The organism is Collimonas sp. GW821-FHT07E08, assembly GCF_059418905.1.
In genome coordinates, this window is sequence record NZ_JBWKQR010000001.1 from 217685 (window position 1) to 329568 (window position 111884).

The 111884-nt window shown below is 60.5% G+C and carries 111 protein-coding genes and 2 tRNA genes (2 of these 113 running past the window's edge); 72 read left to right on the forward strand and 41 right to left on the reverse strand.

Features of this window, described 5'->3' with window-relative positions; all coding sequences use genetic code 11:
- Together AC07RZ_RS00995 and aceA are read left to right on the forward strand one after the other, a co-directional pair.
- A protein-coding gene (locus AC07RZ_RS00995) for a TonB-dependent receptor (RefSeq protein WP_494666564.1) crosses the window boundary here: on the forward strand, nt 1–2178 show its 3' portion. The gene continues 201 nt to the left of window position 1, outside the view; only the last 2178 of its 2379 coding nucleotides appear in the window; the start codon falls outside the window, past its left edge; it ends in the stop codon at nt 2176–2178.
- A 291-nt stretch (nt 2179–2469) separates the two neighbouring features.
- Complete coding sequence (gene aceA / locus AC07RZ_RS01000; protein ID WP_092399690.1) at nt 2470–3765, forward strand: isocitrate lyase; 1296 nt, start codon at nt 2470–2472, stop codon at nt 3763–3765.
- Nucleotides 3766–3889: 124 nt separating this feature from the next.
- On the opposite strand, the gene AC07RZ_RS01005 is transcribed toward aceA, so the two are convergent.
- Entirely contained in the window at nt 3890–4408 is a 519-nt protein-coding gene (locus tag AC07RZ_RS01005; RefSeq protein WP_494666565.1) for an Lrp/AsnC family transcriptional regulator, read from the reverse strand.
- Nucleotides 4409–4427: 19 nt separating this feature from the next.
- On the reverse strand, nt 4428–4583 hold the full coding sequence (locus AC07RZ_RS01010; protein WP_494666566.1) for a hypothetical protein: 156 nt from the start codon (nt 4581–4583) through the stop codon (nt 4428–4430).
- Here AC07RZ_RS01010 and AC07RZ_RS01015 point away from each other — a divergent pair.
- The 6 genes from AC07RZ_RS01015 to AC07RZ_RS01040 all read left to right on the forward strand — a co-directional run bounded on the left by AC07RZ_RS01015 (nt 4582) and on the right by AC07RZ_RS01040 (nt 11126).
- Nucleotides 4582–5559, forward strand: coding sequence for an ABC transporter substrate-binding protein (locus tag AC07RZ_RS01015; protein ID WP_494666567.1), 978 nt, complete (start codon nt 4582–4584; stop codon nt 5557–5559). The two genes, AC07RZ_RS01010 and AC07RZ_RS01015, sit on opposite strands and share 2 nt — an antisense overlap.
- 115 nt (nt 5560–5674) lie before the next feature.
- Nucleotides 5675–6622, forward strand: a complete 948-nt coding sequence (locus tag AC07RZ_RS01020; RefSeq protein WP_494666568.1) for an ABC transporter permease — start codon at nt 5675–5677, stop codon at nt 6620–6622.
- Nucleotides 6622–7416: an ABC transporter ATP-binding protein gene (locus tag AC07RZ_RS01025; RefSeq protein WP_144735993.1), complete on the forward strand. Its 795-nt coding sequence runs from the start codon at nt 6622–6624 to the stop codon at nt 7414–7416. Before AC07RZ_RS01020 ends, AC07RZ_RS01025 begins: the two co-directional genes overlap by 1 nt.
- Nucleotides 7417–7452: 36 nt before the next feature.
- A complete protein-coding gene (locus tag AC07RZ_RS01030; RefSeq protein WP_494666569.1) occupies nt 7453–8715 on the forward strand; it encodes a Glu/Leu/Phe/Val dehydrogenase dimerization domain-containing protein in 1263 nt (420 codons plus the stop codon).
- 45 nt (nt 8716–8760) lie between these two features.
- Nucleotides 8761–9837 carry a 4-hydroxyphenylpyruvate dioxygenase gene (gene hppD, locus AC07RZ_RS01035; protein WP_494666570.1) on the forward strand — a complete coding sequence of 359 codons (1077 nt, stop codon included), beginning with the start codon at nt 8761–8763 and terminating at the stop codon, nt 9835–9837.
- Nucleotides 9838–10037: 200 nt separating this feature from the next.
- Nucleotides 10038–11126, forward strand: a complete 1089-nt coding sequence (locus AC07RZ_RS01040) for a porin (protein ID WP_144735996.1) — start codon at nt 10038–10040, stop codon at nt 11124–11126.
- A gap of 45 nt (nt 11127–11171) precedes the next feature.
- Here AC07RZ_RS01040 and AC07RZ_RS01045 read toward each other — a convergent pair whose 3' ends face one another.
- From AC07RZ_RS01045 to modA, 3 genes are all read right to left on the reverse strand, one after another.
- A complete protein-coding gene (locus tag AC07RZ_RS01045) occupies nt 11172–11849 on the reverse strand; it encodes an ATP-binding cassette domain-containing protein (RefSeq protein ID WP_494666571.1) in 678 nt (225 codons plus the stop codon).
- A 10-nt stretch (nt 11850–11859) separates the two neighbouring features.
- Nucleotides 11860–12537, reverse strand: coding sequence for a molybdate ABC transporter permease subunit (modB, locus tag AC07RZ_RS01050; RefSeq protein WP_494666572.1), 678 nt, complete (start codon nt 12535–12537; stop codon nt 11860–11862).
- Nucleotides 12538–12620: 83 nt separating this feature from the next.
- The gene (gene modA / locus AC07RZ_RS01055; protein ID WP_494666573.1) at nt 12621–13382 is read right to left on the reverse strand and encodes a molybdate ABC transporter substrate-binding protein; all 762 of its coding nucleotides are present in this window, start codon (nt 13380–13382) and stop codon (nt 12621–12623) included.
- A gap of 170 nt (nt 13383–13552) precedes the next feature.
- Between modA and AC07RZ_RS01060 the strand changes: the two genes are divergently transcribed.
- From AC07RZ_RS01060 to pnuC, 8 genes are all read left to right on the forward strand, one after another.
- A complete protein-coding gene (locus AC07RZ_RS01060; RefSeq protein ID WP_342827785.1) occupies nt 13553–13921 on the forward strand; it encodes a winged helix-turn-helix domain-containing protein in 369 nt (122 codons plus the stop codon).
- Nucleotides 13922–13962: 41 nt separating this feature from the next.
- Nucleotides 13963–15726 (forward strand): ClcB-like voltage-gated chloride channel protein, encoded by a 1764-nt coding sequence (locus tag AC07RZ_RS01065; RefSeq protein ID WP_494666574.1) that lies wholly within the window; start codon nt 13963–13965, stop codon nt 15724–15726.
- Between the two features lie 143 nt (nt 15727–15869).
- Nucleotides 15870–16124 (forward strand): GlsB/YeaQ/YmgE family stress response membrane protein, encoded by a 255-nt coding sequence (locus AC07RZ_RS01070; RefSeq protein ID WP_144736001.1) that lies wholly within the window; start codon nt 15870–15872, stop codon nt 16122–16124.
- The gene (locus AC07RZ_RS01075; RefSeq protein ID WP_144736002.1) at nt 16124–16669 is read left to right on the forward strand and encodes a hypothetical protein; all 546 of its coding nucleotides are present in this window, start codon (nt 16124–16126) and stop codon (nt 16667–16669) included. Before AC07RZ_RS01070 ends, AC07RZ_RS01075 begins: the two co-directional genes overlap by 1 nt.
- Nucleotides 16670–16831: 162 nt before the next feature.
- Nucleotides 16832–17740, forward strand: coding sequence for a 23S rRNA (adenine(2030)-N(6))-methyltransferase RlmJ (locus AC07RZ_RS01080; RefSeq protein ID WP_144736003.1), 909 nt, complete (start codon nt 16832–16834; stop codon nt 17738–17740).
- Between the two features lie 43 nt (nt 17741–17783).
- The gene (locus AC07RZ_RS01085; protein ID WP_494666575.1) at nt 17784–20042 is read left to right on the forward strand and encodes a TonB-dependent siderophore receptor; all 2259 of its coding nucleotides are present in this window, start codon (nt 17784–17786) and stop codon (nt 20040–20042) included.
- Between the two features lie 20 nt (nt 20043–20062).
- Nucleotides 20063–21274, forward strand: coding sequence for a phosphotransferase enzyme family protein (locus tag AC07RZ_RS01090; RefSeq protein WP_494666576.1), 1212 nt, complete (start codon nt 20063–20065; stop codon nt 21272–21274).
- A complete protein-coding gene (gene pnuC, locus AC07RZ_RS01095; protein ID WP_494666577.1) occupies nt 21274–21867 on the forward strand; it encodes a nicotinamide riboside transporter PnuC in 594 nt (197 codons plus the stop codon). The genes AC07RZ_RS01090 and pnuC overlap by 1 nt, the downstream gene beginning before the upstream one ends.
- A 22-nt stretch (nt 21868–21889) precedes the next feature.
- Here pnuC and AC07RZ_RS01100 read toward each other — a convergent pair whose 3' ends face one another.
- The gene (locus tag AC07RZ_RS01100; RefSeq protein ID WP_494666578.1) at nt 21890–23110 is read right to left on the reverse strand and encodes an EAL and HDOD domain-containing protein; all 1221 of its coding nucleotides are present in this window, start codon (nt 23108–23110) and stop codon (nt 21890–21892) included.
- 477 nt (nt 23111–23587) lie between these two features.
- Between AC07RZ_RS01100 and AC07RZ_RS01105 the strand changes: the two genes are divergently transcribed.
- The 4 genes from AC07RZ_RS01105 to AC07RZ_RS01120 all read left to right on the forward strand — a co-directional run bounded on the left by AC07RZ_RS01105 (nt 23588) and on the right by AC07RZ_RS01120 (nt 28915).
- Nucleotides 23588–24127 (forward strand): fimbrial protein, encoded by a 540-nt coding sequence (locus AC07RZ_RS01105; protein ID WP_092399654.1) that lies wholly within the window; start codon nt 23588–23590, stop codon nt 24125–24127.
- 234 nt (nt 24128–24361) lie between these two features.
- Nucleotides 24362–25159, forward strand: coding sequence for a fimbrial biogenesis chaperone (locus tag AC07RZ_RS01110; RefSeq protein ID WP_494666579.1), 798 nt, complete (start codon nt 24362–24364; stop codon nt 25157–25159).
- 87 nt (nt 25160–25246) lie between these two features.
- Nucleotides 25247–27832 carry a fimbria/pilus outer membrane usher protein gene (locus AC07RZ_RS01115; protein WP_494666580.1) on the forward strand — a complete coding sequence of 862 codons (2586 nt, stop codon included), beginning with the start codon at nt 25247–25249 and terminating at the stop codon, nt 27830–27832.
- A gap of 27 nt (nt 27833–27859) precedes the next feature.
- On the forward strand, nt 27860–28915 hold the full coding sequence (locus tag AC07RZ_RS01120; protein WP_494666581.1) for a fimbrial protein: 1056 nt from the start codon (nt 27860–27862) through the stop codon (nt 28913–28915).
- Nucleotides 28916–28942: 27 nt separating this feature from the next.
- On the opposite strand, the gene AC07RZ_RS01125 is transcribed toward AC07RZ_RS01120, so the two are convergent.
- Nucleotides 28943–29881 carry a methylglyoxal synthase gene (locus AC07RZ_RS01125; protein ID WP_494666582.1) on the reverse strand — a complete coding sequence of 313 codons (939 nt, stop codon included), beginning with the start codon at nt 29879–29881 and terminating at the stop codon, nt 28943–28945.
- Between the two features lie 122 nt (nt 29882–30003).
- On the opposite strand from AC07RZ_RS01125, the gene greB reads away from it, so the two are divergent.
- Nucleotides 30004–30564: a transcription elongation factor GreB gene (gene greB / locus AC07RZ_RS01130; RefSeq protein ID WP_092399644.1), complete on the forward strand. Its 561-nt coding sequence runs from the start codon at nt 30004–30006 to the stop codon at nt 30562–30564.
- 26 nt (nt 30565–30590) lie between these two features.
- Here the strand turns inward: greB and AC07RZ_RS01135 are convergent, their stop codons facing one another.
- The 4 genes from AC07RZ_RS01135 to AC07RZ_RS01150 form a co-directional block, all read right to left on the reverse strand.
- Nucleotides 30591–31283: a glutathione binding-like protein gene (locus AC07RZ_RS01135; protein ID WP_494666583.1), complete on the reverse strand. Its 693-nt coding sequence runs from the start codon at nt 31281–31283 to the stop codon at nt 30591–30593.
- 40 nt (nt 31284–31323) lie between these two features.
- Nucleotides 31324–32526, reverse strand: a complete 1203-nt coding sequence (locus AC07RZ_RS01140; RefSeq protein ID WP_494666584.1) for a pyridoxal phosphate-dependent aminotransferase — start codon at nt 32524–32526, stop codon at nt 31324–31326.
- Between the two features lie 62 nt (nt 32527–32588).
- Nucleotides 32589–33068 (reverse strand): putative toxin-antitoxin system toxin component, PIN family, encoded by a 480-nt coding sequence (locus AC07RZ_RS01145; protein WP_494666585.1) that lies wholly within the window; start codon nt 33066–33068, stop codon nt 32589–32591.
- Nucleotides 33069–33098: 30 nt separating this feature from the next.
- Nucleotides 33099–33995, reverse strand: a complete 897-nt coding sequence (locus tag AC07RZ_RS01150) for a type 1 glutamine amidotransferase domain-containing protein (protein WP_494666586.1) — start codon at nt 33993–33995, stop codon at nt 33099–33101.
- Nucleotides 33996–34102: 107 nt separating this feature from the next.
- Here AC07RZ_RS01150 and AC07RZ_RS01155 point away from each other — a divergent pair, with 107 nt between their 5' ends.
- From AC07RZ_RS01155 to AC07RZ_RS01265, 23 genes are all read left to right on the forward strand, one after another.
- Complete coding sequence (locus AC07RZ_RS01155; RefSeq protein WP_186450393.1) at nt 34103–34612, forward strand: GNAT family N-acetyltransferase; 510 nt, start codon at nt 34103–34105, stop codon at nt 34610–34612.
- Between the two features lie 81 nt (nt 34613–34693).
- Entirely contained in the window at nt 34694–34945 is a 252-nt protein-coding gene (locus AC07RZ_RS01160) for a transcriptional regulator (protein ID WP_494666587.1), read from the forward strand.
- Nucleotides 34946–35034: 89 nt separating this feature from the next.
- Nucleotides 35035–35811, forward strand: a complete 777-nt coding sequence (gene yaaA / locus AC07RZ_RS01165; protein WP_144736019.1) for a peroxide stress protein YaaA — start codon at nt 35035–35037, stop codon at nt 35809–35811.
- A 54-nt stretch (nt 35812–35865) separates the two neighbouring features.
- Nucleotides 35866–36861, forward strand: coding sequence for a threo-3-hydroxy-L-aspartate ammonia-lyase (locus AC07RZ_RS01170; protein WP_494666588.1), 996 nt, complete (start codon nt 35866–35868; stop codon nt 36859–36861).
- A gap of 127 nt (nt 36862–36988) precedes the next feature.
- Nucleotides 36989–37738 (forward strand): triose-phosphate isomerase, encoded by a 750-nt coding sequence (tpiA, locus tag AC07RZ_RS01175; protein WP_494666589.1) that lies wholly within the window; start codon nt 36989–36991, stop codon nt 37736–37738.
- 219 nt (nt 37739–37957) lie between these two features.
- Nucleotides 37958–38380 carry a preprotein translocase subunit SecG gene (gene secG, locus AC07RZ_RS01180; RefSeq protein ID WP_144736022.1) on the forward strand — a complete coding sequence of 141 codons (423 nt, stop codon included), beginning with the start codon at nt 37958–37960 and terminating at the stop codon, nt 38378–38380.
- An 85-nt stretch (nt 38381–38465) separates the two neighbouring features.
- Nucleotides 38466–38550 (forward strand) — tRNA-Leu (locus AC07RZ_RS01185).
- A 181-nt stretch (nt 38551–38731) separates the two neighbouring features.
- Nucleotides 38732–39091, forward strand: coding sequence for an NADH-quinone oxidoreductase subunit A (locus tag AC07RZ_RS01190; RefSeq protein WP_092399622.1), 360 nt, complete (start codon nt 38732–38734; stop codon nt 39089–39091).
- 3 nt (nt 39092–39094) lie between these two features.
- The gene (locus AC07RZ_RS01195; RefSeq protein WP_014005578.1) at nt 39095–39571 is read left to right on the forward strand and encodes a NuoB/complex I 20 kDa subunit family protein; all 477 of its coding nucleotides are present in this window, start codon (nt 39095–39097) and stop codon (nt 39569–39571) included.
- A 9-nt stretch (nt 39572–39580) separates the two neighbouring features.
- The gene (locus AC07RZ_RS01200) at nt 39581–40177 is read left to right on the forward strand and encodes an NADH-quinone oxidoreductase subunit C (protein ID WP_092399620.1); all 597 of its coding nucleotides are present in this window, start codon (nt 39581–39583) and stop codon (nt 40175–40177) included.
- Nucleotides 40177–41430, forward strand: a complete 1254-nt coding sequence (locus tag AC07RZ_RS01205) for an NADH-quinone oxidoreductase subunit D (RefSeq protein WP_092399618.1) — start codon at nt 40177–40179, stop codon at nt 41428–41430. Before AC07RZ_RS01200 ends, AC07RZ_RS01205 begins: the two co-directional genes overlap by 1 nt.
- Nucleotides 41431–41577: 147 nt before the next feature.
- Complete coding sequence (gene nuoE / locus AC07RZ_RS01210; protein WP_092399702.1) at nt 41578–42069, forward strand: NADH-quinone oxidoreductase subunit NuoE; 492 nt, start codon at nt 41578–41580, stop codon at nt 42067–42069.
- The gene (nuoF, locus tag AC07RZ_RS01215; RefSeq protein WP_014005582.1) at nt 42066–43361 is read left to right on the forward strand and encodes an NADH-quinone oxidoreductase subunit NuoF; all 1296 of its coding nucleotides are present in this window, start codon (nt 42066–42068) and stop codon (nt 43359–43361) included. Before nuoE ends, nuoF begins: the two co-directional genes overlap by 4 nt.
- A 48-nt stretch (nt 43362–43409) precedes the next feature.
- Nucleotides 43410–45752 carry an NADH-quinone oxidoreductase subunit NuoG gene (gene nuoG, locus AC07RZ_RS01220; RefSeq protein WP_494666590.1) on the forward strand — a complete coding sequence of 781 codons (2343 nt, stop codon included), beginning with the start codon at nt 43410–43412 and terminating at the stop codon, nt 45750–45752.
- The gene (gene nuoH / locus AC07RZ_RS01225) at nt 45752–46819 is read left to right on the forward strand and encodes an NADH-quinone oxidoreductase subunit NuoH (RefSeq protein ID WP_494666776.1); all 1068 of its coding nucleotides are present in this window, start codon (nt 45752–45754) and stop codon (nt 46817–46819) included. Before nuoG ends, nuoH begins: the two co-directional genes overlap by 1 nt.
- Before the next feature lie 16 nt (nt 46820–46835).
- Complete coding sequence (nuoI, locus tag AC07RZ_RS01230; protein WP_014005585.1) at nt 46836–47324, forward strand: NADH-quinone oxidoreductase subunit NuoI; 489 nt, start codon at nt 46836–46838, stop codon at nt 47322–47324.
- 83 nt (nt 47325–47407) lie between these two features.
- Nucleotides 47408–48070 (forward strand): NADH-quinone oxidoreductase subunit J, encoded by a 663-nt coding sequence (locus tag AC07RZ_RS01235; protein ID WP_144736026.1) that lies wholly within the window; start codon nt 47408–47410, stop codon nt 48068–48070.
- A 12-nt stretch (nt 48071–48082) separates the two neighbouring features.
- Nucleotides 48083–48391, forward strand: a complete 309-nt coding sequence (gene nuoK, locus AC07RZ_RS01240) for an NADH-quinone oxidoreductase subunit NuoK (protein WP_014005587.1) — start codon at nt 48083–48085, stop codon at nt 48389–48391.
- Between the two features lie 86 nt (nt 48392–48477).
- The gene (nuoL, locus tag AC07RZ_RS01245; RefSeq protein WP_494666591.1) at nt 48478–50574 is read left to right on the forward strand and encodes an NADH-quinone oxidoreductase subunit L; all 2097 of its coding nucleotides are present in this window, start codon (nt 48478–48480) and stop codon (nt 50572–50574) included.
- 33 nt (nt 50575–50607) lie between these two features.
- Nucleotides 50608–52098 (forward strand): NADH-quinone oxidoreductase subunit M, encoded by a 1491-nt coding sequence (locus AC07RZ_RS01250; protein ID WP_092399610.1) that lies wholly within the window; start codon nt 50608–50610, stop codon nt 52096–52098.
- A gap of 49 nt (nt 52099–52147) precedes the next feature.
- A complete protein-coding gene (gene nuoN / locus AC07RZ_RS01255) occupies nt 52148–53659 on the forward strand; it encodes an NADH-quinone oxidoreductase subunit NuoN (protein ID WP_494666592.1) in 1512 nt (503 codons plus the stop codon).
- A gap of 4 nt (nt 53660–53663) precedes the next feature.
- Nucleotides 53664–53978, forward strand: coding sequence for a DUF2818 family protein (locus AC07RZ_RS01260; protein ID WP_144736030.1), 315 nt, complete (start codon nt 53664–53666; stop codon nt 53976–53978).
- 90 nt (nt 53979–54068) lie between these two features.
- A complete protein-coding gene (locus AC07RZ_RS01265) occupies nt 54069–54626 on the forward strand; it encodes an NUDIX domain-containing protein (protein WP_494666593.1) in 558 nt (185 codons plus the stop codon).
- Nucleotides 54627–54712: 86 nt separating this feature from the next.
- Here AC07RZ_RS01265 and AC07RZ_RS01270 read toward each other — a convergent pair whose 3' ends face one another.
- Nucleotides 54713–56404, reverse strand: a complete 1692-nt coding sequence (locus AC07RZ_RS01270) for an electron transfer flavoprotein-ubiquinone oxidoreductase (RefSeq protein WP_494666594.1) — start codon at nt 56402–56404, stop codon at nt 54713–54715.
- 136 nt (nt 56405–56540) lie between these two features.
- Here AC07RZ_RS01270 and AC07RZ_RS01275 point away from each other — a divergent pair, with 136 nt between their 5' ends.
- On the forward strand, nt 56541–56960 hold the full coding sequence (locus AC07RZ_RS01275) for an acyl-CoA thioesterase (RefSeq protein WP_144736033.1): 420 nt from the start codon (nt 56541–56543) through the stop codon (nt 56958–56960).
- 3 nt (nt 56961–56963) lie between these two features.
- On the opposite strand, the gene AC07RZ_RS01280 is transcribed toward AC07RZ_RS01275, so the two are convergent.
- Complete coding sequence (locus tag AC07RZ_RS01280; protein WP_494666777.1) at nt 56964–57479, reverse strand: PAS domain-containing protein; 516 nt, start codon at nt 57477–57479, stop codon at nt 56964–56966.
- 187 nt (nt 57480–57666) lie between these two features.
- Here AC07RZ_RS01280 and AC07RZ_RS01285 point away from each other — a divergent pair, with 187 nt between their 5' ends.
- The 6 genes from AC07RZ_RS01285 to AC07RZ_RS01310 all read left to right on the forward strand — a co-directional run bounded on the left by AC07RZ_RS01285 (nt 57667) and on the right by AC07RZ_RS01310 (nt 62988).
- The gene (locus tag AC07RZ_RS01285) at nt 57667–58365 is read left to right on the forward strand and encodes a CoA transferase subunit A (protein WP_144736035.1); all 699 of its coding nucleotides are present in this window, start codon (nt 57667–57669) and stop codon (nt 58363–58365) included.
- Between the two features lie 29 nt (nt 58366–58394).
- Nucleotides 58395–59048: a CoA transferase subunit B gene (locus tag AC07RZ_RS01290; RefSeq protein ID WP_144736036.1), complete on the forward strand. Its 654-nt coding sequence runs from the start codon at nt 58395–58397 to the stop codon at nt 59046–59048.
- 248 nt (nt 59049–59296) lie between these two features.
- Complete coding sequence (locus AC07RZ_RS01295; RefSeq protein WP_144736037.1) at nt 59297–60163, forward strand: alpha/beta fold hydrolase; 867 nt, start codon at nt 59297–59299, stop codon at nt 60161–60163.
- Between the two features lie 30 nt (nt 60164–60193).
- On the forward strand, nt 60194–60544 hold the full coding sequence (locus AC07RZ_RS01300) for a RidA family protein (RefSeq protein ID WP_494666595.1): 351 nt from the start codon (nt 60194–60196) through the stop codon (nt 60542–60544).
- Between the two features lie 10 nt (nt 60545–60554).
- Nucleotides 60555–62822 carry a RelA/SpoT family protein gene (locus AC07RZ_RS01305; protein ID WP_494666596.1) on the forward strand — a complete coding sequence of 756 codons (2268 nt, stop codon included), beginning with the start codon at nt 60555–60557 and terminating at the stop codon, nt 62820–62822.
- A 91-nt stretch (nt 62823–62913) separates the two neighbouring features.
- Nucleotides 62914–62988, forward strand: a tRNA-Val gene (locus AC07RZ_RS01310).
- Between the two features lie 480 nt (nt 62989–63468).
- Here AC07RZ_RS01310 and AC07RZ_RS01315 read toward each other — a convergent pair.
- The 3 genes from AC07RZ_RS01315 to AC07RZ_RS01325 form a co-directional block, all read right to left on the reverse strand.
- On the reverse strand, nt 63469–64230 hold the full coding sequence (locus tag AC07RZ_RS01315) for an SDR family NAD(P)-dependent oxidoreductase (protein WP_494666597.1): 762 nt from the start codon (nt 64228–64230) through the stop codon (nt 63469–63471).
- Between the two features lie 38 nt (nt 64231–64268).
- Complete coding sequence (locus AC07RZ_RS01320) at nt 64269–64859, reverse strand: NADPH-dependent F420 reductase (RefSeq protein ID WP_494666598.1); 591 nt, start codon at nt 64857–64859, stop codon at nt 64269–64271.
- 66 nt (nt 64860–64925) lie between these two features.
- Nucleotides 64926–65351 carry an Rrf2 family transcriptional regulator gene (locus AC07RZ_RS01325; RefSeq protein ID WP_342827824.1) on the reverse strand — a complete coding sequence of 142 codons (426 nt, stop codon included), beginning with the start codon at nt 65349–65351 and terminating at the stop codon, nt 64926–64928.
- A 466-nt stretch (nt 65352–65817) separates the two neighbouring features.
- On the opposite strand from AC07RZ_RS01325, the gene AC07RZ_RS01330 reads away from it, so the two are divergent.
- The 4 genes from AC07RZ_RS01330 (at nt 65818) to AC07RZ_RS01345 (ending at nt 68540) form a co-directional block, all read left to right on the forward strand.
- Nucleotides 65818–66390, forward strand: a complete 573-nt coding sequence (locus AC07RZ_RS01330; protein ID WP_494666599.1) for a TetR/AcrR family transcriptional regulator — start codon at nt 65818–65820, stop codon at nt 66388–66390.
- 16 nt (nt 66391–66406) lie between these two features.
- On the forward strand, nt 66407–67015 hold the full coding sequence (locus tag AC07RZ_RS01335) for a hypothetical protein (protein WP_494666600.1): 609 nt from the start codon (nt 66407–66409) through the stop codon (nt 67013–67015).
- 208 nt (nt 67016–67223) lie between these two features.
- Nucleotides 67224–67706: a DinB family protein gene (locus tag AC07RZ_RS01340; RefSeq protein ID WP_494666601.1), complete on the forward strand. Its 483-nt coding sequence runs from the start codon at nt 67224–67226 to the stop codon at nt 67704–67706.
- 177 nt (nt 67707–67883) lie between these two features.
- Nucleotides 67884–68540, forward strand: coding sequence for a DsbA family oxidoreductase (locus AC07RZ_RS01345; RefSeq protein ID WP_494666602.1), 657 nt, complete (start codon nt 67884–67886; stop codon nt 68538–68540).
- Nucleotides 68541–68730: 190 nt separating this feature from the next.
- Here the strand turns inward: AC07RZ_RS01345 and AC07RZ_RS01350 are convergent, their stop codons facing one another.
- Together AC07RZ_RS01350 and AC07RZ_RS01355 are read right to left on the reverse strand one after the other, a co-directional pair.
- Nucleotides 68731–69663, reverse strand: a complete 933-nt coding sequence (locus AC07RZ_RS01350) for an alpha/beta fold hydrolase (RefSeq protein ID WP_494666603.1) — start codon at nt 69661–69663, stop codon at nt 68731–68733.
- Nucleotides 69664–69682: 19 nt separating this feature from the next.
- The gene (locus tag AC07RZ_RS01355) at nt 69683–70450 is read right to left on the reverse strand and encodes an SDR family oxidoreductase (protein ID WP_494666604.1); all 768 of its coding nucleotides are present in this window, start codon (nt 70448–70450) and stop codon (nt 69683–69685) included.
- Nucleotides 70451–70628: 178 nt separating this feature from the next.
- Here AC07RZ_RS01355 and AC07RZ_RS01360 point away from each other — a divergent pair, with 178 nt between their 5' ends.
- Nucleotides 70629–71531 carry a LysR family transcriptional regulator gene (locus tag AC07RZ_RS01360; RefSeq protein ID WP_342827830.1) on the forward strand — a complete coding sequence of 301 codons (903 nt, stop codon included), beginning with the start codon at nt 70629–70631 and terminating at the stop codon, nt 71529–71531.
- A 46-nt stretch (nt 71532–71577) separates the two neighbouring features.
- Here AC07RZ_RS01360 and AC07RZ_RS01365 read toward each other — a convergent pair whose 3' ends face one another.
- Entirely contained in the window at nt 71578–72099 is a 522-nt protein-coding gene (locus tag AC07RZ_RS01365) for a hypothetical protein (protein WP_494666605.1), read from the reverse strand.
- A 54-nt stretch (nt 72100–72153) separates the two neighbouring features.
- Here AC07RZ_RS01365 and AC07RZ_RS01370 point away from each other — a divergent pair, with 54 nt between their 5' ends.
- Nucleotides 72154–74190 carry an eCIS core domain-containing protein gene (locus AC07RZ_RS01370; protein ID WP_494666606.1) on the forward strand — a complete coding sequence of 679 codons (2037 nt, stop codon included), beginning with the start codon at nt 72154–72156 and terminating at the stop codon, nt 74188–74190.
- Nucleotides 74191–74225: 35 nt separating this feature from the next.
- Here AC07RZ_RS01370 and AC07RZ_RS01375 read toward each other — a convergent pair whose 3' ends face one another.
- Complete coding sequence (locus AC07RZ_RS01375; protein ID WP_494666607.1) at nt 74226–75149, reverse strand: LysR family transcriptional regulator; 924 nt, start codon at nt 75147–75149, stop codon at nt 74226–74228.
- Between the two features lie 96 nt (nt 75150–75245).
- Here AC07RZ_RS01375 and AC07RZ_RS01380 point away from each other — a divergent pair, with 96 nt between their 5' ends.
- Genes AC07RZ_RS01380 through AC07RZ_RS01395 form a run of 4 tightly spaced genes read left to right on the forward strand, consistent with a single transcriptional unit; the run spans nt 75246 to nt 77940 of the window.
- Nucleotides 75246–75875 carry an HAD-IA family hydrolase gene (locus AC07RZ_RS01380; RefSeq protein ID WP_494666608.1) on the forward strand — a complete coding sequence of 210 codons (630 nt, stop codon included), beginning with the start codon at nt 75246–75248 and terminating at the stop codon, nt 75873–75875.
- Between the two features lie 14 nt (nt 75876–75889).
- Nucleotides 75890–77050: a DSD1 family PLP-dependent enzyme gene (locus tag AC07RZ_RS01385; protein ID WP_494666609.1), complete on the forward strand. Its 1161-nt coding sequence runs from the start codon at nt 75890–75892 to the stop codon at nt 77048–77050.
- Between the two features lie 45 nt (nt 77051–77095).
- Nucleotides 77096–77488, forward strand: a complete 393-nt coding sequence (locus AC07RZ_RS01390) for a RidA family protein (RefSeq protein ID WP_494666610.1) — start codon at nt 77096–77098, stop codon at nt 77486–77488.
- 47 nt (nt 77489–77535) lie between these two features.
- Nucleotides 77536–77940, forward strand: a complete 405-nt coding sequence (locus AC07RZ_RS01395; protein ID WP_144736056.1) for an SRPBCC family protein — start codon at nt 77536–77538, stop codon at nt 77938–77940.
- On the opposite strand, the gene AC07RZ_RS01400 is transcribed toward AC07RZ_RS01395, so the two are convergent.
- From AC07RZ_RS01400 to gcvA, 3 genes are all read right to left on the reverse strand, one after another.
- The gene (locus AC07RZ_RS01400) at nt 77937–78455 is read right to left on the reverse strand and encodes a DUF1697 domain-containing protein (protein ID WP_494666611.1); all 519 of its coding nucleotides are present in this window, start codon (nt 78453–78455) and stop codon (nt 77937–77939) included. The two genes, AC07RZ_RS01395 and AC07RZ_RS01400, sit on opposite strands and share 4 nt — an antisense overlap.
- Before the next feature lie 7 nt (nt 78456–78462).
- Nucleotides 78463–79068: a pyridoxamine 5'-phosphate oxidase family protein gene (locus AC07RZ_RS01405; RefSeq protein ID WP_494666612.1), complete on the reverse strand. Its 606-nt coding sequence runs from the start codon at nt 79066–79068 to the stop codon at nt 78463–78465.
- 101 nt (nt 79069–79169) lie between these two features.
- The gene (gcvA, locus tag AC07RZ_RS01410; RefSeq protein ID WP_494666613.1) at nt 79170–80096 is read right to left on the reverse strand and encodes a transcriptional regulator GcvA; all 927 of its coding nucleotides are present in this window, start codon (nt 80094–80096) and stop codon (nt 79170–79172) included.
- Between the two features lie 97 nt (nt 80097–80193).
- Between gcvA and AC07RZ_RS01415 the strand changes: the two genes are divergently transcribed.
- On the forward strand, nt 80194–80910 hold the full coding sequence (locus AC07RZ_RS01415) for an FMN-dependent NADH-azoreductase (RefSeq protein ID WP_494666614.1): 717 nt from the start codon (nt 80194–80196) through the stop codon (nt 80908–80910).
- A 74-nt stretch (nt 80911–80984) separates the two neighbouring features.
- Entirely contained in the window at nt 80985–82358 is a 1374-nt protein-coding gene (locus AC07RZ_RS01420; protein ID WP_494666615.1) for an alpha/beta hydrolase family protein, read from the forward strand.
- Nucleotides 82359–82360: 2 nt separating this feature from the next.
- Here AC07RZ_RS01420 and AC07RZ_RS01425 read toward each other — a convergent pair whose 3' ends face one another.
- Entirely contained in the window at nt 82361–82795 is a 435-nt protein-coding gene (locus AC07RZ_RS01425) for a hypothetical protein (RefSeq protein WP_494666616.1), read from the reverse strand.
- Between the two features lie 163 nt (nt 82796–82958).
- On the opposite strand from AC07RZ_RS01425, the gene AC07RZ_RS01430 reads away from it, so the two are divergent.
- Nucleotides 82959–84872, forward strand: coding sequence for a sigma-54-dependent Fis family transcriptional regulator (locus AC07RZ_RS01430; RefSeq protein WP_494666617.1), 1914 nt, complete (start codon nt 82959–82961; stop codon nt 84870–84872).
- Between the two features lie 8 nt (nt 84873–84880).
- On the opposite strand, the gene AC07RZ_RS01435 is transcribed toward AC07RZ_RS01430, so the two are convergent.
- Entirely contained in the window at nt 84881–85399 is a 519-nt protein-coding gene (locus AC07RZ_RS01435) for a spore coat protein U domain-containing protein (protein ID WP_494666618.1), read from the reverse strand.
- A gap of 167 nt (nt 85400–85566) precedes the next feature.
- Nucleotides 85567–87291, reverse strand: a complete 1725-nt coding sequence (locus tag AC07RZ_RS01440) for a CocE/NonD family hydrolase (RefSeq protein WP_494666619.1) — start codon at nt 87289–87291, stop codon at nt 85567–85569.
- 346 nt (nt 87292–87637) lie between these two features.
- Between AC07RZ_RS01440 and AC07RZ_RS01445 the strand changes: the two genes are divergently transcribed.
- Together AC07RZ_RS01445 and AC07RZ_RS01450 are read left to right on the forward strand one after the other, a co-directional pair.
- Nucleotides 87638–88519: an alpha/beta fold hydrolase gene (locus AC07RZ_RS01445; protein WP_494666620.1), complete on the forward strand. Its 882-nt coding sequence runs from the start codon at nt 87638–87640 to the stop codon at nt 88517–88519.
- 22 nt (nt 88520–88541) lie between these two features.
- The gene (locus AC07RZ_RS01450) at nt 88542–89948 is read left to right on the forward strand and encodes an HdeD family acid-resistance protein (RefSeq protein WP_494666621.1); all 1407 of its coding nucleotides are present in this window, start codon (nt 88542–88544) and stop codon (nt 89946–89948) included.
- Nucleotides 89949–89961: 13 nt separating this feature from the next.
- On the opposite strand, the gene AC07RZ_RS01455 is transcribed toward AC07RZ_RS01450, so the two are convergent.
- The 5 genes from AC07RZ_RS01455 to AC07RZ_RS01475 form a co-directional block, all read right to left on the reverse strand.
- Nucleotides 89962–90456, reverse strand: a complete 495-nt coding sequence (locus AC07RZ_RS01455; protein WP_144736065.1) for a DinB family protein — start codon at nt 90454–90456, stop codon at nt 89962–89964.
- Nucleotides 90457–90575: 119 nt separating this feature from the next.
- Nucleotides 90576–91346 (reverse strand): slipin family protein, encoded by a 771-nt coding sequence (locus tag AC07RZ_RS01460; protein ID WP_092391949.1) that lies wholly within the window; start codon nt 91344–91346, stop codon nt 90576–90578.
- Between the two features lie 176 nt (nt 91347–91522).
- On the reverse strand, nt 91523–92152 hold the full coding sequence (locus AC07RZ_RS01465) for a 2OG-Fe(II) oxygenase (RefSeq protein WP_494666622.1): 630 nt from the start codon (nt 92150–92152) through the stop codon (nt 91523–91525).
- 154 nt (nt 92153–92306) lie between these two features.
- On the reverse strand, nt 92307–92993 hold the full coding sequence (locus AC07RZ_RS01470; protein WP_144736066.1) for a Fe2+-dependent dioxygenase: 687 nt from the start codon (nt 92991–92993) through the stop codon (nt 92307–92309).
- A gap of 12 nt (nt 92994–93005) precedes the next feature.
- Nucleotides 93006–95231, reverse strand: a complete 2226-nt coding sequence (locus AC07RZ_RS01475) for a TonB-dependent receptor (protein WP_494666778.1) — start codon at nt 95229–95231, stop codon at nt 93006–93008.
- A 415-nt stretch (nt 95232–95646) separates the two neighbouring features.
- Here AC07RZ_RS01475 and dkgB point away from each other — a divergent pair, with 415 nt between their 5' ends.
- From dkgB to AC07RZ_RS01490, 3 genes are read left to right on the forward strand one after another with little or no spacing between them, the layout of a single operon-like run.
- Nucleotides 95647–96456, forward strand: a complete 810-nt coding sequence (gene dkgB, locus AC07RZ_RS01480; protein ID WP_494666623.1) for a 2,5-didehydrogluconate reductase DkgB — start codon at nt 95647–95649, stop codon at nt 96454–96456.
- 3 nt (nt 96457–96459) lie between these two features.
- Complete coding sequence (locus AC07RZ_RS01485) at nt 96460–97428, forward strand: TIGR03571 family LLM class oxidoreductase (RefSeq protein ID WP_494666624.1); 969 nt, start codon at nt 96460–96462, stop codon at nt 97426–97428.
- Between the two features lie 17 nt (nt 97429–97445).
- Nucleotides 97446–98444: an aldo/keto reductase gene (locus AC07RZ_RS01490; protein WP_494666625.1), complete on the forward strand. Its 999-nt coding sequence runs from the start codon at nt 97446–97448 to the stop codon at nt 98442–98444.
- 34 nt (nt 98445–98478) lie between these two features.
- On the opposite strand, the gene eutC is transcribed toward AC07RZ_RS01490, so the two are convergent.
- The 5 genes from eutC to adh all read right to left on the reverse strand — a co-directional run bounded on the left by eutC (nt 98479) and on the right by adh (nt 104329).
- Complete coding sequence (gene eutC / locus AC07RZ_RS01495) at nt 98479–99285, reverse strand: ethanolamine ammonia-lyase subunit EutC (protein WP_494666626.1); 807 nt, start codon at nt 99283–99285, stop codon at nt 98479–98481.
- Nucleotides 99286–99294: 9 nt separating this feature from the next.
- On the reverse strand, nt 99295–100698 hold the full coding sequence (locus AC07RZ_RS01500) for an ethanolamine ammonia-lyase subunit EutB (protein ID WP_494666627.1): 1404 nt from the start codon (nt 100696–100698) through the stop codon (nt 99295–99297).
- Between the two features lie 47 nt (nt 100699–100745).
- Nucleotides 100746–102137 (reverse strand): ethanolamine permease, encoded by a 1392-nt coding sequence (gene eat / locus AC07RZ_RS01505; RefSeq protein ID WP_494666628.1) that lies wholly within the window; start codon nt 102135–102137, stop codon nt 100746–100748.
- A gap of 196 nt (nt 102138–102333) precedes the next feature.
- Entirely contained in the window at nt 102334–102732 is a 399-nt protein-coding gene (locus AC07RZ_RS01510) for a DUF779 domain-containing protein (RefSeq protein ID WP_494666629.1), read from the reverse strand.
- Between the two features lie 76 nt (nt 102733–102808).
- Nucleotides 102809–104329, reverse strand: coding sequence for an aldehyde dehydrogenase (gene adh, locus AC07RZ_RS01515; RefSeq protein ID WP_144736075.1), 1521 nt, complete (start codon nt 104327–104329; stop codon nt 102809–102811).
- Between the two features lie 430 nt (nt 104330–104759).
- On the opposite strand from adh, the gene AC07RZ_RS01520 reads away from it, so the two are divergent.
- Nucleotides 104760–105785, forward strand: a complete 1026-nt coding sequence (locus tag AC07RZ_RS01520; RefSeq protein ID WP_494666630.1) for a patatin-like phospholipase family protein — start codon at nt 104760–104762, stop codon at nt 105783–105785.
- 5 nt (nt 105786–105790) lie between these two features.
- Nucleotides 105791–106672: an alpha/beta fold hydrolase gene (locus AC07RZ_RS01525; protein WP_494666631.1), complete on the forward strand. Its 882-nt coding sequence runs from the start codon at nt 105791–105793 to the stop codon at nt 106670–106672.
- A 26-nt stretch (nt 106673–106698) separates the two neighbouring features.
- Here the strand turns inward: AC07RZ_RS01525 and AC07RZ_RS01530 are convergent, their stop codons facing one another.
- The 5 genes from AC07RZ_RS01530 to AC07RZ_RS01550 are packed head-to-tail and all read right to left on the reverse strand — an operon-like array spanning nt 106699 to nt 111599.
- Nucleotides 106699–106881, reverse strand: a complete 183-nt coding sequence (locus AC07RZ_RS01530; protein ID WP_092391972.1) for a hypothetical protein — start codon at nt 106879–106881, stop codon at nt 106699–106701.
- Nucleotides 106882–106908: 27 nt separating this feature from the next.
- On the reverse strand, nt 106909–107355 hold the full coding sequence (locus AC07RZ_RS01535) for a MarR family winged helix-turn-helix transcriptional regulator (protein ID WP_494666632.1): 447 nt from the start codon (nt 107353–107355) through the stop codon (nt 106909–106911).
- Nucleotides 107356–107372: 17 nt separating this feature from the next.
- Nucleotides 107373–108911 carry a DHA2 family efflux MFS transporter permease subunit gene (locus tag AC07RZ_RS01540; protein WP_494666633.1) on the reverse strand — a complete coding sequence of 513 codons (1539 nt, stop codon included), beginning with the start codon at nt 108909–108911 and terminating at the stop codon, nt 107373–107375.
- Nucleotides 108912–108929: 18 nt separating this feature from the next.
- Nucleotides 108930–110120 carry an HlyD family secretion protein gene (locus AC07RZ_RS01545; protein WP_494666634.1) on the reverse strand — a complete coding sequence of 397 codons (1191 nt, stop codon included), beginning with the start codon at nt 110118–110120 and terminating at the stop codon, nt 108930–108932.
- A 24-nt stretch (nt 110121–110144) separates the two neighbouring features.
- The gene (locus AC07RZ_RS01550; protein WP_494666635.1) at nt 110145–111599 is read right to left on the reverse strand and encodes an efflux transporter outer membrane subunit; all 1455 of its coding nucleotides are present in this window, start codon (nt 111597–111599) and stop codon (nt 110145–110147) included.
- A 187-nt stretch (nt 111600–111786) separates the two neighbouring features.
- Between AC07RZ_RS01550 and AC07RZ_RS01555 the strand changes: the two genes are divergently transcribed.
- Nucleotides 111787–111884: the start of a TetR/AcrR family transcriptional regulator gene (locus AC07RZ_RS01555; protein ID WP_494666636.1), read on the forward strand. It continues 502 nt past the right edge of the window; 98 of the gene's 600 nt are visible here — the first part of the coding sequence; it begins with the start codon at nt 111787–111789; the stop codon falls past the right edge of the window.

A 111884-nucleotide genomic window follows, 5' to 3' on the forward strand; every position in this document is an offset into this window, starting at 1 on the left:
GATCAGCAGGGGCATTTTGTCTTTAGCGACATCGCACCCGGCAGTTATGCCATCAGCGTCGGCAAGCCTTCCTTCCAGTCGGAGAACGGTACGGTGACGGTGGCCGACGAAAACGGCGCGACTGCCGACATCACCTTGAAAGCCAGCCAGGGCGGCACAGCCGAGGCCGGCAACGCGGTGGTGATCACCGCCGACCGCCTGGACCGCGCCAGGAACGGCATCCAGGTGGAAACCGGCAGCAGCATCTATCGCATCGGCCGCAAGGAAATCGCCGCCATGCCGCAAGGCGAAGATACGGCGTTCAACGAGGTCCTGCTGCGCGCGCCCGGCGTGGCCCAGGATTCCTTCGGCCAGCTGCATGTGCGCGGCGATCACGCCAACCTGCAATACCGCCTGAACGGCATCATCCTGCCGGAAAGCATCTCCGGCTTCGGCCAGACCCTGGACACCCGCTTTGTCGACAGCGTCAGCGTCCTCACCGGCGCCTTGCCGGCGCAATACGGCTACCGGACCGCAGGCGTGGTGGATATCCACACCAAGAACGGCGAACTGCAGAACGGCGGCAATATCGGCGTACAGGTCGGCAGCAACAACGCGCGCCAGGTCAGCGGCGATGTGAGCGGCAGCACCGACACTTTCAGCTATTACATCAACGGTTCCTTTGACGCCAACAACCTCGGCATCGAAAATCCTACCGGCGCTTCCAGCGCCTTGCACGACCGCACGTTGCAAAACAAGGCTTTCGGTTACTTCTCTTATCTGCTGGATGCGGATACCCGGGTCAGCCTGATCCTCGGCAATTCGGACGGCCGTTTCCAGATTCCGAACCGCCCGGACCAGACACCCGGCTTTCAGCTCGACGGCGTGACCGATTTCCCGTCGGCCAACCTGAACGAGCGGCAGCGCGAAACCAACCGCTACGGCATCCTTGCCCTGCAAGGAAAAATCGGCTCCGACATCGACTACCAGGTAGCCGCATTCAGCCGTTATTCGAAAGTGCTGTTCGAGCCAGACCAGGCCGGCGACCTGCTGTATACCGGCGTCGCCTCGCGCGTATTGCGTACCGGCCTGGCGAACGGCCTGCAGGCTGACGGCAGCTATCGTTTGAACGCCAGCCATACGATACGGGCCGGCATCAACTACACCCGCGAGAACTTGAAGAACAGCGACAACTCGCTGACTTTTCCCGCCGACGACAGCGGCGCGCAATTGTCGACACAGCCGATCTCGCTGGCCGACAGCAGCCAGAAGACCACCAACCAGACCGGCATATACCTGCAGGACGAATGGAAACTGAACGATAAAGTGACCGTGAATTACGGCGCCCGGGCCGATTGGGTGAATGCCTATGTCAGCGCCAGCCAGTTCAGTCCGCGCATCGGCGTGGTGTACCAGATGACGCCGCAGACCACCTTCCATGCCGGTTATGCCAGGTACTTCACGCCGCCTGCCAGCGAACTGATCGGTTCGAGCACCATCGCCAGCTTCAACGGCACCACCAACGCCCCGGCCAACAACCAGAACGACTCCGTGCAGGCCGAGAGCTCGGACTATTACGACCTTGGCGTCAACCACCAGCTGACCCAGCACTTGACAGTGGGACTTGACGGCTACTACAAGAAGGTCAAGAACATGCTGGACGAAGGGCAGTTCGGCTCGGCGTTGCTGTACACGCCGTTCAACTACGCGCAGGGCAAGGTGTACGGCCTGGAGCTGACGCTGAACTACCGCAAGGACAACCTGTCGGCCTACCTGAACCTGGCGCGCTCTACCGCGCTGGGCAAGAACATCGTGTCGAGCCAGTACAACTTCGGCCAGGATGAGCTGAACTATATCTCCAGCCACTGGGTGCACCTGGACCACGACCAAAGCATTACCGCCTCGACCGGCGTTTCTTACCTGTGGCGGGGCACCACGCTGACGGCGGACGCGCTGTTCGGCAGCGGCTTGCGCAGCGGCTTCGCTAACACCGAGCATTTGCCGGCCTATACCGAAGTCAACCTCGGCGCCAGCCATACCTTCAACGACAGCCCGATCGGCAAGTTCACCACGCGCCTGAGCGTGATCAACCTGTTCGACAAAGTCTATGAGATCCGCGACGGCTCGGGCATCGGCGTCGGCGCGCCGCAGTTCGGCCAGCGCCGCGCTTTCTACCTGGCCATGACGAAATCGTTCTGAGGTACGCGGCAGTTACGGGAAAGGGGGAGCTTGCTCCCTCTTTTTTTTCGCATATTTCAGGATATGACATGCGTTTCATAATGTGGAATTGTGAAACGCGAAGCACCATTTTCATATTTCACTCTCAGGGATTTTATTTCATATCGCAAAAAATTAAAGTTAAGTCATTGAATTTAAATGAAATAAAAATACTTATATGTCTTATATAAGACATTGTTGCCTCGCACAGATAAGCCTACTATTTAGTCATCGGATTTGATTTTACTTTTTGTTTTTAACAGGAGAACGACGATGACTACACGTGAACAGCAAGTTGCCGCACTGGCCAAGGACTGGGCCGAAAACCCACGCTGGAAGGGCGTTACCCGCAATTATTCTGCAGAAGACGTCGTACGTCTGCGCGGTTCGGTGCAGATCGAACACACGCTGGCAAAGCGCGGCGCCGACAAGCTGTGGAAGTTGCTGCACGAAGAGCCATTCGTCAATTCCCTCGGCGCGTTGACCGGCAACCAGGCGATGCAGCAAGTCAAGGCAGGCTTGAAAGCGATCTACCTGTCGGGCTGGCAAGTCGCGGGCGACGCCAACCTGGCCGGTGAAATGTATCCCGACCAGTCGCTGTATCCGGCCAACTCGGTGCCGCTGGTGGTCAAGCGCATCAACAATACATTCCAGCGCGCCGACCAGATCCAATGGTCGGAAGGTAAAAACGATATCGACTTTTTCGCGCCTATCGTGGCGGATGCGGAAGCCGGTTTCGGCGGCGTGCTGAACGCTTATGAACTGATGAAGTCGATGATCGATGCCGGCGCTGCCGGCGTCCACTTCGAAGACCAGCTGGCCTCGGTCAAGAAATGCGGCCACATGGGCGGCAAGGTGCTGGTGCCAAGCCGTGAAGCGGTCGAGAAGCTGAACGCGGCGCGCCTGGCGGCCGATGTTTCCGGCACGTCGACCCTGGTGATCGCCCGCACCGATGCGGAAGCGGCTGACCTGCTGACTTCGGATGTCGACGAAAACGACAAGCCGTTCCTGACCGGCGAACGCACGGTAGAAGGTTTTTACAAGACCCGTCCAGGGATCGACCAGGCCATCTCGCGCGCACTGGCTTACTCGCCGTACGCCGACCTGGTGTGGTGCGAAACCGGCAAGCCGGACCTGGCTTTCGCCAAGAAATTCGCGGAAGCGGTGCATGCCAAGTTCCCAGGCAAGATGCTGGCGTATAACTGCTCGCCATCGTTCAACTGGAAAAAGAACCTGGACGACGCCACCATCGCCAAGTTCCAGAAAGAGCTGGGCGCGATGGGCTACAAGTTCCAGTTCATCACCCTGGCCGGCTTCCATGCATTGAACTACTCGATGTTCAACCTGGCGCACGGTTATGCACGCAACCAGATGTCCGCGTTCGTCGAACTGCAGGAAGCGGAGTTCGCGGCCGCCGACAAGGGCTTCACCGCGGTCAAGCACCAGCGCGAAGTCGGCACCGGTTATTTCGATGCGGTGACCCAGGCGATCCAGCAAGGCCAGTCGTCGACTACCGCGTTGCACGGCTCGACCGAAGATGAACAATTCTTCGAAGCCAAGGTGGCCTGATTTGCAGGACTAAAAGCTTATTGAACGCCGGCTAGCCGGCAGGCTTCTGGCGTTATCTCGCCAGGAGCCATGAAGGCCGCATCCCACAAGGATGCGGCCTTTTATCATTGGCGTGCGGGTTTGTTCACGCCGGCGGCAAGGGCAGCATGCTGGTCGACTTGATTTCATCCAGGCAGACGCTGGAACGCACGCCGCTGACGCCGCGCATGCGCATCAGCTTTTCCATCAGAAAATCCGACAGCTCTTTGAGGTCGTGGGCGGTGACCTTGAGCACATAGTCAAAGTCGCCGGTTACCGAGTAACATTCCAGGATCTGCGGCCATTCGTTGATGGCGCTCTTGAAGCCGGACAAGTCGTTGATGTGCCCTTTTTCCATCGAGACGTGGACAAAGGCGATCACGAACAAGCCCAGGCTGGCTGGATTCAGGCGGGTTTCATAGCGTACGATAAAACCCGCTTCTTCCAGCCGTCGATGGCGGCGGTGGCACTGCGGCGCCGACAGGTTGACTGCCTGCGCCAGCTCCAGGTTGGATACGCGGCCGTTCTGCTGCAGAAAAGTCAACATTTTGCGGTCGATTTGATCGATGTCTATTTTGTGCAATTTATTCTCGATTTGCGTATTTTCTACGAAATTATATTTCATAACCGGGTAAACATCGGCCTCAAGTCGCAAGCCAATTTTCAGCGTTAAAAGCTATACTTTTTTCAAAATAACACATGGCGCCGCAGGGGGAGCAGTACGAAGCAAGTCCCTGTTGCAATATAATAAAGAAGCCGATTTCCGGCAACCAAACTGACTCATTTGGAGACAAAGTCATGAAATTTCCTTTCTTGCGTTCCGCTATTGCATCCCTGGTCTTGCTGAGCCTGGCGGGCGTATCCGCTTCCGTGGCTTATGCCGTCGATAAAACGGTAGTGGTCACGGCCATCGTTGAACATCCGGCGCTCGACGCTGTGCGCGACGGCGTCAAGGACGAGTTGAAGGCGGCCGGCTATGAAGCGGGCAAGAATCTGAAGTTCGAATATCAAAGCGCGCAAGGCAACAACGCCACGGCGTCGCAGATCGCCCGCAAATACGCCGGCAGCCATCCGGACGTCGCGGTGGCGATCGCCACGCCTTCCGCCCAGGCGCTGGTATCGGCCACCAAGACCGTGCCTATCGTCTACGCGGCCGTGACCGATCCGGTCGCGGCCAAGCTGGTGAAGAGCTGGGATGCATCCGGCACCAACGTCACCGGCGTTTCCGACATGTCGCCGCTGGACAAGCAGATCGAACTGATCCGCAAGGTGGCGCCGAAAGCCAAGCGCATCGGCGTGATCTACAGCCCGGGCGAAGCCAATTCGGTATCCATCGTCGAATCGCTCAAGAAACTGCTGGCCGGCACCGACCTGACCCTGGTCGAAGGCGCCGCCGCCCGCACCATCGATGTGCCTAGCGCTACGCAAAGCCTGGTAGGCAAGGTCGACGTCATCTACGCGCCTACCGACAACAACGTCATGTCGGCCTTCGAAGGCATCGTCAAGGTAGCGGAACAGGCCAAGCTGCCTGTGGTTGCCGCCGATACCGGCGCGGTGAAGCGCGGCGCCGCCGCCGCCATCGGCCTCAACTACTACGACCTCGGCCGCCAGACCGGCAAGATCGTGGTGCGCATCCTGAAGGGCGAAGCCGCAGGCAAGATCGCTTCGCAAACCAGCACGACATTCGAACTCTACGTCAATCCTAAAGCTGCGCTGAAACAGGGCCTGACCTTGCCGGCTGACCTGGTCAAGTCGGCCAAGGTGGTCGAGCAATAAGATGCGCGCGGATGGCGCCGCCATCCGCTTGCTGCATCGCTGGTGATTCTGTTTTGTTGGTGAACCGCCTGCCGCCTTGCCGGCAGGGCGGTCCCGAGCTTATTGAAGGAAGTTTATGTCGCTCATCGCTTCGCTAGGCGCCATTGAGATCGGCCTGATTTTCGGCCTGGTCGCGCTTGGCGTGTTCTTGTCTTTCCGTGTCGTCAATTTTCCCGACCTGACGGTCGACGGCAGTTTTCCCCTCGGCGGCGCAGTTGCCGCAACCCTGATCGTCTCCGGCTGGAATCCTTTCCTGGCCACCTTCATCGCGCTGCTGGCCGGCGGAGTGGCAGGCTGCGTGACAGCCTGCCTGAATGTATACCTGAAGATCATGCAATTGCTGGCCAGCATCCTGGTGATGATTGCACTGTATTCGGTCAACCTGCGCATCATGGGTAAACCCAACGTAGCGCTGATCAGCGAGCCGACGGTGTTCAGCATGACCAGCATCGGCGACCTGCCGGACTACTGGGTGCAGCCATTGCTGATGCTGGTGATCGTGCTGGTCGCCAAGCTCTTGCTGGATGCGTTTTTTGCCTCAGAGACCGGACTGGCCATGCGCGCCACCGGCGGCAATACCCGCATGGCGCGCGCCCAGGGCATCTCCACCAACCGCCAGACCGTATGGGGCTTGGCGATTTCGAACGCGCTCGTGGCCTTGGCCGGCGCGCTGTTCGTGCAGACGCAGGGCGGCGCCGATATTTCGATGGGCATAGGCACCATCGTGATCGGACTGGCTGCCGTGATCATCGGCGAAACCGTGGTGCCGGCGCGCAGCCTGGTGATCACCACCGCGGCCTGCATCTTCGGCGCCGTGCTGTATCGCTTTTTCATCGCGCTGGCGCTGGACATGGATTTCATCGGCCTCAAGGCGCAGGACCTGAATCTGGTGACAGCCTTGCTGGTCGGCTTTGCGCTGCTGATACCTAATTTCAAGCGCAGCTTCGGCCGCAAGCGCGGCAATGGAAAACTCAAACCTTCCGGCGGCAGCGTTGTGCCGGCAACCCAGGAAGGAGAAAACTGATGCTGCAACTGAATAACCTGGAAATCACTTTCAATCCCGGCACGCCTATCGAAAACAAGGTGCTGCGCGGGCTATCGCTGGAGATCCCGTCAGGGCAGTTCGTGACCGTGATCGGCTCCAACGGCGCCGGCAAGTCGACCATGCTCAATGCCGTCAGCGGCGACCTGATGGTCGACAGCGGCAGCATCACCATCGACGGCACCGACGCCACCCGCCGTTCCAGCTGGCAGCGCGCCGACCTGGTGGCGCGGGTGTTCCAGGACCCGATGGCAGGCACCTGCGAGAGCCTGACGATTGAAGAAAACATGGCGCTGGCGTGGAAACGCGGCAGCCCGCGCGGCCTGCGTTTTTCCTTGAACCGCTCGATGCGAGAACTGTTCCGCGAAAAGCTCAGCATCCTAGGCCTGGGCCTGGAAAACCGCCTGTCCGACCGCATGGGACTGCTGTCCGGCGGCCAGCGCCAGGCAGTCAGCCTGCTGATGGCTTCGCTGCAGCCGTCGCGCATCCTGCTGCTGGACGAACATACCGCCGCGCTCGACCCGAAAACCGCAGCGTTTATCCTGAGCCTGACGGCGAAGATCGTCGAATCGGGAAAGCTGACGGCGATGATGGTGACGCACAGCATGCGCCAGGCGCTCGACTACGGCACGCGCACCGTGATGCTGCACGAAGGCAAGGTGATCCTGGACGTGCATGGCGAACAGCGCAAGGGCATGGATGTGCCTGACCTGCTGCGCATGTTCGAAACCACGCGCGGCGAAAAAATCGATGACGACAAGCTGTTGCTGGGCTGACCGGACTGCAGCGTAGAAAACCCAGACAGGAGAAACATGAAGGCTTTATTGAATGCGTTTGAAAGCAGGGCGCCGGAAATCGTCTTTGAATGGCATGACGCGGAGACCCCGGCGCGCGGCTGGATCGTCATCAACTCGCTGCGCGGCGGCGCGGCCGGCGGCGGCACCCGCATGCGCAGCGGCCTGGACCGGCGCGAAGTGGAATCGCTGGCCAAGACCATGGAAGTCAAGTTCACTGTCTCCGGCCCGGCCATCGGCGGCGCCAAGTCGGGCATCGATTTCGATCCGGCCGATCCGCGCAAGGATGGTGTGCTGCGGCGCTGGTACAAGGCGGTCACGCCTTTGCTGAAAACCTATTACGGCACCGGCGGCGACCTCAATGTAGATGAAGTGCATGAAGTGATCCCGATGACCGAAAGCTACGGCCTGTGGCATCCGCAGGAAGGCATAGTCAACGGCCATTTCCAGCCTAGCGACAGCGCCCGCATCCAGAAGGTCGGGCAGTTGCGCATGGGCGTGGCCAAGGTGGTGGAAGACGCGCGCTATACGCCGGCCGCCGGCCGCAAGTACCTGGTGGCGGACCTGATCACCGGCTGGGGCGTGGCGGAATCCGTATTGCACTACTACCGCCTGTATGGCGGCAGCGTGGCAGGCAAGCGCGTGATCGTGCAGGGCTGGGGCAATGTCGGTTCGACCGCGGCATATTATCTGTCCAAGGCAGGCGCACGCGTGGTCGGCATCATCGACCGCAATGGCGGCCTGGTGAAAGCCGATGGCTACAGCCATGACGAAGTGCATGCCTTGTTCCTGGCCAAGCAGGGCAACCAGCTGATCGCCGACGGCATGCTGCCGTTCGAGGCATGCAATGCGGCGATCTGGAGCGTCGGCGCGGACATCTTCCTGCCTTGCGCCGGCTCGCGCCTGGTCAGGCAGGAACAGGTGGACCAGATGGTCGCCCACGGCCTTGAAGTGGTCGCCAGCGGCGCCAACGTGCCGTTTGCCGACAGCGATATTTTCTACGGCCCGATCTATGAAGATGCCGACGCCAAGGTCGCCGTGATCCCGGATTTCGTCGCCAACTGCGGCATGGCGCGCGCTTTTGCGTTCCTGATGCAAAGCGAGGTTGAAATTTCGGACGAAGCGATCTTCGGCGATGTCTCGGCCACCGTGGCTGCGGCGCTGGAGAAATGCCATGCGCGTTCGGCCAGCCGCACCGGCATCGCCAAAGTCGCTTTTGAAATCGCCTTGCAGCAACTGATTACACCAGAAACCCCGGAGCCGGCTGCTACCCGCAACTGATCCGTTTTGACCCAGTCCACCAGACTTTATTTGCAGGAGTACATCATGTCCGATCTGTTTGAAAACCCCATGGGCCTGTGCGGCTTTGAATTTGTCGAGTTCGCCTCGCCCACCCCGAACGTGCTGGAGCCGGCATTCGAAGCCATGGGCTTTTCCAAGGTGGCGCGTCACCGTTCCAAGGACGTGACGCTGTATCGCCAGGGCGATATCAATTTCATCATCAACTACGAGCCGAAGAGCCCCGCATATTATTTCGCGAAAGAGCATGGCCCGTCCGCCTGCGGCATGGCGTTCCGCGTCAACGACGCGCACCTGGCCTACCAGCGCGCGCTGGAACGCGGCGCCGAGCCGATGGAAATCAACACCGGCGTGATGGAGCTGCGCTTGCCGGCCATCAAGGGCATCGGCGGTGCGCCGCTGTATCTGATCGATCGTTTCACTCCCGGCAAATCGATCTATGACATCGATTTCGAATTCATCGAAGGCGTCGACCGCAATCCGGCCGGCGCCGGCCTGAAAACCATCGACCACCTGACCCACAATGTGTACCGCGGCCGCATGGCGCACTGGGCGGCGTTCTACGAGCGACTGTTCAATTTCCGTGAAGTCCGTTATTTCGACATCAAGGGCGAATATACCGGCCTGACCTCGAAGGCGATGAGCGCGCCGGACGGCAAGATCCGCATTCCCCTGAATGAAGAGTCGTCCAAAGGCTCGGGCCAGATCGAAGAATTCCTGATGCAGTTCAACGGCGAAGGCATCCAGCATATTGCTTTGCAAACTGACAACCTGGTGCAGACCTGGGACGCCTTGAAGAAAATGGGTACGCCGTTCATGACCGCGCCGCCGGCTACCTATTACGAAATGCTGGAAGGGCGTTTGCCTGGCCATGGCGAGCCGACCGCAGAGCTGCAGGCGCGCGGCATCCTGCTGGACGGCGTCTCCAACCAGGACGGCCAGCGCCTGCTGCTGCAAATCTTCTCGGCGACCACGCTGGGGCCGGTATTTTTCGAATTTATCCAGCGCAAGGGCGACGAAGGCTTCGGCGAAGGCAATTTCAAGGCGCTGTTCGAGTCCATCGAACGCGACCAGATACGTCGCGGTGTACTGAAATCAGAATAAACTTAGTTGGGTTTTAACAACAACTTGTTTTGGGAGAAAGTTGTGCTGATATGATGTCCGTTCAACTTTATCCCGGCGACGCTGGAATGGCAGCGTGATGCAGCAGCAGTGGCGGTAAAGCGATGGCGGGGCGACGTGGGGGCAGGCGTCGCCAGGCTGTCGAAAAAAATCTAAAAAATGTTTAACTTACGGAGAGACGCATGAAAAAATTATCCTTGATGCTGGTGGCTGCAGGTTTGGCCAGCGGGAGCGCGATGGCCCAGACCAATGTCACGATCTACGGCATTGTCGACACCAGCATCCGTTATCTCAGCAGCGATAACGCAGCCGGGCAAAAGAACTTCGTCATCACGAATGGCGCGATCTCCAACAGCCGCATCGGCTTCAAGGGTACTGAAGACCTGGGCGGTGGCCTGAAAGCCATTTTCCGCCTGGAAAACGGTTTCAACTCCGATACCGGCAGCCTGTCCAGCGCCGGCACCTTGTTCAGCCGCCAATCCTACGTCGGCCTGAGCGGTTCGTTCGGCACGGTCACCCTGGGCCGTCAACAGACTCCGCTGTTTGACCTGATGGCAGATCATTTCGATCCGCTGACCGTCGGCAATTACGACCAGAATGCATGGCTGCCGGCCGGCGCCACGCTGATCCGCAATTCGAACATGCTCAAGTACTACGGCACTTTCGGCGGCCTCGCTGCCGGCGTGAGCTACGCTGCGGGCGAGAAGGCCGGATCGGTCAAGCTGGGCAGCCAGATCGGCGCCACGCTGGCTTATACCGCAGGTCCGTTTGCAATCGGCGGCGGTTTCCAGCAAACTGTCAGCCCGACCAATTCGGACTGGAAAGATACCGCCTATAACCTGAGCCTGTCCTACACCCTGGGCGCGGCCAAGCTGTTCGGCGGCTACTATCGCATCAAGGACAGCACCGGCACCACGCCGGCATATTTCGGCGTCACCAACAGCGTGGCTTCGATCAATGGCGGCATCGGCGGCGTCGAGCGCAAGGACGATGCTTATTTCCTGGGCGCGACTTACCAGGCAACTCCAGCCTGGTCGCTGACCGCAGCCGGCTACTATGACAAGAGCAAGAACGTCACGGTCGCCACCTTGGGCAACCTGGGCGACGGCACCCGTTACGCGCTGGTCGGCGTGGCTGAATATGCCTTGTCGAAGCGGACTCAGGTCTATGGTACCGTGGACTACAACAAGGCCAAGAATGCAGCCTTGTCGGAACTGGTCGGCAAGGATAGCGTGACCGGTGTTGCGATCGGCATCCGTCACATTTTCTAAGCAGGGAAATCCGGCGACAAAAGCGCAGCTTCGGCTGCGCTTTTTTTATGTCCCGGCAGGCGGCGCGATCATGCCGTCGCGGATCTCGAATATCTCGTCGCCCAGCAAAGCCAGGTCGGCGGGATCGTGGGTGATCACCATCATCGGCACGTCCAGCTGTTTTTGCAGCTCGGACAATTCGCGCCGCATCCTGTCGCGCAGGCTCAGGTCGAGCGCGGAAAACGGTTCGTCCAGCAGCAGGATGTCCGGTTCCAGCACCAGCGCCCGAGCCAGGGCCACGCGTTGCCGCTGGCCGCCGGACAGCTGGTGCGGATAACTGTTGGCGGCAGCGCTCAGCTCGAACGAGGCCAGCCACTTCCTGACGATCGGATGATCGTGCGGGCGGCGCAGGTTGAAACAGCCCGGGCGCAAGCCGAAAGCCACGTTCTGGGCCACGGTGAGGTGCGGAAACAGCGCATAGTCCTGGAACAGGTAGGCGGCCTTGCGCTGCTGCGGCGGCAGGCAAATGCCGCTGGCGCTGTCGAACAGGGTGTTTTGCTTGAGGCGTATATGCCCCTGGTCTGGGGTCAGCAAACCGGCGATCGCCTGCAAGGTCAGGCTCTTGCCGGCGCCCGACGGACCGTACAGCACCACGCGGTCGCTTTCGGTGCGCAAAGCGATGTCCAGGTTGAAGCCGCGGTCGTCGGCTTGCAAATGCTTGCGTATGCTGATCTCGATGGTCATAGGAAATTCGTCATGATTGCCTGCGCCGCTGGCTTTTCGGTAACAGGCGTCCGGCGATCAGCAGCACCACGATGCAGGTGGCCGAAGTGATCAGCACCAGCAGGTTGGCGGTCTGGTCGTCGCCGGCCTGCACCGCTTCATAGATGGCGACCGACAAAGTCTGGGTGCGGCCCGGCAGGTTGCCGGCGATCATCAGGGTGGCGCCGAATTCTCCTAGCGCGCGTGCAAACGCCAGCAATACGCCGGCGGCAATGCCCTTGGAGGCCAGCGGCAAGGTGACGCGGAAGAACACGCCGGCCTCGGATACGCCCAGCACGCGGGCGGCGTTTTCGAGCTGTACTTCGACATTGTCGAAAGCGGCGCGGGCGGACTTGAGCACCAGCGGAAAGGCGACGATGGTGGCCGCGATCACCGCGCCTTGCCAGGTGAATACCAGTTCGATGCCCCATTTTTCCAGCCAGGCGCCGAACACGCCGCGGCGGCCCAGCAGCACCAGCAGATAGTAGCCGAGCACGGTCGGCGGCAGCACCAGAGGCAGGGTCAGGACGGCGTCGACCAGGTCGCGCGCCGGCGAACGCCAGCGCGACAGGCCATAGGCGGCGGCTACGCCGAGCAGCATGTTGAGCAAGGTAGCCCAGCCGGCGACTTTCAGCGACAACAGGAGGGCGACCCAGGCCCCGTTGTTCATGGCTTCTGCTTTCTATTCACTACTTACCCTTGGTGTGATGCGCTTGATCCCGTGCGGAAGTGCTTGACGATAACACTCTGTCATCAGGGTTTCAAGAAGCCGTAGCGTGCCAGTGTGGCCTGGCCGGCCGGCGACAGCACGTAGGCGACGAACTTGGCCGCCATGTCAGCCTGTTTGGTGTTGCTGGTGACGGCGATCGGATAACTGACCGCGGTTTGCGAAGGCACGCGCAGTGCGACCTTGACCTTGTCCGGCATGATCGCGGCGTCGGTGGAAAAGACAAAACCGGCGTCGACTTCGCCGCGCGCCACATAGTCCAGGCTCTGGCGCACGTTTTGCGCCGGCACGCCCTTGGCGGCAACCGCGTCCCACAGGCTGGCGTGTTCCAGCGCGGCCTTGGTGTAGCGGCCGACCGGCACCGAAGCCGGATTGCCGTAGGCTACGCGCTTGACCGCCGGCTGCGCCAGGTCCTGCAATTGCTGGATGTGCAGCTGGCTGTCGGCCGGCACGATCAGCACGATCTGGTTATTGGCGAAATTCTTGCGGCTGCCGGCCACCACTGCCTTTTCGGCTTCGGCCTTGTTCATGGCTTCCTGGTCGGCCGACGCGAATACGTCGGCCGGCGCGCCTTTGATGATCTGCTGCAGCAAGATATCGGAGGCGGCAAAGTTGAGGATCACCTTGGTGTCCGGGTTCTGCGCTTCAAACGATTGGCTGAGATCCTTGAAAGCGTTGGTCAGGCTGGCCGCAGCAGAGACCACCAGGTCGGCCGCATGAACTGCCGGCGTCAACAGCAACAGGGGAAGGGCGCTGGCAAGAACGAGGCGTTTGAGGCGGCACAACATGGAATGTCTCCTGGGCGGTGGGTGGCAAGATCGGACAACATCGAAATATATGGCAGGATATAGCGTAGGTCAACTTTAAAACACCGAGCCTGCGTGAAATCTTGCCGGCATGGCGAGTCTGCCAACAAAATAGCTGATTTGCCGCCGACCTCCTTGCTACAATCCCGCATATGGCAAATTCCAAATCGATTCGGCTCAGAGTGCTGCAGGGCGATGCAATCGCCTTCGGTCCCGGCAAGGCAGCGTTGCTGCTAGCCATCCATCAGAGCGGTTCGATTTCTGCGGCGGCGCGTTCGCTCGGCATGTCATACCGCCGGGCCTGGCTGCTGGTGGAGGCGATGAACCAATGTTTCAAGCTGCCGCTGGTGGCCACTGCGACCGGCGGCGCCAAAGGCGGCGGCGCGCAGGTGACGGCCAGCGGTCATGAAGTCATCGCCCGTTACCAGGCCATGCAAAGCAAGGCGGAAGCGGCGGTAGCCGCGGATATGGCGTACTTCGACGCGCTGATGGCGGCGCCCGGCAACCCCCCAGCCAATTGATGCGGCAGCATTCCAACCATATCTCCTTGCGACCAGCCACCATGTCCTCACGCAGTACCGCGCGCAGCACACTCCTAAGATACCGGATCCGCCTGCAACGCCTGTTCCATTTTTCCGAAAGCCATTCGATGCTGCTATGGGCAGCGGTGGTCGGTTTCCTGGGCGCGCTGGCGACAGTGCTGTTCCGCGAGTGCATCTACGGTTTGCAGTCGCTGCTGACCGGCCATAGCGGCAGTTTTGTCGCCATGGCCAAGAGCCTGCCATGGTGGATGCGCCTGATGCTGCCGGCGGCGGGCGGCCTGCTGGCCGGGGCGATCCTGGTGCTGGCGAAGCGCGTGCCGTCCAGCGCGACCTCGGATTACATGGAAGCGGTAGCCATCGGCGACGGCAACATCCCGGTGCGGCAAAGCCTGCTGCGCAGCCTTTCCTCGCTGGCGACCGTGGTTTCCGGCGGCTCGATCGGGCGTGAAGGGCCGATGGTGCAGCTGGCGGCGCTGGCGGCATCGCTGGTAGGCCGCTTCACGCATTTCAGTCCGGCCCGCTTGCGCCTGCTGGTGGCTTGCGGCGCGGCGGCAGGGATTACTTCGGCATACAACGCACCGATCGCCGGCGCTTTTTTCGTTACTGAAATCGTGCTGGGCGCGATCGTCATGGAAAGTTTCGGGCCGGTGGTGGTGGCGTCGGTGGTCGCCAACATCACCATGCGCGAATTGCCCGGCTACCATCCGGCCTACGAGATGCCGCCGTTCCCGCCGGTCGCCGGCATCGAGATCCTGTGGTTCGTCCTGCTGGGCATCATGGCGGGAGTTGCGGCGCCGCAATTCCTGCGTTTGCTGGCATTTTCCAAAAAACTGTTTACCCGGACCGCCTTGCCGCTGCCGCCGCGGCTGGCGCTGGGAGGTTTGCTGGTGGGCCTGATTTCGATCTGGCTGCCGGAAGTCTGGGGCAACGGCTACAGCGTGGTCAATTCGCTGCTGCATACGCCCTGGCTGTGGTGGAGCGTATTGCTGATGCTGGTGTTCAAGGTCCTGGCCACCGCCATCACCACCGGTTCCGGCGCGGTCGGCGGCATCTTCACGCCGACCTTGTTCGTCGGCGCCGCCATCGGCTATCTGTTCGGGCAGCTGCTGCATATCGTGCTGCCGGACCTTACCTCGGCGCCGTTCGCGTATGCCATGGTCGGCATGGGCGCGTTCCTGGCGGCGGCCACCAGCGCGCCGCTGATGGCGATCCTGATGATTTTCGAGATGACCCTGAGCTACCAGGTGGTGCTGCCGCTGATGCTGTCCTGCGTGGTGGCTTATTTTGTTGCACGCAGCATCAACGGCGCCTCCATGTACGACATCACGATCAAGCGCAACCGCGATGCGCAGGAACGGGTGCGCCTGCGCGGCATCCACATGAGCGAGCTGATCCGGCCGGCGGACACCGTGCTGCCGCTGACGGCGCCGTTTGCCGAAATCAGCGGCATGTTCCTGAAGTATCCGGTGAAATACATCTACGTCGTCGACCAGCGCAATCGTTATTGCGGCGTGGTGGCCTTGCAAGACATTACTTCCTGCCTGCTGGAGAAGAGCGAGACGCAGGAGAAGGTGGCTGCCGATTTCGTGCGGCGCGAATTCCTGCATGTGGTGACGCCCGAGATGTCGCTGGGCGACGCCTTGCAGTCTTTCCTTGACCACCAGGGCGAGCGGCTGCCGGTGGTGCGCAGCCATGAAGATCCGGAATTGCTGGGTGCGGTCTATAAGACATCCTTGCTGGATGCGTATTTCCGGCTGGACCGGTCGAAGGAACTGCACGCCTGAATAGTGTTGCCGAGACAATATTTCACATAAATTTACCTCGCAATCGCTGCGTGCGACCGGAGTTTGCTCTATATTGGACGGCGGGCCACCGGCTTTGCCCAAGGCAGCCGCCCCGCAAACAATATCAACTCTTAGGAGCAGCAATGGAAATTCTGTGGACAATCATCGTAGGTTTCATCGTCGGCGTGATTGCTAAATTTCTTCATCCAGGGAGGGAAAACATGGGTTTTATCGTGACTACCTTGCTGGGTATTGCCGGTTCGTTTTTGGCTGGCTATATCGGCCAGGCCCTCGGCTGGTACCACGCCGGCCAGGGCGCGGGCTTTATCGGCTCGATCGTCGGGGCTTTTATCCTGTTGCTGATTTACGGCTTTGTCAAAGGCAAGGCAGCTAGCTGATGCTGGACGCCTTGCGTGGCCGCCTGCCTGGACGCAAGATGCCGTCCAGGCAGGCTGACCTGGTCCTGATCCCCGCTACCGAGCGTGCGCTGCACGCGGTGCGCCACCGCTGCCGCCAGATGGTGGCGAAGCGGGCCTTGCTGTCGGCCGGCGCTTCGGCGCTGCCGATCATGGGCATCGATATCGCGGTCGACATCCATTTGCTGTCGCGGCTGATCGAAGACATCAACGCCGAGTTCGGCCTGACGCCGCAGCAGATCGACAAACTCCAGCCAAAACTCAAGGTGGCTACCTACAGCACCATCGTCGGCCTCGGCAGCACGCTGATCGGGCGGGCGGTGACGCGTGAACTCATGCTGAAAATCCTGACCCGCAGCGGCGTCAAGGTGCTCTCCAAGAACGCCACCCGGCTAGTGCCGATCGCCGGCCAGATGGTGTCGGCGGCAATCGGTTTTTCCGCCTTCCGGGCCATAGGCAACCGCCATATCGAAGCCTGCGTCAAGGTGGCTGAAGAGATGTTGAAAATGCAATCTTCCACCGAATAGCTTTTTCTTATCGAATGCTGCGATGGTAGAATGCGGGTCGTTTGCGCTGCGGGGTTGTGCTACGCAGCCTCCCCAAGCCATCTACGCCTCACCTCTACACGGCAGCCGACCGGCGCTTTGATGTAGAGTGTGGCAACACACTTCACCACGATAGAGTTTCCTATGTTGAGTTACCGCCATGCCTTCCATGCGGGCAATCATGCCGACGTGCTGAAGCACTTGGTCACCATCCAGCTGTTGCGTTACCTGGGCCAGAAAGACACCTCCTACATGGTGATCGACACCCATGCCGGCGCCGGCGTGTATGCGCTGGATGGCGGCTACGCGTCGAAAAACGCCGAATTCGAGACCGGCATCAGCCGCCTCTGGGACCGCAAGGACCTGCCGCCGGCGGTGGCCGAGTATGTAGATGTCGTCAGGCAGCTCAATCCGGACGGCAAGCTGCGTTATTACCCGGGTTCACCGTATTGCGCCGATGCCGTCATGCGCGAGCAGGATCGCTTGCGCCTGTTTGAGCTGCATCCGAGCGACGGCAAGATCCTGACGGATAATTTCCGCCGCCTGGAAGCGGAGCGCAACCCGCGCGGCAACGGCCGCGGCAAGCGCGTCATGATCCAGCTTGGCGACGGTTTCCTCGGCCTGAAGGCCTTGCTGCCGCCGCCGTCGCGCCGCGGCCTGGTGCTGATCGATCCGCCGTATGAGGTGAAAGAAGATTACCGCCACGTCAAGAACACCATCGAAGACGCGCTCACGCGTTTCTCCACCGGCACTTACGCCGTCTGGTATCCGCTGCTGAACCGCATGGAATCGCGCCAGATGCCGGACAAGCTAAAGCGCATGAAGGCGAATGGCTGGCTTAACGTCACGCTGACGGTGAAGACGCCGTCGCCGGACGGCTTCGGCCTGCACAGCAGCGGCATGTTCGTGATCAACCCGCCGTGGACGCTGGAGCCGATGCTCAAAGAGCTGATGCCCTACCTGGCGAAAGTGCTGGGCACCGATTCCGGCGCCGGGTTTACGCTGGAATCGGGCCAGACCAAAGCGGTCGACACCGGCACCCGCCGGGTATAAGGACAGGCAGCGCGGACTTCGGTTTTGGACTGGCAATAAAGTAATGATAAATATAAAAGCGTTTTACCCGGCGTTTGGCGGCGGTTTGCAGCTCCCGGCCAAAAGAAAATTCCTGATCACCCTGATTGCCGCGGCGGCCGCCCAGATGGCGCATGGACAGGGCGTTCCCGGCCAAAAGGAAACGGCGCCAGGCGCGTCGGCCAGGCCGGACGGCGATCCGGTCCTGCCGACCATTACCGTAACTGGCGCCGGTACCGGCGCCGACAGTTACCGCAAGAGCTCGGCTTCGGTTGCAACATTCGGCCAGGCTTCGCTGCTCGATACCCCCGCTTCGATTTCGGTCGTCACGCGCGGCCAGCTGGACGACCAGCAATCGCGCCTGCTGAGCGAAGTGGTGCGCAACGATGCCGCGGTCGGCGACAATTACACGCCGGTCGGCTATTACGAAAACTTCACCATCCGCGGTTTTGCGCTGGACCTTGCCTCCAGCTACCAGATCAACGGCATGAGCATTGCCGGCGAACAGAACGTGGCGCTGGAAAACAAGGAGAGCGTCGAAATCCTGAAGGGTTTGGCCGGCCTGCAAAGCGGCATGGCGGCGCCCGGCGGCCTGATCAACTACGTGACCAAGCGGCCGGCCGACGTGCGTTCGGTGACGCTGGAAACCGATGCGCGCGGCTCGCGTTACCTGGCGGCCGATATCGGCACCCTGTTCGGCCAGCAAAAGCAGTTCGGCATCCGCATCAATGCCGCACATGAAACCCTGCATTCATATGTGAACGATACCGACGGCCAGCGCAATTTCGCCTCGCTGGCGGCCGACTGGGTGATCACGCCGCAGGCGCGGCTGCAGTTCGACGCCGAATACCAGCATCGCGAACAACGCTCGGCGCCCGGCTACCAGCTGCTGGGCGGCACCGGCATTCCAAGCGACGTTGCGCCGAGCAAGCTGCTGGGCGCGCAGCCGTGGGCCAAGCCGGTGACGATCAATTCGCTGAACCTGAACTTGCGCCTGGACCTCGACCTGGCGCCGGACTGGCGCGCTTATGTGGCGGCCAGCCGCAGCCGGGTGGTGATCGACGATAACTCGGCGTTTCCCTATGGCTGCGGTTACGGCAGCACTTGCGGCGAGGGCGGAACTCCGGCCCGCTACTTCAGCGCCGGCGGCGATTTCGATATCTACGACTATCGTTTCCCCGACGACACGCGGCGCAACGACCAGCTGCAAGCCGTGCTGCAGGGCCGTCTCGATACCGGCAAGCTGCGTCACGACCTGACCCTCGGCGCCAGCACTTTCCGCCGCACCGTGTCGCAAAGCGACGGCGTCAATGAATATGTCGGCAGCGACAATATCTATAACCCGAACCCGATCGTCTACGCACCATCGGCATTGACGCCGGACGCTTCCTACCTGCGTCTGGACAGCCGGCAGAAAGCCCTGTTTGCGGTCGATCGCCTCAGCTTCAATCCGCAGTGGCAGCTGATCGCCGGCGCGCGCCAGGTGTGGGTCAACGAACGAGCGCTGGACATCACCGGCGCGGCGACGCGCACCACCGACAAGACATTGCTGTTGCCGCAGATCGCCGTGGTCTACAAGCCGCAAGCCGACCTGTCGCTGTACACCAGCTACAGCAAAGGCTTTACGATGGGCGGCCAGGCGCCGTGGTGGACCGAGAACGCTTTTGCCTTCCTGCCGCCGACCGTGTCGCGCCAGATCGAGGCCGGCGTCAAATACGACTGGCTGGACCAGCTCAGCCTGAGCGCGGCGATCTTCCAGATGCGCAAGCCTTACGAATATCCGATGCCGGACGCAGGCGGTTTCAGCTACGTCCAGCAAGGTACCGAAACCCACCGCGGGATCGAACTGAGCGCGGCCGGGCAGGTCAGCAAGCAGTTGCGGCTGACGGCCAGCCTGGCCTTGATCCAGGCGCGCGCCGAAGACACAGGCACGCCGGCCTACGACGGCCACCAGGCGCTCAACGTGCCGCGCCTGCGCGCCGCCCTGTATGCCGCTTATGCCGTACCCGAGGTCGCCGGCCTGAGCCTGCTGGGCGGCTGGCAGTACAGCGGCAGCAAGGCGGCGACGCGGGAAGGCAACGTCGATGTGCCGGCCTACCATCTGTTCAACGCCGGCTTGCGCTACAAGACCAGCTGGTGGGGCCACTCCACCGTGCTGCGCCTGAGCGTGGACAATCTGTTCGACAAGCGTTACTGGAAAGATGTCGGCGAATACATCGGCGACGGTTACCTGCACCTGGGTGCGCCGCGCACGGCTCGCCTGTCGGTCCAGTACGACTTCTGATCCGGATCGGGAAACGCTGCATGAGCGACGCGAGACAAGATGGCGTGGACGGACACGGGACGGTGTTGAGCCACGGCATGGGCCTTGACGCGGTGGCGTCGAGCTGGCCGGCGCTGACCCTGGACGAGGTGGCGCGGCTGTTGCGCCACTATCCGCAAGCCGGCGCCGTCACGCGCCTGGAGTGGCACAGCCCGCGGCCGTTTTCCAGCGCCTGCGTGGCCGCCACCGAATCGGGCCCGCTGTTCGTCAAGCGCTTGCTGCGGGCGATCCGCAGCGCCGACGAATTGATGGACGAGCACCGCTTCATGGCGCACCTGCGGCAGCGCGGCCTGGCGGTCAGCGAGGTATTGCAGGCCAGCGACGGCAGCACTGCCCACGCAGACGGCGGCTGGACCTACGAGGTGCAGCGCCTCGGCCAGGGCGTCGACCGCTATCGCGACGCCACCTCGTGGACCCCGTTCGCCAGCACCGAAGACGCGGCGGCGGCAGGCAGCGCGCTGGCCAAGCTGCATCTTGCCGCGCGCGGTTACGATGCACCCGCACGCAGCACCAAATTACTGGCCTCCGGTTTCACCTTGTTCAATACCGACAATCCGCAACAGGTGCTGGAACGGATCCGGCACTACATACAGGAAAGGCCGGCGCTGGCCGGCTACCTGGCGCAGCGCGACTGGCCGCAGGAGGTAACCCGTGCGCTGCTGCCGTTCCACGCCCGCCTGAGTCCGATGCTGCACGGCCTGGCGCCGTTGTGGACGCATAACGACTGGCATGCCTCCAACCTGCTATGGCAGGCGCACGGACCGGCCGCGGTAACGACGATAGTCGATTTCGGCCTGGCCGACCGCACCTGCGCAGTCTATGATCTTGCCATCGCCATCGAGCGCAACATGATCGAGTGGCTGGCTTTGCCGTCGACGCCGCCGCTCGGGCAGCGGCCGCTGGTGCATATCGGCCAGCTGGACGCCATGCTCGACGCTTATGAAGCGCTGCGGCCATTGTCGCTGCTGGAAGCGGCTGCCTTGCCGGCGCTGCTGCCGCTGGCGCATGCCGAATTTGCGTTGTCGGAGCTGGCGTATTTCCACGGCGTGCAGCAGTCCGCCGAAAACTCGGCACTGGCCTACGACACCTATTTCCTCGGCCATGCCGAGTGGTTCAACAGCGACGCCGGCCAGTATTTGCTGGATCACCTGCAGCGCCGCTGCGCGCGTAAAACCGGTCAACAGGAGCCTTGATGTCAGGTCTGGAAATCGTTGCAGTCATATTGAGCGCCCTGGCAGTCTGGCTGACTGCGCGCCGTCATTTGTGGTGCTGGCCGATAGGGTTGGTATCGGTGCTGCTGTATGCGCGCATCTTCCTGGTGGCGAAACTGTACTCGGACCTGCTGCTGCAGCTGATCTTCGCCGTCATGCAGCTGTACGGCTGGTGGCAGTGGAAGCGGGGAGCGCCAGGGCAGGACAGCCAGCATATCCAGCCGCAGCGCTTGCCGAAGCAAGGTTTGCTGATCGGCCTGCTGGCCGGCGTGGCGGGCAGCGTTATGCTGGGTTATGTCATGGCCAGTTTTACCGACGCCCACATTCCATGGCTGGATTCAGCCCTGACCAGCTTCAGCCTGGTGGCCCAGTTCTGGATGGCGCGCAAATACGTCGCCAACTGGTGGCTGTGGATCGCGGTCGACATTATCTACGTCGGCGTATATGTCTATAAAGACCTGAACCTGACCGCGGGCTTGTATGCCGGTTTCATCGTGCTGGCGGTGATCGGCTTGCGCAGCTGGCAGCGGCAGCTGCCGGGGAACCACCCGCCGGCAGCCGCCGCGGCACTGTAGCCGGCCCGGAAACCGGCAGCGCCTAAGAAGCCGCCGGCACGCCCAGCTTCTGCGCCCATGCCAGCGCCGACAGGTGCGCCAGGTTGGCTTCCATCGGGCTGATCTTGAGCGAACTCGCCAGCGGCCCGACCAGCGGCGAATTCAGTTCGCAAGCCTCGGCCAGCGCCACGTAAGGACCGTATGGCCCGGAACGGGTCAGCAAGGCCGCAGCCACCTGGTCGGACAGCTTGATGCTGGCCAGCACTTCTTCCATGCTGACGCCCAGCAGCCGGTCCAGCAGTGAAAAAATCCCCGCCACGAACAGGTTTTCCGATTCGCCCTTGGGCAGGTATTTTTGTCCCAGCAGCTCCGAGAAACGGCCGCGGATGATCGCGGTTTCCATCAGCACCGGCGAATAACCGCTGCTGCTGGCGGTGGCCAGCAACAAGGACAGCCACTGGAACAGCGCCTCGTAGCCGAGCAGGGCGAGGGCGGCGCGCAATGACTGGACTTCCGTCTTCAAGCCGAATGCGGCGGAATTGATGAAACGCAGCAGCTCATAGGACAAGCCGGGATCGCGCTTGAAGATTTCTTCGATCTTTTGCAGGTTCTCATTCTTGGCGACCAGGTTCATGATCTGCACGATGATTTGCTGTGCCGGGTTCAAGCCGGTAGCGCGCTTGCCCGGGCGCGGCGTCAGGTGCAGCTTGCCGACGAAGGCGTCCAGCCCCAGCATGGCGCAGGCGTCGTAGTCTTGCCAGTTGCTGACCGGCCGGCCGACCATGCGCAGCGACGATTTTTTCAGCGCGGCGTAGCGCCGCGCTTGCGCTGCAAAATCGCCGGCGGAGAACCGTACTTCAAGATGCGAGATGTCGGTAGGCAGCACATCGCTGCCTAGTTCGGCTCCGCGCAAGGAAATGCCGTACCCGGCGGAGCGCAGGTTTTTTACCGCGGCCAATGTGGCAGGGTCGGCCAGGTCGTCGTGCTTGAGGGTCAGCACCGTGCTGGCGGCTGGCATCCTTTGGATCGCTGCGCTGTTCAGCAGGGCCGGGGATGTTTCCAGGAACAGCAGCTTATTGCCCAGCAGCCAGCCGCTTGTTTCATCGCTCAGCTGGCCGGCGACGAAATCCAGCAAGGCATGCAAATCCTCTTCATTCGCTTGCCCATCGGCGCCGCCGGTTTCCTGCCAGGTGAGGTCGTAACCGACCACGCCCTGTTTCGGATCAAGTAAAGGTTCTCGAACTATGAAATTTTCATTACGCATCTTGGATTTTTTATGGTGGATGGTGAAGGGGGCTGAAAATCGGTTTTCCTTAACAGTGTTAACGGTTGTCTTCAGGAAAAATTGAGCAGATTTCTCGATTCGCAAGGAAATGTGTCATCAAATTTAAAGAAGTTGTCGTATTTGCACTACATGATCATGCATTGCTGCCGGGTATCGATAATGTTTCCATCGAATAATTGATTGCTTTAAAGATTCTTCCAGATTTCCGGAATCACCCGGAAAGGCGCTCCAGTATTGATGTTTCTGTCTTTAATCGATTGTTATAAATAGTAATAAATATACAAATCCCACCAAATCTTCGCGTCATTTATTGCAGTCAGATAACTAATGACAGTTAGTAATTGTTAAACATTGTCATGAATGCATTTTTGTGTCTTTTTGCCCCTAGAATGTGATTCGCCGTGTTGGCAATTCATTAATTTGAATCGAACATCTACTTTATATTTGAGGGTAAAAATGAAACAAATGACTATCGCTAAGTTGGTTGCAGTTGCTGCTGCAGGTCTGTTGTCCCAAGCAGCCTTCGCTGACGGCGGCACGGTTAACTTCAACGGCAATATCGTTGACTCCCCATGCACTGTCGACCCGTCCAGCCAAAACATCACCGTACCCCTGGGCGACGTGTCGCGCACAGTGTTCGGCAGCGTTGCCGGCAAGAAGTCGACACCGTCGAAGTTCACGATCCTGCTGACTGACTGCGGTCCAACAGCCAAGGGCGCAACCGTGACCTTTACCGGCACCACCGACGCTACCGTGAAAGACGACCTGGCTATCGCTAACGCCGGCCAAGTTGGCGTGACTGCTGCAACTGGCGTGGCGATCGAGCTGGGCGACTCGGCCGGCACCAAGATCCCTGTCGGTTCGGCATCGGGCACTTACATCCTGGGCCTGGGCAACAATCCTTTGAAGTTCCAGGCTGCCTACATTTCGACCAGCACTGCGGTGACTGTCGGTCCAGCTAACTCGACAGCACAGTTCGTCGTTTCTTACCTGTAATCGACGCGCTTCGCAAAAATCCTAAAACGGCTTTATCCCGTTTCGCGCAGTTGTGCGAAACGGGCAGCCTGGCGCTTGCGACGGCCAGGCTTTAAGGATGGGCTGGCCTGCGGCAACGGTAGCGGCAAGCCAGCCATCATTTTCCCGCATTACCCATGCATCAATTTGTGAGCACGCGAGCCTGTGCTTGCTTAGAAATTTGTGCATAGGACATTTTGATAGACGAGGTCTTCCATGTTGAGCAAACAATTCTTTTCTTCCCTTGTGGTCGGGAGCGTGCTGGCGTTCAGCGCACTGTCGGCCGGCGCCGGCGTGATGCTCGGCGGTACCCGCGTGATCCTGGGCGAGAAAGACCGGCAGGCGTCGATTCCGCTGAAGAACACCGGCGCCGCGCCCTATGTCGTGCAAACCTGGATCGATGCCGGCGAAGGCAAGAACAAGACGCCGCTGCTGGTAACGCCGCCGCTGGCGCGCATGGATCCCGGCGCGGAAAACATCTTGCGCATCGTCCGCATCGGCGGCGACTTGCCGACCGACCGCGAATCGGTGTTCTGGCTCAACGTCAAGGAAATCCCGGAAAAATCGGACCAGCAGAATGTACTGCAGGTCGCCGTGCGCACCCGCATCAAGGTGTTCTACCGGCCTGCCGGCCTGGCTGGCAAGCCTGACGAGGCGCGCGGCCTGGTCACCTTGTCGGTGGTGTCTGGCGAAGACGGCAAGGGCGCCGCGCTGCGGGTGACCAATCCGAGCGCTTACAACGTCACGTTTACCGGTTTCAAAATCAACGGCAACAAAGAGCAGACCAAAGCTGGCATGGTGCCGGCTTTCGGCGCGCTGGATTTTCCGCTGACCGTGGTCGGCGCGCCGCAGGCGATCGAAGCCAGCTACACCACGATCAACGACTACGGCGGTGAAACGCCGGAAGTAACGGCCAAGGTCGCGGTTGGCGGTGCCGGGCCGCAGGTGTCGCAGCAAATGCCGCAGCAAGCGCAGCAGCCGGTCCCGCAAGCCGCCCCCGCCGCAGGCAAATAACACCGTCATCTCCCAGAGAGCAAGCAACAGATCCTGTCAAGGCAAGTCAGTCTGCCGCGCAAGGCAGAAATAAAGGAAGGGAAAGCTGTGATCAGATTGTCGCATCAACGCAAACCGGTGCGCCTGGCACTGTCCGCGATCACGCTGGCCGTGCTGGCGCAGGTGGCGCACGCCCAAGGCCAGGGCGGCTCGGTATTCAACGAGCAGTTCCTGGACATCGGCGGCGATCAAAGCCGTGCCGACCTGTCCTTGTTCGCGTTCGGCAACCGGGTCCTGCCTGGCAGCTATCTGGTGGATGTCAGCCTCAATGAAAGCAGCGTTGGCCAGAGCCAGGTCAATTTCGTCGACAATCCCGACGATGCGGCCGATAGCAAGAACGCCCAGGCCTGCATCACCCGCAGCATGCTGGAAGGCTGGGGCGTCAAGGTCGAAGTGTTCCCGGCGCTGATGGCGGCCGGCAATCAATGCATCGACCTGGCAAAAGCGATTCCGGGTTCCAGCGTTTCCTACAATGGCGAGAAACTGCGGCTGACGCTGAGCATTCCGCAAGCCGCCATGAAACGCCAGGCGCGCGGCGCCATCAGTCCCGACAAGTGGGACAAGGGCATCAATGTCGCCATGCTGGACTACCAGTTTTCGGCGGCGCGCTATGATGGTGGCAACAACTTCGGCGGCAACAACGCCGGCAGCACCGGCAACAGCATTACCGATTTCAACGTCAACCAGAGCACCACCAGCCAGGCCCGCAATACCTTGTACGCCGGCCTGCGCGGCGGCTTTAACCTGGGCGACTGGCGCTTCCGCAATTTCTCGACCTACAATCGCGGCCTCGACGGCCAAGGCCATTGGCAATCGGTGACTTCCTACCTGCAGCGCGACATCGCTGCGCTGGGCGGCCAGCTGACTCTCGGCGACAGCACCACGCCGGGCAATTTCTTCGACTCCTTCCAGTTCCGCGGCGTCCAGCTGGCGTCCGACGACGGCATGCTGCCCGACAGCCAGCAAGGCTATGCGCCAACCATTCGCGGCGTAGCGCAAACCAACGCCCGCGTGACGGTGCGCCAGAACGGCTTCGTGGTGTACAGCACTTACGTCGCACCTGGTCCATTTGTACTGGACGATCTGTACCCGACCTCCACCAGCGGCGACCTGGAAGTGACGATTACCGAAGCGGATGGCCGTGAAACCAAGTTCAAGCAAGCGTTCTCCGCCGTACCGACCTTGTTGCGCGAAGGCGTCTGGCGCTACAGCGCTACCGCCGGCCAGTACCGCAACGGCCTGGGTTCGAATGTCAGCGGCGCCAAGCCGTTTTTCATGCAAGGTACGCTGGCGCGCGGACTGGGACGGGAATTTTCGCTGTACGGCGGCGTCATCGGTTCCGAGATCCACCAGTCGGTGGTGTTTGGCGTCGGCAAGAATTTGCGCGATTTCGGCGCTATCTCGGCGGACCTGTCGCAAGCGCATACCAAGGGACCGTTCAACCAGAGCTACGATGGCCAGTCGCTGCGTTTCCTGTACGCCAAGTCGTTCGAGAATTACGGCACCAGCGTCCGCATGGCCGGTTATCGTTATTCCACCGGCGGTTTCCGCACGTTCCAGGAAGCGGCGCAGATGCAGGACCTGCAAAACGGCCAGGTGCTTAACAACCGCCGCAGCCAGCTGCAGCTGGATTTCGCCCAGCAGCTGGGCAGCAGGGGCGGCAGCGTCTACGCCTCGGCGCAGCAGCAAAGCTATTGGGGCACGGACCAGAAGACGCGCCTGATCCAGCTCGGTTATTCGAATTTCTACAAACAGTTCACCTACAGCTTTTTCTATAACAACAGCACCAGCCTGAGCGGACCGTCCAGCCGCCAGCTGATGGTGACCTTGTCGATGCCGCTGGGCGATAGCCGTTCCTACGCCCGCTACTCGGCGGCGCAGGGCAACAACGGCGAAATCAGCCAGCAAGCCAGCGTCTATGGCTCGGCGCTGGATGATGGCCGCCTGACCTATAACGTATCGACAACTCATTCGAACCGCAGCGGCAACAGCGGCAGCGCGTCCGCCAGCTACCTGTCGCAGTACGGCCGGTTCGACTTCGGCCGAGCGCAAGGTTCCGGCTACGGCCAGACAACGCTGGGCGTGGCGGGCGGCCTGGTGGCGCATGGCGGCGGCGTGACCTTGTCGCAGCCGCTGGGGGAAACCATGGCGCTGGTGGAAGCGCCGGACGCCGCCAATGTCGGCTTCGAGGTGTATCCGGGCGTCCGTACCGATAGCCGTGGCAATGCGGTGCTGGCGAACCTGAGCCCGTACCGGGTCAACCGCCTGGCGGTGCGCACCGAGGACCTGGGCGACGAAGTGGAAATCAAGAACGCCGCCATGGATGTGGTGCCGACCCGCGGCGCGGTGGTGCTGGCCAAGTTCGCGACCTCGATAGGCTTGCGCCTGATGCTGAACCTGGCCGACAAGAACGGCAAGCCGCTGCCTTTCGGCGCCAAGGTCGAGAACGAGCAGGGACAAGAGATGGGCATCGTCGGCAGCGAGGGCCAGACTTTCGTTACCGGCGCCAAGGATGCCGGCGTGTTCAGCGTCAAGTGGGGCCAGGGTGCGGCTGAACAATGCAGCATCAAATACCACGCGCCGGTCGAAAAGAATCCGGCGCCGATTCGTGAAATCAATGCGCAGTGCGAATGAGCACGCTATGAAAACAAGGATGATGTCATGAACAATGAGAATGCCATGTCAAGCAGGTGCGCGCGAAAATTGGCGAGCCGGCGTCGCGGCCTGGCCGGCATGCTGGTCTTCATGTGCCTGCTGGCCGGCGCACAGGTAGCGCAGGCGGCCTGCTTTAAAAACCCGGCATATACGGAAAAAATGATCAACATGTTTTTCGGCAAGGTCTATCTGCCGAGCGACCTGGCCGTGGGAGCGCTCATCGCGAGAAAAGAATTCAACCTGCCGTTGCAAGGCGGGCAACTCGACAAGCCATGGAATTGCATCAACGGCGGCACGGTAAACGGCGACATGCTGCAAGGGCAGATGGTGACAGGATACGACCATGTCTATTCCACCAACGTCACCGGCATCGGTGTTCGCCTGTCGCGTTATTTCACCGGGGTCAGCTCCACCTATTATGCCCATACCCGCAGCACTACTACCGATTTCGGTCTCTTCGACGTCAATTCCAAATTTGTCGTCGAGCTGTTCAAGATCGGCCCCAAGACGGGCAGCGGTCCTTTGGCGGCGGGCATCTACACCAAGTATTACAGCGTCGCGGACAATTTATCCGTGCTCACCACGTACCTTGACGTCAACGCGATTACCATCGTGACGCCTACCTGCTCGGTTGACGTCGGTTCAAAGAACATAGCGGTGAACCTGGGGTCCGTTTCCAGGAGCAATTTCAAGGGAGTCGGCAGTTCGGCCGGCGAAAAGGATTTCAATATCAAGCTGAATTGCCAGCGCGGCGAGAATACCCAGAACATCATCGCATTGAACATGGCGGCGACATCCGATCCCACCAACAAGCCAGGCGTCCTGCAGCTGACCCAGGAGCCCGGCGTGGCGACCGGGGTCGGCATCCAGGTGCTGGACCAGACCAGGACGCCGGTGAAATTCACGACATCGACGGTTGCCGACACCAACTCCATCAATGTCGGTCCTTCCGACGATATCCAGTACGTGGTGCCGTTCAAGGCCCGGTACTACCAGACCACGCCCAACATCAACACCGGCAAGGCCAACGGCACCGCAACCTTCACCATCGTTTATCAATAGCAGAACGCGTCGGCTGCCGCTTAAGGCTTAGAGCGGCGCGGCAGGCTGGTTTTGCGCGGCGCGCTGCTGCAACAGCGTGAGCCAGCGCTCGCCGCATTCGGCGTCGCTGATGCACAGCGCATAGTCGGTGACGGTGCGGGCGGCGCGCTCCAGCAGCTGGATGTCGGCTTCGTGCTGGCGGGCGACATGCGGGTCTTCCAGGAACAATACGCGGCGGCATTGCTGGCGGTCCAGGATCAGTTCGGCGATCTGGGCGTCGCCGCCGAGCGGGCCGCTGAGAAAGGGCTTGACCCAGTTGCGGCCGGCTTCTTCGCCCTTGATTTTCTGCGCCAGCTTGTTGAGCAGGCTGCCGGTGGTGCCGGTGGCGCAGCGGAATGCGAACTGGTCGAGCAGGGCGAAATGGCGTTCCGCAATTTCCAGCATCCGCTGTTTCATGGCGTCGTGGGCGATCAGGGCGATGCCTTCCTGCGCCAGGTCGAAGGTCGGATCCAGTGCCGGATCTGGCGCGGCGCCGGCCGCCGTGGCCTCCAGCTCCAGCCATTCGCGGGCGCCGGCCAGCGTCGACAAAAACGGTTTGCCATGGATCACGCATTGGCGTTTCAAGGCTACCGCTTCCGGAAAGATCGAAGAAGGATCGACCGGATCCATCAGGTAAATCACCGCATCCAGGGTGCGCGCCGGATCGGCGTCGACCACCCGCGACACCAGCTTCATCAAGCCGCCGTGACGGCCGTAGGGGAAGCGTTCGATGTGCGGATAATTTTCCAGCAGGCCCAGCTGCTGCATGGCGTCCAGGGTGCGGCCGACCACGACCAGCTGCGGCTTGAGCTGCTGTTCGATGCTGTGGCGGCTGCCGGTCAGCAGCTGCGCCAGCGCCGACTCGGGACCCTGCTGGTGGCTGCGGTTGGCGGCGAGGCCGATCCGGAATCGAGCGGAAGAGGCATTGCGGGAAAGGGAAGATGGCATATGGCGGAAGTCAGCACGGGCAACATTGCACTAATCCGACTTTACCATACCGCCATGCAAGAAAAGCCATGCTCCGGGGCAAAATCGGCAGCCGTAGCGTATTTGGAACTACAATGTCAGCTATGAACAAGGCATTTGTAAAAGAATCCGAAGGCGATGACGACGATCTCGAATTCGGATTGCCGGCGATCCCGCCCGGCACCAAGAATTACATGACTCCCGAAGGCTACCAACGCATGAAGGACGAGCTGTTGCGCCTGATCGACGTCGACCGGCCGGAAGTGGTGCGCATCGTTTCCTGGGCCGCCTCGAACGGCGACCGTTCGGAAAACGGCGATTACATCTACGGCAAGCGCAGGCTGCGTGAAATCGACCGCCGCATCCGCTTTCTCACCAAGCGGCTGGACCTGGCGGAAGTAGTCGATCCAAGCGTGCACCATGGCCGCGACCAGGTGTTTTTCGGCGCCACCGTGAGTTACCAGAACCATGCCGGCGAAGAACATACGGTGACCATCGTCGGCATCGACGAACTCGATCCGCTGCATGGCAAGATCAGCTGGATTTCGCCGGTGGCGCGCGCCTTGACCAAGGCGCATGAAGGCGAGAGCGTGACCCTGATGACGCCGGCCGGGATCGACGAACTGGAAATACTGGCGGTCAGCTACCCCGCACCGCAGTCGTAGGACGGGCGCCGCCCGCCACGAGGGTTTTACCGCTTCTGGTACTGCTGGCTGCCGAACAGGATATCCCGCGCCTTGTCGTCGGTCAGCGGCTTGCGCGCCGAGGCCAGCACCTCGACGCCGCGTTTCACCGCCGGCCGTTCGCTGATGGCGTCGAACCAGGTTTTCAGGTGCGGATATTCGCTCAGCTCTATGCCTTGGTTTTTCCAGGAACGGAGCCACGGGAACGTGGCGATATCGGCGATCGTGTATTCATTGCCGGCCAGGTATGGGTGTTGCGACAACTGCTTGTCGATCACGCCATAGAGACGCTTGGCTTCATTGGTATAGCGGTTGACCGCGTACTCGATCTTTTCCGGCGCGTAGATGCGGAAATGGTGAGCCTGGCCCAGCATCGGCCCGACGCCGCCCATCTGGAACATCAGCCATTGCAGGGTATTGAATTTTTCACGGTCGGTATGGCCGAGGAAACGGCCGCTCTTGCCGGCCAGGTAAAGCAGGATCGCGCCGGATTCAAACAGCGAGATCGGTTTGCCGTCGGGGCCGTCGGCATCGACGATGGCAGGGATCTTGTTGTTGGGCGAGATCGACAGGAAATCCGGCTTGAACTGGTCGCCGGCGCCGATATCGACGGCGTGTACGCGATAAGGCAGGCCCAGCTCTTCCAGCAGGATGTGGATCTTGTGGCCGTTAGGCGTGGCCCAGCTATAGACATCGATCATGGCTATTTCCTTTGTTGTACTGTTGCGTGTTTGGTTTGCATTAAATTTTTGCCAGCCGCTGCAGCGCCTGCTGCAAGGTCCGGTCCTGTTTGGCGAAGCAGAAGCGGACGATGCCCGATTCGCGCGGGGACTGGTAGAACGCCGATACAGGAATCGCCGCGACGCCGACTTCGGACGTCAGCCAGATCGCGAAATCGGCTTCGCTCAGCGATGAAATGGCGGAGTAGTCGACGCACAGGAAGTAGGTGCCGTCGGCCGGCAGCAGCTTGAAGCGGGTGTGCTTCAGGCCGTCGCGAAACAGGTCGCGCTTGCGCTGGTAAAACGCCGGCAGTTCGAGATAGGGCGCGGGGTCCTGCATGTACTGCGCGATCCCATGCTGCACCGGCGTATTGACGGTGAAGATATTGTATTGATGCACCTTGCGGAATTCCGCGGACAGCATCGCCGGCGCCGCCACATAGCCGATTTTCCAGCCGGTCACGTGATAAGTCTTGCCGAAGCTGGAAACGACAAAGGCGCGCGCCGCCAGTTCCGGATCGCGGCAGACTGATTCGTGGCGCGCGCCGTCGAACACCATGTGTTCATAGACTTCGTCCGACAGGATCAGGATTTCGGTGCCGCGCACGATATCCTTGAGCGCCGCGATGTCCGCCGGTTTCAGCACGCTGCCGGTCGGATTGTGCGGCGAATTGATCATGATCATGCGGGTGCGCGGGCTGACTGCCGCTGCAATCCGGTCCCACGGCACCTGGTATCCGTCCGCGCCCAATGTCATCTGCACCAGCACCGGCTTGCCGCCGGCCAGTTCGATCGACGGCACGTAGCTGTCGTAGGCCGGTTCGATCACGATCACTTCGTCGCCCGGATGCACTGCGCACATGATGGCGGTCAGCAAGCCCTGGGTGGCGCCGGCGGTGACGGTGATTTCGGTGGCCGGATCGTAGCTGTGGCCGTAGATTTTTTCTATCTTGGCGGCGATGGCCTGGCGCAAGGCGGGTACGCCGGGCATCGGCGGATACTGGTTGAAGCCGTTCTTCATGGCGCCGCTGACGGCGTCGACCAGCGCCGGATCGCAGTCGAAATCGGGGAAGCCTTGTCCCAGGTTGACTGCCGATTTCTCGCTGGCCAGCGTCGACATCACCGTAAAGATGGTAGTGCCGACTTTGGGCAGTCTGGATTGAAGTTGTGTGGGCTTGGTGTCTGCGCTGGCTGCGCTGTCGGGAATTCTTAAATCGCGGTTCATCTGCTGTCAATCCTGGTGTCTGGATCTGGCATTTTAGCGGTTTGTCCGATACTGCACAGGGCCTAGGCGCCCGCCGGGTTCCATGCCTGCGGCGCAACGATGGCGAAAAGACCGGCCTTGGCCGTCTTGCGCGCCAGTTTCAGCAGCGCCTTGTCCTTGGTGATCAGGGTGACGGCGTTGGCGCCCAGCGCCAGCTCCAGGAATTTCTGGTCGTCGCGGTCGGTGCAGATGGGCAGGCGGATACCGGGGCGCGGGCTCAGCGCCTCGGCCTCCAGGCAAGTGATCAAGGCGTCGAATTCAGCATTGCAGGCCGGCCGGGTCTCGTCGGTGACGGGCAGATGCGAATAATGCAACACCATTTGCCATTCCTGGCGGCAGTCGGCGCGGGTGACGGCTTCGACCGCGCCGCTCTGCAAGGCGGCCATCAGGCCGGCCCAGCGCGGGTCGCGAAAAACAAACAGGTCGAGGCAGACATTGGTGTCGATCACTATGCGCGGTCTGGTCTGGCGGGCCTGGGCCGGCGCCGGTAAATCTAGGTTCATGCGGGTTTCCATCAAACGATAGCGCGCATTTTACCTCGGTTGCCGACGCGGCAAGCGCTCTTCCAGCAGCCGCGAGAAAGTGGCGGCGAAATGGTGCACGTCGCCTGGCCAGCGCGCCGATACGTAGTTATCGTCTTGCACCACGAAGGCCGGGCGGCTGTCGCCGGCGCTGTCGCGGAACAGACCGCTGCTTTTGCGGAAATGATCCGGCGCGTCGGCGGCGACGTCGATAAAGTCGCCGGGTTGCGCCAGCGCTCGCGTCACTTCTGCCTGGACTCCGCGATAGCCGGCGGCTTCGCCTTCTTGTTCGCCGTAGGTGCGGTAATAGGCCGGGTCCCAGAAGCGGCCGCAGAATTTCATCAAGGTCCAGGCGCTGTGCTCCAGCTGCCATGTCAGCGCGGTGGTCTTGCGTCCGTGCAGCGCGGATTTTCCGCTGCGCGGCGAACGGCTGCGGGCGGCCAGGACGACGCCATGGCAGATCGCTGCCACCGGTTTGCCGCTGTCGAAGAACGCGCCGGTGAAATCCTGCAGCGGCTCGCTTTCCAGGTAGGCCAGCATGCCGCGCGCGCGATGGCCGCCGGGCAGCAGCAGGCCGTCGTAGTCGGCTACCTGCAGCGCGGCGTAGGGCAGCGGCGCCTGGAACGCGCCATCGTCTGCAAGCGCGGCATAGTCGGCGCGTGCCGCGGCATTGGCGCGCAGCGCCAGCCCCAGCAGCCTGATTTTCCCGAGCAGCGGTATCCAGCTCCAGGCATCCAGGCCTTCGCCGGACAGCATCAGCGGATCGGCCGCGGCCGCCTTGCCGTCGGGCGTGGCGAATACCACCTGGTGCCCGCGCGAGGTCAGGATACGCCACGAGACCGCAACTTCGCTGGGATCGAAATCCAGGTTGGGCAAGGGGATCAGGACGGTTTTCCGGATTGGATTCATGGCGGTCTTCTAGACGGGGTCGCCCATACGGGGTCACCTAGACAAGCTTCGAGGCATTGCTTATGCTGCGATCCTACAGGGAAATGCCTGGTCTCAAGGAAAAATCGATGACAGTTCTTGCAACAGAACGGCTGGTCTTGCGCAAGCTGACCACGGACGACGCCGGGTTTTACCTGCGCCTGGTGAACGAACCTTCATGGCTGCAGTTCATCGGCGACAAGGGCATACGCAGTGTCGAGGCGGCGCGCTCCGCCTTGCTCAACGGGCCGATGGCGATGTATGAGAGCCACGGCTTCGGTTTCTACATGGTGGAACTGAAAGGCAGCGCCACGCCGATCGGCATGTGCGGCCTGATCAAGCGCGAGAGCCTGCCGGACGTCGATATCGGATATGCCTTCATGCCGGACTTCTGGGGCCAGGGCTACGCTTGCGAAGCGGCGTCGGCGGTGCTGGCGTTCGGCCACAAGACCTGCGGCTTGCAGCGGATCGTGGCGATTACTGCGCCCGACAACCAGCAGTCGATCAGGTTGCTGGAAAAGATAGGCTTGCAGTTTGAAGGATTGCTGGAACTGAAGGGCGACGGCGAGAAAACCAAATTGTTTGCCCGTCAATTCTAGGCCGCCGCCGCTGCGGCGGAAAGCGCGGCAGGCGCCAGCGTGCTATGGTGGCAGTTCGCAATCTCACTCCAGGAGGCGGCAATGAAACTGATCGAGCCGGATGAAATGGATGATTTCCAGGCGATCCTGCGGACGCGCCAACTTCCCGCGGACGACTTCGAATTGCATCAGGTGGATACGACCGATCCCAAAACCGATGAAATCTTCGGGCTGACCGGTTTTGTCACTGTCAGCAGGAAATCCAGCGGACACAAGCAGCAATATCCGATCGGAGACGGTTCGAGCTGGGTGGCCGAATTCGAGCGCGACCTGCTGCGGGGCGCTTTCGGCTAAGCGCCGACGGCAGGGTGAGGCGGCCGCCAGCGCCGTTGCCCTTGTTTCGGTATCATTGCCGATATTCTCAGGTTTATTTGGATGTTCACATGCTGATTGTTTTGTCGCCCGCAAAATCCCTCGATTACAGCACCCCCAGCAAGACAGAAGTCCACACCACCCCCGATTTCATCGACCATTCCGCCGAACTGATCGGCGTCCTGCGGCAGCTGTCGCCGGCCCAGATCGGCAGCATGATGAAAATCTCCGATCCGCTGGCGCAGCTGAATACCGCGCGTTTCGCCTCGTGGTCCAGGAAATTCACCAGCGCCAATTCCAAGCAGGCGATCATGGCGTTCAACGGCGATGTCTACGAAGGCCTGGACGCGCCCTCCCTGAACGCGGCGCAGCTGACCTATGCGCAGAGCCGGATCCGGATCCTGTCGGGCTTGTACGGCGTATTGCGGCCGCTGGACCGGATGCAGCCGTACCGGCTGGAGATGGGGACCAGCCTGGCCAATCCGCGCGGCAAGAATCTTTATGCGTTCTGGGGCGACACCGTGACCCAGGCCCTGAACCGTCAGCTGGACGAACAAAAATCCGATACGCTGGTGAACCTGGCTTCGGAAGAGTATTTCAAGGTGGTGCGGCCAAAGGTGCTGGCCGCCGGCATCGTCACCCCGGTATTCGAGGATTGGAAAAACGGCAAGTACAAGATCATTTCCTTCTACGCCAAGCGTGCGCGGGGGTTGATGGCGCGTTACGCGGCGCTGAACAAGATCCGCGATGCGGAAAAGCTGAAAGCCTTCGATCTGGACGGTTATCGCTATGTTCCGCAGGATTCCGACGGCGGACGCTGGATGTTCCGGCGCCGCCTGGCGGAGTGATTGGCGAGATGCGAATATTGTTGCCTGGCGCGGATTAACTACAAAGGATGAAAAATGGCTGCAACCGAACTTGCCGGATTGGCGGTGACTTACAAGGATATCGCCGCTGCGGCCAAACGCCTTGAGAGCGTTGCTTACAAAACGCCGGTGCTGACTTCCAGTCAGGCCGACCACCAGGCGGACGCCAGCGTATTTTTCAAATGCGAAAATTTCCAGCGGGTAGGCGCGTTCAAGTTTCGTGGCGCCTATAACGCCATCAGCTGCCTTAGCGAAGAGCAGAAGCAGCAGGGCGTGGTGGCTTTTTCATCCGGCAACCATGCGCAAGGCATGGCGCTGGCGGCACGCATGCTGGGCGTGCATGCAACCATCGTCATGCCAAGCAACGCGCCGGCGATGAAGCTGGCGGCGACGCGTGAATACGGCGCCGAGATCATCCTGTACGACCGTGAGCGCGAAGACCGCGAAGTGATCGCCGCGCAGTTGTCGGCTGAGCGCGGCTGCGCCGTGATTCCTGCGTATGACCATGCGGACGTGATTGCCGGCCAGGGTACGGCGGCGAAAGAACTGTTTGATGCAGTGGGGTCGCTCGATTACCTGTTCGTGTGCACCGGCGGCGGCGGCTTGCTGTCCGGCTGCGCCATCGCCGCGGCGCAGCTGTCGCCCGGCTGCATCGTGATCGGCGTCGAACCGGAAGCGGGCAATGACGCCCAGCAGTCGTTGCGAAGCGGCAATATCGTCCACATCCCGGTGCCGGACACGATTGCCGACGGCGCCCAGACGCAGCATATCGGCAAGCTGGTGCTGCCTATCCTGCAGGCATATGTAAAAGACATCGTCACTGTCAGCGACGACCAGTTGCGGACCCAGATGCGCTTCTTTGCCGAGCGCATGAAGATCGTGGTCGAGCCGGCCGGCTGCCTGGCTGCCGCCGCGGTGCTGCACCGGGTGCTGCCGTTTGCGGGAGAGAAGGTCGGAGTGATAGTAAGCGGCGGCAATGTCGATATGGAACTTTTTTCGCGCAGTATTGCTGCTGCGAAACCATTTTCGTGAGCTTCCCTGGGCAAAACCGGCCGCCGGCAGAGCCCATGCCGCCTGCCATATATTTCTTGCCGGTTTGACCGCCTTCACTGCGAGGCGTTAGAATGCCGGGTTATTGAAAACTTGGGCCTCGGTAAATATGCGTCGTAAACTTGTAGCCGGTAACTGGAAAATGAATGGCAGTCTGGTTGCCAATGCTGCATTGCTGGCGGAAATCAAGGCTGGGCTGGCCGCTCCTGCTTGCGACATCGCTGTCTGCGCGCCGGCTCCTTACCTCGCGCAATGCCAGTCCGAGCTTGCCGGATCGGCAATTGCCTGGGGCGCGCAAGATGTTTCAGCGCATGCCGCAGGGGCTTATACCGGCGAAGTCGCGGTCGGCATGTTGCAGGATTTTGCTTGTCAGTACGTTATCGTCGGCCATTCCGAGCGGCGCGCTTATCATGCCGAAAGCGATGAGCTGGTGGCGCAAAAGGCGTTGCGCGCCTTGCAGGCGGGCGTCGTGCCTATCGTGTGCGTCGGCGAGACCCTGGCTGAGCGCGAAGCCGGCCAGACCGATGCAGTAGTAGGGCGGCAACTGGCGGCGGTGCTGGATGTGCTGGACGCTGCCGACCTGGACCGGATCGTGGTGGCGTATGAGCCGGTATGGGCGATCGGCACCGGCAAGACGGCCACGCCGCAGATGGCGCAAGATGTGCATTTGGCCTTGCGCGCCAAGCTGGCAGGGAAAAATCCCGCGGCGGCGGTTGAAGTAAAGATTTTGTATGGCGGCAGCATGAAGCCCGACAACGCCGCCGAATTGCTGGCCATGCCGGATATAGACGGCGGCCTGATTGGCGGCGCAGCGTTGAAGGCGGTTGATTTTCTGGCGATTGTCGCTGCAGCCCGGTAGTTCGCTAGTTCGGATCGAGTGTAGTGCTTCGTAATTAATGAAACTTCATAAACGGCGTCTTTTCGCGCCAGGCGTTGTTGCAAATCCTCGCGATAGTCTCGCTATCGCTCCGGTTTGCGCCTAGCCTGACACGAAAATCCGCCATTTCTGAAGCTCCATTACTTACGAAACACTACACTAGTAAAAATAAAGCATTAACTCTCCTTGGAAATCTATTAAATGAACACAGTATTTAACATCATTGTCATCGTTCAGGTGTTGTCGGCGTTGACGATCATCGGCCTGGTTCTGCTGCAGCATGGCAAAGGCGCAGACATGGGCGCGGCGTTCGGCTCCGGCGCTTCCGGCAGCCTGTTCGGCGCCACCGGTTCTTCGAACTTCCTGTCGAAATCTACCGGCCTGGCGGCAGCGATCTTCTTTATCGCGACGCTGGCGCTGGTATACCTTGGCAATCATCGCTCGGCGGTTACCGGCGGCGTGATGGAAAATCTGCCGGCCGCTTCGGCGCCTGCAGCAGCAATTCCAGAGACATCGGCGGCGCCGGCTGCAGCTTCTGCGGCGGCTTCCGGATCGGCTAGCGCGGCGGCTTCGGCGCCGGCGCCATCGACTGGCAGCGCGCAGTCGAATCAAATTCCAAAGTAAGGCTGCTTTCGCAGTGAAATTGCTGACTTTTAATCCGATTGTGCATTGAACAAAAGTACCAAATCAGGTTAAAATACGCGCTTATGCCGACGTGGTGAAATTGGTAGACACGCTATCTTGAGGGGGTAGTGGCGAAAGCTGTGCGAGTTCGAGTCTCGCCGTCGGCACCAAAGAATATGAGGCCAGCAACGGTTGCCCCTGCGCTGGCTTTTTGTCGAGGAACTTGTGGCGTGGTTTGCCGGATTGGGGGCGTCAGGTTTGGTCATTCAAACCGGCAAATCATTCTGCAAAGGGGCTGCGAGGGAGTAACTCTCTCGTAGCCTCGATTGTTCAAACTACTGGCGCAAAAACGTGAACCTCGAAAATTATTTTCCCGTCCTGCTGTTTATCCTGATCGGTATCGCGGTTGGTATTGCCCCGCAACTGCTGGGTCGCATACTTGGGCCGCACCGGCCTGATTCCCAAAAAACTTCTCCATACGAATGCGGTTTTGAAGCATTCGAAGACGCGCGCATGAAGTTCGATGTGCGTTATTACCTTGTCGCCATTTTGTTCATTTTGTTCGATCTGGAAACCGCATTTTTCTTCCCGTGGGGGGTTGCCATGCGCGACCTCGGTTGGCAGGGCTTTGTCACGATGATGGTGTTTATCGCCGAATTCGTGGTGGGCTTCTGGTACATCTGGAAACGCGGCGCTCTGGATTGGGAGTAAGCCATGTCTATTGAAGGTGTATTGAACGAAGGCTTTGTCACTACTACTGCTGACAAACTGATCAACTGGACCCGCACCGGTTCGCTGTGGCCGATGACTTTCGGCCTGGCCTGCTGCGCCGTCGAAATGATGCATGCCGGCGCCTCTCGCTACGACATGGACCGTTTTGGCGTCATCTTCCGGCCGTCGCCGCGTCAGTCTGACGTGATGATCGTGGCCGGCACGCTGTGCAACAAGATGGCGCCGGCCTTGCGCAAGGTGTACGACCAGATGCCGGAACCGCGCTGGGTGATTTCCATGGGTTCCTGCGCCAACGGCGGCGGCTACTATCACTACTCGTATTCGGTGGTGCGCGGCTGCGACCGCATCGTGCCGGTCGACATTTACGTGCCGGGCTGCCCGCCGACCGCGGAGGCACTGCTGTATGGCATCATCCAGCTGCAAAACAAGATTCGCCGCACCAATACGATTGCGCGCTAAGAGAGCACCATGACGACCAAACTGGAAAACCTGGAAGCCGCCGTGCGCAATGCGCTTGGCGACGACCTCCAAAGCCTGGCCGTGGCCTTCGGCGAGATCACGATCGTGGTCAAGGCTGCGAACTACCTGTCGGCGATGCGCGTGCTGCGCGACCACGCCGATACTCGTTTTGAAGAACTGATCGACCTGTGCGGCGTCGATTATTCGACCTATGGCGACGGCGCCTGGGACGGCGCCCGTTTTGCGGCGGTTTCCCACCTGCTGTCGATAGAGCACAACTGGCGCCTGCGGGTGCGCGTGTTCGCGCCGGACGACGAGATGCCGCTGCTGGCTTCGCTGACCGATATCTGGCCGTCGGCCAACTGGTACGAGCGCGAAGCATTCGACTTCTTCGGCATCCTGTTCGAAGGCCACAACGACTTGCGCCGCATCCTGACCGACTATGGCTTCATCGGCCATCCGTTCCGCAAGGATTTCCCGGTCTCGGGTTATGTCGAGATGCGCTACGACGCTGAGCAAAAACGCGTAATTTACCAACCCGTAACGATCGATCCGCGCGAAATCACGCCGCGGGTGATTCGTGAAGAACATTACGGGATCAAATAATGGCAGAAATCAAGAACTACACGCTGAACTTCGGCCCGCAGCATCCGGCCGCGCACGGCGTTTTGCGCCTGGTGCTGGAGCTGGACGGTGAAGTGATCCAGCGTGCCGACCCGCATATCGGCCTGCTGCATCGCGGCACCGAAAAGCTGGCGGAACAGAAAACCTACCTGCAATCCGTACCGTACATGGACCGCCTCGACTACGTGTCGATGATGTGCAACGAGCACGGCTACGTGATGGCGATCGAACGCCTGCTGGGCCTCGAAGTGCCGTTGCGCGCGCAGTACATCCGCGTCATGTTCGACGAAATCACGCGCCTGCTGAACCACCTGATGTGGATCGGCGCGCATGCGCTCGACGTCGGCGCGATGGCGGTGCTGCTGTATGCATTCCGCGAACGCGAAGACCTGATGGACTGCTACGAAGCCGTTTCCGGCGCCCGCATGCACGCTGCCTATTATCGTCCGGGCGGCGTTTACCGCGACCTGCCGGACACCATGCCGCAGCACAAGGCATCGCTGGTGCGCAACGCCAAGGCGATCAGCGCCCTGAATGAAAACCGCCAGGGCTCGCTGCTGGACTTCATCGAAGATTTCACCGTGCGCTTCCCGAAATACGTGGATGAGTACGAAACCCTGCTGACCGACAACCGCATCTGGAAACAGCGCCTGGTCGGCATCGGCGTGGTGTCGCCGGAACGCGCCAAGGCGATGGGCTTTACCGGCCCGATGCTGCGCGGTTCGGGCGTCGAATGGGATTTGCGCAAGAAGCAGCCGTACGAAGTGTACGACTTGCTGGACTTCGACATCCCGGTCGGCAAGAACGGCGATTGCTACGACCGTTACCTGGTGCGCGTGGAAGAAATGCGCCAGTCCAACCGGATCATCAAGCAATGCGTAGAATGGCTGCGCAACAACGGCGGTCCTGTGATGACGACCAACCACAAGGTTGCGCCTTCGTCGCGGATCGACATGAAATCGAACATGGAAGAGCTGATCCATCACTTCAAGCTCTTCACGGAAGGTTTCCATGTGCCGCCGGGCGAAGCGTATGCAGCGGTGGAGCATCCGAAGGGCGAGTTCGGGGTGTACCTGGTGTCGGATGGCGCCAACAAGCCGTACCGCCTGAAAATCCGCGCGCCTGGCTTCCCGCACCTGCAAGGTTTGAACGAAATGGCCAAGGGCCACATGATCGCCGATGCCGTCACCATCATCGGTACGCAGGATATCGTGTTCGGTGAGATCGACCGTTAAGGCTGCCGTTATCAATTGCTGTTGTTAACAAGCAGTTATTGCCAACGCAGTTATTACCAACGCAGTTATTACCAACGCAGTTATTACCAACGCAGTTATTACCAATTTAACTACTCGCGCAAAACACCGCGCACGAATGGCCAACACATGTTGTTAAGTCAAGATACATACAAAAAAATCGATCGCGAAGTAGCGAAATTTCCCGCCGACCAGAAGCAGTCGGCGGTGATGGCTGCGCTGGCGATTGCGCAGGATGAAAAGGGCTGGCTGGCGCCGGAAACCATGCAGGATGTCGCAGACTACCTGGGCATGCCGGCCATCGCGGTGCAGGAAGTCGCGACCTTTTACAATATGTACAACACCAAGCCGGTCGGCAAGCACAAGATCAGCATCTGCACCAATCTGCCATGCCAGTTGTCCGGCGGCGATCGGGCGGCGGAGCATCTGAAGCACAAGCTCGGCATCGATTTCCGCGAAACCACCGCAGACGGCCAGTTCACGCTGATTGAAGGCGAGTGCATGGGAGCTTGCGGCGATGCGCCGGTGCTGCTGGTCAATAACAAACGCATGTGCAGCTGGATGTCGAACGAAAAGATTGACGGCTTGCTCAAGGAACTCAGCGAGGTAGCCCCGAAATGACCAGCCTGCACAACCGTCATATCAATCCGCTGATCCTGGCCAACCTGGACGGCGACAACTGGCACTACGCCGATTACGTCAAGCGCGGCGGCTATACCGCCCTCAAACGCATCCTCTCCGAAGGCATCACCCCGGAACAAGTCATCGCCGAACTGAAGGCCGGTTCGCTGCGCGGCCGCGGCGGCGCCGGTTTCCCGACCGGCCTGAAGTGGAGCTTCATGCCGCGCCAGTTCCCAGGACAGAAATACCTGGTCTGCAATACCGACGAAGGCGAGCCTGGCACATTCAAGGACCGCGACATCATCCGCTACAATCCGCATTCGCTGATTGAAGGCATGGCCATCGGCGCTTACGCCATGGGCATTTCGGTCGGCTACAACTACATCCACGGTGAAATCTGGTCCGGCTACGAACGCTTTGAAGAAGCGCTGGACGAGGCACGTGCCGCGGGCGCCTTGGGCGACAAGATTTTCGGCAGCGAATTCAACTTCCAGCTGCATGCATTCCACGGCTACGGCGCATATATCTGCGGCGAAGAAACCGCCTTGCTGGAATCGCTGGAAGGCAAGAAAGGGCAGCCGCGCTTCAAGCCGCCTTTCCCTGCCAGCTTCGGCCTGTACGGCAAGCCGACCACGATCAACAATACCGAGACTTTCGCAGCCGTGCCGTTCCTGCTGAACATGGGCGGCGCAGCCTACCTGGAACTCGGCAAGCCGAACAACGGCGGCACCAAGATTTTCTCGATCTCGGGCGACGTCGAAAAGCCGGGCAACTACGAAGTGCCGCTGGGCACGCCGTTCGCCAAGCTGATGGAGCTGGCCGGCGGCATGCGCGGCGGCAAGAAGATCAAGGCCGTGATCCCTGGCGGTTCATCCGCACCGGTGATCAAGGGCGACGTCATGATGGACACCGATCTCGATTACGATTCAATCGCCAAGGCCGGCTCCATGCTCGGTTCGGGCGCCGTGATCGTGATGGATGAAACGCGCTGCATGGTGAAATCGCTGCTGCGCCTGTCCTACTTCTACTTTGAAGAATCCTGCGGCCAGTGCACGCCATGCCGCGAAGGCACCGGCTGGCTGTACCGCCTGGTGCACCGGATTGAAACCGGCCACGGCCGTCCGGAAGACATGGACCTGCTGGATACGGTCGCAGGCAACATCATGGGCCGCACCATCTGTGCGCTCGGCGATGCTGCAGCGATGCCGGTGCGCGGCTTCCTGAAGAATTATCGCGAAGAATTTGAATATCACATCGAGCATAAGCATTGCTTGGTGCCGGCATACGTTTAAGCCTGCGCAAGCAGCGTGCAAAACACTTAGGCAAGAAAAGCAAAAGCCATGGTTGAAATCGAAATAGACGGCAAGAAAGTGGAAGTCCAAGAGGGCAGCATGGTAATGGATGCTGCCAACAAGATCGGCACTTACATTCCACACTTCTGCTATCACAAAAAACTCTCCATCGCGGCCAACTGCCGCATGTGCCTGGTCGAGGTGGAAAAAGCGCCGAAGGCGCTGCCGGCCTGCGCCACGCCGGTGACTGCCGGCATGATCGTGCGCACCGCCAGCGAAAAGGCCACCACCGCGCAAAAGAGCGTGATGGAATTCCTGCTGATTAACCATCCCCTGGATTGCCCGATCTGCGACCAGGGCGGCGAATGCCAGTTGCAGGACCTGGCGGTCGGCTACGGCAAATCGTCTTCCCGCTACGAAGAAGAGAAGCGTGTCGTGGCGCCGAAAGACGCCGGTCCGCTGATCTCGATGCAGGAAATGAGCCGTTGCATCCAATGCACGCGTTGCGTCCGCTTCGGCCAGGAAATCGCCGGCGTGATGGAGTTCGGCATGGTCGGCCGCGGCGAACACTCGGAGATCACCACGTTCGTCGGCAAGACTGTCAATTCCGAACTGTCGGGCAACATGATCGACCTGTGCCCGGTCGGCGCGCTGACATCCAAGCCTTTCCGCTACAGCGCCCGTACCTGGGAATTGTCGCGCCGCAAATCGGTCAGCCCGCATGATGGCCTGGGCGCCAACCTGGTGGTGCAAGTCAAGTCCGGCAAGGTGATGCGTGTGCTGCCGCTGGAAAACAACGACGTCAACGAATGCTGGCTGTCGGACAAGGACCGCTTCGCCTATGAAGGCCTGAACAGCGACGAGCGCCTGACCAAGCCGATGCTGAAACAGGACGGCAAATGGCAGGAAGTGGAATGGCAGACCGCGCTGGAATATGTGGCGCACGGCCTGCGCAACATTCGCCATGAGCATGGCGCTGACGCCATCGCCGCAGTCGGCACGCCGTATTCGACGCTGGAAGAATTGTCGCTGCTGCAAAAAGTGACGCGCGGCCTGGGTTCGGAAAACATCGATTTCCGCCTGCGCCAGTCAGACTTCGCACTGGATGGCAAAGTCATGCCATGGCTGGGCATGTCGATCAACGAATTCGCGCAGCTGGACCGCACTTTCATCATCGGCTCGTTCCTGCGCAAGGATCATCCGCTGCTGTCGGCACGGCTGCGCCTGGGCATCAAGCGCGGCGCCAAGCTGAGCATCCTGCACGCCACCGACGACGACCTGCTGATGCCGGTCGCCAACAAGATGATCGTGGCGCCGTCGGCCTGGCTGTCGGCGCTGGGACAGGTGGCAGCCGCCGTGGCGCAAGCCAAGGGCGTAGCCGCGCCTGCCGGTTTCGAAAATGCCGAAATTTCGGCTGAAGCCAAGCAAACCGCCGCCAGCCTGCTGTCCGGCGAATCCAAGGCAGTATTGCTGGGCAACGCTGCCGCGCAGCATCCGCAAGCTTCGCAACTGCACGCAGTGGCGCAGTGGATTGCAGAGCAGGCCGGCGCCAAGTTCGGTTACCTGACCGAAGCCGGCAACACCGTCGGCGGCTACTGGGCCAACGCCCTGCCTGCCGCAGGCAAGGGCCGTAATGCACAACAGATTTTCGCGCAGCCGCACAAAGCGTATGTGCTGCTGAACGCCGAGCCGGAACTGGACAGTTTCGACCCGCAAACTGCGGTTGCAGCGCTGAAGCAAGCCGAGATGGTTGTGACCCTGTCGGCTTATAAGCACGGTGCTGAATACTCCGACGTGCTGCTGCCGATCGCGCCGTTCACCGAAACCTCCGGCACTTTCGTCAACTGCGAAGGCCGCGCCCAAAGCTTTAACGGCACCGTCCGGCCAATGGGCGACGCCCGTCCGGCATGGAAGGTGCTGCGCGTGCTGGGCAACCTGCTGGGCTTGCCTGGTTTTGACTACGATACTTCCGAAGCGATTCGCGATGAAGTGCTGGGTACCGGCGAAGTCGCCGAAGCCAACCTGGCCGCACGCCTGAACAACTTCAGCGACCTGGCTCCGCAGGCTGCGGCCCAGGCCGTCAACGGCGCGCTGGAGCGCATCGCCGATGTGCCTATCTATTTTGGCGATGCAGTGGTGCGCCGTGCGGCTTCGCTGCAGGAAACCGTTGACGGCCAGGCGCCGCAGGCATGGCTGTCGGCCGCACTGGCTGCAAAACTGGGTATCGCCGCCGGCGATCGCGTCAACCTCAAACAAGGGCAGGGCGCTGCCGCGCTGACAGCGGCGATCGATCCTGCGCTGCCGGAAAATGTGGTGCGGGTAGCCGCTGCGCATGCCTCGACCTCGGCCCTGGGCGGGATGTTTGGTTCTATCGTAGTGGAGAAAGCATGATGGATCACTTCATCGCCGCCATCAATGCCACCGGCGCCGACTGGTTCGGCTTCATCTGGCCGCTGGTCTGGAACCTGATCAAGATCGTCGTCGTGGTCGTGCCGCTGCTGCTGTGCGTGGCCTACATGACTTACTGGGAACGCAAGCTGATCGGCTGGATGCATATCCGCCTCGGCCCTAACCGCGTCGGCCCGGCCGGTTTGCTGCAACCTATCGCGGACGCCCTCAAACTGCTGCTGAAGGAAGTCACGCTGCCGGCGCGCGCCAACAAGGTACTGTTCTTCATTGCCCCGATCATGACCATCATGCCGGCGCTGGCCGCCTGGGCAGTGGTGCCGTTCGGTCCGGAAACCGTGCTGGCCAACGTCAACGCCGGCCTGCTGTTCGTGATGGCGATCACTTCGATGGAAGTCTACGGCGTGATCATCGCCGGCTGGGCTTCCAACTCCAAGTACGCCTTCCTCGGCGCGATGCGCGCTTCGGCGCAGATGGTGTCCTACGAGATTGCCATGGGTTTTGCGCTGGTCATCGTGCTGATGGTGTCCGGCAGCCTGAACCTGATCGATATCGTGATGGCGCAAAGCAAGGGCTACTTCTACGACCACGGCGTCGGTTTCCTGTCGTGGAACTGGCTGTCCCTGCTGCCGGTGTTCCTGATTTACTTTATCTCGGGCATCGCTGAAACCAACCGCCATCCGTTCGACGTGGTGGAAGGCGAATCGGAAATCGTTGCCGGCCACATGATCGAATACTCGGGCATGTCGTTCGCGATGTTCTTCCTGGCCGAATACGCCAACATGATCCTGGTCTCCATCCTGACCACGCTGCTGTTCATGGGCGGCTGGGCTTCGCCGCTGGCGATGCTGGACTGGATCCCGGGCTGGATCTGGCTCGGCGCCAAGACCTTCTTCATGCTGTCGGTGTTTATCTGGGTGCGTGCCTCGTTCCCGCGTTATCGCTATGACCAGATCATGCGTCTCGGCTGGAAAGTATTCATCCCCTTGATTCTCGCCTACCTGGTGATAGTCGCTGCCTGGATTCAAAGTCCATGGAATATCTGGAAGTAATGGAAGGTTAGTGAAAATGGAAGCCATCAAGGATTTTTTCGGCAGTCTGATGCTGCTGGAGTTGCTCAAAGGGCTGCGGCTGACCGGCCGCTACCTGTTCGCCCGCAAGATTACGGTGCTGTTCCCGGAAGAGAAGACGCCGCAATCGCCGCGTTTCCGCGGCCTGCACGCGCTGCGCCGCTATCCGAACGGCGAAGAGCGCTGCATCGCGTGCAAACTGTGCGAAGCGGTTTGCCCGGCAATGGCGATCACGATCGAGTCGGAGCAGCGTGCCGACGGTTCGCGCCGCACCACGCGTTACGACATCGACCTGACCAAGTGCATTTTCTGCGGTTTCTGCGAAGAGTCTTGCCCGGTCGATTCGATCGTCGAGACCCACATCCTGGAATACCACGGTGAAAAGCGCGGCGACCTGTACTACACCAAGGAAATGCTGCTGGCTGTGGGCGATCGCTACGAACCCGAGATTGCCGCGGCGCGTGCTGCGGATGCTGCATATCGCTAACTGTTTGATTAGTTGGGGACAGAGTAATTCGTCGCGCTACGGCGACTCTTAAACTCTGTCCCGCAATTTGTTTATAGGCCATTATGGAATTTAAGACCTTCTTGTTCTACGCGTTTTCGGTGGTGCTGGTAATCGCCGCCTTGCGCGTGATTACCGCACGCAATCCAGTGCACGCCGCGTTGTTCCTGGTATTGTCGTTTTTCTCCGCGGCAGGCATCTGGATGCTGCTGAAAGCCGAATTCCTGTCCATCGTGCTGGTGCTGGTGTATGTCGGCGCGGTGATGGTGCTGTTCCTGTTCGTGGTGATGATGCTGGATATCAACCTGGACAAGATGCGAGAGGGATTCTGGGGCTACTTCCCGCTGGCGGCGACGGTCGGCACCGTCATCGTGCTGGAAATGGCCGCGGTCATTTTCCACGGCTTCCAGGGTTCCGAATCCGATGTTCCTGCCATCTCGGCCAACATCGGCAACACCAAGGAGCTGGGCAAGCTGATCTACACCGAATACGTGTACGCCTTTGAGATCGCTGCGGTCATCCTGCTGGTGGCGATCGTCGCCGCGGTTGCCCTGACGCTGCGCCGCCGCAAGGACAGCAAGTATTTCTCGCCTTCCGCTGCAGTCAAGGTCAAGAGCGGCGACCGGGTGCGCATCGTGAAGATGAAATCGGAAGCCAAGGTCGACCCGGTTGCGCCTGCGAATCCTGCTGCAACCCCGCCGGCCGCACCAGCGGCTCCACAAAAATAACAAGGACGCACCATGGCAATTTCTCTCGCTCATTATCTGATCCTTGGCGCGATCCTGTTTTCGATCGGCATTGTCGGCATTTTCCTGAACCGCAAGAACCTGATCGTGTTGCTGATGGCAATCGAACTGATGCTGCTGGCGGTGAACATGAATTTCATCGCCTTCTCGTATTACCTGGGCGATGCGGCCGGACAGATTTTTGTTTTCTTCATCCTTACCGTAGCAGCCGCCGAGTCGGCGATCGGCCTGGCGATCCTGGTGGCGTTGTTCCGTAACCTGGACACCATCAACGTGGAAGACCTGGACAGCCTTAAGGGCTAAGAGGCTTGTCTCCCGCGAACCCAGGTTTGCGGGGGCAGGCAGGTAAAGAATACACAGACAAATAACGAATAAAGATAAGGTTCATCATGGCGGGGCAACTTAACCCACAATTACTTCTTGCCGTACCGTTGGCGCCCCTGGCTGGCGCTGCGATCGCGGGCTTATTCGGCACCAAATTCTTCGGCAACCTGGTCGGGCGCAAGACCTCGCATACGGTCACGATCCTGGGCGTGCTGGTCGCCCTGATCATTTCCGTGCAGACCTTGCTGGCGGTGATCGACGGCGCCAGCTTCAACGGCACCTTGTACACCTGGATGACGGTCGGCGGCGTCAAGCTGGAAATCGGCTTCCTGGTCGACAGCCTGACGGCGATGATGATGTGCGTGGTGACCTTTGTCTCGCTGATGGTGCATATCTACACCATCGGCTACATGCAGGACGACGAAGGCTACAACCGTTTCTTCGCCTACATCTCGCTGTTCACGTTCTCGATGCTGATGCTGGTCATGAGCAACAACTTCCTGCAGCTGTTCTTCGGCTGGGAAGCGGTGGGCCTGGTGTCGTACCTGCTGATCGGTTTCTGGTATACCCGTCCGACGGCGATTTTCGCCAACATGAAAGCGTTCCTGGTCAACCGCGTCGGCGACTTCGGCTTCATCCTCGGCATCGGTTTGCTGCTGGCGTATTCCGGTTCGATGAACTACAGCGAAGTGTTCGCGCAAAAAGGCATGCTGGCGCAACTGACGCTGCCGGGCAGCGACTGGATGCTGCTGACAGTGGCCTGCATCTGCCTGTTCATCGGCGCCATGGGCAAGTCGGCGCAGTTCCCGCTGCACGTCTGGCTGCCGGACTCGATGGAAGGCCCGACCCCGATTTCCGCGCTGATCCACGCCGCCACCATGGTGACCGCCGGCATCTTCATGGTGACCCGCATGTCGCCGTTGTTCGAGCTGTCCGACACCGCCTTGTCCTTCATCCTGATCATCGGCTCGATTACCGCCTTGTTCATGGGTTTCCTCGGCGTGATCCAGACCGACATCAAACGCGTGGTGGCGTATTCGACCCTGTCGCAGCTCGGCTACATGACCGTGGCCCTGGGCGCTTCGGCCTACTCGGTTGCGGTTTTCCACCTGATGACGCACGCTTTCTTCAAGGCCTTGCTGTTCCTTGGCGCCGGTTCGGTCATCATCGGTTTGCACCACGACCAGGACATGCGCAACATGGGCGGCCTGCGTAAATACATGCCGATTACCTGGATCACTTCGCTGGTCGGTTCGCTGGCGCTGATCGGCACGCCGTTCTTCTCCGGTTTCTACTCGAAGGACAGCATCATCGAAGCGGCGCATGCGTCGACCCTGTTCGGTTCCGGCTTTGCCTATTTCGCCGTGCTGGCAAGCGTGTTTGTCACCGCTTTCTACTCGTTCCGCATGTATTTCATGGTGTTCCATGGCGAAGAGCGTTTCGGCAAGGCCCATGACGGCCACGATGCTCATGCTGCGCATGCCGCCAACGACGCCCATGCGGCGCATGGCGGCCACGACGATCATCACGGCGAGGCAGAAGAAGAGCACGAACACCACGGCCTGGCTCCCGGCCAGAAACCGCACGAGTCGCCTTGGGTGGTGACTTTGCCGCTGATCCTGCTGGCGATCCCGTCGGCCGTCATCGGCTTCCTGGCGATCGAACCGATGTTGTACGGCAGCTTCTTCAAGGACGTGATTTTCGTCAACGAAGCGCACCATGCAATGGAAGAACTGCGGCACGAATTCCACGGTCCGGTCAGCATGGTCAGCCATGCCTTTGCATCGGCGCCGCTGTGGCTGGCGATCGCCGGCGTGGCGGCAGCGTATTACTGCTACATGGTCAATCCGCGCCTGCCTGCGGCGATCAAGCAGAAGGCTGGTCCGATCTTCACGCTGCTCGACAACAAATACTATATGGACAAGTTCAACGACGTGGTGTTTGCCGGCGGCGCACGCCTGCTGGGCCGCGGCTTGTGGAATGCCGGCGACCGCGGCCTGATCGACGGCCTGATCGTCAATGGCAGCGCCAAGGCAGTCAGCTGGTTCTCGAAAATTACCCGTCTCTGGCAGTCCGGATATATCTATCACTACGCATTCGTGATGATTATCGGGGTGCTGGGTTTCCTGGTCTGGTTCATGCCGTTTCCGTTTGCCAAGTAAGCTGGCGAAGCAACTCAGTTAGGTAGAGCAATAATAAATATGTCAACTTTCCCTCTTCTCAGCCTCGCGATCTGGTGCCCGGTCGCGTTCGGTATCCTGGTCCTGGCAGTCGGCCGCGACGATAATCCAACCCTGGTGCGTTGGCTGTCGCTGCTCGGCGCAGCAGTTAGCTTCGTGGTGACGCTGCCCCTGGTCAGCCAGTTCGACAACGCTTTCCATGGCATGCAGTTCGTTGAAAAGACCACCTGGATCGATCGTTTCAACGTCAACTACTACCTGGGCATCGACGGCATTTCCCTGTGGTTCGTGCCGTTGACGGCGTTCATCACCGTGCTGGTGGTGATCTCCGCCTGGCAAGTGATCGAGAAAAAAGTCGCGCAGTACATGGGCGCTTTCCTGATCCTGTCAGGCCTGATGATCGGCGTCTTCTGCGCGCTGGACGGCATGCTGTTCTACGTGTTCTTCGAAGCGACGCTGATCCCGATGTTCATCATCGTCGGCGTCTGGGGCGGCGCCAACCGCGTCTACGCAGCGATCAAGTTCTTCCTGTACACCCTGATGGGTTCGCTGCTGATGCTGATCGCGCTGCTGTACCTGTATATCCAGTCGGGCGGCAGTTTCGAGATCCTGACCTGGCACCAGCTGCCGCTGACGATGACGGCGCAGGTCCTGATTTTCCTGGCTTTCCTGATGGCGTTTGCCGTCAAGGTGCCGATGTGGCCGGTGCATACCTGGCTGCCGGATGCCCACGTGGAGGCGCCGACCGGCGGTTCCGTGGTGCTGGCGGCCATCATGCTGAAGCTGGGCGGCTACGGCTTCCTGCGTTTCTCGCTGCCGATCACGCCTGACGCCAGCCATTACCTGGCCGGTTTCATCATCACCTTGTCGCTGATCGCCGTGATCTATATCGGCCTGGTGGCGCTGGTGCAAAACGACATGAAAAAGCTGATCGCCTATTCGTCGATCGCCCACATGGGTTTCGTTACCCTCGGTTTCTTCATTTTCAATGATATCGGCCTGCAGGGCGGCATCGTGCAAATGATCTCGCACGGTTTTGTGTCGGGCGCGATGTTCCTTTGCATCGGCGTCCTGTATGACCGCATGCATACCCGCCAGATCGCCGAATACGGCGGCGTGGTCAACGTCATGCCGCGTTTCGCCGCCTTGTTCGTGCTGTTCTCGCTGGCCAATTCCGGCCTGCCAGGCACCTCCGGTTTCGTCGGCGAGTTCATGGTGATCCTGGGCGCGGTCAAGTTCAATTTCTGGATCGGCCTGCTGGCGGCGACGGCCTTGATCCTGGGCGCGGCGTATTCGCTGTGGCTGGTCAAGCGCGTGGTGTTCGGCGCCATCACCAATTCGCATGTGAAAGAAATGCTGGACCTGAACAAGCGTGAGTTCGTCATGCTGGGCGTGCTGGCGATTGCCGTCATCGCGATGGGCGTGTATCCGGCGCCGTTCACCGATGCGATGCAAGTATCGGTGGCCGATCTGCTGAAGCATGTCGCGGTCACCAAGTTAAACTGATTAAGTACGATGATTAAATGCGCGTTGCATAAAAATAAGCGGCAAATAAATGAATAACATGAATCTGATCCCTGTTTATCCGGAAATCTTTCTGCTGATCGCGACGTCTGTCGTGCTGCTGATCGATATGTTTGTTTCGGATGCCAAGCGCTACCTCACTTACTACCTGACGCTGGCCGTGCTGGCCGTGTGTTTCGTACTGACGTTCGGCGCATTCCAGAGCGGGGAGACGGTCTATACCTTCCACAACATGTTTGTCTCGGACCCTTTGAGCAGCCTGTTGAAGCTGGTGTCCTACGTGGCGGTGGCGATGACGCTGGTGTATTCGCGCCGTTATGTGAACGAGCGCGGCATGGTCAGCGGCCATCTCGGCGGCGAGTTCTACCCGCTGGCGCTGTTTACCCTGCTGGGCCAGATGGTGATGATCTCGGGCAGCAATTTCCTCAGCATCTACCTGGGCCTGGAGCTGATGTCCCTGTCGCTGTATGCACTGGTGGCATTGCGGCGCGACAGCGCCAATGCGACCGAAGCGGCCATGAAGTATTTCGTGCTGGGCGCGATGGCTTCCGGTTTCCTGCTGTACGGGATGTCGATGCTGTATGGCGCTACCGGTTCGCTCGACCTGATCGAAGTCACCCGCGCAGCATCCTCCGGCGGCATCAACGCCACCGTGCTGGTGTTCGGCGTGGTGTTCATTGTCGCCGGCCTGGCGTTCAAGCTGGGCGCGGTGCCGTTCCACATGTGGGTGCCTGACGTCTACCAGGGTGCGCCGACTGCCGTCACCCTGCTGCTGGGCGGCGCGCCGAAGCTGGCCGCTTTCGCAATCTGCTTCCGCCTGCTGGTGGAAGCGCTGTTGCCGCTGGCGACCGACTGGCAGCAAATGCTGGTGGTGCTGGCGGTGCTGTCGATGGCGATCGGCAATATCACCGCGATTGCCCAGACCAATATCAAGCGCATGCTGGCTTATTCGACCATTTCCCACATGGGTTTCATGCTGCTCGGCCTGCTGGCCGGGGTAGTCGACGGCAACCTGTTCTCGACCGCCAATGCCTATAGCTCGGCCATGTTTTATTCGATCACTTACGTGATGACCACGCTCGGCACCTTCGGCGTCATCATGCTGCTGGCGCGTTCCGGTTTCGAAGCGGAAAACATGGACGACTTCAAAGGCTTGAACCAGCGCAGCCCATGGTTCGCCGCAGTGATGCTGGTCCTGATGCTGTCGCTGGCGGGGATTCCGCCGCTGATGGGCTTCTACGCCAAGCTGTCGGTGCTGCAAGCCGTGCTTGGCACCGGCAGCGGCCAGATCTGGCTGGTGGTGGTGGCCGTGCTGTTCTCGCTGGTCGGCGCCTACTACTACCTGCGCGTCATCAAGCTGATGTATTTCGACGAACCGCAAGACAGCTCGCCGATCGTAGCCCACCTGGACGTCCGGGTATTGCTCAGCCTGAACGGCTTGGCGGTGCTGGTGCTGGGCCTGTGGCCAGGCTGGCTGATGGATGCCACCACCACGGCCATCGTGAAGACCCTGACCGCCTTCCTTGGCAGAGTGGTGCAGTAACTTCGTGAATGTCTCCCTCTCCGGCTGGTTCGTGATCCTGTTGGCGCTGCTGGCTGCCAACCTGCCGTTTATCAACGAACGCGTGTTTGCCCTGGTGCCGCTCAAATCGGGTGGCCAGGCGGCGTCCAAGCCGGTCTGGGTGCGCTTGCTTGAGCTGTTTGCCTTGTATGCGCTGGTTGGTCTGTTTGCCCATGTGCTGGAAGCGAATATCGGCAATACCTTTAGCCAGGGCTGGGAATTTTATGCCGTAACCGGCTGCATGTTCCTGGTGCTGGCCTATCCTGGCTACGTGCTGCGTTATCTGAAAAAGCACCGCTGAACCGGCTTCGTGCCTGGCGGCGGGCGGCCCGGCCAGCGCCTGCATTACAATCTTCTTCTCGTCTGCCTTATCTTCCCTCGGAGTACCCGCATGGATAGCCACCTGAAAGAAACCCGGATCGCCAGCGCCGAAGCCTATGACGGCAACTTCCTCAAAGTGCAGCGCGATACGGTGCAGCTGCCCGACGGCAAGGCGACCACGCGCGAATACATCAAGCATCCCGGCGCGGTAGTCATCCTGCCGCTGTTCGAGGACGGCACGGTCTTGCTTGAGCGGCAATACCGCTATCCGCTGGAACGCGTGTTCATCGAATATCCGGCCGGGAAGATCGATCCGGGCGAAGACCACCTGGCCTGCGCCAAGCGTGAATTGCTGGAGGAAACCGGCTACACCGCGACCGAATGGCAGCACGTCTGCACCATCCACAATGCGATTGCCTATTCCGACGAACATCTGGAGCTGTACCTGGCGCGCGGCCTGGCCGGCGGCGAGCGCAAGCTGGACGACGGCGAATTCCTGGACGTCTTCAAGGCGCCGCTGGCGGACATGCTGGACTGGGTGAGGGAAGGCAAGGTCACCGACGTCAAGACCGTGATCGGCACATTCTGGCTTGAAAAAATTGTTGCCGGCGATTGGAAGCTGCCTTAGGGCAGGGCGGAGATTGCCCCGCATCCAGGATCCACCGGCAAGCGGGCAGGACATAAAAAAGGCTGCATACGCAGCCTTTTTGCACATTACATGTTCGGATAGTTCGGGCCGCCGCCGCCTTCCGGCGTCACCCACACGATATTCTGCGTCGGATCCTTGATGTCGCAGGTTTTGCAATGCACGCAGTTTTGCGCATTAATCTGCAGCCGTTCGGTATTGTCTTCATTGGTCACGAATTCATACACGCCGGCAGGGCAGTAGCGCGCTTCCGGCCCCGCATAGTCGCGCAGGTTGACGTTGACCGGCACATTCGGATCCTTCAAGGTCAGGTGGATCGGCTGGTCTTCGGCATGGTTGGTGTTGGAGATGAACACCGACGACAGGCGGTCGAAGGTCAGCTTGCCGTCCGGCTTCGGATACTTGATCGGCGCATAGTTGGCCGCCGGCTTCAGGCATTCATGGTCGGCATGGGTGTGGCGCAGGGTCCATGGCGCTTTGCCGCCGAACACGACCTGGTCGATGCCGACCATCAGGGTGCCGAGATACAGGCCCTTGCTCATCCACGGCTTGAAGTTGCGCGCCTTGTGCAGTTCCTGGTGCAGCCAGGACTGCTCAAATGCCGCGCCATAGGCCGTCAGCTCGTCGAACTGGCGGTTATCGCCCAGGGCTTCGAAGGCAGCGTTGGCGGCCAGCATGCCGGTCTTGATGGCGGCATGGCTGCCTTTGATGCGGCTGGCGTTGAGGAAGCCGGCGTCGCAGCCGATCAGGGCGCCGCCGGGGAAAGTCAGCTTGGGCAGCGATTGCAGGCCGCCGGCGGTAATCGCGCGGGCGCCGTAGGAAATGCGCTTGCCGCCCTGGAAAAACTTGCTGATTTCCGGATGCGTCTTGTAGCGCTGGAACTCTTCGTAAGGCGACAGGTAGGGATTTTCGTAAGCCAGGCCGACCACGTAGCCGACCGCGACCTGGTTGTTTTCCAGGTGGTACAGGAAAGAGCCGCCGTAGGTCCGGGTATCCAGCGGCCAGCCTGCGGTATGCACCACCAGGCCCGGCTGGTGCAGCTTGGGATCGATTTCCCACAGTTCCTTGATGCCGATCGCGTAGGTTTGCGGATCCTTGCCCTTGTTCAGGTCGAATTTCGCCATCAGCTGCTTGCCCAGGTGGCCGCGCGCGCCTTCGGCAAACAGGGTGTACTTGGCGTGCAGCTCCATGCCCAGCTGGAAGGCGTCGGTAGGCTGGCCATGGCGGTCCACGCCCATGTTGCCGGTGGCGACGCCCTTGACCGAGCCATCCTCGTTGTACAGCACCTCGGCCGCCGGGAAGCCCGGGAAAATCTCCACGCCCAGGAGCTCCGCCTGCTGGCCCAGCCAGCGCACCACGTTAGCCAGCGAGATGACGTAATTGCCATGGTTCTGGAAGCAGGCCGGCAGCATCCAGCTAGGCGTCTTGTAGGCTTTTTTCTCGGTCAGGAACAGGAAACGGTCTTCACTGACTTCGGTGGTCAGCGGCGCGCCCAGTTCTTTCCAGTTTGGCAGCAGTTCGGTCAGCGCCTGCGGGTCCATCACTGCGCCGGACAGGATATGGGCGCCGATTTCACTGCCTTTTTCCAGTACGCAGACCGATACTTCGCGTCCTTTTTCAGCAGCCTGCTGTTTCAGCCGGATCGCCGCCGCCAGGCCGGCCGGCCCGCCGCCGACCACCACCACGTCATATTCCATGGCTTCGCGCGGACCGTATTGTTCCAGGAAATTCTGCTGGTTCTGCCCTTGGGTTGGAGTCATTGTCTCTTTACCTATAATTAATTTTCGAACGGATGTGCTAATTGTCCGGGATTTTGCGGCAGAATGCTAGCAGGCAGGCTAGTGTTGTTCCTCGCCTGCAGGACGCCAATTTACAGTATTGAGGAAAGTCAGGGCAATGGAAAACAGAAAACACATCCATACCACGCGCATCGCCATGCGCTGGGGCGACATGGATGCGCTCGGCCACGTCAACAACACCGTGTATTTCCGCTACATGGAGCAGGCCCGTATCGAGTGGCTGCAGCAGATCGGCAGCGATTTCAATGCGCGCCACGGGCCGGTGCTGGTCAATGCCCAATGCAGTTTCCTGCGGCAATTGAAATATCCCTGCGAAGTCGAAGTCAAATCCTACATCGGCGCAGTCGGCCGCTCCAGTTTCGAGGCCAGCTACGAAATCCGCCGCGCCGATTTGCCGGAAGTGGTGTTTGCCGAGGGTGCGGCGAAGATCGTATGGGTCGATTTCGACCTGGAAAAGTCGATGCCTTTGCCTGACGACTTGCGCCAGTTGCTGCTCAATCCTGCACCTGCGGCTTGAGTACTAAACGCCTTCGCTCTGGGCGATGCCCAACAGGCGATGCACCAGTTCGCTGGAGGTCGAGGCCGTGAATTTCTTCATCAGGTTGGCCCGGTGCATCTCCACCGTGCGCGGGCTGAGGCCGATCTGTTTGCCGATCAGCTTGCTGGTCTTGCCCTCCACCAGCAGCGCCGCGATTTCCCGCTCGCGCGGCGATAGCGTGGATGAGGCGCGGCGTTTTTCACTCAGGTCTTCGAAGGTCCAGATGCCGGCGGCGTGGGTGTCTTCCGGCACCAGGGCGTGGCCGGTGACATGGCACCAGAACAGTTCGCCGTTGGCGCGCCGCATGATTCTTTCGTCGGAATAGATGCCCTTGGCGTTCATGATCGGTACGATGCGGGCGCCGGTGCGCTCGAACTCGTCCTGGGTCGGGTACAGCACCTTGAACGACTCGCCGTTCAGTTCGCCCGGCTGGTAGCCGAACATGCGCGCCAGCGCCAGGTTGCACACCTGCATGATGCGGCGTTCAGAGACGCACATGCCGATCGGCGCGTGCGCAAAGATGGTTTCATAATCGACGGCTAAATTAGGCAGTGGCACTTGGCAGATCAGTCTGGTGTTGGTTTCGTATTTTTACGGTATTGTTGGAAGCAGCGCTTCGTCATATGCTAACAGACTGCACGCAAACCAATAATAGTTGGAGTTTACACAAACAGGAGGCATTGGCATGAACAAAGTTTATCCTGACGCGGCAAGCGCGTTGGCCGGCATAGTCAAAGATGGCCAAACCATCGCCGTAGGCGGCTTCGGCCTGTGCGGCATCCCAGAAGCGCTGATCCTGGCGCTGCGCAATTCGGCGGTGCAGAACCTGACTGCGATATCGAACAACGCCGGCGTCGACGGTTTCGGCCTGGGGCAATTGCTGGCGACGCGCCAGATCAAGAAAATGATCGCCTCGTATGTCGGCGAGAACAAGGAATTCGAACGGCAATACTTGGCCGGCGAACTGGAGCTTGAATTCACGCCGCAAGGCACGCTGGCGGAAAAGCTGCGCGCCGGCGGCGCCGGCATCCCGGCGTTTTTCACCAAGACCGGCGTCGGCACGCTGGTTGCCGAAGGCAAGGAAATCCGCGAATTCGACGGCGCCAAGTACGTGATGGAACGTTCGCTGGTAGCCGACGTTTCCCTGGTCAAAGCCTTCAAGGCGGACCGCAGCGGCAACCTGGTGTTCAACAAGACTGCCCGCAACTTCAATCCTAACGTGGCCATGGCCGGCAAGATCACCGTGGTGGAAGTCGAGCATCTGGTGGAGGTCGGCGAGATCGATCCCGACCAGGTGCATACGCCCGGCATATTTGTCCACCGCATCGTGGTCAATGCGACGCCGGAAAAGCGTATCGAACAGCGTACCGTTCGCACTGCATAACCTACAGAGACGTAGAACAGGAGCACAAAATGGCATGGACACGTGACGAAATGGCCGCACGCGCGGCAAAGGAATTGCAGGACGGGTTTTACGTCAACCTCGGCATCGGCTTGCCGACCCTGGTGGCGAACCATGTGCCGCAAGAGATAGAAGTCTGGCTGCAGTCCGAGAACGGCCTGCTGGGCATCGGCCCGTTCCCGACCGACGACGCGGTCGATCCCGACCTGATCAACGCCGGCAAGCAGACCGTGACTTCGCTGCCCGGATCCTCGTATTTCAGCTCGGCGGATTCGTTCGCCATGATACGCGGCGGCAAAATCAACATCGCCATCCTCGGTGCAATGCAGGTTTCCAAAAACGGCGACCTGGCGAATTGGATGATCCCCGGCAAGATGGTCAAGGGCATGGGCGGCGCCATGGACCTGGTGGCCGGCGTGGGCAGGGTAGTGGTGTTGATGGAGCATGTCGCCAAGTCCAAGGACGGTTCGACTTCGCACAAGATCCTCGAGGCCTGCAACCTGCCGCTGACCGGCGTCGGCGTCGTCAACCGCATCATCACCGACCTTGGCGTGCTGGATGTGACGCCGCAAGGGTTGAAAGTGATCGAGCTGGCGCCGGGCGTGAGCCAGCAGGACATCATCGAGCAGACCGGCGCGCCATTGGAGATCGCACTGGCGCAATGACCCGGACGCAGTCGTAGGGAAGCGGCGTTTGATACCTGGTGTCAAACGCCGTTTTTTTTATTGCGTCATATGCTTGAGAGCGGCGTGCAACAGCCTTTTAGCGGGATTTTCGGACTTTGCCGTGCATGGGAGCGTGCAAGGGTGGGGCCATATGCGATAAGATGTTGCATATACGCAAAGCAAAACATATTGTCCAACCATCGTTTTGCCTGTCGCCACCCATCAAGTTCGACCGCAACGGGACCGCAATGACCATCGCCACCCACAAGTCTGTCCAGTGTATTTCACCCGCCGGGCTGCATAAAATGGCCTACCAGGAATGGGGCGATCCGCATAATCCGAATGTGCTGCTGTGCCTGCATGGCGTGACCCGGGTGTCGGACGATTTCGACCAGCTGGCGCGCACGGTGTGCGATACCTACCGGGTGGTATGCCCGGACGTGGTCGGCCGCGGCCGCTCCGGCTGGCTGCGCGATCCGCAATACTATGTGCTGCCGCAGTACCTGAACGATGTGGTCACCTTGCTGGCCCGGCTCAACGCCGAAACCGTCGACCTGGTCGGCACCTCGATGGGCGGCCTGATCGGCATCGGCCTGGCTTCCCTGCCGGAAAACCCGATACGCAAGCTGGTGCTGAACGACATCGGCCCGAGCCTGAATGCAGAGGCAATGGGGCGCATCGGCGCTTACATCGGGGCCGACATGCGTTTTGCCACGTTCGACGAAGCGGCCGCCTATGTGCGCGCCATCTCGGCCTCGTTCGGCCCGCATACCGACGCCGAATGGCACAAGCTGGCCAGCGATGTATTGCGCCAGAACGCCGACGGCCAGTGGATCCGCCACTACGACTTGAAACTGGCCCAGCCTTTCATTTCGACCAGCGAAGAAACCTTCAGGCTGTCCGAACAGCTGTTGTGGAAAGCGTACCAGGCGATCACTTGCCCCACGTTGCTGGTGCGCGGCGCCGAATCCGACCTGCTGTCGCCCGAGACCGCCCGCATCATGACGGAAAGCGGGCCAAAAGCCAAATTGGTGGAACTGGCCGGCGTCGGCCATGCTCCAACCTTTTTGCATATCGACCAGATAAAAGTCGTCACCGATTTCCTGATCGGCTGATTTGTTAATGTTCAATTGAGGAGACGAAATATGACTATCCAGCGCCTGCACGTCGGCAAGAGACTTTCGGAAGTGGCCATCCATAACGGCACGGTCTACCTGGCCGGCCAGCTGGCCGAAGACACCACCCAGAACATCGAAGGCCAGACGCGCGAATCGCTCGGCCATGTCGACCGCCTGCTGGCCGAAGCCGGCAGCGACAAGCATCACATCCTGTCCTGCCAGATCTACCTGGCCGACGTCAAGGATTTCGATGGCATGAATGCGGTCTGGGACAGCTGGGTTTCGGCCGACAACGCACCGCCGCGAGCAACCGTGGAAGCCAAGCTGGCGCGTTCGGAAATCCTGATAGAAATTATCGTGGTCGCAGCACAAAAATAAAGATGTAAGCATGGTTTCGCTCACTGCAACACAACGCGCTACGCAAATCCAGCTGTGCACCGCCGGCTTGAGTGCCGAGGATAGCGCGCGCGTGCTCGACGCGCTGGCGTTCGTCGAGCCGCTGTACGCCGACAACGTCATCACCACCGGCCAGAGCACGCTCGATTTCTCGCAGGGCGTGACCAGCATCCTGGCGCTGCTCGATACCGATGTCGAAACCCGCATCGCCGGCCTGCTGTTTGAGCTGCCTTTGCTCGACGCCAGTTATGCCGATACCATCGAACAGCGCTTCGGCAAGGAGATCTCGGACCTGGTCGGCGGCATCCGCCAGCTGATGCGGCTGCACGGCTTTACCTTCGGCTTGCCGCAGGAAGTCATGCGCGGCAAGAACGCCGCCCAGCAGGCTGCCAGCCAGGTGGAAACCTTGCGCAAGATGCTGCTGGCGATGGCGACCGACATGCGCGTGGTGCTGGTGCGGCTGGCTTCGCGCGTGACCGCGCTGCGCTATTTCGCCGAACACAAGATGGAAAACGAGCGCACCAGCCAGTATGCGCGCGAGACCCTGGACCTGTATGCGCCGCTGGCCAACCGGCTCGGGATCTGGCAGCTCAAGTGGGAGCTGGAAGACCTGTCGTTCCGCTTCATCGATCCGGTCACCTACAAGCGCATCGCCAAGATGCTGGAAGAGCGGCGCATCGAGCGCGAAGGTTTCGTCGACGCCGCCATCACGCGCCTGCGCAGCGAACTGGCGGCGGCCGACATCAAGGCCGAAGTATCGGGCCGGCCGAAACACATCTACAGCATCTGGAACAAGATGCAAGGCAAGGAGCTCGATTTTTCCGAGCTGTACGACGTGCGCGCTTTCCGGGTGATCGTCGACGACGTCAAGACTTGCTACACGGTGCTCGGCATCGTCCACAACATCTGGATCCCGATCCCGAAAGAATTCGACGACTACATCTCGCGGCCCAAGCAGAACGGTTACCAGTCCTTGCACACGGTGGTGCTGGCCGACGACGACAGGGCGCTGGAAGTGCAGATCCGCACCAACGAAATGCACCATTTCGCCGAATACGGGGTGGCCGCCCACTGGCGCTACAAGGAAGCCGGCGGCTCCAATTTCTCTGCGCAGAAATACGACGAAAAGATCGCCTGGCTGCGCCAGCTGCTGGCCTGGAAAAGCGAGGTGGTGGATGCGGTCGTCGAGCAAGAGGACAGCCGCCGCGAATGGCTGGAAAAACTCAAGCAAGCCACGCTCAACGACCATATCTACGTGCTGACTCCGCAGGCGCGCGTCATCGAACTGCCGAGCGGCGCCACGCCCATCGATTTTGCCTACTACCTGCATACTGACGTCGGCCATCGCTGCCGCGGCGCGCGGGTAGACGGCAATATGGTGCCGCTGAATACGCCGTTGAAGAATGGCCAGACAGTGGAGATCATCACGGCCAAGAACGCGCCCGGCGGTTCCGGCCCCTCGCGCGACTGGCTGACGCCGGGTTACGCCGCCAGCGCGCGCACCCGCTCCAAGGTGCGCGCCTGGTTCAATGCTATCGAACAGCAGGAAACCCTGGCCACCGGCCGCAGCCTGCTCGACAAGACCTTGCAGCGTGAAGGCAAGACCGCGGTCAACCTGGAAGAGCTGGCGCGCAAGCTGGAATTCGCCAAGCTGGAAGACCTGCTGCTGGCGCTGGGCAAGGACGAATTCAGCCTGCGCCATGTCGAGCAAGCCCTGCACGACGATCCCGGCGCCAAGCTGGCCGAGCATGGCAGCGAACTGGAAGAAGCGGCGATCACGCGCAAGAGCCGCGCTTCAAGCGTGGTGCACGGCGGCAGGTCAGGGGTGCTGGTAGTGGGCACCGACGGCTTGATGACGCAGCTGGCCAAATGCTGCAAACCGGCGCCGCCGGATCCGGTGGTCGGCTTCATCACGCGCGGCAAAGGCGTTTCCATCCATCGTGAAAACTGCAAGAATTTCGCCGAGATGCGCATCAAGGCGCCGGAACGCGTGATCCAGACCACCTGGGGTGCGCCGGAAGCGGAAACCGTTTATCCGGTCGACATCTTCGTGCTGGCCAGCGACCGCCAAGGCTTGCTGCGGGATATTTCGGAAGTGTTCTTGCGCGAAAAAATCAACGTCATCGGCGTCAGCACCCAAAGCGCCAAGGCGCACGCGCGGATGGCGTTCACCGCCGAAATCGCCTCCACCGCCCAGCTGCAGAAGGCGCTGACCGTGATCCGCGAGGTAAAAGGGGTGCTGGAAGCCAAGCGCCAATAAGGCTGGCGGAGCAGGGGCCGGGAAATGTGTTGCATCATCGCGGCGCCTGCTTTATTTACTGGAAATTCTATGTCATAATGGCGGCCTCTCCGGGAGGTTAGCTCAGGGGTAGAGCGATCGCCTCACACGCGATAGGTCACAAGTTCGAAACTTGTACTTCCCACCAATTCAAAGTCAATATCCATGCGGGTCTCAGCCGAAAACGGGAAATTCGTTTTTGCGTTTGGGGTGAATTTGGGTGAAAATGACTTCAAGTCGCCGTCTACGGTCCTCACCCAGCCAGCACCGATCCACTTCCCACATGTGCGCATGACCATCGTGGTATCGGTATGCCCCATTTGCGTCGCCACGTTATCGGCTTCGTCCCGGTCCAGGGTCCGCCGTGAAGGGGATTGTGAAATACGGATTTCCCAAGCTTTATTCCTGTGGCTCTATACAAGCTTTCAAGATGGCGTCGATTTCATCGATATTATCGTCTTTGCTTGTTCGATCGTCAGATGAACGTGTGAATTAAAAAATGGCGGATGTTCGTGGGATCATCCGCCGTTTTATTTTGGATCGATAGAATTCTTCTCAACAGCTAATCAGCAGACTCTTGTCTCGGGCGCCCGGTGAGTCGCTGTCATGTGCCGAAGACATCTTCATGTCAGACCTGCGCCATGCCCCCATCGACGGCGAGATCCACACCGGTGATATATGAACTTTCATCGGAAGCAAGGAACACGACGACGGCAGCGATTTCCTCGGGCTTGCCTCTGCGGCCGAGCGGAACTTGCGAGGCGAACTGAGCTGCCGCCTGTTCTGCCTGTTCAGCTGTGAGGCCCGCCTTCTCCAAAGCTTGAGTTTCGATTGGGCCCGGACTCATCGAATTCACGCGAATCTTGCGATCCTTTAGCTCCATCGTCCAGCCGCGCGCGAAGCTGCGCACGGCTGCCTTGCTGGCGGCGTAGGCAGTAAAGGCTGGCACACCCAGTACGTTTGCGTTTGAAGAGGTTAGGATGATCGAGCCGCCATCTTTGAAAAGGGGAAGAGCTTTTTGCACGGTAAAGAATAATCCCTTTACGTTGACATCGAAGATCTTGTCGAAATGAGACTCGGTCGCCGCTGCAAGCGGTGCGACTGTTCCTCCGCCTGCGTTCGCAAAGAGAATATCGATGTGACCATGCTTCTCTTTCACAACGGCATAGAGACGGTCGAGATCTTCTAAGTTCGAGACGTCGCCTGCGACCGTAATCACGTTTTTTCCGATGAAAGCTGCGGCCTCAGCCAGCTCTTCCTGTCTTCGCCCAGTGATCACGACATGCGCACCTTCTTCTACAAAGCGCTTGGCTGTGGCCAGGCCGATGCCGCTATTACCGCCTGTGATGACCGCGATTTTTCCTGCTAATTTATTTGCACTGCTATTCATTGTCTTATCCTTTAAACGTTAGTCGTTTTGCGTTGGATTCAGGAATTCATTCGTTTGATCAGATCCATGTGAAGTCCGCTTAAGGGGGCGCCGAATTCCTGGAGTCTTCCAGACTCAATCAGCCCCCCAAGATCCACCGGGGCAAAGCCGGCTTCGTCGAGAATGCGCGCTAGTTTCTGCTTCGCGGCTTTATCGTCGCCCGACATAAACAGAACCAATTTGCGGTCGTTCTCTGAGGGGGCTGGCACCCAATTCATGACGAGCGTATTGAGCGCCTTGATGACTCCAGCCCCAGGCGCATAACTTGCGATGATCTCGCTCGAAGTCTTGCCCTCGGCGTCCTCACTGGAAGGTCGATTTGTCGCGTCGACAAGAATCCGCCCACTCCAATCCGAAACCTCGGCGAGCGCCTGCTTTGCCTGCTCCCACCGGACACATAAGATCGCGATATCTTGCATCGCTGCTTCCTGGACAGTGCCTGTTTTGGCATTCGAGCCGATACCACGCACGAGTTCGTTTAACGAATCCGGCCCTCTGCTGTTGCTAAGCACAACCTCGTGCCCATACCGTACCAAGTACTTAGCGTATGTTTGGGCTACGTTTCCCGCTCCGATAAATCCGATTTTCATAAAATTCGCCGCCTTTCGCTTATGTTGTAGATACTATTAAAGTATCTATTTAGATCAAAAAAAACGCTAACGAGATTTGTTCCTGATTTTTGAAACAACATCTGCTAGTGTGGTCTGCTTCAAATCATTCTCAACAGCTTTCTGCGTACCGACCAGAACCTCGCCCATCACTTCCTTGATATTACTGCTCACTACGCACCATTCCTTTTTCTCATAGGTGTGGATAGCAAAAACATCAGGAGGGTTTATTGCATGTGAGATGTTTAATAGCGAAATGTCTTTTGGATTTTTAGTAAGCGTGTAGCCCCCTGCTTTACCAACGGTGGCTTTGACCAACTTCGCTTTTGAGAGCTTCGCCAGGATTCTCTTAACAAAAATCGGGTTCGCATTCACGCTGCCGGCTAAAACTTCAGACGTAAAAGACGTTTCATAGTGGGCGATCGCCGCCAACACATGAACCGCAATTGAAAACTGAGTATTTATCGATGCCATAACGGATATTATTATCGTATCCATTGGGTAAGTCAAGCATAAAAAATATGAGGAGACCATAAGCAATTGGCAGCCGCCTTCAATCCAGATTAATACAATCTGTCAAACGTCTGCAGCCGGCCAGAAGCGGCCAGTTACAAATTTTCCAGAAAGCGGTCAGACATGTGCGCGAGATATAGCGTGCTTGGCGGGCCGTTGTTTGGCGCCGACGCCATAGTCATTTAATAGCTTGAAAGATGAACTATGGACACAGTACTTTTTCTTGTCGTATTTCTGGGGCTAATAATATTTCCGAGCAAATACATCAGTGTTGGTAGATAGAGCTCAATCCACCGGTTGAATCCACAGTCGAAAGTAGTCAGTCTGCTCGGGCATTGGTAATCACTGCCATCCGATCCATTGTGGAAATAACAATAGTAAATCAAACGCCTTGACATGCTACCTACTAGTATGTAGAGTGCCTGGAATGAAACCCAATAACACGTCCGACGAAATCATAAATTGCGCCCGTTCACTGATAATTTCCGGTGGCTATAACGGCTTCAGCTACGCCGACGTTTCCAAAGTGGTTGGAGTACGCAATGCGACCATTCATCATCACTTCCCAACCAAATCCAATTTGGTTCGAGCACTTATAGTTAACTATCGAGAGCAGGTTCAGCTGGGACTGGCGGAATTGGAGCGTAACGTCCCTGAACCAGTTGAGCAGCTTCGTGCGTACATTCATTATTGGGAGTCCTGCATCGCTGACGCTACTGCTCCGTTCTGCGTGTGCGCATTGCTCGCAACTCAATTACCAGTTCTTCCCGAAGAAGTTGCGCTCGAAGTACGAGCCCATTTTCGGACTCTATCGACCTGGTTGACCTCTGTCCTGGAGCGTGGCGTAGCACAAGGCCGCATTCGACTAACAACGTCAGCCAAAATCGAAGCCGAAAGTTTTATGGCCACGGTTCATGGCGCAATGCTCTCAGCACGCGCTTACGACGACGCGAAGATATTCGGCGCAATAACCCATCCACTGCTGAAGCGTCTTCTGTAAATCTGAAATTTCTTAAGTGGAACTTAATTTCCCCCCAATTACCTGCCAACTAGTAGGGAGCTTTCAGGGGCTTGGATTTTTTTGGTTAGCAGCATCATTTTGTCAATATACGAAAGGAATCATTATGTTTGGGATAACGCCTCTAGGCTGGTTACATACAATTGGCAGCCTACCTGCCATACCTTTAGTCATCTACATGTTTGTACGGCATGGCAGGATTGCACCTCGCAGTGCTCCGGGTATTGCGTACTTTATTTCGATGCTAATAGGCGCGACTACGGTATTTCTTGTCGCACATCAGCCAGTGAGCTATGGCATTGCCACTGCTACGATTTTGCTTTTAGTGACGGGTTACGGAATAGCCCACATTACTTCCGTTGGGCGAGCGGCTATTTATATCGAAACCATTAGCCTCAGCCTTACTGCGTTCTTATTGATGGTTCCCACCGTAAGCGAGACGCTACGCCGCGTTCCGGACGGCCATCCATTCGTAACTGACCTAAAGTCTCCACTTCTTCTTGGATCTCAGGGCGGTCTATTCGTCATTCTTATCGTTGGAGTGATAGCTCAAATAATATTCCTACGCAAAAAAGGAAGAACAATTGAGCTTAAGCCGCAAAGATGATGCAGGATCGTCTAAAAATCTTGATGCGAAGTCTGCATTGGGTCGTTTGCTTGCCTGGCAAGCAGGTATCAGTTGATCATGGCGTACTGCATGGTCAACGAGGTCCGCCGCAGTCGATCAGATCAAACCGGCGCAGAGGCCATTTCGGACCTGAGCCTGCAGCAACCGGTACTTGCCCTTAGCGGACGCAATTCCAGAAAGGTTGTACATGAGCGCACAAACCTTGCTGCTTTCGGTCTTCAAGTATAAAGCTTGGGCCAACGAGGGACTCTTCACTGAACTCGCAAAGGTCGATGCAGTGGCTCGCCAATCGGAACGACACTCTGTGATTCGCCTCTTAAACCACATATACATCGTTGATCGCATCTTTGCTGCCCATCTGTCAGGGGAAATGCCCGGCTACACAGGAATTAACACGCCGGAGACACCGACAATCGAGGAGCTACGCTCTGCGGTGGTTACATCAGACCGCTGGTATGTGGAATATATCGGGAAATTGGCAGCGGAACGGTTTTCGGAAAGCCTCCAGTTTACGTTCACGGACGGCGTGTCAGGATGCATGCTGCGCGAGGAAATGCTTGTTCACGTTGCAACTCATGGCGACTATCATCGTGGAGCCATAGGGCTGCTCTTGCCCCAAGCTTCCGTGCATCCTTTCACAGTCTATTTGCATAAGGCCGAATCTCGTTGACGGCAACGGTGATAAGGCATGCCATGACGCCTCGAATGGAACGGACGGATTCGTAGAAATGGAGTCCATATACGGACATCTCTGCGACACCCCCGGATGACGCTCGCACATCCGACTTACAATATCTTCATCCATTAACGCCACCTGACGACAGGTGCCATGCCATGAGGTATTGCCATGAATAACGCTTTGAAAATCGATTTCGTCTCCGATGTCGTATGCCCCTGGTGTGCGATCGGGCTGGCGGGTCTCAATATCGCGCTCGAACGCCTCGCTCCGGAGACGCACGTCGACTTCACCGTCCACCCGTTCGAGCTCAACCCTGGTATGCCCGCAGCCGGGCAGGAGCAACTTGAACACATCACCGAAAAATACGGCATCACCGCCGATCAGGCGCGCATCAACCGTGAACAGATCCGGGCCAGGGCGGCTGCCGTCGGTTTCACCATGAACCGGGATGACGCCAGTCGTGTCTACAACACTTTCGACGCGCATCGTCTGCTTGCCTGGGCGAAAGAGAAGAATGCGCAAGCAACGTTCAAACTGGTCTTGCTCAAAGCCTATTTCACCGACGGGAAAAACATCGCGGACAGGAATGTGCTGGCGGAACTTGCCAGGCAAGCCGGCCTGGATGGCGCCGAAGCCGACGAAGTACTGGCATCGGATCGGTTTGCTCAGGAAGTGAAGGAAGAGGAAACGCTGTGGGCCCAGCGCGGCATCAGCAGCGTGCCCGCAGTCATCGTGAATGATCGCTACCTGATCTCGGGCGGCCAGCCGCCGGAGGTATTTGAAGAGCAGCTTCGGGCGATCCTGGCGAGCGACGAGCGGGAGTGATTGTCGCGGGAGAGTGTTCACGAACTGGTGCTGACCGGGAATGGCCGGTGTCAGCCGCGGTCATTCAACCACTCCACCTAATCGAATTGATTCGTTAATGTTTGTGTGCCAGGACATACGAGCCGGATATGGGTTACACACATGGAAAGACGAGCACCCTCGTTGGCGCACGTCCCTTCATTGAACTATGTCAGTTCGTGTTGAGGAAGGACTGCACCGTCTTCACAGTCTCTGCAGGTGCCTCGTCCATCAGCCAGTGACCGGAACCGGGCACTACAACTTCAGTGACATTAGTTGCGGCGTTGCGCATGACCGCAGCTTCGTTCGCACCAAAGGACTTCTCGCCGCCAATTGCCAGGACCGGCATGCTGAGTTTGGTCTTCACGGATTCGGCATTGTCGTCCGCGTCTTTACGGATTGACTGGAACTGGGCAAAGGCCGCTTTCATGGCGCCGGGGCGAGCATAGAGCTTCGCGTAGTGGACGCGTGTGGCCTCATCGACTTTGCTGGCATCGCCGGCGAAATCATTCCAGAACCGGTCGAGGTAGATGCGCTCACGTCCCTGGACTAAACGCAGCATGTCCTTACCGCCGAGGTCAAAGTGCCACAGCACCGGCAGGCGGACAATTTGTTCCCAAGGAGGCACGCCTGGCACTGGTGCGTCCATCACCACCAGCTTCGTGGTCTTCTCCGGGTAGCGCGCTGCATAAGCGTAGGCCACCATGGTGCCGATGTCGTGACCAACGATGTCCGCTTTGTCGATGCCGAGTTTGTCTAAGACCGCACGGATGTCGCCAGCCTGGGTTTTCTTGTCGTAGCCGCCCTCGGGCTTGGAAGACAACCCCATGCCACGCAGGTCGGGGACAACCACCCGGTGGTCCTTGGCAAGAGCAATCGCCATTGGCGTCCACATGTCTCCGGTGTCTCCAAAGCCGTGGATGAGAACAACGGCGGGCCCGGCACCGCCGACGCGTACGTGAATCGTGGCGCCATCCGTATTGATGCTTTCTGTTTTGAAGTTCGCCGGATACGGTTTGGGTTCAGAGTGTACCGGCAGCGAAGCGGTCAGCGCGGCGACTGCAATAAGGCTGGCACCAAGGGCGCGATTAAAAGTGCTGAGCATGATGTTGTTCTCCTTGGGTTCAGGTGCGTGTAATCGAAGCGCCGCCATCCACAAGGGATGCGGTGCCGGTGACAAAGGATGAATCGTCCGAAGCGAGGTACAGGACGGACCGAGCCAGCTCTTGGGGCGTGGCGACGCGCTTCAAAGCGTGCAGGTTGGTCACGAAAGATTGCGCTTCAGGAGTGTTATTCATGCCGCGATACATGTCGGTGTCCACAGCGCCGGGCAGTACCGCATTGACGCGCACTCCTTGGGGACCGAACTCGGCAGCCAGGGCCTGAGTCAGACCGATGAGGCCGGACTTGCTTGCAGCATAGGCGGCGACCCCAGGAAAAGCAAAGGTATGGCCCACGAAGGTGGAAGTGAAGATGAGCGAGCCGCCGCCGTTCTTCAGCATCTGGGCAATTTGGTGCTTGGCGCCGAGGAAGGAGCCGGTCAGGTTGATTGCCAAGGTGTCCGTCCAACCGGCTTCGGAGACGTCAGTGGAGGGGCCGCCTTCACCCAAAGTGCCGGCATTATTGAATGCGATATCCAGGCGCCCAAAGCGTTCGACCGCCAGCGCCACCAGCGCTTTGGCGTACTCCTCGGACCGAACGTCGCCGGCCAGAGCCACGGCTTGGCCGTCCGCGCTGCGAATTTGGCCGATCAATTGGTCTAGCTCGGCCTGTCGGCGCGCTCCAACGACAACCTTGGCTCCTTCGGCGGCAAACAGTTGTGCAGTTGCAAAGCCGATGCCCGAACTTGCGCCGGTAATGATGGCAACCTTGCCCTCAAGTCGCTTGCTCATTTGAATCTCCTAGAAAGTGATTAAAGAAAAATGAATTACTGAACTCAGTGTAGTAGTCGAAGTCTGTTTGGATAAGTGGGCAACTAAAGGAATTTGTGTTCGGTATAATCGAACAATTGAAGTTGCGCTACCGGATTGATCTGGTCGCAGCACACACCGCATGGGCGCCGGAGGACGTATGGTCAAGCTGGACGGGATTACGAACTTTGTTGCTATAGCGGAAGCTGGCTCTATCAGTGCAGCAGCCAGGAGGCTGCACCTTTCAAAGTCGGTTGTCAGCGAACGGCTCGCCGGACTTGAGCAAAGTCTTGGGGCGCCGTTGTTTCACCGAACAACGCGCAAACTCAGCCTGACGGAGGATGGGATAGCGTTCTTCGAAAGGGCGAGCCGCATCGTTTGGGAGGTTCAAGACGCAGTGGCAGAGGTTTCGGAGCGACGCGGCACTTTGAGCGGACCGATGCGATTGTCCGCCCCAGTCACATTTGGGCGCATGCATCTTGGCCCAGCGCTGTACCCTTTTTTGTCGAAGCATCCCGGAATTTCGCTCACATTGGAATTGGACGACCGGCGAGTTGACGCCGCGGCCGACGGGTATGATGCCGTCATACGGCATGGTACGGTCGAAGACTCCCGACTTGTCGCGTTGCCAATCGCCCCGAGCAGGCGGCTTCTGGTGGCATCCCCAGAGTACCTAAAGCATTACGGAAAACCGACGACACTCGACGCCTTAGGTGGCCACAGAGCCATTTACTATACAAATCGAAACGTCGCTGACTGGCGGTTTCTAGACTTGCGCCCAGATGCCTTCGTCCGGCCACCGGCTTCGTTGAGGGTCAACAACGGCGACATGATGAGAGATGCTGCGTTGGCTGGTCTAGGCTTGGCACTTCTGCCAAGCTTTATTGTCGGAGAAGACGTCAAAAAAGGAGCGCTCGTCAGGGTTGACGTTGGAAGTGAAGCCGCAGAAGAAATGATTTATGTTGCGCACCCCGAGGGCCGTAGGGCCTCCAAAAAACTTCAAGAACTTGTCATGGCGTTGCGCGGGGCTTTCGGCACCCCACCATATTGGGATGTGGTTTGATAGATCGGCTGGATCGTAGGTTTGACCCGCCCCTGATGCTGCTATATCACATGCCAGGCTTCGTGCGGCAGATGCTTTTGCTGTCCCGGAGCCAGATCAGGTTTTCGATACTGTTTTTTAAGCGATCGGGAAGGCCGGTGCGATTGATTTGGGCAGGTATCGAACTTGCTGGAGCCGCTTCATGGGCAATATCCGCTCGCCTCTGGAGCGGGGAGCTTGCATATCGATAAGCGCCCATCGCGGTGAGGTCGTTGCATCCGTCGGCGAGCACGTCGGGCCGTGGAGCGGCGGCGCTTTTCACAATCGGCAGCGATGCCTGAGGCAGCGTTATCTTTTGCATGCTGGCCGTCCTCCGCGTCGGAAATCCAATGGAATTGATGCAAAGAACGTACTGCTTCTCCGGCCAGAACGCGATCTGCATTATGCGATTCTCCGATGCACCTGTTAAATTTGACAGGTCGTGCCGGGAAAGCGGCAGAGCATCTGCGGTAGCGTCAGTCCTGTTGCAGGTTCCCCCCGCCGCGAAGCGGGTCACCTGCTGTTGTGATTGTTTTTTGGCTGGAATCACCGTACATTTCCTTGTGATAGCTCAATCGGCCTTACCGGACAAGGGGCGCCAGGCATGCAGAAAATGAGACCGCTAGCCCCGCTGCCGCAGCTTGTTGCACAAGACAGCTTTCCTGAGCAGCCTTGCGTATCGCATGACGACAGCGCCGGCCTGGTGGCAATGGACAATTACCACTATGCCGGCAGCGCTCTTCAGAGGCGCGCTACAGGCCTGCCGGCAGCGCAAGGCGGAGCGCCGGCTGCCGGTGTGCCTCCAGCCAGGACCGTCCGCACCGGCCTTCCCGATCGCTTGAAGTACGGTATCGAAAACCTGTCCGGGATAGCGCTGGATGGCCTCAATGTCCATTACAACTCCTCTCTGCCGGCACTTGTACAGGCGCACGCATATGCCGCGGGCAGCGAGATCCACCTGGCTCCCGGCCAGCAAAAACATTTGCCGCATGAAGCCTGGCACGTGGTGCAGCAGAAACAGGGCAGGGTAAAACCCACGCGGCAAATGAAACAAGGTGCGCCGGTCAATGATGATGCGGAACTGGAACGTGAAGCGGATACGATGGGAGCAAAAGCTGTCCAGGCCGGCAGCCGATCTCTCCATGGTGTCAAGCCATCAACCAGCCAGTCGATGGCCGTTCAGCGGATGCCATTGGCGCAAGCGGACGGCATGTCCGTCATCCAGAGAAAACTCACCCTTAAAGGCGAGGAGGCGGATAAAGACCTGGCGCTGGAGCAGCTAAACAGTCTGGCGGGTTCCGCGGCAATTACCCTGGCAGACGCGGGAGCCGGCACTTGGGAGGCGCGCATAGGAGCAAGCGCGACCAGCGGCGGCACCTTGCTGAAGAACCTGATCAATGACGAACAGCAGTTTTTTTTCGATTTTTCCTCTGCAGTGCCTCCTCAGTACGACCCTGCCAAGCATACTGTCTTCATGAACGTCAGGGGTGAAAGCACGGCTGTCCTGCCGGCCAAAGGATTGCCGGAAGGCGACTATACGCGCGAAGGTAACCAGGATATTTATCTGGGCCACGAATTCAACCATGCCCTGCGCCACTTGAAAGGCCACGCCAAAGACCGGTACAAGGATATAGACGGCGCGCCGGTCAGCGACCAGTGGGTAAGGATCGATTCGATTTCCGGAGAGCATACGCTGAGCTATTACATGCAGTTGGAAGAGGCCGAAAACATCGGGCTCAAGCCAACCCTGGATACCGGCAGCGGGGCGTGGCTCGGCACTTCGGAGAATGCTTTCCTGGCGCAGCAAGGCAAGCCGGTCAGGCTCGGCTACTTCAAGAAGGATTCGCAGGAAAACAAACTCAACCGCCTGGATTATCTCAAATCATTGACCATCACCACCGGGATACGATACGCAGAATTCCTGCGCAAGACGGCATCGCTGGCGGGCGGGGCGGCTATCGATGCTCCCTTGCAAAGTGCTGTCGCATTGGTGGCGGCGAAGAAAGCCGAGATAGAAGATTGCAAGAGAAAAGCTGAGGCAGCGGAAAAACACAAGACCGATTGGCTCGGCCACAAGAATGAAAATCTCCTGCCGCGAAAGGAAGCTGCCGAGATATCACGTGACGCCGCGGCGGAAGAATTCGGCAATTTCGACGAAGCCGAGCAATGGAGTGCATGGGTGGCACAGAACCTTGCCCTTGCGGGAGGCGAAGACAGTGGCTATGACGCGGACTGGAATAAAATCGACGATCCAGAAGATGGCTCTGCCGACTACGATTCGGCCTGGTACCAGCAGGTGCAACTGATCAACGCGAGGCGGCTTGGACTGGAAGGCGCAAGCGCGAGGGCGGCAACGCGTTTCGGAAGTTATTCAACGCTGGCGGATAAAACTTCAGGCGAGGGGCTTGACGGCTCCACTGAAACCGGCAAGCTCCATTTGGCGATCATCAAGGAGATAGGCGAAGAAGTCGATGCCGCAGAATCCCAGCTGATTCCTTTGGTGAACAGTGTGCTGGACCTGATGACAACTCAATTGAACGGCCTGCAAGCCGAGAATCTCGACAAGGCCGCAGACATAACCTTCCTGAAAAACCTGATAACTACCTGGCGGCCAGTCGCCAGCTACAATTCAAACGGATAAACGACATTGTCCTGCTTCTGGATTACCTTCTTAAGCTAGGTCTTGTTGTCACCTTTGGCCCGCCATGGCGGCACCGGCCCGAACTGCCGGATCGCATATTCGATGAATTTCTTCGCCCTTGCCGACATGCCCTTGCGTTGCGGCACCAGCGCGATGACGTCGGCCGGCGCCAGGCTCCATTGCGGGAGAAGGGCGACCAGCTTGCCGCGCCGGATATTTTCCGCAACATCCCATTCGGAACGGATCATGACGCCTTTTCCCATCAGCGCCCATTGATGCACCACTTCGCCATCGTTGGAGCTCAGGATCGGATCGACGCGCACGCTATGCTGAAGCGCTCCCTTGGAAAACTTCCACAAGCCCACGTCTTCGTCGTTCTCCTGCAGCACCAGGCATTGGTGCCGGGCCAGCGACTGCGGATCGGCCGGCGATCCCGCGCGCCGGATATAAGATGGGGACGCGCACAGGATCCTGGCGTTGGCGCCGATCTTGTAGCGCACCAGGCTGGAATCGGCCAGGGCGCCGATGTGGAACGTGATGTCGGCCTTGTGCGCCTCGCCGGCGCTGATGCGGTCGAGCAAGGTCAGCGCAACCTTGACGCCGGGATGGTCGCTCTGGAACTGCGCCACCAGCGGCGTCAGGTAGCGGCGGCCAAAGCCGAACGGGGCGTTGATGCGCAAGTGTCCAGCAACAATGCCTTGCCGCGCTTTCAGCTTTTCAAACAGGATATCGTTCTGCTCGCAAATCGCCGCGCCTTCCTCCGCCAGCAGTTGGCCTTCGTCGGTGAGGCACATGTTCCGCGTGGAGCGGTCGACCAGGCGCACTCCCAGCCTGGCTTCGAGCTGCTGCAGGCGCTGGGTCACGGCCGAAGCGGTGACGTTGATCTCGCGCGCGGCGGCGGCAAGGCTGCCGGTTCTTACCACGATCATGAAAAAGCGGATGTCGTCGATTGGTATCATTATTAAGTAAAACTTAATTTAGCCATATGTTTCATTTAACCACAGTCTTGGGAATACGATCGATAATCCAGCTACACCAACTGGATCGAGGCTGACATGGCGCAAAAGTATCAGGCAATCTTGTTCGACTTGCTGACGGCATTGCTGGATTCCTGGTCGGTCTGGGACCGTACCGCCGGATCGGAGCAGGCGGGACGCGCCTGGCGTGCAGAATATCTGCGGCTGACCTATGGCTGCGGCGCTTACCAGCCGTATGAAGAGCTGGTGGCGCAGGCTGCGCAAAATGTCGGGCTGGCGCCGGACCTGGCGCAGCAGCTTGAGCGGAACTGGCTCGATCTCCAGCCTTGGCCGGATGTCGCCGCGACACTGGCCCGCCTGCGGCAGGATTATCGGCTGGGCGTGGTGACCAATTGCTCCGCCAGGCTTGGCCAGCTGGCGGCCGGCAGGGTCGGTGTCCCGTTCGAGGTGGTCGTGACGTCGGAGCAGGCCGGGTTTTACAAGCCCGACCCGCGGCCGTATCGGCTGGCGCTGGAGAAACTGGACCTGCCGGCGGAGCGCGTGCTGTTTGTCGCCGGTTCAGCCTATGACATGTTCGGTACGGTGCAAGTCGGCCTCGATACCTTCTGGCATAACCGCATCGGCCTGGCGGCGCCAGCCGGGGCGCCGGCGCCGCTGGCAGAGTCGGCGCGGATAGCAGACCTGCTTGAGTTTGTCGATATCAGATAAATCCGGGAAATGACATGAATGACGCCACAATAAACCTGCCGCGCCGCCTGAGCGATCTCGAAACCCCGGCGCTGGTGCTCGACCAGGACCGCATGCAGCAGAACATCGCCCGCATGCGCGCCAGCCTGGCCCGTTTCGACGTGGCGTTCAGGCCGCACGTCAAGACCAGCAAATCGATCCAGGTAACGTGCGCCACGCTAGGCCAGGCCAGCGGGCCGATCACGGTGTCGACCCTCAAGGAAGCGGAATATTTCGCGGCCAATGGCTTCACGGATATCCTGTATGCGGTCGGCATTGTGCCGGGAAAGTTCGATCATGTGGCCAGGCTGCGGCAGCAGGGGATAAAGCTGACGGTCATCCTGGACAGCCTGGAAATGGCCCAGGCCCTGTGCGACAAGGCGCGCCCGGAAAATACGCGCTTCGACGTGATGATCGAGATCGACTCCGACGGCCACCGCTCGGGCGTGGCGCCCGAGGCGCCGGAACTGCTGGATATCGGACGTTGCCTGGCCGCCGGCGGCCAGCATCTGGCGGGCGTCATTACCCACGCCGGCAATTCCTATAACTGCCGCTCGATACCCACCATCAGGCAGATGGCGCAGCAGGAACGCGATGCTGCCGTCGGCTGCGCAGAACGCTTGCGCGCGGCCGGCATCGCCTGTCCGGCGGTCAGCATCGGTTCGACCCCGACCGCCATATTTGCCGACAACCTGGATGGCGTCAGCGAAGTGCGCGCGGGCGTGTTTGTGTTCGGCGACCTGGTCATGGCCGGCCTCGGCGTCTGCCGCCAGCAGGACATTGCACTGTCCGTGCTCACCACTGTGATCGGGCACCAGAAAGAAAAAGGCTGGATCATCACCGACGCCGGCTGGATGGCCATGTCGCGCGACCGCGGCACCGGCAAGCAGGCGGTGGACCAGGGTTATGGCCTGGTCTGCGATCTCGGCGGCGCACTGCTGCCCGATGTGCTGATGGTGGACGCCAACCAGGAACATGGCGTGATCGCGCACCGCTCCGGCGATCCTGCGCAAACGCCGGACCTGCCCATCGGCACCATGCTGCGCATCGTGCCGAACCACGCTTGCGCAACCGGCGCGCAGCATTCCCGTTACCATGTCGTCAGCCGGGATGCCGCGGACATCCTGGATGTCTGGGAACGATTCCGCGGCTGGTAGCAACGGCTCTTGTCCCATCATGCACCTCTACAACACGAATCGACCATGAAAATCATCCATACCCCAGCCGTGCCGGCGCCACGCGGCCACTATTCGCAAGCAGTCGAGCAGAACGGTTTTGTCTTTTTGTCAGGCATGCTGCCGGCATCCGATACGATCGATCCCGCCACCCACGATTTCCGGCAGCAGTGTGAAGCAGTGTTCGGCCAGTGCCAGGAAGTCCTGCGAGCCGCAGGCTGCGGTTTTGGCGATGTGGTCCAGGCGACGGCGTATCTGGTCGGGGTTGAAAACTGGGGTTTGTTCAACGAGATCTACGCCAGCTACCTGGGCGCGCACAAGCCGGCGCGCGCCGTGGTGCCGGTGCCGGCCCTGCATCATGGCTATGCGGTCGAGCTGCAGCTGGTTGCTTTCGTTCCCGGCGGGGTTCAGGCATGCTAAATTAGCGTTTCGCAATTGATGCCTCCTTAGACAACAAGGAAAAAACCATGTGGACTCATGAAGAGAGCATTGAAACCAGCGCCGCGCCGGCGCGGATCTGGCAGCTGTTTGCAGACGTGGAAGGCTGGAAGAAGTGGAACCAGGGAATCGACAACATCCAGATCCATGGCGCATTTGCGAATGGCACGACATTCACGATGCAGCCTCCCGGTGAGGACGTGTTTACCACTACCTTGATCGACGTCAAGGAGAACCAGGGTTTTACCGACGAAACGATCATAGACGGCACCCGCGTGCTGGTGCACCACAAGATCGTGCCGCTGGCGTCGGGCGGCTGCAAGGTCATCTACAGCACGGAAATCACCGGGCCGGCCGCGGCGGATTTCGGGCCGATGGTGACCGCGGACTTTCCCGACGTGCTGGGCGCGCTGAAGAATATCGCAGAAGCTTAGCCGGCAGCCAGGGCTAGCAGCTTGGTTACCGTATTGATGTTGCGGACGGTAGCGATGCCGGTCGATGCGGGCAGCTTCAGCTTCGATCTGCCCATGCCTTCGGGATAGTGGATATAGATTTCCTTTTTTCCCGGCTGGACTTGTTCTGGGCCGGGAATCGGCAACAGATCAAGCCAGCCCTTGGGCAGGCTGTCGCTGCAGAAAACCACGGCAACTTTCGACGGCTCCGCATCCGGGAAAGGATTGGCTTTCAGGATGGCGCGCAGCTCTGCCGCCGTGCGCAGCAAGACATCGACCGGTTTGCCCATCTTTTCCGCCAGCGCCTGCGCCAGTTCCTGGCCGACGGCATCCTTGCCCAGCGGGCTGTCGAAGACCACGTTGCCGCTCTGGATGTAAGTGCGGACATTGCCGAAGCCCAATCCGCTGCACAGCGCTGCCAGTTCTTTCATCGGCAAGATGCTGGTGCCGCCGACATTCACCGCGCGCAGAAGCGCCGCATAAACTGTCATTCTCATGTTCCCTTCAATACAGGGTAGCCTTGACCCGCGCCGGCAATTCGCGGTCGTAAGCGTCGGCATCGAAACCGCCGCTGCTCAGGCGTTTCAGCATGGCGCCCGGGCTGGGGAAGCTGGCGCGTTCAATATGCAGTGCGGGATCCCACAATTTCGAGCGTACCAGCGCTTTTGAACAATGGAAGTAGGCCGCTTCTATCTTGACGATGATGACAGTGCGCGGCAACTTGCCATCCATCGCGAATTGCTGGAGCAGGGCCGGCTCCGCTGAAATCTCGGCGCGGCCGTTGACGCGCAGGGTTTCACCGATGCCGGGCACGATGAACAGCAGGGCGATGCGTGGATCGACGATCAGGTTGCGCAGGGTATCGATACGGTTGTTGCCGGGCCGGTCGGGGATCGCCAGCGTACGGTCGTCGAGGATCTTGACGAAGCCCGCGGCATCTCCCTTGGGCGAGCAATCCATGCCTCCCGGACCGTGAGAGGAAAACACTACAAATGGCGAGGCTTTGACGAAGGACCGGTAGTCCTCGTTCAGATGATCGATTTCTTTCCACAAGGATCGCTCATGCGGTTTGCCGTAGATTTCCTCGAGCTGCTCGACGGTGGTAAGCATATCTGTTCCCGGAGGTTGGTTTGACGCCGATTTTACCGGGAAACCATCGCCTTCGCAGGCCTCGATGGCGACCATCGATAGCAGCCGCGCCGCCGCAATCGTCAGAACTGCAGGGCCGAGGCGTTTGCCTGCGCGCCGATCCAGGCGCAGGCGTCTGCTACCTCGGCACGCCTGGCTTCCGGATACACCAGGTAGAAGGCGTAGTTGCTGAGCACCGGACCGAACGGCTGCTCCAGCACGCCGCTTTGCAATTCCGGCTCGATCAAAGCCGTGCTCAGCAGGGCCACGCCTTGTCCGGCGATCGCCGCCGAGATGGCATGGCTTTCATCCGAGAACACGATGCCGCCTTGGCTGTCTAGGCCGCTGAACCTGGCGCGCTTTGCCCAGGCGCGCCAGGTCGAGGCATTGCGCAGCGAGGCCTGCCATTCGTTATGGATCAAGGTGTGCTTGAGCAGGTCCTTGGGTTTCTTTACTTTCAGCAAAGGACTGCAAACCGGAGCGATGCGATCGTCGAACAATTTTTCCGCCGCCAGCCCCGGCCAGGAACCGAGGCCGTAGCGTATCGCGATATCCGCGGTATGGCCGTCCAGCGGCGCGATTTCCACTGAAGTGTGGAGCCGCAGGTCCTGTCCCGGATGCGCGTTCCTGAACGCGCCCAGCCTGGGCAGCAGCCAGCGCGCTGCAAACGCCGGCGTAGTGGTGATGGTGAGCAGGCGCGCCGCATCGCGCAGCCGGATGCGGCCGATGGCTGCGGCAAACAGGTCGAAGCCGTCGCGCAGCGCCACATACAGCTCCGATCCGGCAGGCGTCAGGCGCAATTGCCGGGGCAGGCGCTGGAACACGGCGACACCGAGGCTGTCTTCGAGGCGCCTGATCTGGTGGCTCACCGCAGTCGGCGTGACCGACAGTTCCGCCGCCGCAGACTTGATGCTCAGGTGGCGCGCCGCGGCCTCGAACGCTTTCAGCGCAGCGAGCGGAGGCAGGCGGCGCGCGGCCTGGTTATCCAACGGATGAGTTTTATTTTCCATGAACAGGTAAAACTTGTCGTTTGTCCAAAAAACACTTGGGAATTACAGTTTATCCGGAAAGCTGATACATGAATCTAATTCACAAAGGAAAACTGAAATGACTACCTTGCTACACCTGGACGCCAGCGCGCGCGGCGGACAATCCGGCCTGCAGCCGCACGGCTCCCATACGCGCAGGCTGACGCACCGTTTCATCCGGCAGTGGCTGCAGCAGCGGCCAGGCGACCTGGTCCGCGTACGCGATGTCGGCCTCAATCCGCCGCCGCCGGTGAGCGGCGCATGGATACACGCCGCCTTTACCGCGCCTTCGTCGCGCGAAGGCTGGATGCACAAGGCGCTGGCGGAAAGCGATGCCCTGGTCGATGAAATCCTGGCGGCCGATATCCTGGTGCTGGGCGTGCCCATGTATAACTTCAACGTGCCGGCGCAATTCAAGTCCTGGATCGACAATATCGTCAGGGTGGGCCGCACCTTCGGCTTTGACCGCCAGCGCCAGGGCGAACCTTACTGGCCGATGCTGAAGGATGCCGGCAAGCGTGCGGTGGTGCTGTCGTCCAGGGGCGACCACGGTTACGGGGCGGGGCAGAGGATCGCCGCCATGAACCATGTCGAACCCAGCATCCGCAGCGCCTTGGCTTACATCGGCATTGATGAGCTGCACAGCATCGCGATTGAATACGATGAGTTCGGCGACGAGCGTCTCGCGGCGTCCATTGCTGCGGCGGAGGCGGAGGTCGACAGCCTGGCCGGGAGGATGGCAAGCGAGATCGGCCAGGCTGCAGGCTGCCGGCAGGCGCCCTCGATTGCGTTGTGACGGCGAGCATGATTGCTGCATAATAATTGCCGGTGCAAGGAGTGACGCCTTGCCGCAGAAAATAAAGGAAGTCCATGCAATTGTCGAAAGCGCAGATGAGCAACGCCATCCTGTATTCCCTCCTTCTGTTTGCGTCGTCCACAACAGCCGTCATGGCTCAAGACGGGCAAGCTGCGGCGCCGGCCTGCCTTACCGGAGCCTATCGGTCGCCTGCCGGCGAGATCGTAACGCTGACGCAGCGTCCGGGGTTTCCGGCCACCCTGCTGGCCAGCAGTTTCGACGGCCGTATCGGCACCTTCGAGGCCGATGCGGAAAATGCCATGAGCGCCGCAGCAGATGCCGACGACCGGACCAGGCTGGCGGGTCGCTTGCGTTACGCCGGGTGCCAGGATAAGCCTGTGGTTTTCCAGTTCGAGGGTGGTCCGGAGCAGCAGTGGTCGCGCCTGCCGTTACGCATTACCCGCACCCGGTTCATGTCCGGTGCCCTCAGGCTGAATGGCGAATTGATCGAGCCGCTGACGCCTGCCGATAAACCGCCGCTGTTCGTGCTGGTGCACGGCTCCGAATCGACCGCGGCGGTAGATGCAAGCAATCGCGCTTTCCTGATGGCGAGCCAGGGTATTGCCGCATTCGTGTTCGACAAGCGCGGCACGGGGCAGTCGGAAGGCGCTTATACCCAGGATTTCGTGAAGCTTGCGGATGATGTCGCAGCTGCCGTGGTCGAGGCGCGCAGGCTCAGCGCAGGGCGTGTCGGCCGCGTCGGCGTGGCCGGGTTCAGCCAGGGCGGCTGGGTGGCGCCGCTTGCGGCGACCAAGGCGCCGGTCGATTTCATGGTGGTGGGTTACGGCGTCATAGGCACGCCGATAGAGCAGGACCAGTGGCAGGTCGATTATCAGCTGCGTAACCTCGGTTACGGCGAGGATGTGGTCGGCAAGGCGCGTTCGCTGACGGCGCTGGCCGGCACGGTGGCGGCGTCGAATTTCCACGCCGGCTTGCCGCAGCTGCAGCAAGCCAAAGGCAAATACGCGAGCGCGCCGTGGCTGGACAAGGTTGACGGCCAGTACACGGGCGAGCTGCTGCGCGGCGAGGTGGAACGGGCGCGCGGCGAAAGTCCCGGCGTGATCTGGCATTACGATTCAGAGGCGGCATTGCGCCGTCTTGCGATTCCGCAATTATGGATATTTGCGCAAGACGACTCGGTAGCGCCGAGCGCGCCGTCGATTGCCCGCCTGGAGCGTTTCAGGGCTGGCCGCAAAGCGATCGATATCGCCGTCTTCCCCGGTTCCGACCACGGTATAAGGACCTTTACGGTCAAGCCTGACGGCAGCCGCAAATATGGCGGTTATGCTGCGGGATACAACAGCCTGATGGCCGGCTGGATGAAGGGCCAGCCGCCGGCGCCGGAGGCCCGGGACAAAATGCTCGGGACAGCGCAGGATTTCCGCTAAGGTCAGGCTTTGAACTTGTTCTTGAGGGTATCGAGTTTCGAGCTCGATGCGGCTTGCGCCGGTGTGTCGTCGGCCTCGCTGTACTGCTCGTCGGCAAATTCGTCGGCGAGGTTTTTCCAGCCCTTGCTTGCCGCGAAGTCATTGAATTCTTCCGGCGCTTCCAGCACAATCAGCTTGTCATCTTGCAAACCAAGGTCGCCATGGCCGAAATCCGGGCCGGCATAGCCGCTGCGGCGCAGCTGGGCCAGGACCTGGGCGACCAGCACCTTGTCTTCATACAGCCGCTCCTTGCCGACCGCTGCGGCGAAATCGACATAGACGTCGATGATGCCGTAACCTTCGTCGAAGATGCGGATTGCTTTAATGTCATGAGTACGCCCGGCAGCGTCGTTGACGCTGAATGGCCCGCTGAGTTGGATGTCGGTTTCGCTGTTCATCCGGGCAGGATACACCAAATGCGGCTGAACCTAAGACCCGGGCTGGCGTCAGAACAGTGACGTCAGGTGCGAATCACCGGTAGACTGAGGGATGGCAATTTGGTTGAGAGGCGCTGCAGCGTCCGCAGAGAGAGGTTCGCAAAACCTGCCCGAAGGAGACAAAATGCGTGATATCTCATACAACAGGTCGAACAGGTCAGCGGAACAATTTTCCTGCGATCCCGCGGTGATTGAAAAATCGCACCAAAGATCGAGCGCCTACGGCCTGGACCAGCGCGACAAGCCGGACATCATGCCGCTGGACCGCAGCTCCCTGTCGCTGCTGCTGGAGCAGAACCGGGTCTTGCATACGCATGCCTTGCCGGTCATGGAAACCCTGTACGAGCAGATCGTCAACACCCATAACATGGTGATCCTGACCGACGCCAACGGCGTGATCGTGCACGCGCTGGGCGACGACGATTTTCTGGTCAAGGCCAACCGCGTGGCCTTGAATCCGGGCGTGGCCTGGTCCGAGCAAAGCAAGGGCACCAATGCGATAGGCACCGCCATCGCCGAGGGCGCGCCGACCACGGTGCATGCCGACGCCCATTATCTTTCAGCCAATCATTTCCTGACCTGTTCGGCAGCGCCGATTTTCGACTACCAGGGCAATATCCTCGGCGTGCTGGATGTCAGCGGCGACCGCGGCAGCTATCACAAGCACACCATGGCGCTGGTGCGCATGTCGGCGCAGATGATCGAGAACCAGTTGTTTACGGCGGCATTCGAGAACGCCGTCACGCTGCATTTCCATAGCCGGCCCGAATTCATCGGCACGCTGGTGGAAGGCATCGCCTGCTTCACGCCCGGCGGCCGTTTCCTGTCGGCCAACCGTAGCGCCTTGTTCCAGCTGGGTTTGTCGCAGGCGGCGTTGCAGTCGCATACCTTCAGTTCGCTGTTCGGCTTGCCGCTGTCGACCTTGTTCGACCACTACCGTGCCGCCGCTCCGGGCCTGCTCAGCCTGTGCCTGCACAGCGGCGTCAAGGTCTATGCCCGCGCTGAATTGAGGCTGGCCAATAGCGTGTTCCAGCATTACAGCGAACAGCCGCCCCTGCCGGCGGCTGCCGTGCCGAAAACGGCGGCGCGCCGCCTGTCCAGCTTGCGTTACCTGAATACCGGCGATCCGCACATGGCGACCCTGATCGGCAAGCTCGAGAAGGTGGCGGGGCGCGACATCCCGGTCCTGATCACCGGCGAGACCGGCACCGGCAAGGAATTGCTGGCGCAGGCGATCCATAACGACTCGCCGCGCAAGGACAATGCTTTCGTCGCCGTCAACTGCGCTTCGATTCCGGAAACGCTGATCGAATCAGAACTGTTCGGTTACGAAGAAGGGGCGTTTACCGGCGCCCGCAAAAAGGGCGGGAAGGGCAAGCTGCTGCAAGCCAACGGCGGTACGCTGTTCCTGGATGAGATCGGCGACATGCCGCTCGGCCTGCAAGCGCGCTTGTTGCGGGTGTTGCAGGAGCGGGTGGTGACGCCGCTGGGCAGCACCAAGGCGATCCCGGTCAACCTCGCGGTGATTTGCGCCACCAACCGCAACCTGCGCGAACTGATCGCGGCCAATCTGTTTCGTGAAGACCTCTATTATCGTTTGAACGGCCTGGTGGTCAAGCTGCCGGCCTTGCGCGAACGCAGCGATCTCGATGTCATCGTCGACCGGCTGCTGGCGGAAGCCGGCAGCGAGGGCCGCAGCTGCAGCGTCGCGCCCGACATCATGGACCTGTTTCGCAGGCACAGCTGGCCGGGGAATTTCCGCCAGCTGAGCAACCTGTTGCGGACCGCGGTAGTCATGGCCGAGGATGGCGGACTGATCCGGCTGGAGCACCTGCCCGACGACTTCCTGGAGGATGTGCAGCCTCAGCCGCCGGCCGCGGTTGCCATGGCCCCGGATAGCGGCGCCGGCAGCCTGGAAGGCCTGGCGCAGGCGGCCGTCAGGAAAGCCTTTGCAGCCAGCGGCGGCAACGTCTCCGCCACCGCCAAGGCGCTGGGAGTTTCGCGCAATACCGTGTATCGCAAATTGAACCTGCGTTAGATGGTGAGTTAGAAGGTGACAGTGGCGACGACGGTGTCGGTATATGTCGTGGCGACACCGGTTTGTCCCGACGGCACGCGGGCGTAAATCGTCAGCGGCGTCGCCGTGCCTGTGGCGCTCACGGCTGCCGGCGCGGTGGCTGCGGTGTTGCCCCAGGTCGTGGTGCGTCCGGAATCCGAGAACAGCGAATAATTGAGATAGGTCGGCGTGCCGCCGCCGCTGGATACCCGCCGCAACGGTGCCGCGTCGGTGGAGCCGGTATTGGCGTTGGCGCCTTGCCCCAGCGTGATGACGGGCGAGGCGCCGGGAGTGCAGGTGGTGGTGACGCTGGCGGTCACATCCTGGTTGGTCGTGGCGTTGGTCACGACCGGATCGTAAGTGGTGGTAAAGCCGACGGTGGCGATGCTGCAGTTGCCGGCGACGGTGACCGTGTTGGTCATGGTCGCGGTGGCTGTCGCGGCAAAAGCGCCGGCTGCGCTGCATGCCGATGCGACAAGCAAGATCAAACCCTGAATAGTATTTTTCATGACGAATCTCCCGATTGCCACCGCCTGGTTATCCGGTCCGGACCGCGCTCGACCTGCGTTTGCTGGCTGTATCTATAGCACATAAATTTCTTTCTGGAAATATTTATTTACCGATTCCAGCTATCCGCAACTTGCACGGCAAGGCCGTGCAAGTTGTCATCAAGGCATCACAGCGTTGGTAAAACCAGCGTCGATTGCTGGCCGGGGCTGAATTCAAAGCGCACGCCAAACCGTTCGCCCAGGTTCACCGGCGAAGCGTACAGGCTGTCGGCGGTATCCAGCACCACGCCGATGTGATGGCCAGCCGGCACATCATAGGCGGTAGCCGAGAACTCGATCGGGAAATCGACGGTCTGGCCAGGCGTTGCCCAGTGCAAGGTAGTGGCGCCATGGGTGATCAGGACCCCGGTGCCGATCGCATCCACGTCATACAGGTAGGCCACCACTTGCGCGCGCGCCTGCGACGGCGTGGCGCGCAAATTCAGCTTCGGGATGCCGCGGATTTTCTGCGTGGCGCTGAGCGCCGGCGCTTCGTAGCGGACGCCGGCAGCGAGGCTGACCGTCAGCAGCGAATTGATCACCGGCAGGTTGACGGTTTCGCCCAAGGTGGAGAGGATCGGGATCAGGCCGCTGCTGGCGGTAGTATCGAACAGATTCTGGATCAGGTCGGAGCCGGCGCTCTGGTTTGGCGTGGCGGAGATGTAGCCTTTGTCGCCTTTGCCGCAGAAGCAGCTGAGATCGAAGCGGACTGCACCGCGCGGCGCCAGGTAATAAGTCTTGTCGCTCAGTTCAGGAGCGGGCCAGGTGGCGAACGATTCGCGGCGGTCGCTGAATTTGATCTGCATGGAAACCTGGGGTTCGGTATCGACACCGTTTTTCTCGCCTTTCAGCCAGCGGTTGAACCAGCGGTGAGCCTGGTCGTAAGGATAGTTGGGGGCGCCCAGCAGCGCACCGGTCAATTCCGCGGAAGCGTGGATGCCAGCATTGAGCAGCATCTTCTTGGGGCCGGTCAGCGCAGCGAACATCGCCAGCGAAGAGTTCGGCGTGAACATGTCGTCCTGGAAGTTCTTGCTGATGAACACAGGCGCGTTGCGCTTGTTGATGGCGGCGACATAAGTGGATGGCGAACGCGGTTTTGCCCAGGCGGTGATTTCGGCAATCCTGGCGGCGCTGGTGTTGGGATCAAGCAGGGCCAGTATGTTCTGGTTCACTTCGGGCGCAGGACGGCCGGTAACGCTGCCGGCCAGGCCGAGCACGGTGGCCCAGGTCAGGTTGGGCGAACCGGACGTGTACAGCTGGTCCGCCAGGGTGGCCCAGCCGGATAGCGCAACCGCGGTCTTGAAGCGCGAGTCTTGCCCGAGCGCGATCAGCGACAGTCCGGCGCCGTAGGAAATGCCGCTGGCGGCGACATTGTTGATATCGATAGGCGCATTCGCTTGCAGCCAGTCGAGCACCGACGAGACATCGCGCGCATCTTCCGGCGCGGCGACGTCGACCTGGCCTTCGGACAGGTAGAAGCCGCGCGCGGTATAGCTCGCCACGACATAACCGTCTTGCGCCAGCTTCTGCTGCTGGCCGATATATTCGACGCGGCCGGGCGCCGCCCAGCTGGCGATCATGACGATCGCGGGAAATTTCTGGTCGCTGCCGCTGCGTTTCGGCAGGAACAGGTTGGCCGCCAGTTTGGTGCCGTCGAAACTGGCGATGGTCATGGCGGGGATCCAGCAGGTTCCGTCGATGGGCGAGACGATCCCCGGCGATTGCATGGGAGTGGTGTAGCCGGCCGCTTCCGCCGCGCTGGCGCTGCGGCACAGTTCGGCATTGGCGGCGGAGGAAGCCAGCCCTAGCGTCAGGATAATTCCGGACAGGGTAAGCAGAGACGGGATGCGCATGCGACGTTCTCCTGTATTTATGGTTGAATGCTCTGTGCCAAAACAAGGCGGGGGACTGGCATGGTTTGAAGCCAGGAACTGCTGGATGATGATTGCTGCGGCAGTCAAGACTGCGTGTTTCAAGGGAAGCAGGTAAAGCGAATGATCGGAATGATCGTTATCCGGCAAGCCGTTTTCCAAGGTGTTTCATGCAGCGGAAAGTGCGTCAGCACATAAGTGAACGATCGTTCTTTTCCTGTCTTTTATTAACCCACGCATCGCGTTGCAGCATCAACGAAAAGATTAGAAGATAGCGACTAATGATCAATGTGCACTGTCGATAGCGAAACAAAATCGGAGGATGGCGATGTTAAAACGGATCGATGCCGGCGTTCTCAATGTGACCTACGAGGAGAGCGGCAACGCCAGCGGCCGCGCGGTTTTCCTGATGCATGGCTTTCCATACGATATCCACGCTTACGACGAAGTGAGCGCATTGCTGGCAGCGGCTGGCTGCCGCGTCATCGTGCCGTACTTGCGCGGCTACGGCCCGACCCGCTTCCTGGCGCCCGATACGCCGCGCTCCGGCCAGCAGGCCGCGCTCGCCCATGACCTGCTGTCGCTGATGGATGCGCTGGCGATCCCCGATGCGGTGCTGGCCGGCTACGACTGGGGCGGCCGCGCCGCCTGCATCGTTGCCGCGCTGTGGCCGGCGCGCGTGCGCGGCCTGGTGTCGGCGGGCGGCTACAACATCCAGGATATCGCCGCATCGGCAGCGCCGCAGACGCCGGAAAACGAATGGCGCTACTGGTACCAGTATTATTTCCATGGCGAGCGCGGCCGGGCCGGGCTGGCGCAGGACCGCTACGCATTCTGCAAACTGCTGTGGCGCCTTTGGTCGCCGAACTGGCGTTTTGACGAAGAGACTTACCGGCGCAGCGCCGCTTCTTTCGATAATCCCGATTTCGTCGATGTCGTCATCCATTCCTATCGCCACCGGTTTGGACTGGCGCCGGGCGATCCTGCGTACGAGGACACCGAATCATTGCTGGCGGCGCAGCCGCAGATCAGCGTGCCGGCCATCGCGCTGGACGGCGGCGGCGACGGCGTCAGTCCGATCGGCGGTTCGGAAGGGCATGGCAGGTTTTTCAGCGGACCGTACCAGCGCCGGGTGATCCCGGTGGCCGGACACAACTTGCCGCAGGAAGCCGCGCAGGATTTTACCGGTGCTATATTGGCGCTGCTCTGATCATTTTTTGAAAGGCTGCCTTATGCTGCGTCTGGTGCTGCTGCTGTTAGGCGTCGATTATTTGCGCGAGCGCTGGCGCGGATTGCGGATCATCGGCTGGATATGGGCTGTCGCCGGGGTCGTGATCTTTGTCGACGCCCTGGATAATGCGCTGTATTTCCCGATCAGTTTTTTCGCCTATTTCTTGCTGGCCGAAGGAATCGCGACGCTGGCGGTGGCGTGGACCGGGGTCGCCGGGCAACGCATCTTGCGCAACATCAAAGGCGTGGCGTTTATCGTCGCCGCGTTGCTGATCATGGCGGGACATCACCACGGCAATTTCATCCTGTCGATGATTTTCGGCACGCTGTTCCTGGCGGACGGACTGCTGCAATCGATCTCGGCGGCCGTGGTGCGCTATCCGCGCTGGCGGCTGGCGTTCGCCGGCGGCATCGTCGAGTGCGGCATCGCGATTTTTTTCTACCAGCCTTACCCGACCCATTACGTAGGCACCGTGCCTTACTGCATCGGGCTGGGCCTGGCGTTCGGCGGCTGGCAGATGCTGCTGCTGGCGTACCGGGTGCGGCGCCTGTCGGCCAAGGCGACGGTCGAGTCGGTGTTGCAGAGGGCGGAGGCCGGCTCTGCCCAGGAGTATGCGGGGGAGGTCGCCGAGAACGCTGCACGGGAATGGGACGGGCCGCCCGCTGCAGGCGAAAAGGCCCTGACCGTCCATGTATGGACGCCGGTCGGTTCGTCAAGGGCGCCGGCGCAGCGGCTGCCGATCATCGACCGTTATATTGCCGCGGTTGATTCGGACGGCGTCATTTCAACCGGCCACGCGGCGCTTGAGACGCCTGAAGGCGTCTACATCAGCCTCTATCCCGGCGTTGAAATCGACAGGTCTCCGGACGAGTTCGGACGCCTGCTGCGGGCGACGCGTGACAACGATGTGCCTGGGCTGTTCCAGCCGGATTATCCGACCGAATCGCGCGCATGGTGCGAGTCCACCGTCAAGGTCAGGATCAGGAACTATAGCGCGCAGCGGCTGGCTGCTTTTTGGGAAAGCTACAGGCAGGACAGCACCTATAACCTGACTTATCGCAACTGCTCGAGCTCGGTTGCGCGTGCGCTGGAAGCGGCGCTTGAGGGCGCGGCCGGCAGGATCCGCGGCGGCAAGGGCTGGGGTGCTTTTGTACGATTGTTCCTGACGCCGGAATTGTGGGTCGCCGCGCAGATCCGCAAGCGCGCCAAAACCATGGCGTGGACGCCGGGACTGACCCTGGATTATGCGCGCGCCATGAGCATGCTGGCGGACCCGAGGCCGTTCGGCTGGCTGAAGATGGCGCGCCTGGCGCTGCGGACCATGTCGCGTTCGCGCCGGACATGGCGCCAGGAGCAAACCATGGCCAGGCGGCCAATGCCGGGCAATGAAGAAAACCTCACCTCCTGAAGCTTGAAGCAGTCTACAGCCGGCTTGCCTCTATCTTGCCTAGCAGCCACTGCAGGCCGGCCAGGTGCTGCTGGTCGTGGCTGCACAGGTAGTGCGCCAGGCTGCGCAGCGTCAACCGGCCGTACCCTTCGAATTCGGCGCTGCGCCTGAACTGTTCCTGATCCAGGCCGGACAGCAGTTCGACCGTCTTGGCGCGCGCCGCGCGGAACGACATGAAAATTTCAGCCGGATCGGCGGCGGCGTAATTGCGTTCTCTGGCAAGGATGTCGCTGTCGATCGACGCCAGCAGCGGATTGGCTTCATCCAGGGTGCGCTGGAAGCGCAAGTGATAGCCGTCGATTTCGATGTCGCGCACATGGCAGATCTGTTCGATGGCGGTGAATGGTTCGCTTGGCACGCCTTCCCAGGACGCTGGCGCCCAGTGCCGGAACTCGGCGGGAATGGCGGCGTAGTGCGCTTCCAGCTGCGGCGGAAAAGCGGCGAGGGCGGCGATCGTGATAGGGTGCATTGCTGGTGTGCCGGGAGGCATGGGTTTTCGGACAGGCAATTATATGGCAGCGCCAAAAATGCGTTGCGGCGCCGCTGTTTTTTGCCATGCCGCTGCGCGGCCCGCATGTCCGGTCCCGGCTAGGGGGTCTTTCTTTTGTCGCCCAGGAACGACGACAGCAGGTCCATCGGCAGCGGGAATACCACCGTGGTGTTCTTGTCGGCGCCGATCACCGTCAGCGTTTCCAGGTAACGCAGCAGGATTGCCTGCGGCTCTTGCGCCAGGACATGGGCCGCCTGGTAGAGTTTCTCGGAAGCCTGCAGCTCGCCCTCGGCATGGATCACCTTGGCGCGCCGTTCGCGTTCTGCCTCGGCCTGGCGGGCGATGGCGCGTATCATCGATTCGGTCAGGTCGACCTGCTTGATCTCGACATTGGATACCTTGATGCCCCAGGAGTCGGTTTGCGCGTCGAGCGCCTGCTGGATGGCGAGGTTCAGTTTTTCGCGTTCGGCCAGCATGTCGTCCAGCTGATGTTTGCCCAGCACCGAGCGCAGCATGGTTTGCGACAGCTGGCTGGTGGCGTTGAAAAAGTTGGCGACTTCGACGATGGCCTTTTTCGGATCGACGACGCGGAAATACACCACGGCGTTTACCCGCACCGAGACGTTGTCGCGCGAAATGACGTCTTGTGTCGGCACCTCCAGCACGACGGTGCGCAGGTCGACCCTGACCAGCTGCTGGATTGCAGGAACCAGCAGCACCAGTCCCGGGCCCCTGACGCCGGAAAAGCGTCCGAGGGTGAACACTACGCAACGTTCGTATTCCCGGAAAATGTAAATTGCCGCGTTGAGCAGGATGAGCAGGACGAAGATGATTGCGGCTAGTCCGAACCAGGCGAAATTCCAGGGCATTTTGTGCCTCCTTCCTTGTCGAGGATGGCCTGCTCCGGTCGCCGCGTCACCGCAGCGCCGCGCCGACAGGCCATGCTTGCAGTATAGGTCACCGCACGCCACTTAAACATCTCCACGCTCATGAATCGCCGGCAGCCGCCATGGGCCGGGCTTTCTCATTTCATAACAAACCGGCCTCAGGCCGGGCGCCGCCTGAACCAGCCCGCAAGCGACATGCGCTCGCGCGTTGCGGGCAATACCTCATGCAGCATGTCGGCCGACAGGAACAGCACCAGGCGGCTGCCCAGCGGTGCAATGTCTTCGGTGCATTTTCCCAGCGGATGCAGGCGCAGGGCGCCGCCTTGTTCCGGCAGCCAGTCCTGGTTGAGGTAAATGACCACCGATACGGTGCGGCAATCGTCGTCGCGAAAGCGGTCCAGGTGGGCCTGGTAGCCGGCGCCCGGCGCGTAAAACGCGAAATGGCTTTCGTATTCGTCCAGCCCCAGGTAGAGCTCGCGGTTTAGCGTCATGCGCAAGTTTTCCATGATCTGCAGATAGCGGTCGCACGCCGGCGACTGTCCCGCTTGCAGCCAGAGGATGCGATCGCCGCGGATGTCCGCGCGCAGCAATTGCGCCGCGCCTTTGCCTATGCCGGCCGGATTCAATGCGCCGCTGTCGGCCAGCACGCGGCATTCCGCGGCCAGTTCCCGCGTCAGCTCGGGCGACAGGAAAACATTGTGCTGCGACCAGCCGTGTTCGGCCAGGCCATCGGCCATGTGCGGCGGCAGCGCCGCGTTGGAATGCTCGGGGAAGGCAGGGGACTGCATCGCTACCACTCTTGGGAAACATGCTTTAACTGCAGATCGTCAATATTCCAGGAGCGCTGTTTCAACGATGCCGCCAAACGAATCCAGACCAGCGGATTGCGGGGCTAACCGGTCCATCATAACACCGCGGCGGGCGCCGCGCGGAGACCGGTCCTCAGGTCTCGCTCCATTGCCGCATCAGGTTGTGGTAGCAGCCGATCAAGGTGCGGCGCGCCTGTTCGTCGGCATTGGTCTGGTTCAGTTTCTGGATGGCGTTGTCCATGTCGAACAGCAGGCTGCGCTGGGCATCGTCGCGCACCAGGCTTTGCACCCAGAAGAAACAGGCGCTGCGCACGCCGCGCGTGATCGGGGTGACCTGGTGCAGGCTGGTGGCCGGATAAACCACCATGTCGCCGGCCGCCAGTTTGACCGAGTGCATGCCGTAGCTGTCTTCGATCTGCAGCTCGCCGCCGTCATACGACGCCGGGTCCGACAGGAACAGGGTGGCGGAGATATCGGTGCGCAGCTTGCGGCCGTCATGCGGATGGATCCGCACGCTGCCGTCGACGTGGGCGCCGAAGGTCATGCCTTCGCCGTAGCGGTTGAACATCGGCGGATAAACGGTATTCGGCAGCGCCGCGCTGATAAAGCGCGGGTGGCGCTCCAATGCCTCCAGGATGATCTGCTGGCATTGCAGCGCCACTTCGGAACGTTCGTCGATCTGCTGGTTGAACTTGACCGCCGCTCCCTGGTAGCCGGCCGTGACGCGGCCATCGACCCATGCCGCGCCGGCCTGGTCCAGCAGCTGGCGCACCGCGTCCAGCTGGCGGGCGTCGAGTACCTTGGGAATGGCGATCAGCATAGGCTTTTTCTCTTACATGCGATAGTTGAGCGACAGCATGGCGGTGCGGCCGCTGCCTGGCACCGAACGGCCGCCGTCGGACTGGATCAGCGCATCGTAATACATCTTGTTGGCCAGGTTGAACAGATTCAGGCGGATATCGTATTTCGGTTGCGTATACGCCACCGTTGCGTCCCAGCGGGTATAGCCGCCGACCTGCACGGTGTTGGTGGGGTTGGCGTAGCGTTCCGACATGTAAGTGGCGCCGCCGCCGATTTCCCAGTGCGGCGCGACCTTGTAGGTAGACCAGGTGGTCAGCGTATTCTTCGGCGTGTTGACCGGGATCTTGCCCAGCGTGCCGTCGAGCGCGGAAGACTGGATTACCTTGGCGTTCAGGTAGGTATAGCCGAGCGCGACTTGCCAGTCCTTGGTGATGTTGCCGACCGCGCCGGCGCGGGCGCCGTTGACCCTGACCGTGCCGTCCAGCTCATACACGCCGGTGCTGATCTGGCTGCGTGCGTTTTCCTTCTTGATCTGGAAGATGGCCGAGTTGAGCGACAGCCTGCCGTTGGCCAGGTCCCATTTGCCGCCCAGTTCGTAGGAACGGTTCTTTTCCGGGTCGAGGTTTTGCTGGCCGCTGGTGCCGGTCAGCTGTTCCAGCGACGGGTTGAACGAGGTGCCGTAGGACAGGTAGTAGGACTGCTCGGCGCTTGGCTGCCAGATCCCGCCCAGGCGCACGCTGGTGAAGTTGACGGTCTGCTGGGCCGAGGCGAGGGTGGTGTTCTTGGCGGCGGCCGGGGCATTGGTCGCGTTCAGCGAATTGGTGATGCTGGCGATGTAGCGGTCGAAGCGCAGGCCGCCGACCAGCTTGAACTGGTCGTTGAGCGTCACGGTGTCGTTGAGATAGGCGGCGATCGTGTTGGCGGAGCCGCCGGCGCGGTTGCCGGCCTGGCTGGCGACACTGCTGCCGGCTGCGCTGTAGCCTGGATTGACCAGCGGTACGCAGTCGTTATAACCGGCGACCGTCGAGGTCGGATTCAAGGCCTTGCCGTTGCAGCTGCCGTTGCGGTAGTAGCCCTGGTTGTCGTAGCCGTCATGGCCGAGCTCGAAGCCGGCCAGCAGCTCATGCTTGATGCTGCCGGTGCTGAGTTTGGCCGACAGCTCGGTCTGGTTGAAAATCGAGTAGTCGCGAATGTCGCGGTCATGGCTCTGGCCGCGGACATACAGGCTGCTCAGGGGCAGCGCGCTGACTGCCGACGGCGTCAGCGGCGTAAAGCCGGCGGCGGAAACCGTGCCGATGGTGTTCGGCGCGGTTTCGACCGCGCTGGTGCGTACGTAATTGAATTGGGTCTGGTTGCGCAGCACGATGTCGGGCGTGATCTTGTGGCGCACGGTGGCGTTCAGCGACGCCACGTCCTGGTTGGTATGGTCGCTGTTGAGGCCGTAGGCGGTATTGCGGTCGACCGGCGCCGGATGGCCGTTGAGCGGCGGCAGGCCGTAGTCGGGCATGTCGTGGTTGTGCTGGACCAGGGCCGACAGGGTGATTTCGGTCGGGGTGCCGATGCCGAACACGTAGGAGCCGGCCAGTCCGAAATCCTGGACGTCGGTCTGGTCGCGTGTGGTGGCCTTGCCGTTTTGCGCCATTGCAGACAGGCGGAACGCCGACGTATCCGACAACGGATGGTTGTAGTCAGCGGTGGTGCGGACCAGGCCGTTGGTGGTGGCCGACGCCGAGACTTCAGTGGAGGCGTGCAGGTTGGCTTTCTTGGTCACCTGGTTGATCACGCCGCCGGTGGAGCCGCGGCCGAACAGCATCGATGACGGACCCATCAGCACTTCGACCTGGTCGATGGCGAAGGTATCGCGATAGTACTGGCCGCGATCGCGGAAGCCGTCCAGGTAGATGTCGGTGCGCGCGGAAAAGCCGTTCAGGTTGATGTTGTTGCCGATCTGGCCGCCTTCGGCGCCGCCCAGGGTGATGCCGGCCACGTTGCGCAGGGCGTCGGCCAGCGAAGTTGCGCCTTGCGACTGCATCAGCGCCTTGTTCACCACTACTACCGATTGCGGCACGTCGTGCAGGTCGGCCGCCAATTTTGTGAGGGATGTCGCGTTGGCGTTGAAATCGCCGCGGCTGCCTTCTACAGTCACTTCCTGCAAGCTGGCCTCTGGTTTCGGGGCGGGGGTTTGTTGTGCGTACAGGGGCAGGGGAGCGGCGAACACTGCGACCAGGGCAGCGGCAATCGGGTTAAGGCGGATCATTGTTTTAGTTGTCAAAGGTTTAGCTTCAGGAAAGAAGCAGAAATTTTGGCTGGCTAATACGGCTATCCCCGTTTTGCTGGCTGTCGGGCATTACAAATTCTGTATTGCAAATGAGAGTGATTGTGTAATCGATTCTTATTTAGTTTTAATTCGCGACGCAATTATAGATGAGTCTTAACGTAAATTAATAGTCGGGAATTGTAAAAAGCACCTGATAGCAACAATTTTCCGGCTCTTCCATTGTTCTTTTAAGGGATATATCAAGGCATTAATTATTGATGCGGAATCAAATAACATTTGAGCATATATGTATTTTCCGCAATAAAAAATGAGCGCACAGTACGTCCTTCGCTAACCGGCGCAAATGTCGGCCGTCATGCCAGCCGACCCGCACTGTCTCTTTCAAAGGAATTCCATGACTACCAGCATCCCGAACATCGGCCTCGGCACTTTCCGTCTGCAAGGCCAGGTGGTGATCGACTCGGTCCGCACCGGCATCGAAGTCGGTTATCGCCATATCGATACCGCACAGATCTACGGCAACGAGGCCGAAGTCGGCCAGGCGATTGCCGACAGCGGCATCGCCCGCGATGAACTGTTCGTCACCACCAAGGTCTGGATCGACAACCTGGCGCCCGGCAAGCTGATCCCGAGCTTGAAGGACAGCCTGCGCAAGCTGCGCCTGGAGCGGCTGGACCTGACCTTGATCCATTGGCCGTCGCCAAAGGATGCGATCCCGGTCGCGGACTACATGGCAGCCCTGGCCGAAGCCAAGGCGGCGGGCCTGACCAGGCTGACCGGCGTTTCCAATTTCACCAATGCCCAGCTGGCGCAGGCCATTGCGGCCGTCGGCGCCGCCGAGATCGCGACCCAGCAGGTCGAGATCCATCCGTTCCTGCAAAACCGCAAGGTGGCGGAATTTGCCCGCAGCCACGGCATCCATGTCACCGCCTACATGCCGCTGGCATATGGCAAGGTGATGCAGGAACCGGTGCTTGTCCGCATCGCCGAGCGGCACCGTGCCAATCCGGCGCAGATTGCGCTGGCCTGGGCTTTGCAGCAAGGCTTTGCCGTGATCCCCTCGTCGACCAAGCGCGCCAACCTGGAAAACAACCTGAAGCTGCAAGGCATCGTGCTGTCGGCAGAAGACATGGCGCAGATCGCCGCGCTGGAACGCAACGAGCGCCTGGCCAATCCGGAAGGCCTGGCTCCGGCCTGGGATTGAATCATGTCGCCAGCATTATCTGCATTGGGCGCCGGCGGTTTCAGCGTCGGCCTCGAACTGCCGCTGGATAACGATTGGTCGATGGCGGCGCGCCAGGCCGGCAGCCCAAGGCTGCCGGGCGAACCGGACCTGCAGCGCCATGCCGAACTGGCAAAGCTGGCGGACCGCCTGGGTTTCCGGGCGCTGTGGCTGCGCGACGTGCCGCTTTACGATCCCGCCTTCGGCGATGCGGCGCAGGTATTCGAGGCGTTTACCTATCTCGGTTACCTGGCCGGCATCACCCGCGACATCCTGCTTGGCACTGCCGCCGTGGCGTTGCCGTTGCGCGAACCGCTGCTGACCATGAAGTCCGCCGCCAGCGTCGACCAGCTCAGCAACGGCCGGCTGCTGCTTGGCGTGGCCAGCGGCGACCGGCCGGTTGAATACCCGCTGTTTGGCCGCGACTTCGCTAATCGCGGCCAGGCCTTCCGCGAACAGGTTGCCCTGATCCGCAATTGGGCCGCCAAGCAGCTGCCGCCCGGGATACGCGTGCTGCCGCGTCCGCGGCAGCCCTTGCCGCTGCTGGTGGCCGGCCTGGCGCAGCAGGCGCCGGCGTGGCTGGGCCAGCACATGGATGGCTGCCTGGCATATCCCGGCACGCCTGAAGATCACGCCCATCGCGCCGCGGCCTGGCGCGCAGTGGCTGGCAACGACAAGCCGTACGTCAGCTTCATCCACCTGGATCTTGCCGACGATGCCGGCGCACCGATGCGGCGGCACCGCTTCGGCGGCCGGGTCGGGCGCAATGGCTTGATCGCCGAACTGGCGGCGATGCAGGCCGCAGGGGTGCAGCACATCGGCCTGCATTTCCGGCAAAACCGGCGGCCGCTGGCGGAGACGATGGCGGAAATCGCTGAATTCGTCTTGCCCGAATTTCACCTGGCTAGCGGCGCTGCAGATAATGCAGACGCCGCCGCAGCCGCAACTGTTTAATCTACGAAGGAAATATCATGCGTATCAATGTACCCGGCAAAGTCGGATTCGGCACCGCTCCTTTAGGCAACATGTTCCGCGATATCCCGGCGCAGGAAGCGCTGGATACGGTAGAAGCGGCATGGCAGAACGGCATCCGCTATTTCGATGCTGCGCCTTTTTACGGCGCCGGCCTGGCCGAACTGCGCCTGGGCGAAGCGCTGGCTGCCCGTCCGCGCGACGAATATGTGCTGAGCACCAAGGTCGGCCGCCTGATCCTGGATGAAATCGAAGATACCGGCTCGCGCGACATGGGCGAGAAGGGCGGCCTGTTCGTGCACGGCTTGCCAAACAAGGTGGTCTACGATTACAGCGCCGACGGCACCCTGCGCTCCATCGAAGACAGCCTGAAGCGCTTGCGCACCGACCGCATCGACTATGTGTGGATCCACGACATCGCCCAGGATTTCCATGGCGAGAACTGGCTTGATGTATTCGACGTCGCCATGAACGGCGCGGCCAAGGCGCTGACGCGCTTGCGCGAAGAAGGCGTGATCAAGGGCTGGGGCCTGGGTGTGAACAAGGTTGAACCTTGCATGCTGACTTTGCAGCGGGCCGATCCCGACGGTTTCCTGCTGGCTGGCCGCTATACCTTGCTTGACCACCAGCATGCGCTGGAACAGCTGATGCCTGGGTGCGCGCAGCGCGGCGCCGGGATTGTCGTCGGCGGACCCTACAACTCCGGCATCCTGGCCGGCGGCGAGCATTTTGAATATCAGAAGGCAACGCCGGAAATGATCAAGCGAGTCCAGCATCTCCAGGCTGTCGCCGCGCAATACAAGGTCGATATCAAGGCCGCGGCCCTGCAATTCTCGCTGGCCCATCCTGCGGTGGCGGCGGTGATTCCAGGCGCCAGCCGTCCCGAACGCATCGCGGAAAACCTGGTGCTGGCGGCAGCGCCTGTTCCTGCCGAGTTCTGGCTGGCGCTGCGCGAGCAAGGGCTGGTTGCGGCCAATGCGCCGCTGCCAGGCATCTGATTCCCGATCAGGAAGATCCGGCGGCCCGGCGCTACTATTCCAGCAGGAAATTGCGTTCGGGCCGTTGCAGTTTGTCGTGCTCGCCTGCGGTTTCGTCTTTCAATTGCACGCCGGATAATTGGCGCTGGCGTGCTTGCGCCAGCAGGTAGTGCAACTTGTAGGCCGCTTCCGCATAAGACAAACCGGCCGGCCGGACGTTGGAAATGCAATTGCGGCTTTCATCGGTCAGGCCGACGCGCGGCGCCCAGGTCAGGTACAGGCCCATGCTGTCGGGCGAACTCAGGCCGGGGCGTTCGCCGATCAGCACCACCACCATTTTTGCATTCAGCAGCTGGCCCACCTCGTCGCCGATCGCGACCCGTCCCTGGCGCACGATGGTCAGCGGCGCCAGCGTCCAGTGTTCCGGCTCCAGCCTTTGCTTGAGTGCGCTGAGGAAAGGCAAGGCGTTTTGTTCGATGGCGAGCGCGGACAGGCCGTCGGCGATGACGATGGCCAGGTCGTAGCGGCGCGAGGCGCTGCGAGGCTGGTCAGCCAGCGCACTGCGCGAGGCGGCGTCGAGGCGGCGCCCCAGGTCCGGGCGCTGCAGATAGATGTCGCGCGTTTCCGCGGCGCTGGACAGGGTGATGCAGATGTCGCCGCTGTTGTTCAACGCCTGTCTCAATGCCTGGGTATCGAGCGCCAGGTGCACCGCATCGCGCGCCCTTGCATGGGCCAGCTGGAATTCCAGCTGCGCCGAAGTAGGCAGGCTGACGCCGCTGCGCCCTAGGGCGATCCGGGCCGCGGTGAATTGCCGCAGGGCCTGCCAGGGATTGTCTACTACAGTAGGATTCGAATCGCTCATGTGCGTGCCTCAGGACAAACGCAGCAGGGCGTGCTGAAACGCCGGCGGCAGTTCGGCGCCCAGTTTGACCTGGCTGTCTTCGGTAAAGATTTTCATGGTTTTCAGCCACGCCTCGAATTCCGGCGCCGGTTTCAGTCCGAGCACGCGCCGCGCATAAAGCGCGTCGTGGAAAGAGGTGGTCTGGTAATTCAGCATGATGTCGTCCGACCCCGGGATGCCCATGACGAAGGTGCAGCCGGCGGCGCCGAGCAAGGTCAGCAAGATATCCATGTCGTTCTGGTCGGCCTCGGCATGGTTGGTGTAGCAGACGTCGCAGCCCATCGGCAGGCCGAGCAGCTTGGCGCAGAAATGGTCTTCCAGGCCGGCGCGGATGATCTGCTTGCCGTCGTACAGGTATTCGGGGCCGATGAAGCCGACCACGGAATTGACCAGCAGCGGCTTGAACTCGCGCGCCACGGCATAGGCGCGCGCTTCGCAGGTTTGCTGGTCGACGCCGTGATGGGCATTGGCCGACAGCGCGCTGCCCTGGCCGGTCTCGAAATACATGACGTTGTTGCCGACGGTGCCGCGCTGCAGCGACAGCGCCGCGTCATGCGCCTCGGCCAGCAGCTTGAGGCTGATGCCGAAACTCTGGTTGGCGGCTTCGGTGCCGGCAATCGACTGGAACACCAGGTCCACCGGGGCGCCGCGGTTGATCGCCTCTATGGTGTTGGTGACGTGGGTCAGCACGCAGGACTGGGTAGGTATCTGGTAGCGGTCGATGATGTCGTTGAGCATGCCGACGATCTTGATCACCTGCGGCACATTGTCGGTAGCAGGATTGATGCCGATGACCGCATCGCCGCTGCCGTACAGCAGGCCGTCGAGGATGCTGGCGGCGATGCCGGTGGCGTCGTCGGTCGGATGGTTCGGCTGCAGGCGGGTCGACAGGCTGTGCGGCAGGCCGATGGTGTTGCGGAAGCGCGTCACCACCCGGCATTTTTTTCCGACCAGGATCAGGTCCTGCACACGCATGATCTTGGATACCGCGGCCGCCATTTCTGGGGTGATGCCGGGCGCCGCCGCCGTCAGCACGACGTCGTCGACCTGGTCGCTCAGCAGCCAGTTGCGGAAATCGCCGACCGTCAAATGCCTGATGGCGGCAAAGGCGGCGGCGTCATGGCCGTCGACGATCAGGCGGCTGATTTCATCCTGTTCATACGGCACCAGCAAGTCGTTCAGGAAGATCGACAGCGGCAGCTCGGCCAGCTTCATCTGGGCCGCTACCCTTTCCTCCGCGCTGCCGGCGGCCAGCCCTGCCAGGTAGTCGCCCGAGCGGGGCGGGGTAGCCTTGGCCATCAAATCTTTCAGGTCGCGGAACAGATAGGTCCTGGCTCCGACGATATGGCTGAACTGATGTGTTCGGTTATTCACTGACAGCGTCCTCCAGGCAGATGGCCGCACTGTTTTTTACGCAGCCCTTACGCAACATCATAGGCGCTTTGCTCGGTGCTGCGGCTGTTTTTCGTCATCAGGAACACCGCATAGCCAAAAGCCAGGAAGGCAGCGAAGATGCCGAAGATCAGCGCATTGTAATAAATCATGGTGGCCATGCAGACGCAGGCGCCGACCAGCGCAAACGCCGGGAACCATGGATACAGCGGCGCGCGGAACGGGCGCGCCATGTCGGGCGCGCTGCGGCGCAGGCGGAACAGGCTCAGCATGCTGATGATGTACATGGTGATGGCGCCGAACACCGACATGGTGACGATGTTGGCGGTCAGGGTCTGGCCGCCGAGCTTGATCAGTTCGTCGCTGTAGATGGCGGCGATGCCGATCACGCCGCCGGCCAGGATCGCCCGGTGCGGGGTCTTGAAGCGGGGATGGATCTTGGCGAAATAGCCGGGCAGGTAGCCATCCCGGGCCAGCGCGAAAATCTGCCGCGAATAACCGAGGATGATGCCGTGGAAGGAGGCGATCAGGCCGAACAGGCCGAGCCAGACCAGCATGTGCAGCCAGCTGCTGTGCTCGCCGACGATCAGTTTCATCGCTTGCGGCAGCGGATCGTTGATGTTGGCCAGCTTGGTCCAGTCGCCGGCGCCGCCGGCAAACACCATGACGCCGATGGCCAGCAGCACCAGGGTGATGATGCCGGTGATGTAGGCGATCGGGATCGAACGCTTCGGATCCTTGGCTTCTTCGGCCGCCATCGCCACGCCTTCGATCGCCAGGAAAAACCAGATGGCGAACGGGATCGCGGCAAACATGCCGGGAATGGCGGCCAGGCTGAAACTGTCCTGGCCGGACCAGCCGCCCTTGACGAAATGCGCCACTGAAAATCCTGGCGAGACCACGCCCATGAACACCAGCAGTTCGAAAATCGCCAGCAGGGTCACGCACAGCTCAAACATGGCGGCAATCTGCACGCCGACGATATTGAGCGCCATGAACACCACATAGGCGCCGACCGCGGCGGTCTTGGGATCCAGCGACGGGAACTGCACGTTGAGATAGGCGCCGATCGCCAGCGCAATCGCCGGCGGCGCAAACACGAACTCGATCAGGGTGGCGGCGCCGGCAAAGTAGCCGCCCAGCGGTCCGAAGGCTTTCTTGCTGTAGGCGAACGGCCCGCCGGCATGCGGGATGGAGGTGGTCAGTTCGGTGAAGCTGAAGATGAACGCGGTGTACATGGCGGCGATGAACAGCGCCGTCACGGTAAAGCCCAGCGTGCCGGCGGAAGCCCAGCCATAACTCCAGCCGAAATATTCGCCCGAAATCACCAGGCCGACGGCGATCCCCCAAAGCTGTATCGTGCCCAAGGTCTGTTTCAAGGCGGGGGCTGCGCTAGCGCCTGAGCCGGTTTTTGCATTCATGAGGCTTCTCCACGGGATAGGTGCACGAAAATCGAAAGGAAATGCGCCGCTCCGCGTTCCGCTGCGCCACTTTGGACAGCCTGCAGGCGAAAGCGGTGCATCTCTGTTGCCGGAGCGGCAGGCAGCGGTTGCGGCCTGGTCTTGAAGGCAGGCAAGGGCAAAACAAAAGCAAAATGCGTGCCTTTGTGGTGCACAATTATTTAGCGGCTTGTTTGCCCAGCAATAGCGGGGCCTCGGCCAGCAGCGCATACTCATCGTCGCTGAACAGGCGCGAACGGCTCAGGAAGCGCCTGCCGCTGCCGTTGTCGACAGAAAACATGCCGCCGTTGCCTGCCACCACATCGATGATCAGCTGGGTGTGTTTCCAGTATTCGAACTGGTCGGCGCCGATATAAAACGGTGCGCCGTCCAGGTCGCCGAGATAGACATCGGCATCGCCGACCTGGAAATCGCCGATGGCGTAGCACATGGGCGAGCTGCCGTCGCAGCAGCCGCCGGATTGAAAGAACATGAGCGGGCCGTGTTTTTGCCTGAGCTGCTGCAGGAATTCCAGTGCGGCGCCGGTGGCGCTGACGCGGGCGGGGATGGCGGGCATGATGTGTGGTCGCTGGTGACGGGATAACGGAATGCCGGCTCCCGCCCCGGTGCAGACGGGGCAGGGGCCGGCGCGCTTAGAAAAAGCCCAGGGCGTTCGGGCTGTAGCTGACCAGCAGGTTCTTGGTTTGCTGGTAGTGGTCCAGCATCATCTTGTGGTTTTCACGGCCTATGCCGGACTGCTTGTAGCCGCCGAATGCCGCATGGGCTGGATACAGGTGGTAGCAGTTGGTCCATACCCGGCCGGCCTGGATCCCGCGTCCCATGCGGAAGGCGCGCGAGCCGTCGCGGGTCCACAAGCCTGCGCCCAGGCCGTACAAGGTGTCGTTCGCCAGGGCCAGTGCTTCTTCCTCGTCCTTGAAGGTGGTGACAGACAGCACCGGGCCGAAGATTTCTTCCTGGAAGATGCGCATCTTGTTATTGCCTTCGAAGACTGTCGGTTCGACGTAGTAGCCGGCGTCGAAGTCGCCGCCCAGCTGCTTGCGCGTGCCGCCGGTGAGCAGCTTGGCGCCTTCCTGCTTGCCGATGTCGATGTAGGACAGGATCTTTTCCAGCTGCTCCTGCGACGCCTGGGCGCCGATCATGGTGGCGCTGTCGAGCGGGTTGCCTTGCTTGATGGCCTTGACCCGTTTCAGCGCGCGCTCCATGAAGCGGTCGTAGATCGATTCCTGGATCAGCGCGCGCGATGGACAGGTGCAGACTTCGCCCTGGTTCAAGGCGAACATGGCGAAACCTTCCAGGCACTTGTCGAAAAACGCATCGTCCTGGTCCATGACGTCGGCAAAAAATACGTTAGGCGATTTGCCGCCCAGTTCCAGCGTCACCGGAATGATGTTTTGCGAAGCGTATTGCATGATCAGGCGGCCGGTGGTGGTTTCGCCGGTGAAGGCGATCTTGGCGATGCGTTTGCTGGAGGCCAGCGGCTTGCCGGCTTCCAGGCCGAAGCCGTTGACGATGTTGAGCACGCCGGGCGGCAGCAGGTCCTGCACCAGCTCGACCCAGACCATGATCGATGCCGGCGTCTGCTCGGCCGGTTTCAACACGACGCAATTGCCCGCGGCCAGCGCCGGCGCCAGTTTCCAGACCGCCATCAGGATCGGGAAATTCCATGGGATGATCTGGCCTACGACGCCCAGCGGTTCGTGGAAGTGATAGGCGTAGGTCTGGTCGTCGATGGTGGCGACCGAACCTTCCTGGGCCCGGATGCAGGCGGCGAAATAGCGGAAATGGTCGATCGCCAGCGGGATGTCGGCGGCGGTGGTTTCGCGTATCGGTTTGCCGTTGTCGATGGTTTCGGCGATCGCCAGCAGTTCCAGGTTGGCCTCCATGCGGTCGGCGATCTTGTTGAGGATGTTGGCGCGTTCCGCCGGCGAGGTCTTGCCCCAGGCGGCTTTGGCGGCGTGCGCCGCATCCAGCGCCAGTTCGATGTCTTCGGCGCCGGAGCGGGCGATTTCACAAAAGGTCTTGCCGATCACCGGGCTGACGTTCTCGAAATATTCGCCCTTGACCGGCGCCACGAACTTGCCGCCGATGAAATTGTCATAACGTTGCTTGAATGGATTGCGAGTGGCTAGCTTGCTGATGTCTGCGAGATTCATGTCGTCCTCTGGCTTGGAATGAGTGAGTGGGATTCAGCGCTACGAACTGCATCTGTTATTGCGCAACGAATGTGCCAGTGCCGCGCCAGTGCCGCGGCAGCGCCGTCAGGATCGCCGAGATTCAAGCCCGGCGCGGCTTGCGGAGGAACGGCAAGTTGGCGATGGCGGTTTGGACGGCAGTCTGGTATTTTAAAAACACGCAACAACTGTTCCGTTACTGAACAATGGCCGGGTACAGTTGCTGCAAAATGTGCCAGGGCTGGCGCCAGCACCGCTGCCGATCATGAACCCTCGGGAAAATGCGTCCAGCACACAAAGCCAAAGATTGGTAAATTAGCAGCACAGGAGACTGTGGTCAGGCCTTGTCACCGACATGAAATTGCGGGCAAGAACCCATTTCAACCGATAGCAATCTTCAGGAATATTTTTCATGCAGAACAAGATAATGACTTTGGCGTTGCAGGGCGGCGGTTCGCATGGAGCATTTACCTGGGGCGCCCTGGATCGCCTGCTGGAAGATCCTCGGATCGAGATCGAAGGCATCAGCGGCGCCAGCGCCGGCGCCATGAATGCGGTGGCGATGAGCTACGGCCTGGCGATCGGCGGCCGCGACGGCGCGCGCCAGGCGCTGGCCGATTTCTGGGATAGCGTCAGCACCCGGGATCTCTACAGCTTCATGCGGCCGGACGCCTTGAGCGAAGCCGGCATCGCTTCGCAGGCGACATCGTCGGCGCTGCTGAAGCATATGTTCTCGGTGACCAGGATGTTCTCGCCGTACCAGCTCAACCCGTTTGACCTGAACCCCTTGCGCGACATCCTTAGCAAGCAGATCGACTTTGAACGCCTGCGAGCGGAAGGCAAGGTCAAGCTGTTCATCGCCGCCACCCAGGTCAGCACCGGCCGCCTGCGCATCTTCCGCAATGCCGACCTGACGCAGGACGCATTGCTGGCGTCGGCTTGCCTGCCGTCGATGCACCATGCGGTGGAGATTGACGGCGAAGCCTACTGGGACGGCGGCCTGACCGCCAACCCGCCGATTTTTCCGCTGCTGCATCTGTGCAACTCGCCCGATATCCTGGCAGTACTGCTGCATCCGTTTCGCCGGCCGCTGACGCCGACCGGCACCGACGAGATTGGCCAGCGCCTGAGCGAAATCAGTTTCAGCTCAACCTTCTTTACCGAACTGGGCGGCCTGGCGCTGGCTAAGCGCGAAACCGAAGCCGATCCCGACGCGCGCGGCAAGATGCATGAGCGGCTCAAGGAACTGCGCATCCACGTGATCGATTCGGATGCCCTGATGAGCCAGCTGAGCGTGGCCAGCAAGCTCAATACCAAGGCGTCCTTCATCCACGCCTTGCGCGACGCCGGCCGGACGCGCGCCGAACTATGGCTGACCGAGAAATTTTCCGGCGCCGAGCTGATATCGAATTTCGACCTCGACCAATTCCTGGCTTGATACCGATGAAACTATCCCGTTCAGAATTCCTTTCCTTGCGCGGCTTGCGTTATCACATACGTCATTGGGGCCGCGCCGGCGCTCCGAAAATTTTCATGATGCACGGCTGGATGGATGTTTCGGCTTCGTTCCAATTCGTGGTCGATTGCCTGCAGCGCGATTGGCATGTGATCGCGCCGGACTGGCGCGGCTTCGGCCTGACCGAAGGGCCGCCGGTGGAGAGTTACTGGTTTCCCGATTACCTGGCCGACCTCGACGCCATCTTGCAGCATTATTCAGCCGAGGCGCCGGTCAACCTGCTGGGGCATAGCATGGGCGGCTACGCCGTGGGCCTGTATGCCGGCACGCGGCCGCAACGGATCAAGGCGCTGATCAACCTGGAAGGCTTCGGCGGTGAACACCTGTCGGCCGACCTGGCGCCGGCGCGTTACGCCAAATGGCTGGACCAGCTGGTCGAAGCGGCCGCCTTGCTGAGCTATCCGGACCTGGCGGCGGTCGCTGCGCGGCTGCAAAAGACCAATCCGCGCCTGGACGACCAGCGGGCGGCATTCCTGGCCCAGCACTGGTCGCGCCAGAACGACCTGGGACGCTGGGAGATACTGGCCGATCCCGCGCACAAGATCATCAACCCGGTGCTGCCGCGGGTCGAAGAAATGCTGGCCTGCTGGCGCGCGACCACGGCGCCGGTGCTATGCGTCGAGGCGGAATTTACCAACATGTGGCAGTGGATGGGCGGCAAGGACGTGATGCGCGGCGAGATCGACAGCCGCATCGCCAAGCTGCCGCATGCCAGGACCGCGGTCATCGCGAACGCGGGACACATGCTGCATCACGACCAGCCGCAGGCGCTGGCGACATTGATTGAACAGTTCCTGCAAGAAGGGTAGAGCCGTCCTCCCTCCGGCCTGCAAGGCTAGCAGTGGCTTTCCTCGAAGGCGTTGATCAGCCTGATCATGTCGTCCATGCGGCTCTGTTCCTGTTGTGTGGTGCGGCGGTTCCAGAGGATGTCGAATTCGACCACGGTCAGGTGGTATTCGATTTCGCTCAGCTCGTCTATCTCGACGATAGCGCCTGCGTTCATTTCTTGCTCAAACATGTGCACCTCCTGGCATGCGGATCGATGTCAAATTTTCGACAACAGCTTATGCAGCAATTGCTTCAGTTTCCTGGTCTCGTCCTGGGTGAAATCCACCAGGACCTGGTCCTGGACACGGGTGATGCAGGCGGTCAGTTCCGGGTAGACAGACCAGCCGGCCGCGGTCAGTTCGAGGGTGAACGCGCGGCTGTTGGCCGGCGAGCGCAGCCGTGTCACCAGGCCCTTCCGTTCCAGCCGCCTGACCATGCGGCTCATGGCGCCAGGATCGTATGCCAGCAGCTTGCAGAGCGCCGCGATCGACTCCGGGCGCGCGTTGGCCAGGTTGACGATGATGACGTACTGCGCCGCCGTGATATCCAGCACTTGCAATTCCTGGTTCAGCGCATCCAGGATGACGGCGTGCGCCTGCTCCATCAGGGCATCCAGGCCGGCGGCGGATGGCTGCTCTCGCTGCACAAGATGACGGTTCGCCATGGCTGGTTGCAATGCTGTCAGTGCGCCGCCGAGGTATCGGCAATGCGTTTCGGTTTGGGCGCGAACCATACCGCGGTCGCCGCCAGCAGGAATGACAGTGCCGCCATCATGAAAATATGGTTGGTCGACAGCATGATGCTTTGCGACTGTACGGTTTGTTCGATGCTGAGCCGGGCCTGTTCGGCGTTCAGGCCGGACTGCACCAGGGTATTGCTGGCGTTGCCGGCCTGGTCGACCAGGCCCGACAGTTCGGCATGGTAATAAATCGCCTTGTTTTCCCAGCTGGTGTTAACCAGCGAAGTAGCAATGGCGCCGGACATGGTGCGGCAAAAACTCATCAGGCCGGCTGCCGACGCCGTCTCGGAAAAATCGACGCTGCTCAGCGCCAGCCCGGTCAGCGGCACAAAGAACAAGGGCATGCCTATGCCTTGCAGCAGCAGCGGCCAGCCGATCTGGAAGGTGGTCATGTCGGTGCTGTTGAAGCTGCGCAGCAAGGTCACCGAACCGAGCCACAGCACGCCCAGGCACACCAGCTTGCGCGGATCGACCTTGGTCGACAGCTTGGCGACGAAGGGCGCGGCCATGACCGCCAGGATGCCGCTCAGGGCAGTGGTCTGGCCCGAGTGAGTGGCGGTATAGCCCATGTAGCCTTGCAGCCACAGCGGCGTCAGCACGGTGGCGCCGAAGAAGGCGCCGAACGCCAGGCAGATGGTGATCACGCTGGCCGAATAGCCGCGGTGCCGGAACACGCGCAGGTCGACCACCGGATTGCGTTCGGTCAGTTCCCAGATCAGGAAGGCGATGAAGCCGACGATGGCGACCAGCGCCAGGGCGATGATTTCGGGCGAGGCGAACCAGTCTTTTTCCTTGCCCTGGTCCAGCATCAGCTGCAAGGCGGCGACCCAGACGATCATCAGTCCCATGCCGACCTTGTCGATAGGCACTTTCGCCAGCGGCGACTCGTAGCGCTTGAACATTTTCCAGCCGAGGTAACCGCAGATCAGCGCCACCGGCACGTTGATGTAGAAGATATAAGGCCAGCTATACTGGTCGCACAATACGCCGCCCAGGATCGGGCCGGCAATCGGCGCGATCAGCGTGGTCATGGCCCATAGCCCGACCGCGGTCGGCGCTTTCTCCTTGGGGAAAACGCGCAGCAGCAAAGTCTGCGACAGCGGGATCAGCGGGCCGCCGGCCAGTCCCTGGAACACGCGGAATGCAATCAGCAGTCCCAGCGAGTTAGCCAGGCCGCACAAGGCCGAGAATACGCCGAACATGACCATCGACGCGATGAACACGCGCACTGCGCCGAAACGGTTGGCGAGCCAGCCGGTCAGCGGCACGGTGATCGCTTCCGCCACCGCGTAGGAGGTGATGACGTAGGTGCCTTGGCTGGAAGAGGCGCCCAGCGCGCCGGAGATGGTCGATACCGAGACGTTGGCGATGGTGGTGTCGAGCACCGCGATGAAGTTGGCGGCGGCCAGCAGCAGGCCGGCGCCGATCAGCTGCGCGCCGGCCAGGGGCTTGATCGGCAGCTCTGAGGAAATGGATGGCATGGTCTGCTTTCCTGTTGCTTACATGCGGCCGGCCGGGGCGCCCTTGTCGCCGCGCGTATCAATCGACACTTCCATCGACAGGCCGACGCTCAATGGCTTGGCGACAAGTTCCTTGCTGTCTATCGAAATCCTTACCGGCAGCCGCTGCACCACCTTGATCCAGTTGCCGGTGGCGTTTTGCGCCGGAATCATGGCAAACGCCGAACCGGTGCCGCCCGACAGGCCGACCACGGTGCCGTGGTATTCGACCGAGCCGCCGTAGATGTCGGCGCTCATGGTGACCGGTTGTCCCAGCTGCACCTGGGTCAGCTGGCCTTCCTTGAAGTTGGCGTCGACGTGCATCGACTGGGTCGGCACCACGGTCATCAGGGCGGTGCCGGCCTGCACCCGCTGGCCAACCTGGACCTGGCGCCGCGCCACCACGCCGTCGACCGGGGCGCGCAAGACGGTGCGTTCCAGGTCCAGCTTGGCCTGGTCGCGTTTGGCCCGCGCCAGTTCCACTTCGGGATTGGTGGCGACGGTGGTGTTGGCGGTCAGCACGGTGCTGGCTTGCTGCGCGCCGATGGTGGCGCTGCGGTTGCTCTTGGCCTGTATGGCGCCGGCTTCGGCGACTTTCATGTTGGCTTGCGCGGTCAGCAGCGCGGTGCGGGCATTGGTCAGTTCTTCGCCGGAGACCGAGCCGGACTTGGCCAGCGCTTCGCGCCGGTGCAGGTCGAGTTCCGTGCGTTGCAAGTCGGCCTGGGCAGACAATACCTGGGCGGCGGCGCGGCTCTGTTCCGCATCGCGCGCCAGGACCTGGGCCGCCAGCCCGGCGTCATTGGCGAAGTAGCTTTGCACGCGGCGCTGGGAGCGGTCCAGGTCCGCCTCCGCCTGCAGCAGCGCCAGCTTGGCGTCGCTGTTGTCGATCACGACCAGCACGTCGCCTTGCTTGACGTATTGGGTGTCGACTACCTTGACGTCGGCGACGATGCCGTTGATGGCCGGCGTGATCTGGGAAATCTCGGCTGCGGTATAGGCGTTATCGGTGCTGATGTAGCGCGAGCCGATGAAATGCCAGTAAGCGGCGTAGGAAAGACCGCCGAGCAGGATGAGGCCGCCCAGGATGGCGAACAGCTTCTTGCGTTTTTTTGCGGTGGCCGCCTGTTCCGCCTTGAGTGCGGTTTCGGTGGATGCGAGTTCTTGGACTGCCTGGGAATCGGAATGTGACATGTTGTTCTTGCCTGGTTAGTTTGATCAGATTGCAGCCTGGCGATAACCGCCGCCCAGCGCCCGCACCAGTTCCACGTCCAGTGCGAACATGCGCGAGCGCAGCGTCGACAGGTCGCGCTGGTTGGTGAGCAGGGTGTCTTGCGCGTTGAGCACGTCGAGGTAGGTCGCCAGTCCGCCTGCATAACGGTTCTGGGCGATCCGGGCCGCCGCGGCGGCAGCGTCGACTGCTTCCTGCACCTTGCCCAGGCGTCCCGACAGGGCTTTTTCGCTGACGGCGGCATCGGCGACATCCTGCAATGCCTGCGTCACGGCGCCGTCGTAGTTGGCGACAGCTTCGTCATAGCTGCCGCTGGCCTGGCGGTACTGGCCGCGCAAGCGGCCGCCCTCGAAGATCGGCAGCGAGATGGCCGGGCCGATGCTGCCGATATCGGAACCGGCCTTGGTCAGCATGCCCAGTCCCAGCGACTGGAAGCCGAGGTAGGCCGTCAGGTTCACGTTCGGATAGAACTGCGCCTTGGCGACCTTGATCTGCTTGGCGGCGGCTTCGGCGCGCAGGCGCGCGGCAACCACGTCCGGCCGCCGGCCCAGCAGGTTCACGGGCAATTGCGACGGCAAGGAAAACGGCTTGGACAGGTCGAGCACCGGCCGCTGCAGCGACAGGCCGCGGTCCGGTCCGGCGCCGACCAGGGCGGCCAGCTTGTTGCGTTGCAGGGCTATCGATTCGTCCAGGCTCAGCAGGTCGGCTTCGGCGCTTGCCTTGCGCGCCAGCACCTGCTTGACGCTGCCCAGCGTCTCCAGGCCGTTGAGGCGGCGCTGTTCAAACAGGTCCAGCGTCTGTATCCGTACCTGCAGCGCTTCTTGCGCCGTATCGTGCTGGCTCAGCAGGCGTTCGAATTCGGCATAGGCGGCGGCGATCGAAGTCGCCAGCGCGATGCGGGCCTGGGCGGCGTCGGCCCTGGCGGCTTCCAGGTCGGAAGTGGCGGCGGCCAAGGCGGCGCGGTTCTTGCCCCAGAAATCGATTTCATAACTGAGGTTGAGCGTGGCCTTGCCTTCGACGTTGTAGTTTTGCGGCACGAACTCTGGCGGCACGCCGTTGTTGTAGCTCTGCTTCATGTAGTCGGCCGAGGCGTTCGCGCTGACTTGCGGCAGCAGGGCCGCGCCTTGCTGCTGGGCCACGCCTTGCGCTTTCAGCAAGCGCGCCTGCGCTGCCGCCAGCGATGGCGCGCCTTTCAAGCCTTCGGCGATCAGGGCGTCCAGTTGCCGGTCGCCGTAAATCGTCCACCAGTTGTCATCGGGCCAATTGACGGCGTTGCCCGCCAGCAGGTGTCCGGTTTGATAACTGCTGATGTCCTTGGACTCGGCGCGCGGGCCGATTTCGGAAAACGGGGCACAGCCGCTGATGCTTAACGCCAGCACGCACATGCTGGCGATGCCGCGCAGGCCGAGGGCGGCGTAGGGTGGAAAATATGGGTGTGGCATAGGAAATATCCTGTTGTAGATCGGTATGGCCAGAATTTATAACTGAACTGTACGGTATAGTATAGTATTGACTTTTCGGCGTCGTCAAGTAAAACTGTTGGCCCTAACGAGGGTAGGTTTTTTACAACAATGGCGCGGCAATTTGCCGCCGCCGGCGCCACAGGCAGGCAAGGACAAGGAACAAGCGATGCGCAAGAAAAGTGAAGAACGACGACAGGCGATCCTGGATATCGCGGCGCAGATGTTCAATGAAGCGGGATTCGAAGGGACTTCGATGTCGGATAT

Excerpts from the sequence above, each read along its gene's own strand:
- aceA (WP_092399690.1), top strand. The coding sequence starts at position 2,470 with ATGACTACACGTGAACAGCAAGTTGCCGCACTGGCCAAGGACTGGGCC.
- AC07RZ_RS01005 (WP_494666565.1), bottom strand. The coding sequence starts at position 4,408 with ATGAAATATAATTTCGTAGAAAATACGCAAATCGAGAATAAATTGCAC.
- AC07RZ_RS01015 (WP_494666567.1), top strand. The coding sequence starts at position 4,582 with ATGAAATTTCCTTTCTTGCGTTCCGCTATTGCATCCCTGGTCTTGCTG.
- AC07RZ_RS01010 (WP_494666566.1), bottom strand. The coding sequence starts at position 4,583 with ATGACTTTGTCTCCAAATGAGTCAGTTTGGTTGCCGGAAATCGGCTTC.
- AC07RZ_RS01020 (WP_494666568.1), top strand. The coding sequence starts at position 5,675 with ATGTCGCTCATCGCTTCGCTAGGCGCCATTGAGATCGGCCTGATTTTC.
- AC07RZ_RS01025 (WP_144735993.1), top strand. The coding sequence starts at position 6,622 with ATGCTGCAACTGAATAACCTGGAAATCACTTTCAATCCCGGCACGCCT.
- AC07RZ_RS01030 (WP_494666569.1), top strand. The coding sequence starts at position 7,453 with ATGAAGGCTTTATTGAATGCGTTTGAAAGCAGGGCGCCGGAAATCGTC.
- hppD (WP_494666570.1), top strand. The coding sequence starts at position 8,761 with ATGTCCGATCTGTTTGAAAACCCCATGGGCCTGTGCGGCTTTGAATTT.
- AC07RZ_RS01040 (WP_144735996.1), top strand. The coding sequence starts at position 10,038 with ATGAAAAAATTATCCTTGATGCTGGTGGCTGCAGGTTTGGCCAGCGGG.
- AC07RZ_RS01045 (WP_494666571.1), bottom strand. The coding sequence starts at position 11,849 with ATGACCATCGAGATCAGCATACGCAAGCATTTGCAAGCCGACGACCGC.
- modB (WP_494666572.1), bottom strand. The coding sequence starts at position 12,537 with ATGAACAACGGGGCCTGGGTCGCCCTCCTGTTGTCGCTGAAAGTCGCC.
- modA (WP_494666573.1), bottom strand. The coding sequence starts at position 13,382 with ATGTTGTGCCGCCTCAAACGCCTCGTTCTTGCCAGCGCCCTTCCCCTG.
- AC07RZ_RS01060 (WP_342827785.1), top strand. The coding sequence starts at position 13,553 with ATGGCAAATTCCAAATCGATTCGGCTCAGAGTGCTGCAGGGCGATGCA.
- AC07RZ_RS01065 (WP_494666574.1), top strand. The coding sequence starts at position 13,963 with ATGTCCTCACGCAGTACCGCGCGCAGCACACTCCTAAGATACCGGATC.
- AC07RZ_RS01070 (WP_144736001.1), top strand. The coding sequence starts at position 15,870 with ATGGAAATTCTGTGGACAATCATCGTAGGTTTCATCGTCGGCGTGATT.
- AC07RZ_RS01075 (WP_144736002.1), top strand. The coding sequence starts at position 16,124 with ATGCTGGACGCCTTGCGTGGCCGCCTGCCTGGACGCAAGATGCCGTCC.
- AC07RZ_RS01080 (WP_144736003.1), top strand. The coding sequence starts at position 16,832 with ATGTTGAGTTACCGCCATGCCTTCCATGCGGGCAATCATGCCGACGTG.
- AC07RZ_RS01085 (WP_494666575.1), top strand. The coding sequence starts at position 17,784 with ATGATAAATATAAAAGCGTTTTACCCGGCGTTTGGCGGCGGTTTGCAG.
- AC07RZ_RS01090 (WP_494666576.1), top strand. The coding sequence starts at position 20,063 with ATGAGCGACGCGAGACAAGATGGCGTGGACGGACACGGGACGGTGTTG.
- pnuC (WP_494666577.1), top strand. The coding sequence starts at position 21,274 with ATGTCAGGTCTGGAAATCGTTGCAGTCATATTGAGCGCCCTGGCAGTC.
- AC07RZ_RS01100 (WP_494666578.1), bottom strand. The coding sequence starts at position 23,110 with ATGCGTAATGAAAATTTCATAGTTCGAGAACCTTTACTTGATCCGAAA.
- AC07RZ_RS01105 (WP_092399654.1), top strand. The coding sequence starts at position 23,588 with ATGAAACAAATGACTATCGCTAAGTTGGTTGCAGTTGCTGCTGCAGGT.
- AC07RZ_RS01110 (WP_494666579.1), top strand. The coding sequence starts at position 24,362 with ATGTTGAGCAAACAATTCTTTTCTTCCCTTGTGGTCGGGAGCGTGCTG.
- AC07RZ_RS01120 (WP_494666581.1), top strand. The coding sequence starts at position 27,860 with ATGAACAATGAGAATGCCATGTCAAGCAGGTGCGCGCGAAAATTGGCG.
- AC07RZ_RS01125 (WP_494666582.1), bottom strand. The coding sequence starts at position 29,881 with ATGCCATCTTCCCTTTCCCGCAATGCCTCTTCCGCTCGATTCCGGATC.
- greB (WP_092399644.1), top strand. The coding sequence starts at position 30,004 with ATGAACAAGGCATTTGTAAAAGAATCCGAAGGCGATGACGACGATCTC.
- AC07RZ_RS01135 (WP_494666583.1), bottom strand. The coding sequence starts at position 31,283 with ATGATCGATGTCTATAGCTGGGCCACGCCTAACGGCCACAAGATCCAC.
- AC07RZ_RS01140 (WP_494666584.1), bottom strand. The coding sequence starts at position 32,526 with ATGAACCGCGATTTAAGAATTCCCGACAGCGCAGCCAGCGCAGACACC.
- AC07RZ_RS01145 (WP_494666585.1), bottom strand. The coding sequence starts at position 33,068 with ATGAACCTAGATTTACCGGCGCCGGCCCAGGCCCGCCAGACCAGACCG.
- AC07RZ_RS01150 (WP_494666586.1), bottom strand. The coding sequence starts at position 33,995 with ATGAATCCAATCCGGAAAACCGTCCTGATCCCCTTGCCCAACCTGGAT.
- AC07RZ_RS01155 (WP_186450393.1), top strand. The coding sequence starts at position 34,103 with ATGACAGTTCTTGCAACAGAACGGCTGGTCTTGCGCAAGCTGACCACG.
- AC07RZ_RS01160 (WP_494666587.1), top strand. The coding sequence starts at position 34,694 with ATGAAACTGATCGAGCCGGATGAAATGGATGATTTCCAGGCGATCCTG.
- yaaA (WP_144736019.1), top strand. The coding sequence starts at position 35,035 with ATGCTGATTGTTTTGTCGCCCGCAAAATCCCTCGATTACAGCACCCCC.
- AC07RZ_RS01170 (WP_494666588.1), top strand. The coding sequence starts at position 35,866 with ATGGCTGCAACCGAACTTGCCGGATTGGCGGTGACTTACAAGGATATC.
- tpiA (WP_494666589.1), top strand. The coding sequence starts at position 36,989 with ATGCGTCGTAAACTTGTAGCCGGTAACTGGAAAATGAATGGCAGTCTG.
- secG (WP_144736022.1), top strand. The coding sequence starts at position 37,958 with ATGAACACAGTATTTAACATCATTGTCATCGTTCAGGTGTTGTCGGCG.
- AC07RZ_RS01195 (WP_014005578.1), top strand. The coding sequence starts at position 39,095 with ATGTCTATTGAAGGTGTATTGAACGAAGGCTTTGTCACTACTACTGCT.
- AC07RZ_RS01200 (WP_092399620.1), top strand. The coding sequence starts at position 39,581 with ATGACGACCAAACTGGAAAACCTGGAAGCCGCCGTGCGCAATGCGCTT.
- AC07RZ_RS01205 (WP_092399618.1), top strand. The coding sequence starts at position 40,177 with ATGGCAGAAATCAAGAACTACACGCTGAACTTCGGCCCGCAGCATCCG.
- nuoE (WP_092399702.1), top strand. The coding sequence starts at position 41,578 with ATGTTGTTAAGTCAAGATACATACAAAAAAATCGATCGCGAAGTAGCG.
- nuoF (WP_014005582.1), top strand. The coding sequence starts at position 42,066 with ATGACCAGCCTGCACAACCGTCATATCAATCCGCTGATCCTGGCCAAC.
- nuoG (WP_494666590.1), top strand. The coding sequence starts at position 43,410 with ATGGTTGAAATCGAAATAGACGGCAAGAAAGTGGAAGTCCAAGAGGGC.
- nuoH (WP_494666776.1), top strand. The coding sequence starts at position 45,752 with ATGGATCACTTCATCGCCGCCATCAATGCCACCGGCGCCGACTGGTTC.
- nuoI (WP_014005585.1), top strand. The coding sequence starts at position 46,836 with ATGGAAGCCATCAAGGATTTTTTCGGCAGTCTGATGCTGCTGGAGTTG.
- AC07RZ_RS01235 (WP_144736026.1), top strand. The coding sequence starts at position 47,408 with ATGGAATTTAAGACCTTCTTGTTCTACGCGTTTTCGGTGGTGCTGGTA.
- nuoK (WP_014005587.1), top strand. The coding sequence starts at position 48,083 with ATGGCAATTTCTCTCGCTCATTATCTGATCCTTGGCGCGATCCTGTTT.
- nuoL (WP_494666591.1), top strand. The coding sequence starts at position 48,478 with ATGGCGGGGCAACTTAACCCACAATTACTTCTTGCCGTACCGTTGGCG.
- nuoN (WP_494666592.1), top strand. The coding sequence starts at position 52,148 with ATGAATAACATGAATCTGATCCCTGTTTATCCGGAAATCTTTCTGCTG.
- AC07RZ_RS01265 (WP_494666593.1), top strand. The coding sequence starts at position 54,069 with ATGGATAGCCACCTGAAAGAAACCCGGATCGCCAGCGCCGAAGCCTAT.
- AC07RZ_RS01270 (WP_494666594.1), bottom strand. The coding sequence starts at position 56,404 with ATGACTCCAACCCAAGGGCAGAACCAGCAGAATTTCCTGGAACAATAC.
- AC07RZ_RS01275 (WP_144736033.1), top strand. The coding sequence starts at position 56,541 with ATGGAAAACAGAAAACACATCCATACCACGCGCATCGCCATGCGCTGG.
- AC07RZ_RS01280 (WP_494666777.1), bottom strand. The coding sequence starts at position 57,479 with ATGTGCGTCTCTGAACGCCGCATCATGCAGGTGTGCAACCTGGCGCTG.
- AC07RZ_RS01285 (WP_144736035.1), top strand. The coding sequence starts at position 57,667 with ATGAACAAAGTTTATCCTGACGCGGCAAGCGCGTTGGCCGGCATAGTC.
- AC07RZ_RS01290 (WP_144736036.1), top strand. The coding sequence starts at position 58,395 with ATGGCATGGACACGTGACGAAATGGCCGCACGCGCGGCAAAGGAATTG.
- AC07RZ_RS01295 (WP_144736037.1), top strand. The coding sequence starts at position 59,297 with ATGACCATCGCCACCCACAAGTCTGTCCAGTGTATTTCACCCGCCGGG.
- AC07RZ_RS01300 (WP_494666595.1), top strand. The coding sequence starts at position 60,194 with ATGACTATCCAGCGCCTGCACGTCGGCAAGAGACTTTCGGAAGTGGCC.
- AC07RZ_RS01305 (WP_494666596.1), top strand. The coding sequence starts at position 60,555 with ATGGTTTCGCTCACTGCAACACAACGCGCTACGCAAATCCAGCTGTGC.
- AC07RZ_RS01315 (WP_494666597.1), bottom strand. The coding sequence starts at position 64,230 with ATGAATAGCAGTGCAAATAAATTAGCAGGAAAAATCGCGGTCATCACA.
- AC07RZ_RS01320 (WP_494666598.1), bottom strand. The coding sequence starts at position 64,859 with ATGAAAATCGGATTTATCGGAGCGGGAAACGTAGCCCAAACATACGCT.
- AC07RZ_RS01325 (WP_342827824.1), bottom strand. The coding sequence starts at position 65,351 with ATGGCATCGATAAATACTCAGTTTTCAATTGCGGTTCATGTGTTGGCG.
- AC07RZ_RS01330 (WP_494666599.1), top strand. The coding sequence starts at position 65,818 with ATGAAACCCAATAACACGTCCGACGAAATCATAAATTGCGCCCGTTCA.
- AC07RZ_RS01340 (WP_494666601.1), top strand. The coding sequence starts at position 67,224 with ATGAGCGCACAAACCTTGCTGCTTTCGGTCTTCAAGTATAAAGCTTGG.
- AC07RZ_RS01345 (WP_494666602.1), top strand. The coding sequence starts at position 67,884 with ATGAATAACGCTTTGAAAATCGATTTCGTCTCCGATGTCGTATGCCCC.
- AC07RZ_RS01350 (WP_494666603.1), bottom strand. The coding sequence starts at position 69,663 with ATGCTCAGCACTTTTAATCGCGCCCTTGGTGCCAGCCTTATTGCAGTC.
- AC07RZ_RS01355 (WP_494666604.1), bottom strand. The coding sequence starts at position 70,450 with ATGAGCAAGCGACTTGAGGGCAAGGTTGCCATCATTACCGGCGCAAGT.
- AC07RZ_RS01360 (WP_342827830.1), top strand. The coding sequence starts at position 70,629 with ATGGTCAAGCTGGACGGGATTACGAACTTTGTTGCTATAGCGGAAGCT.
- AC07RZ_RS01370 (WP_494666606.1), top strand. The coding sequence starts at position 72,154 with ATGCAGAAAATGAGACCGCTAGCCCCGCTGCCGCAGCTTGTTGCACAA.
- AC07RZ_RS01375 (WP_494666607.1), bottom strand. The coding sequence starts at position 75,149 with ATGATACCAATCGACGACATCCGCTTTTTCATGATCGTGGTAAGAACC.
- AC07RZ_RS01380 (WP_494666608.1), top strand. The coding sequence starts at position 75,246 with ATGGCGCAAAAGTATCAGGCAATCTTGTTCGACTTGCTGACGGCATTG.
- AC07RZ_RS01385 (WP_494666609.1), top strand. The coding sequence starts at position 75,890 with ATGAATGACGCCACAATAAACCTGCCGCGCCGCCTGAGCGATCTCGAA.
- AC07RZ_RS01390 (WP_494666610.1), top strand. The coding sequence starts at position 77,096 with ATGAAAATCATCCATACCCCAGCCGTGCCGGCGCCACGCGGCCACTAT.
- AC07RZ_RS01395 (WP_144736056.1), top strand. The coding sequence starts at position 77,536 with ATGTGGACTCATGAAGAGAGCATTGAAACCAGCGCCGCGCCGGCGCGG.
- AC07RZ_RS01400 (WP_494666611.1), bottom strand. The coding sequence starts at position 78,455 with ATGAGAATGACAGTTTATGCGGCGCTTCTGCGCGCGGTGAATGTCGGC.
- AC07RZ_RS01405 (WP_494666612.1), bottom strand. The coding sequence starts at position 79,068 with ATGCTTACCACCGTCGAGCAGCTCGAGGAAATCTACGGCAAACCGCAT.
- gcvA (WP_494666613.1), bottom strand. The coding sequence starts at position 80,096 with ATGGAAAATAAAACTCATCCGTTGGATAACCAGGCCGCGCGCCGCCTG.
- AC07RZ_RS01415 (WP_494666614.1), top strand. The coding sequence starts at position 80,194 with ATGACTACCTTGCTACACCTGGACGCCAGCGCGCGCGGCGGACAATCC.
- AC07RZ_RS01420 (WP_494666615.1), top strand. The coding sequence starts at position 80,985 with ATGCAATTGTCGAAAGCGCAGATGAGCAACGCCATCCTGTATTCCCTC.
- AC07RZ_RS01425 (WP_494666616.1), bottom strand. The coding sequence starts at position 82,795 with ATGAACAGCGAAACCGACATCCAACTCAGCGGGCCATTCAGCGTCAAC.
- AC07RZ_RS01430 (WP_494666617.1), top strand. The coding sequence starts at position 82,959 with ATGCGTGATATCTCATACAACAGGTCGAACAGGTCAGCGGAACAATTT.
- AC07RZ_RS01435 (WP_494666618.1), bottom strand. The coding sequence starts at position 85,399 with ATGAAAAATACTATTCAGGGTTTGATCTTGCTTGTCGCATCGGCATGC.
- AC07RZ_RS01440 (WP_494666619.1), bottom strand. The coding sequence starts at position 87,291 with ATGCGCATCCCGTCTCTGCTTACCCTGTCCGGAATTATCCTGACGCTA.
- AC07RZ_RS01445 (WP_494666620.1), top strand. The coding sequence starts at position 87,638 with ATGTTAAAACGGATCGATGCCGGCGTTCTCAATGTGACCTACGAGGAG.
- AC07RZ_RS01450 (WP_494666621.1), top strand. The coding sequence starts at position 88,542 with ATGCTGCGTCTGGTGCTGCTGCTGTTAGGCGTCGATTATTTGCGCGAG.
- AC07RZ_RS01455 (WP_144736065.1), bottom strand. The coding sequence starts at position 90,456 with ATGCACCCTATCACGATCGCCGCCCTCGCCGCTTTTCCGCCGCAGCTG.
- AC07RZ_RS01460 (WP_092391949.1), bottom strand. The coding sequence starts at position 91,346 with ATGCCCTGGAATTTCGCCTGGTTCGGACTAGCCGCAATCATCTTCGTC.
- AC07RZ_RS01465 (WP_494666622.1), bottom strand. The coding sequence starts at position 92,152 with ATGCAGTCCCCTGCCTTCCCCGAGCATTCCAACGCGGCGCTGCCGCCG.
- AC07RZ_RS01470 (WP_144736066.1), bottom strand. The coding sequence starts at position 92,993 with ATGCTGATCGCCATTCCCAAGGTACTCGACGCCCGCCAGCTGGACGCG.
- AC07RZ_RS01475 (WP_494666778.1), bottom strand. The coding sequence starts at position 95,231 with ATGATCCGCCTTAACCCGATTGCCGCTGCCCTGGTCGCAGTGTTCGCC.
- dkgB (WP_494666623.1), top strand. The coding sequence starts at position 95,647 with ATGACTACCAGCATCCCGAACATCGGCCTCGGCACTTTCCGTCTGCAA.
- AC07RZ_RS01485 (WP_494666624.1), top strand. The coding sequence starts at position 96,460 with ATGTCGCCAGCATTATCTGCATTGGGCGCCGGCGGTTTCAGCGTCGGC.
- AC07RZ_RS01490 (WP_494666625.1), top strand. The coding sequence starts at position 97,446 with ATGCGTATCAATGTACCCGGCAAAGTCGGATTCGGCACCGCTCCTTTA.
- eutC (WP_494666626.1), bottom strand. The coding sequence starts at position 99,285 with ATGAGCGATTCGAATCCTACTGTAGTAGACAATCCCTGGCAGGCCCTG.
- eat (WP_494666628.1), bottom strand. The coding sequence starts at position 102,137 with ATGAATGCAAAAACCGGCTCAGGCGCTAGCGCAGCCCCCGCCTTGAAA.
- AC07RZ_RS01510 (WP_494666629.1), bottom strand. The coding sequence starts at position 102,732 with ATGCCCGCCATCCCCGCCCGCGTCAGCGCCACCGGCGCCGCACTGGAA.
- adh (WP_144736075.1), bottom strand. The coding sequence starts at position 104,329 with ATGAATCTCGCAGACATCAGCAAGCTAGCCACTCGCAATCCATTCAAG.
- AC07RZ_RS01520 (WP_494666630.1), top strand. The coding sequence starts at position 104,760 with ATGCAGAACAAGATAATGACTTTGGCGTTGCAGGGCGGCGGTTCGCAT.
- AC07RZ_RS01525 (WP_494666631.1), top strand. The coding sequence starts at position 105,791 with ATGAAACTATCCCGTTCAGAATTCCTTTCCTTGCGCGGCTTGCGTTAT.
- AC07RZ_RS01530 (WP_092391972.1), bottom strand. The coding sequence starts at position 106,881 with ATGTTTGAGCAAGAAATGAACGCAGGCGCTATCGTCGAGATAGACGAG.
- AC07RZ_RS01535 (WP_494666632.1), bottom strand. The coding sequence starts at position 107,355 with ATGGCGAACCGTCATCTTGTGCAGCGAGAGCAGCCATCCGCCGCCGGC.
- AC07RZ_RS01540 (WP_494666633.1), bottom strand. The coding sequence starts at position 108,911 with ATGCCATCCATTTCCTCAGAGCTGCCGATCAAGCCCCTGGCCGGCGCG.
- AC07RZ_RS01545 (WP_494666634.1), bottom strand. The coding sequence starts at position 110,120 with ATGTCACATTCCGATTCCCAGGCAGTCCAAGAACTCGCATCCACCGAA.
- AC07RZ_RS01550 (WP_494666635.1), bottom strand. The coding sequence starts at position 111,599 with ATGCCACACCCATATTTTCCACCCTACGCCGCCCTCGGCCTGCGCGGC.